101 protein-coding genes and 1 tRNA gene (2 of these 102 cut by a window edge) are annotated in these 115343 nt (G+C 66.8%); 61 read left to right on the top strand and 41 right to left on the bottom strand.

The annotated features are described in order from the left end of the window. From A7E77_RS00925 to A7E77_RS00900, 6 genes are all read right to left on the bottom strand, one after another. A protein-coding gene (locus A7E77_RS00925) for a glycosyltransferase (RefSeq protein ID WP_063685248.1) crosses the window boundary here: on the bottom strand, window positions 1–960 show its 5' portion. 183 nt of this gene lie to the left of the window's left edge; only the first 960 of its 1143 coding nucleotides appear in the window; its start codon is at window positions 958–960; the stop codon falls past the left edge of the window. Beyond that, window positions 957–2975 carry an HAD family hydrolase gene (locus A7E77_RS00920; RefSeq protein WP_063685246.1) on the bottom strand — a complete coding sequence of 673 codons (2019 nt, stop codon included), beginning with the start codon at window positions 2973–2975 and terminating at the stop codon, window positions 957–959. The genes A7E77_RS00925 and A7E77_RS00920 overlap by 4 nt, the downstream gene beginning before the upstream one ends. A gap of 273 nt (window positions 2976–3248) precedes the next feature. Next, a complete protein-coding gene (locus A7E77_RS00915) occupies window positions 3249–4238 on the bottom strand; it encodes an alpha/beta hydrolase (RefSeq protein ID WP_063685243.1) in 990 nt (329 codons plus the stop codon). 119 nt (window positions 4239–4357) lie between these two features. Then, window positions 4358–6283, bottom strand: coding sequence for an acetate--CoA ligase (gene acs, locus A7E77_RS00910; protein ID WP_063685241.1), 1926 nt, complete (start codon window positions 6281–6283; stop codon window positions 4358–4360). 66 nt (window positions 6284–6349) lie between these two features. Then, complete coding sequence (locus A7E77_RS00905; protein ID WP_063685239.1) at window positions 6350–7753, bottom strand: porin; 1404 nt, start codon at window positions 7751–7753, stop codon at window positions 6350–6352. Window positions 7754–7895: 142 nt separating this feature from the next. After that, window positions 7896–8852, bottom strand: a complete 957-nt coding sequence (locus A7E77_RS00900; protein ID WP_063685237.1) for a PQQ-dependent catabolism-associated beta-propeller protein — start codon at window positions 8850–8852, stop codon at window positions 7896–7898. Between the two features lie 118 nt (window positions 8853–8970). Here A7E77_RS00900 and pedF point away from each other — a divergent pair, with 118 nt between their 5' ends. From pedF to A7E77_RS00880, 4 genes are all read left to right on the top strand, one after another. After that, window positions 8971–9423 (top strand): cytochrome c-550 PedF, encoded by a 453-nt coding sequence (pedF, locus tag A7E77_RS00895; protein ID WP_063685235.1) that lies wholly within the window; start codon window positions 8971–8973, stop codon window positions 9421–9423. Next, the gene (locus A7E77_RS00890) at window positions 9420–10286 is read left to right on the top strand and encodes a substrate-binding periplasmic protein (protein WP_063685233.1); all 867 of its coding nucleotides are present in this window, start codon (window positions 9420–9422) and stop codon (window positions 10284–10286) included. Before pedF ends, A7E77_RS00890 begins: the two co-directional genes overlap by 4 nt. Before the next feature lie 122 nt (window positions 10287–10408). Further along, a complete protein-coding gene (locus A7E77_RS00885) occupies window positions 10409–12187 on the top strand; it encodes a methanol/ethanol family PQQ-dependent dehydrogenase (RefSeq protein ID WP_413243596.1) in 1779 nt (592 codons plus the stop codon). Between the two features lie 86 nt (window positions 12188–12273). Beyond that, on the top strand, window positions 12274–12909 hold the full coding sequence (locus A7E77_RS00880) for a response regulator (RefSeq protein WP_017979124.1): 636 nt from the start codon (window positions 12274–12276) through the stop codon (window positions 12907–12909). On the opposite strand, the gene A7E77_RS00875 is transcribed toward A7E77_RS00880, so the two are convergent. From A7E77_RS00875 to adh, 4 genes are all read right to left on the bottom strand, one after another. Beyond that, window positions 12906–15125, bottom strand: a complete 2220-nt coding sequence (locus tag A7E77_RS00875; protein WP_063685231.1) for a NahK/ErcS family hybrid sensor histidine kinase/response regulator — start codon at window positions 15123–15125, stop codon at window positions 12906–12908. The two genes, A7E77_RS00880 and A7E77_RS00875, sit on opposite strands and share 4 nt — an antisense overlap. Then, entirely contained in the window at window positions 15122–16300 is a 1179-nt protein-coding gene (locus tag A7E77_RS00870; RefSeq protein WP_063685229.1) for an FIST N-terminal domain-containing protein, read from the bottom strand. The genes A7E77_RS00875 and A7E77_RS00870 overlap by 4 nt, the downstream gene beginning before the upstream one ends. Next, window positions 16297–16698: a DUF779 domain-containing protein gene (locus tag A7E77_RS00865; RefSeq protein ID WP_063685227.1), complete on the bottom strand. Its 402-nt coding sequence runs from the start codon at window positions 16696–16698 to the stop codon at window positions 16297–16299. Before A7E77_RS00865 ends, A7E77_RS00870 begins: the two co-directional genes overlap by 4 nt. Window positions 16699–16807: 109 nt before the next feature. Further along, on the bottom strand, window positions 16808–18328 hold the full coding sequence (gene adh / locus A7E77_RS00860) for an aldehyde dehydrogenase (protein WP_043059689.1): 1521 nt from the start codon (window positions 18326–18328) through the stop codon (window positions 16808–16810). Window positions 18329–18517: 189 nt separating this feature from the next. Here adh and A7E77_RS00855 point away from each other — a divergent pair, with 189 nt between their 5' ends. Together A7E77_RS00855 and A7E77_RS00850 are read left to right on the top strand one after the other, a co-directional pair. Next, window positions 18518–18961, top strand: coding sequence for a pseudoazurin (locus tag A7E77_RS00855; RefSeq protein WP_063685225.1), 444 nt, complete (start codon window positions 18518–18520; stop codon window positions 18959–18961). A gap of 20 nt (window positions 18962–18981) precedes the next feature. After that, window positions 18982–19281: an EthD family reductase gene (locus A7E77_RS00850; RefSeq protein WP_063689602.1), complete on the top strand. Its 300-nt coding sequence runs from the start codon at window positions 18982–18984 to the stop codon at window positions 19279–19281. Between the two features lie 19 nt (window positions 19282–19300). Here A7E77_RS00850 and A7E77_RS00845 read toward each other — a convergent pair whose 3' ends face one another. Together A7E77_RS00845 and A7E77_RS00840 are read right to left on the bottom strand one after the other, a co-directional pair. Continuing rightward, a complete protein-coding gene (locus A7E77_RS00845; protein ID WP_063685223.1) occupies window positions 19301–21382 on the bottom strand; it encodes a TonB-dependent receptor in 2082 nt (693 codons plus the stop codon). Then, complete coding sequence (locus A7E77_RS00840) at window positions 21379–21927, bottom strand: rhodanese (RefSeq protein ID WP_063685221.1); 549 nt, start codon at window positions 21925–21927, stop codon at window positions 21379–21381. Before A7E77_RS00840 ends, A7E77_RS00845 begins: the two co-directional genes overlap by 4 nt. Window positions 21928–21979: 52 nt before the next feature. Here A7E77_RS00840 and A7E77_RS00835 point away from each other — a divergent pair, with 52 nt between their 5' ends. From A7E77_RS00835 to A7E77_RS00825, 3 genes are read left to right on the top strand one after another with little or no spacing between them, the layout of a single operon-like run. Beyond that, a complete protein-coding gene (locus A7E77_RS00835) occupies window positions 21980–22765 on the top strand; it encodes a quinoprotein dehydrogenase-associated SoxYZ-like carrier (RefSeq protein WP_063685219.1) in 786 nt (261 codons plus the stop codon). Continuing rightward, on the top strand, window positions 22762–23706 hold the full coding sequence (locus A7E77_RS00830; RefSeq protein ID WP_063685217.1) for a quinoprotein relay system zinc metallohydrolase 1: 945 nt from the start codon (window positions 22762–22764) through the stop codon (window positions 23704–23706). The genes A7E77_RS00835 and A7E77_RS00830 overlap by 4 nt, the downstream gene beginning before the upstream one ends. Before the next feature lie 14 nt (window positions 23707–23720). Next, window positions 23721–26180, top strand: coding sequence for a TonB-dependent receptor (locus A7E77_RS00825; protein ID WP_226341795.1), 2460 nt, complete (start codon window positions 23721–23723; stop codon window positions 26178–26180). Between the two features lie 56 nt (window positions 26181–26236). Here the strand turns inward: A7E77_RS00825 and A7E77_RS00820 are convergent, their stop codons facing one another. Continuing rightward, entirely contained in the window at window positions 26237–28369 is a 2133-nt protein-coding gene (locus A7E77_RS00820; RefSeq protein ID WP_264177010.1) for a TonB-dependent receptor, read from the bottom strand. A 1334-nt stretch (window positions 28370–29703) separates the two neighbouring features. Between A7E77_RS00820 and A7E77_RS00815 the strand changes: the two genes are divergently transcribed. The 11 genes from A7E77_RS00815 to A7E77_RS00765 all read left to right on the top strand — a co-directional run bounded on the left by A7E77_RS00815 (window position 29704) and on the right by A7E77_RS00765 (window position 44805). After that, window positions 29704–31353, top strand: coding sequence for an APC family permease (locus A7E77_RS00815; protein WP_063685212.1), 1650 nt, complete (start codon window positions 29704–29706; stop codon window positions 31351–31353). 175 nt (window positions 31354–31528) lie between these two features. Beyond that, a complete protein-coding gene (gene betB / locus A7E77_RS00810; protein ID WP_078462187.1) occupies window positions 31529–33541 on the top strand; it encodes a betaine-aldehyde dehydrogenase in 2013 nt (670 codons plus the stop codon). Window positions 33542–33551: 10 nt separating this feature from the next. Next, window positions 33552–35210: a choline dehydrogenase gene (gene betA, locus A7E77_RS00805; protein ID WP_063685207.1), complete on the top strand. Its 1659-nt coding sequence runs from the start codon at window positions 33552–33554 to the stop codon at window positions 35208–35210. A gap of 301 nt (window positions 35211–35511) precedes the next feature. Next, entirely contained in the window at window positions 35512–36822 is a 1311-nt protein-coding gene (gene glyA / locus A7E77_RS00800) for a serine hydroxymethyltransferase (RefSeq protein ID WP_226341901.1), read from the top strand. Beyond that, window positions 36822–38075, top strand: a complete 1254-nt coding sequence (locus tag A7E77_RS00795; protein WP_063685205.1) for a sarcosine oxidase subunit beta family protein — start codon at window positions 36822–36824, stop codon at window positions 38073–38075. Before glyA ends, A7E77_RS00795 begins: the two co-directional genes overlap by 1 nt. An 11-nt stretch (window positions 38076–38086) precedes the next feature. Beyond that, window positions 38087–38371 (top strand): sarcosine oxidase subunit delta, encoded by a 285-nt coding sequence (locus A7E77_RS00790; protein ID WP_017979106.1) that lies wholly within the window; start codon window positions 38087–38089, stop codon window positions 38369–38371. Then, complete coding sequence (locus A7E77_RS00785) at window positions 38368–41349, top strand: sarcosine oxidase subunit alpha family protein (RefSeq protein WP_063685203.1); 2982 nt, start codon at window positions 38368–38370, stop codon at window positions 41347–41349. The genes A7E77_RS00790 and A7E77_RS00785 overlap by 4 nt, the downstream gene beginning before the upstream one ends. 91 nt (window positions 41350–41440) lie before the next feature. Then, window positions 41441–41881, top strand: a complete 441-nt coding sequence (locus A7E77_RS00780; protein ID WP_078462185.1) for a sarcosine oxidase subunit gamma — start codon at window positions 41441–41443, stop codon at window positions 41879–41881. Between the two features lie 3 nt (window positions 41882–41884). Beyond that, the gene (locus A7E77_RS00775; RefSeq protein WP_063685199.1) at window positions 41885–43246 is read left to right on the top strand and encodes an L-serine ammonia-lyase; all 1362 of its coding nucleotides are present in this window, start codon (window positions 41885–41887) and stop codon (window positions 43244–43246) included. 10 nt (window positions 43247–43256) lie between these two features. Further along, entirely contained in the window at window positions 43257–43742 is a 486-nt protein-coding gene (locus A7E77_RS00770; protein ID WP_063685198.1) for a prolyl-tRNA synthetase associated domain-containing protein, read from the top strand. Window positions 43743–43839: 97 nt separating this feature from the next. Beyond that, window positions 43840–44805 carry a LysR family transcriptional regulator gene (locus A7E77_RS00765; protein WP_063685197.1) on the top strand — a complete coding sequence of 322 codons (966 nt, stop codon included), beginning with the start codon at window positions 43840–43842 and terminating at the stop codon, window positions 44803–44805. A gap of 1 nt (window position 44806) precedes the next feature. On the opposite strand, the gene A7E77_RS00760 is transcribed toward A7E77_RS00765, so the two are convergent. Further along, window positions 44807–45871: a GlxA family transcriptional regulator gene (locus tag A7E77_RS00760; RefSeq protein ID WP_017979100.1), complete on the bottom strand. Its 1065-nt coding sequence runs from the start codon at window positions 45869–45871 to the stop codon at window positions 44807–44809. 166 nt (window positions 45872–46037) lie between these two features. Here A7E77_RS00760 and A7E77_RS00755 point away from each other — a divergent pair, with 166 nt between their 5' ends. From A7E77_RS00755 to A7E77_RS00725, 7 genes are all read left to right on the top strand, one after another. Next, complete coding sequence (locus A7E77_RS00755) at window positions 46038–46787, top strand: electron transfer flavoprotein subunit beta/FixA family protein (protein WP_063685196.1); 750 nt, start codon at window positions 46038–46040, stop codon at window positions 46785–46787. Between the two features lie 22 nt (window positions 46788–46809). Further along, a complete protein-coding gene (locus A7E77_RS00750; RefSeq protein ID WP_063685195.1) occupies window positions 46810–47751 on the top strand; it encodes an electron transfer flavoprotein subunit alpha/FixB family protein in 942 nt (313 codons plus the stop codon). 18 nt (window positions 47752–47769) lie between these two features. Next, entirely contained in the window at window positions 47770–48627 is an 858-nt protein-coding gene (gene purU, locus A7E77_RS00745; RefSeq protein WP_043059671.1) for a formyltetrahydrofolate deformylase, read from the top strand. 74 nt (window positions 48628–48701) lie between these two features. Next, complete coding sequence (locus A7E77_RS00740; RefSeq protein ID WP_063685194.1) at window positions 48702–51263, top strand: GcvT family protein; 2562 nt, start codon at window positions 48702–48704, stop codon at window positions 51261–51263. A gap of 22 nt (window positions 51264–51285) precedes the next feature. Next, window positions 51286–51735, top strand: a complete 450-nt coding sequence (folB, locus tag A7E77_RS00735) for a dihydroneopterin aldolase (protein ID WP_226341794.1) — start codon at window positions 51286–51288, stop codon at window positions 51733–51735. Window positions 51736–51853: 118 nt separating this feature from the next. Then, window positions 51854–53104: an aromatic ring-hydroxylating oxygenase subunit alpha gene (locus A7E77_RS00730; protein ID WP_226341793.1), complete on the top strand. Its 1251-nt coding sequence runs from the start codon at window positions 51854–51856 to the stop codon at window positions 53102–53104. A gap of 22 nt (window positions 53105–53126) precedes the next feature. After that, entirely contained in the window at window positions 53127–54209 is a 1083-nt protein-coding gene (locus A7E77_RS00725; protein WP_063685190.1) for a hybrid-cluster NAD(P)-dependent oxidoreductase, read from the top strand. A gap of 78 nt (window positions 54210–54287) precedes the next feature. On the opposite strand, the gene A7E77_RS00720 is transcribed toward A7E77_RS00725, so the two are convergent. Further along, complete coding sequence (locus A7E77_RS00720; RefSeq protein ID WP_226341792.1) at window positions 54288–55016, bottom strand: ZIP family metal transporter; 729 nt, start codon at window positions 55014–55016, stop codon at window positions 54288–54290. 613 nt (window positions 55017–55629) lie between these two features. Here A7E77_RS00720 and A7E77_RS00715 point away from each other — a divergent pair. Then, window positions 55630–55842, top strand: a complete 213-nt coding sequence (locus A7E77_RS00715) for a DUF3253 domain-containing protein (protein ID WP_063689595.1) — start codon at window positions 55630–55632, stop codon at window positions 55840–55842. A gap of 52 nt (window positions 55843–55894) precedes the next feature. Here A7E77_RS00715 and A7E77_RS00710 read toward each other — a convergent pair whose 3' ends face one another. Next, window positions 55895–58339 (bottom strand): alpha/beta hydrolase family protein, encoded by a 2445-nt coding sequence (locus A7E77_RS00710; protein ID WP_063685186.1) that lies wholly within the window; start codon window positions 58337–58339, stop codon window positions 55895–55897. Between the two features lie 470 nt (window positions 58340–58809). Between A7E77_RS00710 and A7E77_RS18155 the strand changes: the two genes are divergently transcribed. The 7 genes from A7E77_RS18155 (at window position 58810) to A7E77_RS00675 (ending at window position 67131) form a co-directional block, all read left to right on the top strand. Next, complete coding sequence (locus A7E77_RS18155) at window positions 58810–59268, top strand: DUF4172 domain-containing protein (protein ID WP_063685184.1); 459 nt, start codon at window positions 58810–58812, stop codon at window positions 59266–59268. Continuing rightward, on the top strand, window positions 59228–59566 hold the full coding sequence (locus A7E77_RS18150; RefSeq protein ID WP_063685182.1) for a Fic family protein: 339 nt from the start codon (window positions 59228–59230) through the stop codon (window positions 59564–59566). Before A7E77_RS18155 ends, A7E77_RS18150 begins: the two co-directional genes overlap by 41 nt. 411 nt (window positions 59567–59977) lie before the next feature. Next, the gene (locus A7E77_RS00695) at window positions 59978–60253 is read left to right on the top strand and encodes a hypothetical protein (RefSeq protein WP_063685180.1); all 276 of its coding nucleotides are present in this window, start codon (window positions 59978–59980) and stop codon (window positions 60251–60253) included. A gap of 1449 nt (window positions 60254–61702) precedes the next feature. Continuing rightward, window positions 61703–62311, top strand: coding sequence for an RNA polymerase sigma factor (locus A7E77_RS00690; protein ID WP_063685178.1), 609 nt, complete (start codon window positions 61703–61705; stop codon window positions 62309–62311). Further along, complete coding sequence (locus A7E77_RS00685; protein WP_192930000.1) at window positions 62286–63284, top strand: FecR family protein; 999 nt, start codon at window positions 62286–62288, stop codon at window positions 63282–63284. Before A7E77_RS00690 ends, A7E77_RS00685 begins: the two co-directional genes overlap by 26 nt. Before the next feature lie 80 nt (window positions 63285–63364). Then, window positions 63365–66022 carry a TonB-dependent receptor domain-containing protein gene (locus tag A7E77_RS00680; RefSeq protein ID WP_226341790.1) on the top strand — a complete coding sequence of 886 codons (2658 nt, stop codon included), beginning with the start codon at window positions 63365–63367 and terminating at the stop codon, window positions 66020–66022. Further along, the gene (locus A7E77_RS00675) at window positions 66022–67131 is read left to right on the top strand and encodes a glycerophosphodiester phosphodiesterase (RefSeq protein ID WP_063685174.1); all 1110 of its coding nucleotides are present in this window, start codon (window positions 66022–66024) and stop codon (window positions 67129–67131) included. Before A7E77_RS00680 ends, A7E77_RS00675 begins: the two co-directional genes overlap by 1 nt. Before the next feature lie 115 nt (window positions 67132–67246). On the opposite strand, the gene A7E77_RS00670 is transcribed toward A7E77_RS00675, so the two are convergent. Together A7E77_RS00670 and A7E77_RS00665 are read right to left on the bottom strand one after the other, a co-directional pair. Next, complete coding sequence (locus A7E77_RS00670; protein ID WP_063685172.1) at window positions 67247–67696, bottom strand: SRPBCC domain-containing protein; 450 nt, start codon at window positions 67694–67696, stop codon at window positions 67247–67249. A 252-nt stretch (window positions 67697–67948) separates the two neighbouring features. Further along, window positions 67949–69214: a dipeptidase gene (locus A7E77_RS00665; RefSeq protein WP_063689591.1), complete on the bottom strand. Its 1266-nt coding sequence runs from the start codon at window positions 69212–69214 to the stop codon at window positions 67949–67951. A gap of 510 nt (window positions 69215–69724) precedes the next feature. Here A7E77_RS00665 and A7E77_RS00655 point away from each other — a divergent pair. From A7E77_RS00655 to A7E77_RS17175, 3 genes are all read left to right on the top strand, one after another. Beyond that, window positions 69725–71242, top strand: coding sequence for a M16 family metallopeptidase (locus A7E77_RS00655; RefSeq protein WP_078462182.1), 1518 nt, complete (start codon window positions 69725–69727; stop codon window positions 71240–71242). A gap of 130 nt (window positions 71243–71372) precedes the next feature. Beyond that, complete coding sequence (locus tag A7E77_RS17180) at window positions 71373–71771, top strand: GFA family protein (protein ID WP_078462181.1); 399 nt, start codon at window positions 71373–71375, stop codon at window positions 71769–71771. Between the two features lie 152 nt (window positions 71772–71923). Then, window positions 71924–72532 carry a gamma carbonic anhydrase family protein gene (locus A7E77_RS17175; protein WP_078462180.1) on the top strand — a complete coding sequence of 203 codons (609 nt, stop codon included), beginning with the start codon at window positions 71924–71926 and terminating at the stop codon, window positions 72530–72532. Window positions 72533–72789: 257 nt separating this feature from the next. Here A7E77_RS17175 and A7E77_RS00645 read toward each other — a convergent pair whose 3' ends face one another. Next, entirely contained in the window at window positions 72790–73716 is a 927-nt protein-coding gene (locus A7E77_RS00645; RefSeq protein WP_226341789.1) for a PhzF family phenazine biosynthesis protein, read from the bottom strand. 25 nt (window positions 73717–73741) lie between these two features. Between A7E77_RS00645 and A7E77_RS00640 the strand changes: the two genes are divergently transcribed. The 10 genes from A7E77_RS00640 to A7E77_RS00600 all read left to right on the top strand — a co-directional run bounded on the left by A7E77_RS00640 (window position 73742) and on the right by A7E77_RS00600 (window position 80148). Continuing rightward, the gene (locus A7E77_RS00640; RefSeq protein WP_063685162.1) at window positions 73742–74041 is read left to right on the top strand and encodes an ArsR/SmtB family transcription factor; all 300 of its coding nucleotides are present in this window, start codon (window positions 73742–73744) and stop codon (window positions 74039–74041) included. An 11-nt stretch (window positions 74042–74052) separates the two neighbouring features. Continuing rightward, on the top strand, window positions 74053–74445 hold the full coding sequence (locus tag A7E77_RS00635) for a VOC family protein (protein WP_063685160.1): 393 nt from the start codon (window positions 74053–74055) through the stop codon (window positions 74443–74445). A gap of 460 nt (window positions 74446–74905) precedes the next feature. After that, the gene (gene istA, locus A7E77_RS00630) at window positions 74906–76417 is read left to right on the top strand and encodes an IS21 family transposase (protein ID WP_078462179.1); all 1512 of its coding nucleotides are present in this window, start codon (window positions 74906–74908) and stop codon (window positions 76415–76417) included. Continuing rightward, window positions 76404–77132, top strand: coding sequence for an IS21-like element helper ATPase IstB (gene istB / locus A7E77_RS00625; protein WP_062127353.1), 729 nt, complete (start codon window positions 76404–76406; stop codon window positions 77130–77132). The genes istA and istB overlap by 14 nt, the downstream gene beginning before the upstream one ends. A 210-nt stretch (window positions 77133–77342) precedes the next feature. Then, window positions 77343–77522 carry a hypothetical protein gene (locus tag A7E77_RS00620; protein ID WP_063685158.1) on the top strand — a complete coding sequence of 60 codons (180 nt, stop codon included), beginning with the start codon at window positions 77343–77345 and terminating at the stop codon, window positions 77520–77522. Between the two features lie 14 nt (window positions 77523–77536). Next, on the top strand, window positions 77537–77884 hold the full coding sequence (locus tag A7E77_RS17590; RefSeq protein ID WP_151895436.1) for a hypothetical protein: 348 nt from the start codon (window positions 77537–77539) through the stop codon (window positions 77882–77884). Further along, window positions 77881–78246, top strand: a complete 366-nt coding sequence (locus tag A7E77_RS00615; RefSeq protein ID WP_226341788.1) for a DUF4326 domain-containing protein — start codon at window positions 77881–77883, stop codon at window positions 78244–78246. Before A7E77_RS17590 ends, A7E77_RS00615 begins: the two co-directional genes overlap by 4 nt. Continuing rightward, the gene (locus tag A7E77_RS00610; RefSeq protein WP_226341787.1) at window positions 78243–78632 is read left to right on the top strand and encodes a thermonuclease family protein; all 390 of its coding nucleotides are present in this window, start codon (window positions 78243–78245) and stop codon (window positions 78630–78632) included. The genes A7E77_RS00615 and A7E77_RS00610 overlap by 4 nt, the downstream gene beginning before the upstream one ends. Beyond that, window positions 78632–78871 (top strand): hypothetical protein, encoded by a 240-nt coding sequence (locus A7E77_RS00605; RefSeq protein WP_063689587.1) that lies wholly within the window; start codon window positions 78632–78634, stop codon window positions 78869–78871. The genes A7E77_RS00610 and A7E77_RS00605 overlap by 1 nt, the downstream gene beginning before the upstream one ends. Before the next feature lie 65 nt (window positions 78872–78936). Then, a complete protein-coding gene (locus A7E77_RS00600; RefSeq protein WP_226341786.1) occupies window positions 78937–80148 on the top strand; it encodes a hypothetical protein in 1212 nt (403 codons plus the stop codon). A 47-nt stretch (window positions 80149–80195) separates the two neighbouring features. On the opposite strand, the gene A7E77_RS00595 is transcribed toward A7E77_RS00600, so the two are convergent. The 6 genes from A7E77_RS00595 to A7E77_RS00570 all read right to left on the bottom strand — a co-directional run bounded on the left by A7E77_RS00595 (window position 80196) and on the right by A7E77_RS00570 (window position 86103). After that, window positions 80196–80271: transfer RNA gene (locus A7E77_RS00595), tRNA-Lys, on the bottom strand. A gap of 117 nt (window positions 80272–80388) precedes the next feature. Next, window positions 80389–81498, bottom strand: a complete 1110-nt coding sequence (gene rodA / locus A7E77_RS00590; RefSeq protein WP_063685152.1) for a rod shape-determining protein RodA — start codon at window positions 81496–81498, stop codon at window positions 80389–80391. Further along, window positions 81495–83600 (bottom strand): penicillin-binding protein 2, encoded by a 2106-nt coding sequence (mrdA, locus tag A7E77_RS00585; protein ID WP_017979041.1) that lies wholly within the window; start codon window positions 83598–83600, stop codon window positions 81495–81497. Before mrdA ends, rodA begins: the two co-directional genes overlap by 4 nt. Then, a complete protein-coding gene (gene mreD / locus A7E77_RS00580) occupies window positions 83597–84124 on the bottom strand; it encodes a rod shape-determining protein MreD (protein ID WP_017979040.1) in 528 nt (175 codons plus the stop codon). Before mreD ends, mrdA begins: the two co-directional genes overlap by 4 nt. Before the next feature lie 4 nt (window positions 84125–84128). Further along, window positions 84129–85007, bottom strand: coding sequence for a rod shape-determining protein MreC (gene mreC, locus A7E77_RS00575; protein WP_063685150.1), 879 nt, complete (start codon window positions 85005–85007; stop codon window positions 84129–84131). Window positions 85008–85062: 55 nt separating this feature from the next. Beyond that, a complete protein-coding gene (locus A7E77_RS00570) occupies window positions 85063–86103 on the bottom strand; it encodes a rod shape-determining protein (protein ID WP_018250722.1) in 1041 nt (346 codons plus the stop codon). Window positions 86104–86235: 132 nt separating this feature from the next. Between A7E77_RS00570 and mutL the strand changes: the two genes are divergently transcribed. Further along, window positions 86236–88062: a DNA mismatch repair endonuclease MutL gene (mutL, locus tag A7E77_RS00565; RefSeq protein WP_063685148.1), complete on the top strand. Its 1827-nt coding sequence runs from the start codon at window positions 86236–86238 to the stop codon at window positions 88060–88062. Here mutL and A7E77_RS17835 read toward each other — a convergent pair. From A7E77_RS17835 to A7E77_RS00540, 5 genes are all read right to left on the bottom strand, one after another. Beyond that, complete coding sequence (locus A7E77_RS17835) at window positions 87971–88468, bottom strand: hypothetical protein (RefSeq protein ID WP_192929999.1); 498 nt, start codon at window positions 88466–88468, stop codon at window positions 87971–87973. The genes mutL and A7E77_RS17835 overlap by 92 nt on opposite strands. 311 nt (window positions 88469–88779) lie before the next feature. Beyond that, window positions 88780–89385, bottom strand: coding sequence for a 50S ribosomal protein L9 (rplI, locus tag A7E77_RS00555; RefSeq protein WP_017979034.1), 606 nt, complete (start codon window positions 89383–89385; stop codon window positions 88780–88782). A gap of 12 nt (window positions 89386–89397) precedes the next feature. Continuing rightward, a complete protein-coding gene (rpsR, locus tag A7E77_RS00550; RefSeq protein ID WP_007403456.1) occupies window positions 89398–89622 on the bottom strand; it encodes a 30S ribosomal protein S18 in 225 nt (74 codons plus the stop codon). Further along, on the bottom strand, window positions 89622–90044 hold the full coding sequence (rpsF, locus tag A7E77_RS00545; protein ID WP_017979033.1) for a 30S ribosomal protein S6: 423 nt from the start codon (window positions 90042–90044) through the stop codon (window positions 89622–89624). Before rpsF ends, rpsR begins: the two co-directional genes overlap by 1 nt. Window positions 90045–90239: 195 nt before the next feature. Next, complete coding sequence (locus tag A7E77_RS00540; RefSeq protein WP_017979032.1) at window positions 90240–90584, bottom strand: RcnB family protein; 345 nt, start codon at window positions 90582–90584, stop codon at window positions 90240–90242. 206 nt (window positions 90585–90790) lie between these two features. Here A7E77_RS00540 and fabD point away from each other — a divergent pair, with 206 nt between their 5' ends. From fabD to mltG, 6 genes are all read left to right on the top strand, one after another. Further along, window positions 90791–91750 carry an ACP S-malonyltransferase gene (fabD, locus tag A7E77_RS00535; RefSeq protein WP_063685146.1) on the top strand — a complete coding sequence of 320 codons (960 nt, stop codon included), beginning with the start codon at window positions 90791–90793 and terminating at the stop codon, window positions 91748–91750. Between the two features lie 29 nt (window positions 91751–91779). Further along, window positions 91780–92196: a GxxExxY protein gene (locus tag A7E77_RS00530; protein ID WP_063689585.1), complete on the top strand. Its 417-nt coding sequence runs from the start codon at window positions 91780–91782 to the stop codon at window positions 92194–92196. A 12-nt stretch (window positions 92197–92208) separates the two neighbouring features. After that, window positions 92209–92949 carry a 3-oxoacyl-[acyl-carrier-protein] reductase gene (gene fabG, locus A7E77_RS00525; RefSeq protein WP_063685144.1) on the top strand — a complete coding sequence of 247 codons (741 nt, stop codon included), beginning with the start codon at window positions 92209–92211 and terminating at the stop codon, window positions 92947–92949. Window positions 92950–93068: 119 nt separating this feature from the next. Beyond that, window positions 93069–93305 carry an acyl carrier protein gene (locus A7E77_RS00520; RefSeq protein ID WP_017979028.1) on the top strand — a complete coding sequence of 79 codons (237 nt, stop codon included), beginning with the start codon at window positions 93069–93071 and terminating at the stop codon, window positions 93303–93305. 158 nt (window positions 93306–93463) lie between these two features. Then, entirely contained in the window at window positions 93464–94720 is a 1257-nt protein-coding gene (gene fabF, locus A7E77_RS00515) for a beta-ketoacyl-ACP synthase II (RefSeq protein WP_043059641.1), read from the top strand. Window positions 94721–94730: 10 nt separating this feature from the next. Further along, window positions 94731–95699, top strand: coding sequence for an endolytic transglycosylase MltG (gene mltG, locus A7E77_RS00510; protein WP_063685142.1), 969 nt, complete (start codon window positions 94731–94733; stop codon window positions 95697–95699). Here the strand turns inward: mltG and A7E77_RS00505 are convergent, their stop codons facing one another. The 9 genes from A7E77_RS00505 to A7E77_RS00465 all read right to left on the bottom strand — a co-directional run bounded on the left by A7E77_RS00505 (window position 95700) and on the right by A7E77_RS00465 (window position 103947). After that, entirely contained in the window at window positions 95700–96092 is a 393-nt protein-coding gene (locus A7E77_RS00505) for a hypothetical protein (RefSeq protein WP_063685140.1), read from the bottom strand. A gap of 210 nt (window positions 96093–96302) precedes the next feature. Beyond that, on the bottom strand, window positions 96303–96908 hold the full coding sequence (gene eda / locus A7E77_RS00500; RefSeq protein ID WP_063685138.1) for a bifunctional 4-hydroxy-2-oxoglutarate aldolase/2-dehydro-3-deoxy-phosphogluconate aldolase: 606 nt from the start codon (window positions 96906–96908) through the stop codon (window positions 96303–96305). Window positions 96909–96924: 16 nt separating this feature from the next. Beyond that, a complete protein-coding gene (gene glk, locus A7E77_RS00495) occupies window positions 96925–97890 on the bottom strand; it encodes a glucokinase (protein WP_017979023.1) in 966 nt (321 codons plus the stop codon). A gap of 120 nt (window positions 97891–98010) precedes the next feature. Further along, window positions 98011–99822, bottom strand: coding sequence for a phosphogluconate dehydratase (gene edd / locus A7E77_RS00490; RefSeq protein WP_063685136.1), 1812 nt, complete (start codon window positions 99820–99822; stop codon window positions 98011–98013). Between the two features lie 124 nt (window positions 99823–99946). Next, the gene (gene pgl / locus A7E77_RS00485) at window positions 99947–100651 is read right to left on the bottom strand and encodes a 6-phosphogluconolactonase (protein ID WP_063685134.1); all 705 of its coding nucleotides are present in this window, start codon (window positions 100649–100651) and stop codon (window positions 99947–99949) included. A gap of 246 nt (window positions 100652–100897) precedes the next feature. Next, window positions 100898–102361: a glucose-6-phosphate dehydrogenase gene (gene zwf, locus A7E77_RS00480; protein ID WP_017979020.1), complete on the bottom strand. Its 1464-nt coding sequence runs from the start codon at window positions 102359–102361 to the stop codon at window positions 100898–100900. Between the two features lie 14 nt (window positions 102362–102375). Continuing rightward, the gene (gene argC / locus A7E77_RS00475; protein ID WP_063685132.1) at window positions 102376–103305 is read right to left on the bottom strand and encodes an N-acetyl-gamma-glutamyl-phosphate reductase; all 930 of its coding nucleotides are present in this window, start codon (window positions 103303–103305) and stop codon (window positions 102376–102378) included. Further along, window positions 103302–103691, bottom strand: a complete 390-nt coding sequence (locus tag A7E77_RS18145; protein WP_226341785.1) for an SH3 domain-containing protein — start codon at window positions 103689–103691, stop codon at window positions 103302–103304. The genes argC and A7E77_RS18145 overlap by 4 nt, the downstream gene beginning before the upstream one ends. Beyond that, window positions 103627–103947 (bottom strand): MarR family transcriptional regulator, encoded by a 321-nt coding sequence (locus A7E77_RS00465; RefSeq protein ID WP_043059634.1) that lies wholly within the window; start codon window positions 103945–103947, stop codon window positions 103627–103629. The genes A7E77_RS18145 and A7E77_RS00465 overlap by 65 nt, the downstream gene beginning before the upstream one ends. 389 nt (window positions 103948–104336) lie before the next feature. Between A7E77_RS00465 and secG the strand changes: the two genes are divergently transcribed. After that, window positions 104337–104696 carry a preprotein translocase subunit SecG gene (gene secG, locus A7E77_RS00460; protein ID WP_017979015.1) on the top strand — a complete coding sequence of 120 codons (360 nt, stop codon included), beginning with the start codon at window positions 104337–104339 and terminating at the stop codon, window positions 104694–104696. Between the two features lie 89 nt (window positions 104697–104785). Beyond that, window positions 104786–106420: a CTP synthase gene (locus A7E77_RS00455; protein ID WP_017979014.1), complete on the top strand. Its 1635-nt coding sequence runs from the start codon at window positions 104786–104788 to the stop codon at window positions 106418–106420. Window positions 106421–106521: 101 nt separating this feature from the next. Here A7E77_RS00455 and A7E77_RS00450 read toward each other — a convergent pair whose 3' ends face one another. Further along, a complete protein-coding gene (locus A7E77_RS00450; protein WP_063685130.1) occupies window positions 106522–107751 on the bottom strand; it encodes an NAD(P)/FAD-dependent oxidoreductase in 1230 nt (409 codons plus the stop codon). A gap of 104 nt (window positions 107752–107855) precedes the next feature. Next, a complete protein-coding gene (dld, locus tag A7E77_RS00445; protein WP_063685128.1) occupies window positions 107856–109580 on the bottom strand; it encodes a D-lactate dehydrogenase in 1725 nt (574 codons plus the stop codon). Between the two features lie 210 nt (window positions 109581–109790). Between dld and A7E77_RS00440 the strand changes: the two genes are divergently transcribed. From A7E77_RS00440 to A7E77_RS00425, 4 genes are all read left to right on the top strand, one after another. After that, complete coding sequence (locus A7E77_RS00440) at window positions 109791–110648, top strand: protein phosphatase 2C domain-containing protein (RefSeq protein WP_063685126.1); 858 nt, start codon at window positions 109791–109793, stop codon at window positions 110646–110648. Between the two features lie 163 nt (window positions 110649–110811). Next, the gene (locus tag A7E77_RS00435; protein WP_063685124.1) at window positions 110812–113547 is read left to right on the top strand and encodes a TonB-dependent receptor plug domain-containing protein; all 2736 of its coding nucleotides are present in this window, start codon (window positions 110812–110814) and stop codon (window positions 113545–113547) included. Window positions 113548–113644: 97 nt separating this feature from the next. Beyond that, window positions 113645–115201: a sodium:solute symporter gene (locus tag A7E77_RS00430; RefSeq protein ID WP_063685122.1), complete on the top strand. Its 1557-nt coding sequence runs from the start codon at window positions 113645–113647 to the stop codon at window positions 115199–115201. 4 nt (window positions 115202–115205) lie between these two features. Then, window positions 115206–115343: the 5' end (the start) of an N-acetylmuramic acid 6-phosphate etherase gene (locus A7E77_RS00425; protein WP_063689582.1), read on the top strand. The gene runs 756 nt beyond the window's last position; 138 of the gene's 894 nt are visible here — the first part of the coding sequence; the start codon lies at window positions 115206–115208; the stop codon falls past the right edge of the window.

The raw sequence follows: 115343 nt of genomic DNA, 5'->3' as shown, positions 1-115343 counted from the left end.
TGACGAAGGCAGGTGCGGCCTGACGGTCGCGACGCCGGCGGCGGCGAGGGCATCGGCCTTGCGATGCTGTTCGTCGAAATAGCGCCATTCCGGCACCGCCAGCCATGGCCGGCCCGACGCGAGGATCTGCTGGCAGGTGGTGTTGCCGGTCGAGGCGATGACGAGGTCCGCCGCGGCGATATGGTCGGCGGCATCATCCACCCAGCCGCGATGATCGACATTGGCGGGCTCGGTCGCGTGCCAGTCGCGCTGGACCTTGCCGATCGTGATCCAGCGTGCCGCCGGGCGCGCGCGCGCACCGACGCCGATCGGCGCCTGCGCGAAGCCCTCGCCGCCGCCCCCCGACAGGACGAGGATCATCTCTTCGTCCGCGCCGATGCCGATCCGCTGCCGCGCGACCTCGCGCTCGGGCACGCGGACATCGACGCCGAGGCCGCCGGCGAAACAGGTCCGCGCGCGCAACGCTGCGTCCCAGTCGGGCTGCGCTAGGTCGGCATGGAAGGGCGCCAGCAGCCCCGCCGCGCCGTCATAGGCGGCGCGGTGGCCGGCATCACCGCGGTCGCCGTGTTGCAGCACCTTGACGTGCGGCACCGAACAGATGCGCGACAGCTGCGCGATCTCGGCCGAGACGTCGCAGATCATCAGCGCGGGGTCGGCGCTGTCGAACCACCCCGCCAGCATCGCCATCGCGCGGCGGATGCCGGGCCAGCCCAGAGGCGCGCAGTGCAACGTCTGCGGCGTCGGCACCCAGTCCATCGTCGTCGCCTCGTCACCCGTGGCTTCGAACAGCGAGGGCAGGCGGACGATGTCGACCTGCGGGGGCAGCGCGGGAAAGATGTCGTCGCGCGCACAGAAGATCGTCATCGGCCGCGTCGGCGGCAGCGCGTTGGCGATTGCGGCGCAGCGTTCGGCATGGCCGCGACCCTGATGATGGACGAAATAGCCGAAGGGGCGCATCATGCCGCCACCGATACTGGCAGGTCGGCCGGGGACGCATCCGCCAGCCCCAAGGTCGCCAGCCCCTCCAGCACGCCGCCGGCATGATGGCGCCGCACGCGCAGCAGGCCGGAGCGTGGCGACAGATGGGCCAGCTCGCCCCCGGCATTGCCGACGACGATGGCATGGCCGCACGCCGCCAGCATGTCGGCGTCGTTGCCGCTGTCCCCCGCCGCGATACAATCCGCCAGCGTCAGGCCGCGCCGGGCGGCATAAGCCGCGATCGCCTGCGCCTTGCCGCCGATGGGCGCAAGCACGTCGATCAGGCGCCCGTGCGAGAAGATGACGCGTGCCGCCAGCCCCGCTGCCGAGAGTGCGGCGCGGATGCGGCCGGCGTCCGCTGCGTCGCCGTAGAAGCTGATCTTGTGCGGCCCCGCCGTCGCGGCCGGTTGCGCCGTCACGCCCAGCGGCGCGAGCGTTGCAGCGACGGCGTCGCGATCCCATCCTGCGTCCAGCGTGCGCGCATACTCCGCGCAGGCGCGCCAGCCGCCGGTTCCATCGGGCAGCATCAGCCGGGTGCCGACATCGACGATAAACGCATCGGGCTGCGGCAGGCGCCAGCGCTTCAGGATCATTCGCGCGGCGTCGAAGCCGCGGCCGGTGGCGATGATGAAGGGCAGGGGGCTCGCCGCCCGCCACGCCGCAAAGGCGCGCGCGCCCTCGACGCAGCCGGTCAGCGTATTGTCGATGTCGCAGGCGAGCAGGCGGGGCGACGCCAGGTCGCCGTACAGCGCGCAGGTCGCGGCCGCATAGCGATGCCAGCAATACAGATCGGCACGGGTGCGGGCTGCGGTGGCGAAGGCGAGATGCCGGGTGGGATCGCCGACGATCGCGCCGATCGCCGCACCGATCGCGGCCGTATCCTCAGGATCGATCAGCACGCCATGGCCGATCGTGGCGACAATATCGGCGGGACCGCCATTGCACGTCGCGACCACCGGCACGCCAGCCGCCGCCGCCTCGACCAGCGTCAGGCCGAAGGGCTCATGCAGCGCCGGGTTGACGAAGACGCCGCCGCGCGCCGCCCGCGCATACAGCGCCGCCACGTCATCGGCATCGTGCTGCGGCGGCAAGGCGATGCGGCCGCGCATGCCCGGCCGATCGGCGATCGCCTGCAACTCAGCCAGCGATGCCCGCTCGTCGGCCGAGGCATAGGCATGCTGCCCGGCCAGAATGACGAGGTTCGCCTGTGCCTGTAGCGCGGGATCGCCTGCATAGGCGCGGGCGAGCGCTGCGAGGTTCTTCTTCGCGACGGGCCGCGCGATGGCGAGAATGATCGGCAGGTCCGGGCACTCGAACCAGTCGCCCAGCCGGTCGGCCAGCGTATCCGGCCCCGGCACGCAATCGCGGCGCGGCACGCCGGGCGCGACGACCGTCACCCGGTCGCCGAGCGCGACGCCATAACCGCCGACCTGACGCGCCGCCTCTTCCTCGGTCGAGACCACGATCGCTGAGGCCCCTTCGATCGCAACGCGTTCGGCGGCGATCCGGGCGTCGAGGCCGGGGCATTCCAGGCGCTGCATTCGCTTGTCGATGCCGAGCGCATGCGGCGTGTAGACGAAGGGGATGCCGAACCGGCGCTGTGCCGCCATGGCGACGGCGGCGGCATCGGCGAAATGTGCATGGATGACGTCGGGGCGTCGTTCTTCCCGTTCGATCATCGCGCAGAACGCCTCGGTGAAGGCGGCGAGGTCGGCACCCAGCGCCTCCTTCTCGAGGTAGCGATGGTCTGCGGTCGCGATCCGGCGGATCGTCACCTTGGGCGCGACGACCTCCTCAACCTGGGCGTGGACGGGATCGAGCCGTTCGTCGGAGAACAATCGTGTGACGATCGTCACCGCATCGACATCGGAGCGCAACGCCTGATGGCATGCCGCATCGAGGACATAGGCGATATGGCCACCGGTATCTGCCGTCACGCCGAAATTGACGGGCGGCGCCTTCAGACAACCGCCGAGCGCCAGATGTACGATGATCACGAGCGCCCCTTTTCGCTTTATCGGGGCTCAACGACAGTTTGGTCGATTTGTATCCAGTGGGAAACACGAGAAATAGTATTTAGCGCAACGACTTATTGGTTCCGCCGCACTCTCTGTTTTTCGTATAGACGTAGATCAATCCGGTTCTTGCCTCATCACGATCGGGGGCAGTGCGCGACTATTGATCCATTATTGTCTTATGGTGGCAATCGTCCTTCGGTACTATCCATGGTCGGGCCAAAACCGCGGCAGAATGGCAAGCGACACGCCCGGTCAGCGCGCCGACAGACGGTCTCGGACGAAGCGCGTCAGACAGTGCGCCGCCTCCCGATCCTCGGGCGTTCCGCCGAAGCCGCCATGGGGCATGGCTTCGAAGACATGGAGGTCCGCAGGGACACCGGCCGACACGAGCAAGCGGTGCATGCGCACGGTGTTGGACAGGAACAGGTCGCGCGTGCCCGTCCTAAGGAAGGTCGGGGGGAAGTTGGCGACATCAGCGAACAACGGTGACACGAGAGGGTCGCTGAGATCGGCTCCGCCCGCATAGAGCCGATTGCTCGACATCAGCGACGTGGGCAGCATCCCGTCCACGCCGGCGTTGACCACGAAACTGTCGCCGCTTTCCGTCAGATCGACCTGCGGCGACAGCAGGACCAGCCCGGCCGGCATCGGCAGGCCCTCCGCCTTCGCGCGCAGCAGCATCGCGGCGGCGAGATTGCCGCCGGCGGAGCGTCCGCCAACGACGATCCGTTCGGCCGGGTGCAGTCGAAGCGCAGCACGATAGGCCGCCACGCCATCGTCGAGGCCCGCCGGGAAGGGGTGTTCGGGCGGCAGGCGATAGTCGATGCTCCAGACGCGTAAGCCCAATTGATCGGCCAGCGTTCGCGCACCATGCCGACACGCCTCGCCACCACCGAAGACCAGCGCACCGCCGTGCAGGTCGATATACACAGCGTCCTCGGCGATCGGCGCAGCGGGCGTGGCGACATGGACGACCGCATCGTCGCACCGGATCGTCTCGACTGCGGCGGTGGGCGCGTCCGAGGCCGCGGCCAGCATGCGCACATAGTGGGCATCGACCGATGCCTTGACCGCTTGCCACCCCGCCACGTCGTCATGGTCCGGCATGGCGAAGCGCGCGTTGACCGGCACGCCGTCCGCGTCGATCAGCCGCTCCAGCGCCGCCTGCGCCTCGGGGCTGATCGAGCTGGGCGATGGAATGTCTCGCGGCGTCAGCCGGATCGAACGTGGGCGTGCGGTCATGGGGCGGTCCAGCGGCTTCGGCCCCTGCCGGTCGGTCCGGCGGCGGGCGGGCAGGGGCGCGTGTGGACGTCCGTCCGACTTATGTCGAGCGCTGGGCTCGAACGCCGCGCACGCTCACCTCATGCCTGCCGGTCGCGGATCAGCGTCGCGACCACCGATGGATCGGCGAGCGTCGAGGTGTCGCCGATCGTATCGACCGCGCCTTCCGCGATCTTGCGCAGGATACGGCGCATGATCTTGCCGGAGCGGGTCTTGGGCAAAGCGGGGGCGAACTGGATCGCGTCGGGCGTCGCGACTGGGCCGATCTGTCGGCGGACCCAGGCACGCAAGGTGCCGCGCAACGCCTCGTCCTCCGTTGCGTCCGCGTGGAGCGTGACGAAGGCGTAGATGCCCTGCCCCTTCACGTCGTGCGGCATGCCGACGACCGCGGCTTCCGCGACGCTGGGATGGGCGACCAGCGCGCTCTCGATTTCCGCCGTGCCGAGGCGGTGGCCGCTGACGTTGATGACGTCGTCGACGCGGCCGGTGATCCAATAATCGCCGTCCCCATCGCGGCGGCAGCCGTCGCCGGTGAAATATTTGCCGGGATAGGTGGTGAAATAGGTCTGGATGAAGCGGTCGTGATCGCCCCACACCGATCGCATCTGGCCGGGCCAGCTATCGGTGAGGACCAGATTGCCCTCTGCCGCACCGTGGAGGACGCCGCCCTCGGCATCGACCAGCTCCACCTGGACGCCGGGCAGCGGCCTGGTCGCGGCACCGGGCTTGGGATCGGGCGTGTGGGGCAGGGGACAGATCAGCACGCCGCCCGTCTCGGTCTGCCACCAGGTGTCGACGATCGGGCAGCGGCCGTCGCCGACGACGCGGTGATACCAGGCCCAGGCTTCCGGGTTGATCGGTTCGCCGACGCTGCCGAGCAGGCGCAGGCTGGTGCGGCGGTGGCGGGTGACGTGATCGTCGCCTTCGCGCATCAGCGCCCGGATCGCGGTCGGCGCGGTGTAGAGCACACTTACCCCCAGCCGGTCGACCGTCTCCCAAAGCCGCCCGTGGTCGGGATAATTGGGCACGCCGTCGAACATCACCGTCGTCGCACCGTTGGCGAGCGGACCATAGACGACATAGCTGTGCCCGGTGACCCAGCCGATGTCGGCGGTACACCAGAAGACGTCGCCGTCGCGGTGGTCGAAGACGTCGCGGAACGTCTTGGCGACCCACAGCAGATAGCCGGCGGTCGTGTGGAGCACGCCCTTGGGCTTGCCCGTCGATCCGCTGGTGTAGAGGATGAACAACGGGTCCTCGGCCTCCATCGCCACGGGCGGGCAATCGGGCGAGGCATCGGCGATCGCCGCGTCCAGCCACAGGTCGCGGCCGGGCGTCATCGCGATATCGCCACCGGTGCGGCGCAGGACCAGCACGTGCTCGACCGAGGGGCAGGCGCTTAGCGCGGCATCGACATTGGCCTTCAGTGGAATGCGACGGCCGCCGCGGCAGCCTTCGTCGGCGGTGATGACCAGTTTCGATCCGCAGTCGCGGATGCGGTCGGCGAGCGCATCGGGGGAAAAGCCGCCGAACACGATCGAATGGATCGCGCCGATCCGCGTACAGGCGAGCATCGCCGCCGCCGCATCGGGCATCATCGGCAGGTAGAGCGTCACGCGGTCGCCGCGCCCGACGCCGAGCGACGTCAGCACGTTCGCCATCCGGCAGACGCGATCGTGCAAGGCGCGATAGGTGATGCGCGCGCCCTCGCCGGGTTCGTCGCCTTCCCACAGGATCGCGACCTGGTCGCCCCGCGTCGCCAGATGCCGGTCGAGGCAATTGGCGGACACATTGATCTGGCCACCATCGAACCAGCGGATGCGGAAATCGTCCGCCGCGAAGGACACGTCCTTCACCGTATCGAACGGCCGCATCCAGTCGAGCTGTGCGGCCTGATCACGCCAATAGGCATCGGGCGTCTCGATCGCGGCGCGGCACTGATGCTCATATTCGGCAGGGCCGATCCCGCCGGAACGCGCAGGGGTCGCTGGAACGATATCGAGCATGAGGCGGCCTTTCGTGACGCGGGCTGCGCATCCGATCGAGATGCGCAGCCCGTCGATGCGGTGGGATCAGAAGAACAGGATCGCGCCGAGCGCCAGTGCGTCGGAGCTCGCGTCGTTGCCGCTGTGCGCGCGCGACATGGTGTGGGTGTATTCGCCGATCAGCGTCACCCAGCTGTTCAGGCCGTAGCGCGTCTGGCCGACCCAGCTCGCGTTGCGGCGGACGAGGGCGGAGATCGCCTCACCCTGGGCGCGCGACAGGTAGCTCGCGCCATAGCTCGCCCCCAGCGTCAGCTTGCCGATGCCGTAGGTGCCCTGGACATAGTAGCCGTTGCTGTCGCGCTTACGGCCGAGCGCATCGGTCGACAGCAGGAACAGGCCGATCGTGCCGACGCCGGTGCCGGTGTAATAATAGCCAGTCAGGCTGGCCGGACCGTAGGACAGTTTAGCGCCGGCATCGATCGCGCGGCCGGTATAGGCCGGCAAGCCGCCGATCGCGTCATGACCCTGGATCAGCCCGCTGACCCACAGATGCGCGCCGAGGCCCCCGTCGGTCGGCACAAGGTCGTAGGTCGCCTTGGCCTGGAAGCCGATCGTCTCGTTCGTCTCGGTGCGGCCGATCGTGGTCAGCGGCTGGAAGATGCCTGCCGCGAACTGGAAGCCGCCGAACTTGGGCGAGGCATAGGTGATCTGCGGCTGGAAGTCGGTGTAGATATACCCCAGCCCGATCCGGCCGAGCGACGTATTGGACGGCGCGGCATTGCCCGCGGCGGTGCCGACTGACAGCAATGTGATGTCGTTCAGGATCGCATCCGACCCGAACAGGCCGATATCGCGGCCGATCTTGATCTCGCCGAAGCCGCTGCGACCGAACGTCAGATAGGTCTGGCGGAAATCGATACCGGAGGTCTGCAGCGCCTGGGGGGCGCCCGCGCCATTCGCGCCGGAATTGCCCAGGCTGGAGTTGATGCCGGGGTACATGCCGAAATGCGCGCCCACGTCCCAGCCGCCCTGGGTCGTCGAGACATCGACCTTCAGGAAGCCGGGCAGCAGTCCGTTGCGGATCGCCGACGTGTCGTTGCCGACGCTCGCGAGCCCGCCCGCGACGGTGTTCGCCGGCGTCGCTGCATCGGCGCTGTCGTGGACGTAGAAGCCGTTGACGGAGCCGGAGAACTTCAGCGCGACATCGCCGATCATCAGCCCGACGCCGCTGTCCGCCATGCGCACCAGCTTCTTGTCGTCGAGCCGTTCGGCGGCGGCCTGCTGCGGCGCTTCTGCGGTGTTGGCGGCCGGGACGGGGCTGGGTTGGGCCGTCTTGCGGGCCAGCAGCGCCTGATATTCGTCCTCGGTCAGGATCCCCTTTTCCTTCAGCTTCAGCAGCAGCCCGTCGGTCGCATCCTGCGCCGCGGCGGGCGTGGCGATGGCGATGGATGCGAGGGCGACGGCGCCCAGCAGGCGGGCAACGGCTTTCATGCAAATCCTCCCCTGTTCGGCCCGTGGTCTCGGGCTCGTGTCGGCAAGGCTGATGGAGACGGGCGCGGCGCGGTATTGGACTTTCGATCCCGGACCAAAGTGGGATGGCGGCGATGGCCCCGCATTCCCTGCCGCACGCCCCCTACCGGACGACGACACCCCAGGGCGCGCGGCCGACCGGGACCGTGGCGACGGCCTTGGCGCTGGCGAGATCGACGACGGTGACCGTGTCGGACAGGCCGTCGCTGGAGATGGCGCGGCGTCCATCCGGCGTGATCGCAACGCCCCACACGCGCGGGCCGACGGGAACGATGGCGCGCGTCTTGCGCGTCGCGGTGTCGACGATCGCGATCGCATTGCCGCGACCCAGAGCGATCACCGCCTGTCGGGCGTCCGGCGTGAAGCGAATCTGCACCGGCATGACCTTCTCGGGGGCGATGCCCGGCACGGTGAAGTGCAACGAGTCGATCACTTTGCGGCTGGCGACGTCGATCACCGCCACGCTGTTGCCGAGCTCCGCCGACACCCATAGCTGCTTCCCGTCCGCAGTGAATTCGGCGTGGCGCGGCCGGTCACCCGTCGGCGTGGTCGCCACCACCTCGCGCCGCGCGATGTCGATCCAGTGAACCGCATTGTCCGTTTCGGAGGTGGAGACCGCGAACCGGCCGTCGGGGCTGACCGCCATCCCCTCGGGCTCGACGCCGACGACGACCTGGAACGCGACCTTGCGCCCCGGCACGTCGATCGCGGTCACCGTCGCATCGCGCTCGTTCGAGGCGAACAGCAAGGTGCCGTCCGGCGACAGCGCGAAAGTTTCGGGATCCTCCCCCGACGGCAGGTTGGCGACGACCTGGCCCGATGCAAGATCGACCACCTGCACCGCGTTTTCGTCGCTGGCGCAGACGTACAAGTACCTGCCGTCGCGCGACAGGACGATGCCGCGCGGGCGTCGGCCGACGGGCCAGGTCGCGGTGACTTTCAGCGTGGCGGCGTCGATGACGCTGATCGTGTTGGCGCGCTCGTTCGAGACATAGATCGTCTCGGCGGTCGCGGGGGCGAGGGGGGCGGCGAGGGCCGCGATGAGGAGCAGGGATCGCATGACCGCATCCTAGCCCATCCCGGCGCGCCGCCCCTTCGTACCAAAGTCCAATAAGTCCCGATGCTTCGCCGCGGTTAGGGTCTCTGCCGAGCCGCCGTCAGGGCGGCGGGAGAGGATGATGCCGGTGAAGGGTTCGCGTATCGCATTCGTCTGTTCGGCGCTGATCGCGGCGTCGTCGATCGGCTATAACGTGTTCGCGCATGGCAACGTCACGCCGCAGGCGGTCGACACCAGCAAGCTGCCCGACATCAAGCCCGACAACTCTACATGGGTGACGAAGAACCCCTATCGCGACGACCCCCAGGTCTATGCGATGGCCAAGAAGATCGGCGAGAGCGCCTATGGCGGCAATTGCGCGCGCTGCCACGGGCTCGATGCGATCTCGGGCGGCATCGCCCCCGATCTGCGCTACCTCGATAAGGGCGAGGCCGGCGACGAATGGTTCATCCAGCGCTTCCAGCACGGCTCGTCGCGCGACGGCAAGGTCTATATGCCGCCGATGGGCGATGCGCTGGGGCAGAAGGCCGGCTGGGCGATCCGCTCCTGGCTCGACACGAAGCACGAGGAATGAGCGGGGCATCCTCACGCGCACCCACCCGCCGCGCGATAATCGCGGGCGCACTCGCCGCGACTTTTGCCCCCGTCGGAGCAATGGCGCGGGGGCTCGACACGATCACCGCGGCGGGTGTCGTGCGCGTTGCGGTCTATCGCGATTTCGAACCCTGGTCGTGGAAGGGCGCCGACGGCACCGTCATGGGCATCGACGTCGACCTCGGCCGTGCGATCGCCAAGGCCTTGGGGGTGCGCGCGGAGATCGTCGACTTTCTGGCCGACGAGGATGTCGGCGACGATCTGCGCAACATGGTGTGGCGGGGCTCTTTGGTCGGCGGACAGACGTGCGACATCATGATGCACGTGCCGGTGGACCGGCAGCTGGCACGCGCCAACGACCGCGCGGTGATCGGCGCGCCTTATTATCGCGAGGGCTTCCTGATGGCCTGCGGCGTCGAGACCGATTGCGAGGTCGCCCCCGCCGCCTTCAAGGGCAAGCGGCTTGTGGCCGAGTTGGACAGCGTGCCCGACTTCTACTTTTCGGGCAGCTTCGGCGGCGTGTTGCGCACCGATACGCGCCACCTGATGAGCGGCGCGGCCGCGGTCGATGCGGTCAAGACGGGCGAGGCGGATGTCGTGCTCGCGACGCGCGCGCAGATCGAACATGCGCTCGCGGCCGGCGCGCCGTGGGTGAAGACGCGCAAGGGGCCGCTGCCGGCGCTCCCCAGCGCAGGCTGGGACGTGGGCCTGGCGGTGAAGGACGACAGCCGCGACCTCGCCGACCGGCTCGACCGGGTCGTCGCAAGCCTGCGTGCCGACGGCACCGTCGCGGCGATCCTCGCGCGCCACGGTGTGAGCGACCGCGCGCCGCTGGCGACTTAATCCAAGGTCCAATGCCACCGACGCGGATCCCGGATTAGGCTCGGCGTCATCAACCAAGGTCGCAGGGACGGCCGAACGGAGGGGAGACGAGAGCGATGAAGACCATGGCGACCCGGTGCGCGATGCTGCTGGCCGGCACGATGCTGGCGACGGCGGTGACTGCGACCGAACCGCGCGCAGCCATCACGGCGGCCGCCACGACCCCGCCCGCCGCTGCCCCGGCTGCCGCTGCTGCCGCTGCTGCGGGTGCAGGGCCGACCGATGCGGATCTGATGAACGATGCGGCGACCCCCGGCGACGTCCTGACCTATGGCATGGGACCGCGTGCGCAGCGGTTCAGCACGCTGACGCAGGTCAACGCCGCCAATGTCGCCCGCCTGGTCCCCGCCTTCTCCGCCAGCCTGGGCGGTGAAAAGCAGCGCGGGCAGGAAGCGCAGCCGATCGTCTATGACGGCGTGATCTACGTCACCGGCAGCTACAGCCGCCTGTTCGCCTTCGACGCGCGTTCGGGCGAGGAATTGTGGCAGTACGATGCGCGCCTGCCCGACGGGATCATGCCGTGCTGCGACGTCGTCAATCGCGGTGCCGCAATCTATGGCGACAAGATCATCTTCGGCACGCTCGATGCGCATATGGTCGCGCTGAACCGCAAGACGGGCAAGGTCATCTGGAACAAGACTTTGGCCCCCTATGACGCGGGCTACAGCTTCACCGCCGCGCCGATGATCGTGAAGGGCAAGGTGATCTACGGCAATTCCGGCGGCGAATTCGGCATCGTCGGCAAGGTGGAGGCGCGCGACGTCAATACCGGTGAGCTGATCTGGTCGCGCCCGACGATCGAGGGCCATATGGGCCAGCTCAACGGCAAGGATTCGACCATGACCGGCAAGCTCAATGCGAGCTGGCAGGGCGATCAGTGGAAGAATGGCGGCGGCGCGACCTGGCTGGGCGGCACCTACGATCCCGATACCAACCTGATCTACATGGGCACCGGCAACCCGGCGCCGTGGAACAGCCATTTGCGCCCCGGCAACAATCTCTACACCTCGTCGACGCTGGCGATCGATCCCGACACGGGCGAGATCAAATGGCATTACCAGACGACCCCGCATGACGGCTGGGACTTCGACGGCGTCAACGAATTCATCCCGTTCGACATGGATGGGCGCAAGCTCGGGGCGAAGGCCGATCGCAACGGCTATTTCTTCGTGCTCGACCGGACGAACGGCAAGTTCGTTTCCGCCAACCGCTTCGTCTCGCGCACCGACTGGGCGACCGGCTTCACCAAGGACGGCAAGCCGATCTACGATCCCGCCAAGCGCCCGCCCGCGCCCAGCGCGGAAAAGGGCGCGAGTGTGTTCGCCGCGCCCAGCTTCCTCGGCGGCAAGAACTGGATGCCGATGGCGTACAGCCAGCAGACCGGCATGTTCTACATCCCGTCCAACGAATGGGGCATGGACATCTGGAACGAGCCGATCGCCTACAAGAAGGGCGCGGCCTATCTGGGTGCCGGCTTCACGATCAAGCCGCTGAACCCCGACTATATCGGCGTGCTGCGCGCGATGGACCCCAAGACTGGCAAGATCGCGTGGGAATATAAGAATAAGGCGCCGTTGTGGGGCGGCGTGCTGACCACCGCGGGCAATCTCGTCTTCACCGGCACGCCCGAGGGCTATCTGAAGGCGTTCGATGCCAAGACGGGCCAGGAGCTCTGGAAGTTTAACACCGGATCGGGCGTCGTCGGCAGCCCGGTGACGTGGGAGCAGGATGGCGAGCAATATGTCGCGGTGATGAGCGGCTGGGGCGGCGCGGTGCCGCTGTGGGGCGGCGAGGTCGCGAAGGCTGTGCAGCATATCAACCAGGGCGGCGCGCTCTGGGTCTTCAAGCTGCCCAAGGCATGATCGGGTCGCAGGGGGCGTCGCCGGTCGCGGCGCCCTCTTCGCTTCCGATCGCACTTATATTACAATCGTCTGCGGGGAGAGGGGGCGTGGAACGAGTCCTGATCGCGGACGATCATCCGCTGGTGCGTGACGGCTTGCGTACCGTCATTTCGGTCGCCTTCGACCAGGCCGACCTGTTCGAGGCATCATCGGTCGCCGAAGCGGTCGAGATCGTCGATCGCGAGGGCGATTTCGACCTCGTCCTGCTCGATCTCAACATGCCCGATGCGCGCGGCTTTTCCGGGCTGACGATGCTGCGCGACCGGTTTCCGTCGCTGCCCATCGTGCTCGTGTCCGCCGCGGCGGATAGCCAGGTCGTCAACGGCGCGATCGCCAACGGTGCCGCCGGGTTCATCCCCAAATCGCTGAAGCGCAGCCAGATCGTCGCGGCGATCCAGTCGATTTTGTCGGGCAACGTCTATATCCCCGACGATTTCGCCGCCCCGTCGGATGCCGAGGCAGAGATCGAGGGCATCCGCCGCCGCATCGGCACGCTGACGCCGCAGCAGCGCGTGGTGCTGGGGCTGGTCGTCGCAGGTAAGCTGAACAAGCAGATCGCCTATGAGCTCGACGTGTCGATGACGACGGTGAAGGCGCATGTCTCCGCCATCCTGTCCAAATTGAACGTCTACAGCCGCACGCAGGCAGTGATCCTGGCGAACAAGGTCGGGCTGGGGCGCTAGCGAACGCTGGCGAGCAGCGCCCGCAGTTGCGCGGGCTTCACCGGTTTCTGCAGGACGTGGAGCCCGGCGGCGAGCAGCTGTTCGCGCAGGTCGGGCATACGGTCCGCCGTGATGATCGCGGCGGGCACCTTCGCGCCAATATCCTCGCGCAGCGTCGCGACCGCGGCATCGCCCAGCGTGTCCGACCCCAGATGATAGTCCGCGAGGATGACGTCCGGCCGCAGCCGCGACCGGCGGACGATCGCGCGCGCATCCTCCAGCGTCGCCGCGGTGCGCACCCGCACACCCCAGCCACCGAGCATCGCCTGCATGCCGGCGAGGATCGACTCCTCATTGTCGAGCACGAGCACGGTCGACACGCCCAGCCCGCGTGCCGGTGCGGCACTCGCCGTCGCGCCCGCCACCCCCGTCGCGGCGAGGGGGGCTTCGATCGAGAAGGTCGCGCCTGCGCCGAGCGCGCTATCCACACGCACCGGGTGGCCGAGCATGCGGCTGGCGCGCTGCACGATCGCAAGGCCCAATCCGATGCCCTGCGACGCGCCCGTGTTGAGCCGGCGGAATTCGTCGAAGATCTCGGCATGATGCGACGGATCGATGCCGGGGCCGGTATCGGCGACGGTGATCGCCACCGATCGTCCCTCGGCCCGCGCAGTCATGGTGATGCTGCCCCGCTCGGTATAGCGCACGGCGTTGGACAGGAAGTTCTGCAACACGCGCCGCAGCAGCCGCCGGTCGGAATGCACCCATAGCCGCGTCGGCACGACGTTCAGCGTCAGCCCCCGCTCGGCCGCGACGACGGCGAATTCGGCGCGCAACGCGGTGAACATTTCGTCGAGCGGGACGTCGCCGAGGTCCGGGGTGATCGCGCCGGCATCGAGCTTGGAGATTTCGAGCAAGGCCTCCAGCAGGCCCTCGATCGAATCGAGCGCCGATGCCGCCTGATCGACGATCTTGCGATTGCCCTCGGCAAGGCGACGGCCGGCCAGTGCGGAGACGAACAGGCGCGCGGCGTTCAGCGGTTGCAGCAGATCGTGGCTTGCAGCGGCGAGGAATCGCGTCTTCGACAGATTGGCCTGTTCCGCCGCCATCTTGGCCGCGCGCATCGCCAGCTCGGCCGCCTGCCGTTCGCGTACCTCCTGTTCCAGCTCGCGCGTCCGCGCAGCGACCCGCTGTTCGAGGGCGTCGGCGGTTTTCAGCCGTTCGGTGACGTCGTCGAAGCTCATCACCATGCCGCCGTCGGCCATCGGCTGGCGTCGGATTTCGATCGATCGGCCATCCGCCAGGCGCCGCACGGCGACGATCTCCTGCGTCGCCTCGGCGGGATCGCTGCCCTGCGTATCGACCCAGCCCAATGTGTCGGCGGCATCGGCGCGCGGCAGCTTCGTCTTGCACCATTTGACGAGCGCAGCGTGATCGGAGATGCGCTGCCGCATCCGTTGCGGCGCCAGATCGAGCAGGGTCAGCAGCGGATCGTTCCAGGCGAGCAGCGAGCGATCGGGGGCGAACAGGCACACGCCCTGCGGCATGGCGTCCAGCGTTCCCTGCAACACCACCGCGCGTTCGGCCAGCTCGCGCGCCCGTTGCCGTGCATCCTCCGCCTTGATGTCGGTGATGTCGGTGTAGACGCCGACGATCCCGCCTTCGCTGGTGCGCTGTTCGTTGACCTGGATCCAGCGGCCGTCGGCGAGCAGGATGACCTGCCCGCCATCGGCGACCTGATGGCGGCCCACGCGCTCGGACACCCAGCGCGCCGGCGACACGAGCGGGCCGAGCGTCGATCCCACCTCGCAGATCGCGCCGGCGATCTCGTCGAAGGCGACGCCCGGCTGGATGCGATCGGCGATCGTCGGCCACAGCGACAGATAGGTGCGGTTGCACAGCACCAGCCGATCGTCGGTGTCGAAGATGGCGAAGCCCTCGTCGAGCGCCTCGATCGCATCGCCCAGGCGTCGCCGCGCGGCATCGGCGGCATCGCGGGCATGGGCGAGCGCGGCATTGCTCGCCGCCAGGTCGTCGAGTGCGCGTTCCAGATCGGCGGTGCGTTCGCGGACCTTGCTCTCCAGCGCGATCGCGGTTTCGAACACCGAAAAGGCGTTGCCCTGCAGGTCGGTCGAGCGTTCGACCCGGTCCATCAGCGATCGGTTGATTCGCTCCAGCTTGGCGATCCGCGCCTCCAGCGCGGCAACGTGCGCGGCGTCGTCTCGCTGGCCGGTCATGGCCGCCCGATCGCCAGACCGGCGAAGGTCTGGTTGACGTGCAGCGCGCGGAATTGCTCGCCATAGGTGTTGAAGCCGATGACGCCGCGTCGTGCGTAGAGGTCGGACACCGGCGCGCGCAGCTGACGCTGCGCGATCTCGACCGAGTTGAGCACGCAGTCGAAGCCGAGGATGCGATCGATGCCGCCGATGTCGCTGTCGAGCCGGTCGAACAACGCCTCCAGCCGGCCGACGATATCGTCCGCCTCGCCCAGCGTCAGCACGATCCCCTCGTCGATCGCGCAATAGAAGGTGAGGCTGCCGTCCGGATTGGCGGACTGGATCGAGCGGACGTAATATTCGCCGCCCGCCCGCACCATCAGCGGGTGCGCCGCGAATACCGGCAGCCCAAGCTGATCGACCTGCGTTCCGACCAGCCGGGCATATTCCTCCGCGGCAGGCTCGGCGTTGATTTCATGGACGATGCGCCGTGTCGTGTCCGCGGCGGTGATCACCATCTTCACCTCGCCCGGCCGATAATGTTGCGCGCGGAACACCGTCATCGGCCGCGCGGTCGACAGGATCGCGATCACCGCGGCGTCGCGGCGAAACGCGCCGTCGTACAGGACGAAGGTCTCGCGGAAATCGAGGCCGTCGCCCGACGAGCCACCGATCAGCGGCACGTCGCCCAGCGCATCCTGCAACGTCAGCGTCAGCATCTCTTCGCGGTGCGACAGACCGTCGACCAGGAAGATCGCCGCATGGTTGACGCGTCCGCCGAAATGCCGCGTCTCCTCGGTCGCCTGGGCCACCATCGACCGGACGCGCCGCTGCGCATCGCCGCCGTCGAAATGGTCGAGGTCGGTGAAGCAGGTCGCGGTCAGGCGAAAGTCGCTGGCGGGGAAACCGATCGCGGTCAGTGTTCCTTCGCCCATGCCGTCGGGGGTCAGTTCGCCCGACGACGTACAGCCGACGATCGTCAGCCCCTCGCTGCGGCTGGCGATCGACTGCGCCAGCGCGTCCAGCGGATACCGGCTCGAACAGAATAGCAGGATGCCCGACAGTTCCGGCACGTCGAGCTGCCGGAACAGCGCGCGGATCGCCAGTTCGGGATCGTGTTCGCGCGTCGCGGCGACGCGAAGGTGGGACGAGGTGGGCACGGCGGCGATGATGGCAGCGGAGCGGGCGGCCGTCACGCATCATCTCCGCGTGGCGGTGGGCCGGCGGCGTCGAGCGCATCGACCTCGGCGTCGGTGAACACGCGGCTGCGCACGATGAAGCGCAGGCCGTCGGGGCCTTCCAGCGAAAAGCCGGCACCGCGACCGGGGACGACGTCGATCGTGATCTGGGTGTGACGCCAATAGTCGAATTGCGCGGCGCCGATCCACACGGGGATGGCGGCGTCCGGCCCGACGGTGCCGAGCAGGATGTCCTGCCCCCCGACGCGGAACTCGCCCGCCGGATAGCACATCGGCGCGGAGCCATCGCAGCAGCCGCCCGACTGGTGGAACATCAACGCCCCGTGCCGGCGGGTCAGATCCGCCATGACCGCATCGGCGGCGGCGGTGGACAGGACGCGCGGCGGAACGGTCATCGGCGGGGCCTTCGCAGACAAGGACGGCGACCCTCGCGAAGAGGGCCGCCGCTGGAGGATGCGGGGGTGGGTGGAAGAGTGGGCAGACAGTCCCCCGCGGTGGCAAGGATCAGAAGAAACCCAGCGCCTTGGGGCTGTAGCTGACCAGCAGGTTCTTGGTCTGCTGATAATGGTCCAGCATCATCTTGTGCGTTTCGCGGCCGATGCCCGACTGTTTGTAGCCGCCGAACGCGGCATGGGCGGGATAGGCATGGTAGCAATTGGTCCACACGCGTCCCGCCTGGATCGTGCGGCCGGCGCGATAGGCGGTCGTCCCGTCGCGCGACCATACCCCGGCGCCCAGGCCGTAGAGCGTGTCGTTGGCGATCGCCATCGCATCGTCGAAGTCCTTGAACGTGGTCACCGCGACGACGGGGCCGAAGATTTCCTCCTGGAAGACGCGCATCTTGTTGTGCCCTTCCAGGATCGTCGGCGTGACGTAATAGCCCGCGTCCAATTCGCCGCCGAGCTGCGCGCGGGTGCCGCCGGTCAGCACCTTCGCCCCCTCCGCCTTGCCGATGTCGATGTACGACAGGATCTTTTCGAGCTGGTCGTTCGAGGCCTGCGCGCCGATCATCGTCGATGCGTCCAGCGGGCTGCCCTGCTTGATCGCCTGTACCCGTGCGATCGCCTTTTCCATGAAGCGGTCGTAGATCGATTCGTGGATCAGCGCGCGGCTGGGGCAGGTGCACACCTCACCCTGGTTGAGCGCGAACAAGGCGAAGCCTTCCAGCGCCTTGTCCAGATAATCATCGTCCGCGGCCATCACGTCGGCGAAGAAGATGTTGGGGCTCTTGCCGCCCAGCTCCAGCGTGACGGGGATCAGGTTTTCGGTCGCATATTGCATGATCAGGCGGCCGGTCGTCGTTTCGCCGGTGAAGGCGATCTTGGCGATCCGCTTGTTCTGCGCCAGCGGCTTGCCCGCCTCGACGCCAAAGCCGTTGACGACATTGAGCACGCCCGGCGGCAGCAGGTCGCCGATCACGTCCATCAGCACCATGATCGACATCGGCGTCTGTTCGGCCGGTTTCAGCACCACGCAATTGCCCGCGGCGAGCGCCGGCGCGAGCTTCCACACCGCCATCAGCAGTGGGAAATTCCACGGGATGATCTGGCCGACGACGCCCAGCGGCTCGTGGAAGTGATAGGCGACGGTGTCGTGATCGATCTCGGCGATCGACCCTTCCTGCGCGCGCAGGCAGCCGGCGAAATAGCGGAAATGATCGATCGCGAGCGGCAGGTCGGCGGCGGTGGTTTCGCGGATCGGCTTGCCGTTGTCGATCGTCTCGACCAGCGCGAGCAGCGACAGCCGTTCTTCCATCCGGTCGGCGATCTTGAGCAGGATGCGCGACCGCTCGGTCGCGCTCATCCGGCCCCAGGCGTCCTTCGCCTTGTGCGCGGCGTCGAGCGCCAGTTCGATGTCCTCGGCGGTGCCGCGCGCGACCGAGCAGACGGTCTTGCCGGTGACGGGCGAGGGGTTGTCGAAATACTGGCCCCGCACCGGCGCCACCCAGTCGCCGCCGATGAAATTGTCGTAGCGCGGGCGGATCGCGATCTGCCCTTTCAGCTCGTCAAGCGCCTGTTGCAGCATGGGTCGTCTCCTAGGGGTCGCGCACCGGCGGTTCTGCCGGTTCGGGCTCGTTGCGATGCCCCACTGTCTGCCTGCCGGGCGCCCCGCGCCATTGCACCAAAGGGCAATTGCCGCTGGCGGCGCGATGCGGGCACCCCGGCCGCATTCGGCGTCGGTCCCTGACGGCGCGTACGGGAGAGGAATGTCACCATGTTGAAGCTCGCCATCGTCGGCGCCGCCGCCGTCGCCACCCTCGCCGCTGCCGCCCCGGCCGCCGCGCGCGACATCGTCGTGCAGATGAAGAACGTCGGTACGGGCGGATCGATGGTGTTCGAACCGGCCTTCATCAAGGCGCAGCCGGGCGACACCATCCACTTCAAGCCGACCGACCCCAGCCACAATGCAGAGACGATCCCGACGATGCTGCCCGCCGGCGTCGCGCCGTCCAAGGGTCAGATGAACAAGGAATTCGTGCTGCCGGTCACCGCGCCGGGCCTGTACGGCATCAAGTGCATGCCGCATTTTTCGATGGGCATGGTCGCGCTGGTGCAGGTGGGCAACGGCCCGTCCCCCAATCTCGCCGCCGCGCGGGCCGTGAAGCTGCCGCCGTTCGCCGCCAAGCGGATGACTCCGATGCTGGCGCAGGCCAAGTGAGCGCGCGGGAGGAAACGCCGATGTCTGCCGCGCTGATGGTCGCCTATCCCGCCGACGGGGGCGCCGCCTTCGATCGCGAATATTATGTCGCGACGCATCTGCCGCTCGTCCGGCACGCGCTGACGCCGCACGGGCTGACCGGTGTTGCGGGCTATTTCCCCGATCACGTGGGCGACATGCTTGCGGTCGCCATCCTGACCTTCACCGATGCCGCGTCGCGTGACGCGGCGCTGGCGTCGCCCGAGGCGGCGCCGGTGTTCGCCGACATCGCCAATTTCACGACCGCGACGCCGATCCCGATGCCGATGACGGTCGCCTGACGTCGGGGGCGGGCCGGGGTTACCCGGTCCGCAGCGTCAGCCCCACCCACACGGTCCGCGGCGTCGCCCGCTCGACGATCGCATTGCCGCTGATCCCCGTTTCGACTCGCGCATCGAAGACGTTCTCCGCGCGCAGCTCGACCCCCAGCGTGCGCGTGAGCGGCAAGGCGGCATAGCCGTCCAGCGTCGTCGCCGGCGCGAGCGAGCGGCTGTTCTGGTCGTCCTCGAATTGGCGGGCGGCGTGCCGCAGCGTCGTCGAGATCGCCGCGCCGCCCTTGCGCCAGCCGAGCGTTGCGGACGTCAGGTCGCGCGGCGTCTGCGCGGGCCGCAACCCGTCGAGCGCCGCCGCAGCACCGCTGGCGACGACGCGGGGATCGACATGCGACCAGGACGCCTGGGCGAACGCCGGCCCGCTCTGCCAGCGGGCGTCCAGCTCCAGGCCGGTCGAGCGGATCGCATCCAGATTGCGGCGAACGCGGTAGATGCCGTTCGCGGCGACGAAGCCGACGCCGGGGAAGGTGCCGGGCCCGCGCCCCGCCGTAACGTTGGCGATCGCGCCGTCCAGCCGGTTCCAGAACACGGTCGCGGCGAATGAGACGCCGGCACCCGGCGCCAGCGTGACGCCGCCGTCGATCCCGCTTAGCCGTTCAGGCTCCAGCGCGGCATTGGCGGCGACCGCATCGGCGCCGACCCGGAACGGCCGGTACAGCTCGTTGAGCGTCGGCAGGCGCCAGCCGCGATAGGCGGACGCGCGCAGCGTCACCGGCGCAACCGGCGTGACGGAAATACCGGCCCGCCCGGTCCATTCCGTCCCCCGCCGCTCCGGAAAGATGGCGTTGGTCAGCGGCGCGCCGGTGGCAATCACCGCCTCGCGCAGGGCGCCGTCCGTCAGCCGCCAGCGATCCACCCGCCCGCCGAGTGTCAGTGTCGCAGGGCCGGCGGTCAGGCTCGCGTCCGTGAACAGGCCATAGGTCAGCGCGGTGCCGCCCGCCACGCGCCGCCGCGTGGGCAGGGCGTTGACGTAGGTGTATAGCTCCTGCGTCTGCCCGGAGACGCGTCGCACGTCGGCGCCGAGCCGCAGATCGCGGCCTTCGCCGACCGGCGGCTTCACTTCGATGCGGCCGCCGGTGCCGGTGGCGGGCGTGTTATATTGGTCGAGCGTCTGCGTTGCGGTGCTCCGGGCGGCATCGACGCTGGCGAATTGCGACGCGAAGGCGCGCGTCTGGAGATAGGCGAGCGCGGACCAGCCCCAGTCGCCGCGCCCGATCAGGCGGACGCTGGCGTCGGCGCCCTGGCTGCGGTTGCGGGTGAAGGCCGTGCCGCGGTCGCGCGTGTCGGTGAAGCCCGACAGGTTGGTCTGCAATTCGGTCTGTCCGCCGAGCGCGACCACGCTGCGCGCCGCGGCGGAGAATTGCTCGAACGGGGCCGCGCGATCGGCGGGGCCGCGGCTTTCGGCGACGGTCGGCACGAAGCCGTCGCCACGATCGTACGCCGCCGACAGCGTGGCGAAGCCGCCGTCACGGCGCAGCAGACCCGATGCGGCAGCGGATAGCGACCGGCGGCTGCCATAGGCGAGGTCTGCGGCAAGCGTGGGTTGGTCGGCGGGATCGGCGCTGTCGATTTCGATCGTGCCGGCGAGCGCGCCGGGCCCGAAATAGCCGCTGCCACCGCCGCGCGTCACGCGGATCAGGCCGATGCGATCGGTGGCATAAGCGGGGAAGGGCACCCAGCCGCCGAACGGGTCCGCCTGCGGCACGCCATCCAGGATCAGGAGCGCGCGGCTGGACGCATTGCCGCCGATCCCGCGCAGCGACAGCCCCTGGCTGGTCGGATTGGCCGAGCGCGAATCGCTCCGGCGGAACTGCTGCAGCCCCGCGACATCGGCGAGCACCGTTTCCAGCCGGCCGCTGGCGCTTTCGCGGATGCGCGCCGCGTCGATCGCGACGACGTCCGCCGTGCGATCGCCCGGTCGGGCGGGCAGGCCGCGACCGATGACGACGATGTCCTGAGTCGCAGGAGGGTCGGCGGCGGCGCGGTCCTGCGCGGCGGCGGGAAGGGCGGAGGCGCCGCACAGCAACAGGGCGATGGCTCGAACGATCATAACGGCTCCGGATAGGGGGTGATCGGCACCAACGGGCGGCCCAGGTCGCGCCAGCCATCGGCGCCTTCGGCGAACCAGCGCACCCGCCTATAGCCCGCCCGGCGCAAACGCCACGCCGCATTCCAGCTCATCCAGCAATCCGCCAGGCAGAAGACGATCAGCGTGGTGCGCGGCGCGGCGGCATGCAGACGGGCGACGCCGTGAAGGAACCAGCGTTCGACGGCGGGATCGATCGCCCCGCGCCCCGCTTCGGGAAACCAGGCCGCGCCTGCGATACCGCGCTGTTCGCGGGCGAGCCGCCAGTGCCCGTCGGCCGTCCGTACCGCCCCCTCGGCGGGCACGACGTCGATTAGCGTCGCGCGGCCGGCATCGACCAGTGCGGCGACCGTGGCGGCATCGATGCGCGCGACTCCGGGCGGCGGCGCCGGCACGACGCCGCGATAGTCGGCGATGCGATAGCCGCTCCTCGCATCGAAGCGCGCATCGGGCGCCGCCGCGGCGAGGGCGATCAGGGCCGTAAGGCAGAGGGGCAGGTGGCGGCGCATCGTACCAAGGTGTCATGGTCGCGGACGGGCGACCTGCCTACCAGACTTAGGGATGAGGATCGCATCACGCTCTCTCGTCACGGCACTGCTTGTCGCCGTCTCCGCCCCGGCTTCCGCCACGTTGCCGGCCGATCCGCTGGCATCGCCGATGTGGGATTTCGTCGCCGATCAGGCGTTTGGCGCCGGCGCCCGCGTCGCCTTCGATCCGCGCGTCAAGGTGCGCTTCCCGGACATCGCCGAAAACCAGCGCGTCTTCCCGGTCGAGGTCGACGCGCGGGGCATCGCCGACGTCAAGCGGATCATCATTCTTGTCGATCTCAACCCGATCCAGCTGCCGATCGACTATCGGCTGGACGATGCCGAGCCGTTCATCGCGACGCGGATCAAGCTCGATCAACGCACGCCGGTACGCGGGGCGGTGCAGCTCGCCGACGGATCGTGGCTGGTGTCGGGCGGCTGGATCGATGCGGCGGGCGGCGGCTGTTCGGCGCCGCCGGCCAGCCGGGTCAGCGGCGACTGGGCGCAGCATCTGGGCGAGGTGCGCGGTGGCCTGTGGCGGACCGCGACGGGTCCACGCGCGCAGATCGCCTTCCGCCACCCGATGGACACCGGCTTCGTCGCCAACATCGCGAGCTATTATATCGATCAGCTGACGTTGACCGGCGCGGATGGCCGGTCGCTCGGCATAGTCGCGATGCAGGCCGCGGTGGCCGAGGACCCAGTGCTGACGCTCTTGCCGCACGCGCGAACGGGCGAGATGGTGCGCTTCCACGCGCGCGACACCAACGGCATCGACTATCGCGGCACGCTGGCGGATCGCGGCGGTCCCGCCGCATGATCGATCGGCGGACACTGATCGCCGCGGCGGGCGCCGCCCTCGCCGCGCCGGTGCTGGGACAGGCGCTGGCCTATCGCCTGACCCCGCACACGGTTGGGGACGGCCTCTGGCTGATCCGCGGGGCCGATGCGCCGATCGCGCGCGACAATGGCGGCGCGATCGCCAACATCACGCTGATCGCCACCGATGCCGGTCCGGTGCTGATCGATGCGGGACCGTCGCTACGCTATGGCGAGGCGTTGCAGGCGCTGGCGAAGACGCTGACGGGCAAGCCCGTGGCGCGCGTCTACCTGACGCACCTCCATCCCGACCACAGCTATGGCGACGCGGCGTTCGCGCCGGCGATCGTCGCAGCAACGCCGGGACTGATCGCGACGCTGACGCGCGACGGGCCGGGCTTTTCCGATGGCATGTACCGCCTGCTGGGTGACTGGATGCGCGGCACCGAGCTGCGCATCCCGCGTCACGTCGTGTCGAGCCCGCAGGAGGTCGTGGGTGGGCGGACGTTCCGCATGCTGCCGCTGACGGGGCATAGCGCCGACGATCTCGCCATCCTCGACGAGGCGACGGGGACGCTGGTGGCCGGCGATCTCGTCTTCCACGATCGCGCGCCCTCGACGCCGCATGCCGATCTGCCGACGTGGCGGCGCTCGCTCGATACGCTGAAGGGGCTGGGGCATCGCACGCTGATCCCCGGCCATGGCCCGTTCGACCCGACGCCCACCACCGCCATCGACCAGACCCGCGACTGGATCGACTGGCTCGACGCCGCGCTGCGCCGGGCGGTGACAGACGGGCTCGACATGGTGGAGGCGGGCGATCTGCCGATCCCGCCCCGGTTCGCGACGCTGGCTGCGGCGCGATACGAATTGCAGCGCTCGGTCGCGCATTTCTATCCGACGCTGGAGCGCACGCTGCTACCGCGGGTCGATGCGCGATGACGGGGGTGCGTCCGATGCGCTATGGTCTTCTCGCTGCGACCGCGCTGATCGCGACACCGGCCGCGGCGCAGACGCTCGACCCCGCAGCGCAGGACGGGGGCGAGCCGCTGGTGATCGTCGGCACGCCGCTGGTCGATCCGGGCGAGGATATCGTCGGCTATCCCGCGCAGCACGTATCTGACGAACAGATCGCGCGCAGCCATGCGCTGGACCTGTCCGACTATCTGCGCAGACTGGCCGGGGGTGTGTTCGTCAACGAGGTGCAGGGCAATCCGCTGCAACCCGACATCAATTATCGCGGCTTCACCGCCTCGCCGCTGCTCGGCACGCCGCAGGGCCTGTCCGTCTACTTCGACGGCATCCGCATGAACCAGCCGTTCGGCGACGTGGTCAGCTGGGATCTGATCCCAACCTCCGCGATCCGATCGACGACGCTGGTGCCGGGCGCGAACCCGCTGTTCGGGCGCAATTCGCTGGGCGGCGCTTTGGCAATCCGCACTAAGGACGGCCGATCCGATCCGGGCATGACCGCCGACATCGGCTATGGCAGTTTCGGCCGCTCGGCCACGCGCGCAACCGTCGGCGGGACGCACAAGAGCTGGCATTGGTTCGCCTCTGCCGATTATTTTCGCGAAAGGGGCTGGCGCGATTTTTCGCCGTCGCGCGCCGGCCAGCTGTTCGGCAAGGTCGGCTGGGCCGATGGCGGCACCGATATCGCGCTGTCGGGCGGTTTCGCCGACAGCGACCTCAACGGTAACGGCCTGCAGGAGATGCGGCTGCTCGCGCAGGAGCCGGCGAGCGTCTATACGCATCCCGACACGACGCGGAATCGCGGCTGGTGCGGCAATGCGACGCTGTCGCAGCAGCTGTCGGACCGGCTGATGCTGTCCGCCAACGCCTTCTACCGCGGCATCCGCACCCGCACGGTCAACGGCGACGTCAACGAAGGCGCGTTGGGCGAAAACCTGTACCAACCCAATGCCGCAGAGCGCGCCGCTCTGGCGACGGCGGGCTATTCGGACGTCCCCACATCCGGCGAAACGCAGGCGAACACGCCGTTCCCACGCTGGCGCTGCATCGCCAACGTGCTGCTGAACAGCGAGCCGAACGAGAAATGCAACGGCTTGGTCAACCGCACCGCGACCCGGCAGCGCGAATGGGGCGCGACGGCGGAGCTGACGTGGACCGCCGGTGCGAACCGACTGACGCTGGGCGCGGCCTATGTCGATGGGCATGCCGACTTCACCCAATTGTCGCAATTCGGCTATCTGACCCCCGATCGTGGCGTGGTCGCGGTGGCGGGGCCAGGGGCCTTCGCCGACGGGTCGCAGGCGTCGGAAAATGCGTTCGATGCGCGCGTCGATCTGTCCGCAGGCACCCGCGTCGTCAGTCTCTACGCGCTCGACGGGCTCGACGTCACGCCGACGCTCCATGTCGATCTGTCGGGTCGGTTCGACCGGACGATCGTGCGCAACCGCGACCGGATCACACCGGGCGGTGGCACGGGATCGCTGGATGGCGATCACCGCTTCCAGCGCTTCAATCCCGCAGTCGCGCTGCGCTGGACCCCGCTGGAACCGGTGGCAATCGATCTGGCGGTCGCCCGGACCAGCCGCGCGCCGTCGGCGATCGAGCTGGGCTGTGCCGACCCTCGCAGCCCGTGCCGCCTGCCGAATGCGCTCGCCGGCGATCCGCCACTCGCGCAGGTCGTCGCGCAGACGGTGGAGGGCGGGGTAACGCTGACGCACGGCACTGTCCGGCTGAGGGCGGGCGCGTTCCGCACCGTCAGCCGCGACGACATCCTGTTCGTCGCCAGCGACCAGACCGGCTTCGGCTATTTCCGCAACTTCGGCCGTACCCGGCGGCAGGGTGCGGACCTCGATCTGTCGGCACGACGGGGTGCGATCGGGCTGTCGGCGCATTACACCTTGCTCGACGCGACCTATCGCAGCGCCGAGACGGTTGGCGGCGCCGGCAACAGCAGCAACGACGGTCCCGCACCGGGCTTCGACGGCACGATCGCCATCGCGCGCGGCGACCGAATCCCGTTGATCCCGCGTCACCTGCTCAAAGGTGCCGTGACGGTCGATGCCACACGCTGGCTGACGCTCTCCGCGGACGTCGTCGCCAGCGCGGGTGTGATCGCGCGCGGCAATGAAAATGGCGCGCATCGGGCCGACGGCGTCTATTATCTGGGGGACGGGCGCACCCGCCCCTATGCGGTGGCCAATGCCGCGGCAGAGGTGCGACCGGGCAGGGGCATCACGCTCTACGTCCAGGTGAGCAACGTGTTCGACAAGCGCTACACGACCGCGGCGCAGCTCGGCGCGACCGCCTTCGATGCGTCCGGCCGGTTCGTCGCACGGCCGTTTGCCGCGCCGGTGATCGACGGCGAACGGCCGTTGCTGCACGCGTCGTTTCAGGCACCCGGCGCGCCGCGCTCGGCGCAGTTCGGCATGCGGCTGGGTTTCTGAACGGGCAGCGCCGCGCGGATGCGATCCCATCGCGTCCCGCGCGGCGCCGCCGGTCATCAGCCGCCGAAATGCACCGTCCCGGTCAGCCCCCACGTGCGGGGCTTGGCGTAGACGCCGGAAACCGTCCCGTCGAACAGCGTATTGTCATAACCGTAGACGCGATAACGCTCGGAAAACAGGTTGTTGACGAACAGAGCGATGTCCCAGCGGTCCGCCGGGCCGGCAAAGCCGATGCGCGCATTGGCAACCGTGTACGCCCGCTCCCGCTCGACTGGCGCGCACAGCACCGTAAAGCAGAAGCTGCTCGAATGCTGCGCATCCGCCTGTAGCGAGGCGGTGCCGCCCGCGACCGCGAACTCGTATCGCGCCAGCAGGTTGCCCGAAAAGCTTGGCGCCTGCGGCAGGCGGTGGTCTTCCACGGTCACCAGATCGGGCAGTTCGACGTTGCGGACCTTCGTGTCGAGGAACGACGCATTGGCCTGTAGCGTCAGGCCCCGGATCGGGCGCGTCGCGAACTCGACCTCCAGCCCCGCGGATTTTGCGGGCAGGTTCACGACCGTCTGCACCGTCGAATATTGGGCGAAGGCCTGATAATTCTGATAATCGTAGTAGAAGGCCGACAGGTTCAGCGTCGTGCCCGGCGCAAGCCGCGTCTTGGCGCCGACTTCCCAGGCGTTGAGCGTTTCGGGCCGATAATTGATGCCGTTCAGCGCCGCCGCCTCCGATCCGGGGAAGGGCGTGCCCGTCGAGAAGGTGAAGCCGCCGCTCTTCGACCCACGGTTATAGCTCGCATACAGCAGCACTTGGTCGGTCGGCTTGTAGTTGATCAGCGCACGCGCGGTGACCCCGTCGAACACAGGGGTGGCATCGGCCGGCGTCGCGGTGATGCCGGTCCGCGGCTGGATCACGCCGAACGAGCCATAGGCGACCTGGCGCGGGTTGAAGATGATCGACACGCCGGTGCTGGGCTCCGACCCGAAATACCGCCCGGTCTTGCGATCGTTCCAATAGCGCAGGCCACCGACCAGCGTCACGCGATCGGCAACCTTCCACTCGTTCTGCACGAAGAAGGCGTAGGACCGCGTGTTCTGCGAAAAGGCGACGGTGGGGTCGTAGCCGTAGAACAGCGAGGCGTATTTGCCGGTATAATCGCCGTCGATCGACATGGCAAAGGCGCCGGCCGTCAGCTGATTGGCGCCCAGATCGGCCTGCAGACGGACTTCCTGCGACCATTGGTCGATCCGCGATCCTTGCGTGAAATACACGCCGCTGGCGGGCGAGGAATCGCCGTCTTCGGTGTAGAATTTGTCGCCGTGCTGGTAATCGGTGATCGTGACCAGCGTCACCGCATCCGAGACGCGTGCCTGGATCTTCAGGTCTGCGCCGAACACCTTGCGATCGACATAGCTGGGATCGGTCGCCGCCGTCTTGTACGGATCGCCACCCCGCGCGGGATTGATCGCGTCGTTGCGATAGCCCGCGCCCGTTTCGCCCGGGCCGGTCCCCCAATAGGCGCAGCTGCGATCGGGGGCCAGCACCTCGCCTTGCAGCCGGGCATTGGGACAGCTCGCGACCAGTGAATACAGACCGGCCTGCCGTTCCTTGTCGGCGCGCATGTAGCGCAGCGTCAGCGTCGATTCGATATCGGCATTGGGCTGCCATGCTACGATGCCGCGCAAGGCCCAGTGATTGTTGGCGCCGCGGGCAGGCTCGCCTGGGTTGATATTGCGGATGTACCCCTTGTCCCGGTTGCGGGTGCCAGCGACGCGGACCTGGAGATTGTCGGTCAGCGGCCCCGACACGGCGCCTTCGGTGATGATCTGCCCATAGCTTCCGACCGTGACGGAGCCGTAGCCGTCCAGCTCGCGGGTCGGCTGGTTGGAAATGAACTGCACCGCGCCGCCAGTCGCGTTGCGGCCGAACAGCGTTCCCTGCGGCCCACGCAGCACCTCGACCCGTGCGAGGTCGAAGGTCGGGAAGCTGGCGAGGTTGATCGAGCTGGAATAGCTGTCGTCCTGATAGACGGCGACGGGCGGCTCCTGCTGGTCGCCATAATCGTTCTGCGACACGCCGCGAATGTTGAACACCACCTGCGAGCTGGAATAGGCGTTCATCTTCAATTCCGGCACGGCGCGCGTCAGATCCGTCGCAGTCTGCACGTTCATGTCGCGCAGCGAATCCGCCGTCATTACCGATACGGCGATACCGACATCCTGTAGTTTTTGTTCACGCCGTTGGGCCGTGACGACGATGTCGTCCGAGTCTTTGGCCTGATCCTTGGAATGTTCCTCGGAGTGTTCCTTGTCCTGCGCGGCAGCGATCGGGGACCATGCCAAGACGGCACATGTCGTAACCGTAGACAGCAACAGGCGGCGAAGATCGCCCGAACGGTGTTCGCGATGCATGGAATGACCCCCTTTTGGTGTGGCGGGCATCCCGACTGGGGAAAGGTCAATCGTGACACCGGCACGTCGATAGTCCGCCTCTCCCCGATCTTTATCGACGACTATCCTGCGACGATGCGATGGAACGGATTGAATGGATTCGACAGTAACACAGTATAGATGCGACATCGCTGGCGGGGGTCGCGCGGCGGATCATCGCCGCGATGCTGATATAGGGGGAATGTTACTGAAGTAAGGATGGAGCATATCAAAATTGCTCTGTAGAGCAGCAAATCGATCTCTGGATGTGCTGGTGTTTTCTGAGAAGTTAAGCGGTTTGTATTTGATAATTCCGGACTTTTGCTGCCTTTCGATGAAGGTCGGGCATATGCGTAGCGGCTCCTCTGACGTTCGTTTGTGGCGTCGCGCCGTCGTGCGGTTTCTGCCGTCATGATGGGGTCCTGGGGCGGTCGATGGCCTCCCTTGGCCCCTCACAATCGCAATAAATTGCTGTGTCCTCGCGGGCTTAGGTCGCTGAGCACGGGCAGTGACAGGGGCGATTGCTAACGCTCCGCTGGTTGGCGTCGCGGCATATACCGCGCCGTCGGGGCGCCTCAGCCTTTAGTCGTTGAATAATCGATCAATTAATATCGAAAAGTGGACGCTTAGCTATTGGCAGCCAGTCGGCGCGAGGCATGCCGATCCATAGCTGCTCGAGGCTGTATAACGCTCTCTTATACTCATCATGCATGCTGCTGATTGATCGTTCAACCGAACAAGGCATCTTGCAATAATTTCGTCACCGGCGAAGATTTGAACGCCGAATCCGGCCGTACTGGACCTTCATGGGAGCAGGTGCGGAATGCGAAATGCCGTTGCGTGCCGCCTGCGACGATGCGGGCAGACCAGTCATCAGTCCATAGCCGGCCCTGCGCCGGACACCGAGACGTCGCGGACGATCGACGGGCGGAGCCATCGCGGCTCGGTCCGCCGGCGCCCCCGCGTCCGGTCGTGGACCGGCAATCTCGGACACATGGGCGGTGACGGATGATGTCTTTCGGGTGGCAGAGGGTGCTGGCGGCGCGTGACGCGTCGGTCGCATGACTCTGGTCCGTACAAAATCAAAAGGGGGCGGCGGAATGGCGGACGAGGTGATGATCGCGGAACCGTATGACGGCGGGGTCGCTGCCCGGCACGCCACAGGCGGTTCGTCGCGCCCGACGCTGCTGCGTGCGCTGGATTGGCGGGGGGCGTTCTGGGCGATCAGCGGCGTTCCGGCCGGCGTGCTGCTGACGATGGGCGGCGTGTCCACGGTGGTCGGGCAGGCGTCCTGGGCCGTGTGGATCGTCTCGGTGCTGATCGGCTTCCTGCAATGCTTCGTCTATGCCGAAATCGCCGGCCTGTATCCCGACAAGTCCGGCGGCGCCTCGGTGTATGGCGCGGCGGCCTGGATCAAATATAGCAAGTTCGTCGCGCCCGTGTCCGTCTGGTGCAATTGGCTCGCCTGGTCTCCGGTCCTGGCGCTGGGCACGGGGCTGGCCGCCGGTTACGTCCTGACCAGCCTGTTCCCGGCGGATGCGGCGATCAATACGTGGCACCTCACGCTGCTTGATCTCAGCGCCGTCAAACCCGGGCTGACGCTGCGCATCAACGCGGTCGCGATCATCGCCGCCGGGTTCCTGCTCATGACCTTCCTGTTGCAGCATCAGGGCGCGGCCCGCGCGGCCGGCACGCAAAAGGTGCTGGCGCTCGTCTGCCTCTGCCCGCTGCTGCTGGTCGGACTGGTGCCGATCGTGACGGGCGATCTGCCGTCCGACCATCTGTTTCCGCTGCTGCCGATCGTGCGCGATGCGGCGGGCCATATCGGCTTCGGCAGCTGGAATGCCGCCGGGCTGACGTTGCTGGCGGCGGGCCTGTTCGGCGCCGGCTGGTCGACCTACGGCTTCGAAGGCGCAGTCTGCTACGTGCGCGAATTCAAGGACCCCGCCCGCGACACCTATAAGGCGATCATCTCGGCGGGGTTGCTGTGCCTGGCGGTCTTCACGCTCGTTCCTTTGGCATTCCAGGCCTCGCTGGGATTGAGCGGCATGACGAACCCCGCCATCTATGACGGGACGGGCGTGGCGCTGGCGCTGGCGAGCATCGTCAAGGGCGGCGTGATCGTCACCAACCTGTTCATTGCGATGTTCATTCTGGCGCTGCTGCTGATCGTCATGTCGTCGATGATGGGATCGTCGCGCACGCTGTATCAGGCTTCGGTCGACGGCTGGCTGCCGCGGTATCTGTCGTGGGTCAATCGCCACGGCGCGCCGACCGCGGCGATGTGGACCGATCTGGCCTTCAACCTGATCCTGCTGATGATGTCGGACTATTTCATGGTCCTGATGCTGTCCAACGTCTGCTACATGATCTTCATCTTCCTCAATCTGCAGGCCGGCTGGATCCACCGCATCGACCGGCCGCACTGGCCGCGCCCGTTCCGTGCGCCGACGTGGCTGCTCGGCGTGGGGGCCGCGTTGGGCTTCGTCAATCTGGTGCTGCTCGGCGCGGGGGCGGAGGTGTGGGGCCCCGGCACCTTGCGCAACGGCCTCATCGCCGCGGCCCTGATCCTGCCGGTCTTCGTCTTCCGCCATTACATCCAGGACGGCGGCCGGTTCCCCGCCGCCGCGCAACCCGAGGAGGCGCGGCTGCCTGATCCGCCGCGCGCCGGCATCCTGCCCTTCGCCGCGCTGGCGCTTGCCGCGGTGGTGATCGGGGTGTCGCACCACCTGTCCGTGCTGCCGGGGTGACATGACTGTCCCATGCAGCTGCGTCAGCGCCCAGATAGATGCCACGTCACGATACAGGCATTGACTGGCCGTTCAACGCAGGCTCACACTGTCGATGGCGGCGTCTTCTTCGAATCACAGCACGCTTGTGGCTGCGCCGCTCCAACATTGAACGCCTGATCAGGACCTGTTGCTTATGCCCCGTTCCTCGCCGATCGCTGACGATGGCCGCGCCAGACAGCTCGTCGAAATGACGATCGACAGCCTGTCCGAAGTGGGGTTCGTCGGCACGACGCTGATCCAGATCGCGGGGCGCGCGGGCGTGTCGCCGGGGCTGGTGGCGCATTATTTCGGCGACAAGGAAGGGCTGCTGGAGGCGGCGTTCCGCCTGCTCCTGTCGCGCCTCGGCGCACGGCTCCGCCTGCGTCTTGCGCAGGCGGAGGGGCCGCGCGAGCGTCTGCAGGCGGTGATCGACACGAACCTCGCGCCCGAGGAGCTCGACGGCACGACCAGCAAGGTCTGGCTGGCCTTTTGGGGACACGTCCGGCACCAGCCGCGCCTGTTCCGCATCCAGCACGTCTATCAGCGCCGCATGCTGTCCAACCTGCGCCATCCGCTCCGCGCACTGGTGCCGGCCGAGGAGGCGCCCGCGCTCGCGGCGACGATCGCGGCGATGATCGATGGCGTATGGCTGCGCGGCGCGCTGTCCGGGTGGAGCGAGATCGACGGCGACAGCGCGCGCCATTTGCTGGGATCGTTCGTCGACAGCCGCCTCGCCGCCATGCCGGCTGCCGCGCCGCCGCGCCGCGAGATCGTGCCCTGCAATCCCGCGACGGGAGAGGCGCTGGCGCGCATCGCGGTGACGGACACGCCTGCGCTGGAGGCTGCCGTCGCCCGCGCCCGCGCCGCGCAACCGGGATGGGCGGCACTGGCGCCGCGCGACCGCGGCCGCATCCTGCGCCGCGCCGCCGACATCCTGCGCGAGCGCAACGTCGAGCTGGCGCGGATCGAAACGCTCAACACGGGCAAACCCGTGCAGGAGACCGAGGCGGTCGACGTCCTGTCGGGTGCCGATTGCCTGGAATATTATGCCGGCGTCGCCGCCACGGTGGCGGGGCAGCATCTGGATCTGGGCGCGGAAGCGTTCGGCTATACCCGGCGCGAGCCGCTGGGCGTCGTCGCCGGCATCGGCGCGTGGAACTATCCGTTGCAGATCGCCTGCTGGAAGGCGGCGCCCGCGCTGGCGTGCGGCAATGCGATGATCTTCAAGCCCGCCGAGCAGACCCCGTTGACCGCTGCGGCGCTGGAGTCGGTGTTCCGCGACGCCGGGCTGCCGGATGGCATATTCCAGGTCGTGCAGGGCTATGGTCCGCTCGGCCGCGCGCTCGTCACCCATAAGGACATCGCCAAGGTTTCGCTGACCGGATCGGTGCCGACGGGGCGGGCGGTGATGGCGGCGGCCGCGCCGGGGCTGAAGGCGGTGACGCTGGAGCTGGGCGGCAAGTCGCCGCTGATCGTGTTCGAGGATGCCGCGCTCGACAATGCGGTGTCCGGTGCGATGCTCGCCAACTTCTATTCCACCGGGCAGGTCTGTTCGAACGGCACCCGCGTCTTCGTCCACCGATCGGTGCTGGACGCCTTTCTGGAGCGGCTGGCGGCGCGCACCGCGCGCCTGGTCGTCGGCGATCCGCTCGATCCCGCGACGCAGATCGGGCCCCTGGTGTCCGAGACGCAGATGAACATCGTGCTCGGCCATATCGAGCGAGCGCGGCGCGAGGGCGTGCGGCTGCTGGCGGGCGGCAAGCGGCTGACCGATGGCGATCTGGCGCGCGGCTGGTTCGTCGCGCCGACGATCTTCGTCGCGCAGGACGACCGCGCCTCGATCGTGCGCGACGAGGTGTTCGGCCCGGTGATGACGGTGCTGCCGTTCGACGACGAGGACGAGGTCGTCGCCCGTGCCAATGCGACCGAATTCGGGCTCGCCGCGGGCGTCTTCACCGCCGACATCACGCGGGCGCATCGCGTGATCGCGCGGCTGGAGGCCGGGACGTGCTGGATCAACCAGTACAACGTCACCCCGATCGAGCTGCCGTTCGGCGGCTACAAGGCCTCTGGCCTCGGGCGTGAGAACGGGCTGGCCGCCATCGAACATTATACCCGTCTGAAAAGCGTCTATGTCGCGATGGCCGACATCGACTGCCCCTATTGAGGTAGCGCTGATGACCGACAGCTTCGATTACATCATCGTCGGCGCCGGATCGGCGGGGTGCGTGCTCGCCGCGCGGTTGACCGAGGATGGACGGCATAGCGTGCTGGTGCTCGAACAGGGCGGGTCCGATCGATCGGTCTTCATCCAGATGCCCAGCGCGCTGTCGATCCCGATGAACATGGCGCGCTACAATTGGCAATATGAGACGGAGCCGGAGCCGCATCTGGGCGGTCGACGGCTGCACACGCCGCGCGGCAAGGTGATCGGCGGTTCGTCTTCGATCAATGGCATGGTCTATGTGCGCGGCAATCCCGCCGATTTCGATCGGTGGGAAGGGGAAGGGGCGACCGGCTGGGGCTATCGCCATGTGCTGCCCTATTTCCGGCGCGCGGAAACGCGGCAGGAAGGCGGGGACGCCTGGCGCGGCGACGCCGGGCCGCTCCACACGCAATATGGCCAATTGGCCAATCCGCTGTATCGCGCCTTCATCGATGCCGCGCGCGAAGCGGGCTATCCCGAAACGGCGGACATCAACGGTTACCAGCAGGAAGGCTTCGGCCGGATGGACATGACCGTCCATCGCGGACGCCGCTGGAGCGCCGCCAGCGCCTATCTCAAACCGGCGATGCGCCGCCCGAACCTGACGGTGGTGACCCATGCGCTGGCCAGCCGCATCGTCCTCGAAGGGCGACGGGCGACGGGGATCGTCTATCGCCGCAATGGCGTGGAGACGGTCGTCCACGCCCGGCGCGAAGTGATCTTGGCAGGCGGGCCGATCAATTCGCCGCAATTGCTGAAGCTTTCGGGGATTGGCCCGGCCGACGAATTGCGCGCGCATGGGATTACGCCGGTCCATCATCTTCCGGGCGTTGGCGAGAATTTGCAGGACCATCTGGAATTCTATTTTCAGATCGAATCCAATCAACCGATCACCCTCTATCCGGCGATGCATCCGCTGCGGAAGGCGCTGATCGGCGCGCGCTGGCTGTTCGGGAAAAGCGGATTGGGTGCGACCAATCATTTCGAAAGCTGCGGCTTCATCCGCAGCCGTGCCGGCGTCGCCTATCCGGACATCCAATATCACTTCCTGCCGCTGGCGGTCAGCTACGACGGATCGTCGCTCGCGACCGGCCACGGGTTCCAGGCGCATGTCGGGCCGATGCGATCCAAGAGCCGCGGCCATGTCCGCCTGCGCAGCGCCGATCCGGCGGACAAGCCGTCGATCCGCTTCAACTATATGAGCCATCCGGACGATTGGACCGAGATGCGCGCATGCGTGCGCCTGACGCGCGAGATCTTCGCCCAGCCGGCGATGGCTCCGTATGCGGGGCGTGAGATCCAGCCTGGTGCGGACGTCACCGACGACGCGGCGATCGACGCCTTCGTCCGCACGCACGTCGAAAGTGCCTATCATCCGTCCTGCTCCTGCGCGATGGGCGAGGCGTCGAACCCGATGGCGGTGGTCGATCCCATGCTGCGGGTGCATGGCATCGAGGGCCTGCGCGTGGTCGATTCCTCGGTGATGCCGTCGATCACGACCGGCAACCTCAACGCGCCGACGATCATGATCGGCGAGAAGGCGGCCGATCACATTCTGGGGCGTCCGGCGCTGTCCGCCTCGAATGCGGAATATTACCGCTCCAAGGGATGGGAAGCGCGGCAGCGCTAGGCATAAGCCACATCGCGTGACACAGGCCCCATCGCAACCGCGCGTCGGGATCGTACGGGATCGCTGATCCATATTCCCCGCGGGCGCGCTCGCCGCAACAGCGTCACCGACAACACCACACATCAGGCGCAGGCGCAGGTCTGCGCCTGATGTTTTGCGCGTGTCCCTCGTCACTTGGCCCCCCCGATGGACGGTGTCGCAAATCTGCGTGGTGCGCGACGCGCTTGTCCCGGCGGTGCGGACGGCGAGCCCTCATCCTGCGCTCGACGATGACGGGGGAGCCATCATGGCGGAGATGAGCATGCGCAGCGGTGACGCCGATCCGGCCTTCGCGACAGCGGCGTTTTTCGGCGGCGCGTTGCGCGAGGCGGACCCCGAGGTCGATGCCGCCATCATCGCTGAACTCGGCCGGCAGCGCGACAAGCTGGAACTGATCGCGTCGGAAAATATCGTCTCCACCGCCGTGTTGCAGGCACAGGGCTCCGTCCTGACCAACAAATATGCGGAAGGCTATCCGGGCCGCCGCTATTACGGCGGGTGCGAGCATGTCGACGTCACCGAGCAGCTCGCGATCGATCGCGCGTGCCGGCTGTTCGGCGCCAAGTTCGCCAACGTTCAGCCGCACTCGGGCGCACAGGCCAATATGGCGGTACAGTTCGCGCTGCTGAAGCCCGGCGAGACGCTGATGGGCATGAGCCTCGCGCATGGCGGCCACCTGACCCACGGCGCGGCGCCGACCTTTTCGGGCAAGTGGCTGAACGCCATCCCCTATGGCGTGCGCGAGGAGGATCAGCGGATCGACTATGACGCGGTCGCCGAGCTGGCCCGCGACTATCACCCGAAGCTGATCATCGCGGGCGGATCGGCCTATCCCCGCCAGATCGATTTTGCGCGGTTCCGCGAGATTGCGGATTCGGTCGACGCGCTGCTGATGGTCGACATGGCGCATTTCGCCGGGCTGGTCGCGGGTGGCGTGCATCCCAATCCGCTCGACCATGCGCACGTCGTCACCACCACGACGCACAAGACGCTGCGGGGGCCGCGCGGCGGCATGATCCTGACCAATGACGAGGCGCTGGCCAAGAAGTTCAACTCGGCCATCTTCCCCGGCATCCAGGGCGGGCCGCTGGAGCATGTCATCGCCGCCAAGGCGGTGGCGTTCGGCGAGGCGCTGCGTCCGTCGTTCAAGGTCTATGCCCGCCGCGTGGTCGAGAATGCCCAGGCGCTGGCCGCGGTGCTGTCTGCCAACGGCTATTCGATCGTCTCGGGCGGCACCGACACGCACATCGTCCTCGTCGACCTGCGCCCCAAGGGGCTGACCGGCAAGCGCGCCGAACAGGTCCTCGATGAGGCCGGCATCACCTGCAACAAGAACGGCATCCCGTTCGATCCGGAGAAACCCGCCGTGACATCCGGCATTCGCCTGGGGAGCGGCGCCCTGACCAGCCGCGGGTTCGACGTCGCCGCCATCCAGCAGGTGGGGCGCCTGATCAACCGCATCCTCGACGCCGCGTCGGAGGGGGAGGTGCCGCAGGCACTGATCGACGCGGTGCGGGGCGACGTGATCGCCCTGTGCGATCGCTATCCGATCTACGACACGGCGCGCGGCTGATGCAGCGCTTCTCCGCATTCTCGCTGTTCCGGCAGGGACTTGGCGGGCACAAGGGGTGGAAGCCCCAGTGGCGCAATGCCCCGCCCAAGCCCTCCTATGACGCGATCATCGTTGGCGGCGGCGGGCACGGGCTGGGGGCGGCCTATTATCTCGCCAAGACCTTCGGGATGCGCAACATCGCGGTGCTGGAGAAGGGCTGGATCGGCGGCGGTAATACCGGCCGCAACACGACGATCATCCGCTCCAACTATCTCTTCGACGAGAGCGCCGCGCTCTATGACCATGCGCTGAAGATGTGGGAGGGGTTGAGCCAGGAACTCAACTACAACGTCATGTTCTCGCAGCGCGGCGTGATGATGCTGGCGCACAACATCCATGACGTTCAGGTGTTCAAGCGGCATGTCCACGCCAACCGGATCAACGGCGTCGACAATGAATGGCTGACACCCGAAGAGGCCAAGGCCTTCTGTCCGCCGCTCAATATCGAGCGCAACATGCGCTATCCGGTGCTGGGCGCGGCGCTCCAGCGGCGTGGCGGCACGGCGCGGCACGATGCGGTCGCCTGGGGCTATGCCCGCGCCGCCGACGCGCTGGGCGTCGATATCATCGAGAATTGCGAGGTGACGGGTATCCGCCGCGATGCGTCCGGTGCGGTATCGGGCGTCGAGACCAATCGCGGCTTCATCGCCTCGAAACGAGTCGGGGTCTCGGCGGCGGGCCATACCAGCGTCGTGCTGGGCATGGCGGGCGTCCGCCTGCCGCTGGAAAGCTATCCGCTCCAGGCTTTGGTGTCGGAGCCGGTGAAGCCGATCTTCCCCTGCGTCGTCATGTCGAACACCATCCACGCCTATATGAGCCAGTCAGACAAAGGTGAGCTGGTGATCGGTGCGGGCACCGACGCCTATACAAGCTATACCCAGCGCGGCGGCCTGCACATCGCGACCCATACGCTGGAGGCGATCTGCGAGCTGTTCCCGCAATTCCGCCGGATGCGGATGCTGCGCAGCTGGGGCGGGATCGTCGACGTGACGCCCGATCGCTCGCCGATCATCGCCAAGACGCCGGTGCAGGGCCTGTACGTCAACTGCGGCTGGGGCACCGGCGGGTTCAAGGCGACGCCGGGCGCGGCGCATCTGCTCGCCCATACGATCGCGAACGACGCGCCGCATGCGATCAACGCGCCCTATACGATCGAGCGCTTCCGCGACGGCTATATGATCGACGAGGCGGCGGCCGCCGCCGTCGCCCACTGAGAGGCGCACCGATGCTGCTCATCACCTGTCCCTATTGCGGCCAGCGGCCCGAGCTGGAGTTCAGCTACGCCGGCGAGGCGCATATCGACCGCCCCGTGCGCCCGGCCGATCTGAATGACGAGGATTGGACGACGTATCTTTATACGCGCTCCAATCCGAAGGGCGCGCACGCCGAACGGTGGCGGCACCTGCACGGGTGCGGGCGCTTCTTCAACGCCATCCGCGACACGCGCAGCGACGTTTTCCTGGCGACGTACAAGGTCGGCGAACAGGCCCCGGAGGTGGATTACGCATGAAGACCGCCGATCACCGGATCGCGCGCGGCACCGTGATCCGCGACACGACGATCCACTTCACCTTCGACGGTAAGCGCTATGCGGGGCGGGAGGGGGATACGCTCGCCTCCGCGTTGCTCGCGAACGGCGTGCATCTGGTCGGCCGATCGTTCAAATACCACCGTCCGCGCGGCGTTCTGGGCGCAGGTGCGGACGAGCCCAACGCGCTGGTCGGCATTCGGCGCGACCGTGCGCGCTACGCGCCCAACCTGCTGGCGACGCAGGTGGAGCTGTATGACGGGCTCGATGCGGTCAGCCAGAACCGGCACCCCAGCCTGGAAAACGACCGCATGGCGGTCAACGACAAGCTGCTCAGCCGCTTCATTCCGGCCGGCTTCTACTACAAGACGTTCATGTGGCCGAAAAAGGCGTGGGACCGGCTGTACGAACCCCGCATCCGCGAGGCGGCCGGGCTGGGCGTCGCACCGTCGGATCCCGACCCCGATCACTATACGCAACGCTACGCCCATTGCGACGTCCTGGTGATCGGCGGCGGCCCCGCCGGCATCGTCGCGGCGCGCGAGGCGGCGGAGACAGGCGCGCGGGTGATCCTGTGCGACGATCGCGCGCGGCTCGGCGGATCGCTGCTGGCGGCGGTCGATACCGACATCGCCGGGCAGCCCGCGGCCGACTGGCTGGACGATACGCTTGCGGCGCTCGCCGCGCTGCCCAACGTCACCTTGCTGCCCCGCACGATCGCCTTCGGCTATTATCCGCACAATTGGATCGGTTTGACCGAGAAGCTGACCGATCACCTCGCGTCGCCAGCGCCCGGCCGCCCGCGCGAGCGGTTGTGGCAGGTGCGCGCGGCGCAGGTGGTGCTCGCGACCGGCGCTATCGAGCGCCCGCTGGTGTTCCCCGACAACGACCGGCCGGGCATCATGTTGGCGGATGCGGCGCGCACCTATCTGCAGCAATATGGCGTTGCGGTGGGGCGGACGATCGCGATCGTCGGCGCCCATGACAATGCCTATCGCGTCGCGCAGGAGATGGAGGCGGCAGGCGTCACGGTCGCGGCGGTCGCGGATATCCGTCCCCGCTCCGCCGTGTCGGAGGCGGCGCGGCAGGCGGGCCTGCCGGTCGTCACCAATGCGAAGATCGATGGGACGACCGGCGGGCTGCGCGTCGCGTCGATCACCATTACCGCTGATGGGGCGACGCGCCGTTACCCCTGCGATGCGGTGCTGATGGCGGGCGGCTTCACCCCCAGCGTCCACCTCTTCTCGCAGTCGCGCGGCAAGCTCGCCTGGGATGAGGCGCTCCAGGCCTATCTCCCGTCCATCTCCGCCGAGGCGGAGCGATCGGCGGGCGCGTGTCGCGGCCGCTTCGCGCTGGCGGAGGCGATCGCCGACGGGATCGATGCTGGACGCGACGCAGCGTCGGCCTCGGGCTTTGCCCCGTCCGCATCAGCTGCGGTGCCCGCCGTGTCCGTCCGCCACGCCCAGGGCGTGGGCGGCTATATGGGCGCCGCACCGACGACGAGCGACCTGACCAAGGCCAAGGCGTTCGTCGACTGGCAGAATGACGTGACCGCCAAGGACATCATGCTCGCCACGCGCGAGGGGTTCCTGTCGATCGAGCATGTCAAACGCTACACGACGACCGGCATGGCGACCGACCAGGGCAAGCTGTCCAACATCAACGCGCTGGGCATCGTGTCGGAAGCGACGGGACGGTCGATCCCGGAGATCGGGCTGACGACCTTCCGCTCGCCCTATACGCCGGTGACGTTCGGCACGCTGGCGGGCCATGCGCGCGGCGATCTGTTCGATCCGGCGCGGATCACCGCGATCAACGATTGGGCGCGGGAACATGGCGCCGCGTTCGAGGATGTCGGCAACTGGCGCCGCGCGCATTACTTCCCGCGCAGGGCTGAGGACATGCACGCGGCGGTGAAGCGCGAATGCGTAGCCGTCCGGCAGGGCGTCGGCATCTTCGACGCCTCGACGCTGGGCAAGATCGAAGTGGTCGGCCCGGACGCGGCCGAGTTCATGAACCGCTTCTTCGTCAACGCCTGGACCAAGCTGGGCGTCGGCAAATGCCGTTACGGCGTGCTGCTGCGCGAGGACGGCTTCGTGATGGACGACGGCGTGGTCGGACGGCTGGCGGCGGATCGCTTCCACGTCACCACCACGACGGGCGGCGCGGCGCGCGTGCTGAACATGATGGAGGATTATCTCCAGACCGAATGGCCTGACCTCAACGTCTGGCTGACCTCCACCACCGAACAATGGTCGGTCATCGCCGTGCAGGGCCCACGCGCGCGTGAGGTGATCGCGCCGCTGATCGAGGGGCTGGACGTCTCGGCCGAGGCCTTCCCGCACATGAGCATCGCCGACGCCCGCATCTGCGGCGTGCCGATGCGGCTGATGCGGGTCAGCTTCACGGGCGAATTGGGTTTCGAGGTGAACGTGCCGAGCGGTTACGGCCGCATGGTGTGGGAGGCGATCTGGGCGCGGGGCAAGGCGTTCGACATGGTCCCCTATGGCACCGAGACGATGCACGTCCTGCGCGCCGAAAAGGGCTATATCATCGTCGGCCAGGAAACCGATGGCACGGTCACCCCCGACGACGTTGGCCTCTCCTGGGCGATCGGCAAGGCCAAGCCCGATTTCGTCGGAAAGCGTTCGCTGGCGCGCCCCGCAATGTCCGCGCCCGATCGCAAGCAGCTGGTCGGCCTCAAGACCGTCGATGGCAGAACGGTGCTGGAGGAAGGCGCACAGATCGTCACGCCGGCCGCCGCCACGACGCCGATCGGCCATGTCACTTCGGCCTATTACAGCGCGGCGGTGAACGCGCCGATCGCGCTGGCGCTGGTGCGCGGCGGTCGCGCGCGGCTCGGCGAAACGCTGCACATCCCGATGCCGGCAGGGCCGATCGCGGTGCAGGTCGTCTCGCCCATCTTCTACGATCCGGAAGGCACCCGCATCGATGTCTGACCTGTCTCCCGCCACGCCTTTCTCAGGCAGCACCGCGTCGATTCGCCCGCTGGGACATGCTGGCCGCGCCGTCTTGCGCTGCCCGGCGACGATGATCGACACGGTCGCAGAGCGTCTGGGCGTCGCGCTGCCGATCGAGGCCTGTCGGTCCGCCGAGGCTGCCGGGCTGTCGGCGCTGTGGCTCGGGCCGGACGAATGGTTGCTGCTGGCGCCGGACGCATCGGACGATTGGGTGGCCTCGTTGCAGGCGCGGCTGGGCGATGCCCTGTGTTCGCTCGTCGACGTCAGCCACCGCCAGGTCGCGCTGGAGGTGAAAGACGGCGCCGTCGATGCGAAGACGCTGCTGGCGAGCGGCTGCGCGCTGGACCTGTCGCTGCGCGGCTTCCCCGTCGGCATGTGTACGCGCACGATGTACGACAAGGCGGAAATCGTCCTGTGGCGCCGCGCGCCCGACCGCTTCCATATCGAGGTGTGGCGGTCGTTCGCCCGCTATGTCGAAGGGCTGCTGCGGATCGCCGAGGCCGAGGCGTAAGCGATGCTCGGCGTACGGGACCTGTTTCGGATCGGCATCGGGCCGTCGTCGTCGCACACCGTCGGGCCGATGCGGGCCGCCCACGCGTTCGCCAGCACCTTGCGGGCCTCGACCTTCGCCCGCATCCGCTGCGACCTGCTGGGCTCGCTCGCCTGGACGGGGACGGGCCATGCGACCGACACGGCGGTCGTATTGGGCCTGGCGGGCTTCCTGCCCGACACGATCGAGCCGGAGCAGATCGACCGGGTGGTGGAGCAGGCGCGTAACGATCGCAGCCTGATCGTCGCGGGGCGCGCCATCGCCTTCGATCCCGATACCGACATCGTGTTCGACCGCGACAGCGAGACGCCCGTCCATCCCAACACGCTGCGCTTCTCCGCGTTCGATGCCGATGGGGCGGTGGTGGTCAGCGAACGCTGGTGTTCGATCGGGGGTGGCTTCATCGTTCCCGAAGACCGGGTCGGCGACGCGACGCTGGAAGAGGACGAGGCGCCGCCGCCATTCCCGTTCCGGCGCGCCGAAGAACTCCTCGCCATCTGCCGCTGCCATGGTCTCAGCATTGCAGAGGTGATGCGCGCGAACGAATTGTCGCGCACCTCGGCGGCGGAGCTCGACGCCTATCTCGATCGCATCATCGACGTGATGATGACCTGTATCGACAGGGGAATGCAGACCGATGGCATCCTGCCCGGCCGGCTGAAGGTGCCGCGCCGCGCCCGCCCGCTGCGGCAGAAGCTGGACGGCGATCGCTTCCGCAACCGCCAGGCGCCGCACAGTATCATGGACCATGTCAGCCTGTTCGCGATCGCGGTGAACGAGGAGAATGCGGCGGGGGGCCGCATCGTCACCGCCCCGACGAACGGCGCGGCCGGCGTCGTGCCGGCGGTGCTGCGCTATTATCGCGATTTCTGGCCCGGTGCCGACCGTGCCGGGATGCACGACATGCTCCTTACCGCCAGCGCGATCGGCGTGCTGACCAAGCTCAACGCCTCGATCTCGGGCGCAGAGGTCGGCTGCCAGGGCGAGGTGGGGACGGCGAGCGCGATGGCCGCCGCGGGGCTCGCTGCGGTGATGGGCGCGACCGATCTGCAGGTGGAAAATGCCGCCGAGATCGCGATGGAGCATCATCTCGGCATGACCTGCGATCCGATCGCGGGGCTGGTTCAGGTGCCCTGTATCGAACGCAACGCCTTCGGCGCCGTGAAGGCGATCAACGCCGCCTCGCTCGCGCTGCGCGGCGACGGCAAGCATATCGTCTCGCTCGATCAGGTCATCGAAACGATGATGCGCACCGGCACCGACATGCACGCCAAATACAAGGAAACGTCGCAGGGCGGCCTTGCCGTGAATTTCCCCGAATGCTGAATGGTGGATCATGACCGAAGACGAATTATACGCCGAATTCGCCAAAGCCGGCATCGCCACCGAGACGATTGAACATCCCCCAGTCTACACCGTCGACCAAAGCACCGCGATTCATGACGCGCTGCCGGCGGCGCATACGAAGAACCTGTTCCTCAAGGACAAACACAAGCAGCTGTGGCTTATCGTCCTGCCGAGCGATCGGCGTGCCGATTTGAAGGCCTTTGCGGAGCTGCTCGGGGCGGGCAAATTCTCGTTCGGCAAGGCGGACGAGATGGAGCAGGTGCTCGGCGTCTCGCCCGGTTCGGTGACGCCGCTGGCGATCGCGAATACGACGCCTGGTGAGGTTTCGCTGGTGTTCGACGCCGCATTCGCCGGGTCCGACCGGATCGCCGTGCATCCGTTGCGGAACACCGCCACCGTCGCGATGCCCTTCGCCGCGCTCGTGACGTGGCTCGAAGCGCGCGGACACGCTGTGCGCACCGTAGCGCTCCCTTGATCGGTCGAGCACGGTGCGATCGTCGACATTGGCGCCGAATTGCGCGGATCACGATGAACGTCCGCATCGCGGATAGGGGACGCTGAAAGGGCTGATCATGTCCACCAAGCTGTCGCCCGGCTTCGACCTCAATTCGGTGGAGGTCTTCATCCTCACCGCCGAACTCGGGGGGATGACGCAAAGCGCGCGGCATCTGGGCATGACGCAGTCCGCCGTGTCCCAGACGATTTCGAAGCTGGAGCAGGCGCTTGGTGCCCGCCTGTTCGATCGTACGATGCGCCCGGTGGCGCTGACGCCGGCGGGCAAGCTGCTGCGCCGGGATGGCGGTGAGCTGATCGCCGCGGCGAAGCTGCTGGCGCGTGAGGTGCGCGACGAAACCGCCCGGCCGGCCGATTGCATCACGATCGCAATGGCCGAAAGCCTCGCCAATCACCTGACCGCGCCGCTGCTGAAGGCGGTCGGTCCGCGCGCGCTGCGCTGGCAGATGCGATCGGGTATCTCACTCATGCAGCAGCGCGAGTTCCTGTCGCGAAGTATCGATCTGCTCATTACCGGGTCGAGCCAGCTCGAAAATCTGGAGGAGGTCGAACACTTTCCGATCATGGACGAGGCGTTCGTCATCATCGCCCCGGCTGCGTATGTGGGCCCGCTGGAGCCGATCGAGACACTGACGGATCTCCCGCTCGTGCGCTATTCGCTGCTGTCGGCGATGGGGCAGCGGATTGAGAGGCAGTTGTCGCGGATGCGGATGCAAATGCCCAACGTGATCGAGGTGGATTCGACGTTTCAGCAGGTGTCCAGCGTCGCTGCGGGCGTCGGATGGAGCATTACCACGCCGTTATGCCTGGCGAGTCAGCTGGAGCTGTTGCCGGGACTACGCGTGGCGCCGATGCCGCGGGCGAGCTTTCGCCGCCGCATTCAATTGGTCGCGCGCAGGGGCGAGTTCGGCGGCCTGCCGCAGGAGATCGCGACGCGGTCGACCGCGCTGCTGCAAGCCGGCAAGCTGGCGCAGTTGATCGACAAAGAGCCCTGGATCGCCGATTGCGTGAGCTGGGGCGAATAGCCTAGCCGGCGGCGGCCCGGGGCAGCGCCGCGGTCGTCGCGGCCGCGGCCGTCTGCCGCGCGCCCGCCAGCGACGCCCGCGCTTCCAGCGGCGAACGGCCGAAGCGGCGCCGGAACATGCGGCTCATGTGCGAGGAATCGCAGAAGCCGCATTCGACCGCGATCGCCGTGATCGACTTGTCGGTGGTTTCCAGCATGTGCTGCGCCAGCGACAGCCGCACGTCCATGAACGCGACCTGCGGCGAGACGCCGAGCGCGGTCTTGAACCGGCGTTCGAGCTGCCGTTTGCTCTTGCCCATCCGTTCGGCGATGCCCGCGACCGACAAGGGCATGTCGATGCTCTGCTGTGTGATCAGCAACGCGCGCAGGACGATCGGATCGTCGGTGCGATAGTTGAGCATCGCACCCGGCTGCGCCTTTTCGCCGCCCAGCGCCTCGTCGATGATCATGATGTGCAGGCTTTTGCTCGCCTGCGCGCGGCCGACGTGGCGGTCGACCAGATAGGCGGCGAGATGCGCGGAACTGGCGCCGCCCGAACAGGTCAGCCGATCGCGATCGACGATGAAGATGCGGTCGGACACCGGATCGAGCCCGTCGAACTGTTCCAGAAAGTCGCGATGATGGAACCAGCTGACGCAGCATTTATACCCGTCGAGCAGGCCCGCGCTGTGGAGCAGGAAGGCACCGGTACAGACGCCAACCAGCGGTATCCCCAGCGCCGCCGCCCGGCGCAGATAGGCGGTATATTCGCTGCCGAACCCATCGATTTCGTCGATCAGCCCGCCGACGACGACGATATAGTCGAAGCGGGCGGGGTCGCCGAGATGTTCATCGGGCTGAATGGCGATGCCGGAGCTGGACGGGATCGGCGACGAGCTGTCGGATATCACCTTCCAATCGCAGGCGATGTGTCGGCTGCGATCGCCTTCATCGGCGGCAAGGCGCAGGACGTCGACGAAATTGGCGAAGGCGCAGAGCGTGAAGCGCCGGGCGAGGATGAAGCCCACCGACAAACGCAGGCCCGCCGCCCGACGGCGCAAGGACGCGTCCAATACCGATTGCGCCATGCTCCAACCCGCCCCCAGTTCGAGAGATCTTGCACCCCATGTCGTAGAGTTTGTGGTGGTCTGACGCAATTATCCTTTCCCGCCCCGCAGAGCTTGTCGCAAACCTACTGAGGTTCAAGGCTAATCTTGCATATCCGCGCGGATCGGCGCGGCGGGGGGTGGCAATATGAAAGTCTTGGTGCCGGTCAAACGGGTGGTCGACCATAACGTCAAGATTCGCGTCAAAGGCGACGGATCGGGCGTCGACCTCGCCAATGTGAAGATGTCGATCAATCCGTTCGACGAAATCGCGCTAGAAGAAGCGGTTCGCCTGAAAGAGGCGGGGGTCGCGAGCGAGATCCTGGTCGTGTCGATCGGCCCGGCCCCGGCGCAGGACGTCTTGCGCACGGCCTTGGCGGTGGGCGCGGACCGCGCGATCCTGATCCGCGCGGACGCGATGCCCGAACCGCTCGGGGTGGCGAAGGTGCTGAAGGCGGTGGTGGACGACGAACAGCCCGGCCTGGTCCTGCTCGGCAAGCAGGCGATCGATGACGATGCCAACCAGACCGGACAGATGCTGTCGGCGCTGCTCGGCTGGTCGCAGGCGACGTTCGCATCGCACGTCGCGATCGCGGAGGGCCGGGCGACGGTGACGCGCGAGGTCGATGGCGGGCTTCAGCTGATCGACGTCGCGCTGCCCGCGGTCGTCTCGGTCGATCTCCGCCTCAACGAGCCACGCTATGCGACGCTGCCCAACATCATGAAAGCCAAGAAGAAGCCGCTCGAGGAGCGCGCGCTGGCGGACTTCGGGATCGATGTCGCGCCGCGCCTTGCGATCCTGTCGACCGAAGAGCCGGCCATGCGCGGACCGGGTGTCCGCGTCGCCTCGGTCGCCGAGCTGGCCGACACGCTGAAGGCCCAGGCCTGTGTCCTGTGATCGCGATCGGGAGAGCCCGGAAATGACCGTCCTGCTGCTTGCCGAACATGACAATGTCACGCTGTCCGAATTGACCGCGCGGGCGCTGACCGCCGCGTCGCAGATGGGCGAGGCGGTCGATATCCTCGTCGCGGGGCGGGGTGCGGATGGCGTCGCGGCAGCGGCGGCGCGGTTGTCCGGTGTGCGCCGGGTCCTGCTGGCCGACGCTCTCGCCTTCGAGCATCGGCTGGCCGAGCCGACCGCCGCGCTGATCGTGGCGCTGGCCAAGGACTATGGCGCGATCGTCGCACCGGCGACCAGCACCGGCAAGAACGTGCTGCCGCGCGTCGCGGCGCTGCTCGACGTGATGCAGCTGTCCGAAGTGACCGAGGTGGTCGCGCCCGACACGTTCAAGCGCCCGATCTACGCCGGCAATGCGATCCAGACGGTGCGATCGCGTGACGCCGTCAAGGTGGTCACCGTCCGCACGGCGGCCTTCGCACCGACCGCGTCGGGCGATGGCACCGCCGACGTCGTCACAACCGGTGATGGCGGCGATGCCGGCGATCCCAACCTGTCCCGCTTCGTCGAGGACCGGTTCGCGGCGAGCGACCGGCCCGATCTGGGCGCGGCGCGGATCGTCGTGTCGGGCGGCCGGGCGCTCGGTTCGGCGGCGCAGTTCCAGGCGACGATCCTGCCGCTCGCCGACAAACTGGGCGCGGCGGTCGGCGCATCGCGCGCCGCGGTCGACGCCGGCTATGCGCCCAACGACTGGCAGGTCGGCCAGACGGGCAAGGTCGTCGCCCCCGAACTCTACATCGCCTGCGGGATATCCGGCGCGATCCAGCATCTCGCCGGGATGAAGGACGCCAGTGTGATCGTCGCGATCAACAAGGATGCGGACGCGCCGATCTTCCAGGTCGCCGATTACGGCCTGGTCGGCGACCTGTTCGACGTCCTGCCCGAACTCGAACGCCAGCTCTGAGCCATCGAAAGGCCGTCCATGACCGAGAAAACCTATGTCGTACGGCTGGGCTGCAAGGACCAGCCCGGTATCGTCGCCACCGTGACCACCGTCCTGGCGCATATGGGCGGCAACATCCTGGAATCGAACCAGTTCTGGGATCGGCAGGCGGACCATTTCTTCCTGCGGATCGCGATCACCGTCCCCGCCTGGGTAACGCGCGATGCGATCGAGGAGGCGCTGCGCCCCGCCACCGCCCGCTTCGCGCTCGACCTGACGGTCGTCGACGTCGCCGAACGCCCGAAGATCATCGTCATGGTCTCGAAGTTCGACCATGCGATGCACCACCTGCTCTACCAGATCAAAGTGCGCTGGCTGAACGCCGAGGTCGTCGCGATCGTCTCCAACCACGACGGGGCGCGCGCCGCGGCGCAGATCGAGGGCGTGCCGTTCCATCACTGGCCGGTCACCAAGGACAACAAGGCCGAACAGGAGCAGAAGCTGCTCGCGCTGGTCGAGGAAACCGGCGCGGAGCTGGTGGTGCTCGCCCGCTACATGCAGGTGCTGTCGAACGACCTGTCCGAACGCCTGTACGGCCGGGTGATCAACATCCACCATTCGTTCCTGCCGAGCTTCAAGGGCGCCAAGCCCTATCATCAGGCGCACGAGCGCGGCGTGAAGCTGATCGGCGCGACCGCGCATTACGTCACGCCCGACCTGGACGAAGGGCCGATCATCGAACAGGAAACCGAGCGCGTCAGCCATATGATGACGAGCGAGGATTTCGTCGCCGCCGGGCGCGACATCGAATCGCGCGTGCTGGCCCGTGCGGTCAAATACCACCTCGAAGGGCGGGTGATGCTCAACAGCCACCGGACGGTGGTGTTCACGCCCTGAGCGCCGCGTCGACCATGGTCACGCCCCCATCACCGCGCTGCGTCGGCGCGATCCCGTACCGAGAGGAATAGAGAATGGCTGCGCTCCCCGAAAAGGCCCGTGTCGTGATCGTCGGCGTCGGCGGCATTGTCGGCGCATCGGTCGTCCACCATCTGGTCGAGCGGGGCTGGACCGATATCGTCGGCATCGACAAGTCGGGCGTGCCCACCGACATCGGCTCGACCGCGCATGCCTCCGACTTTTGCTACGCGACCAGCCACGATTATCTGACGACGTGGACGACGCTCTACTCGATGAACTTCTTTGAGAAGATGGGGCATTATTCGCGGATCGGCGGGCTGGAGGTTGCGCGCGTCGGCGACGATCAGCGGATGGACGAGATCCGCCGCAAGGTCGCCTCGGGCAAGGCGTTCGGTACGCGCGCGGAATTGGTCGACGCCGCGACGATCAAGGCGAAGTTTCCGCTGATCGAGGAAAGCCTGATCCAGGGCGGGCTGTGGGATCCGGATGCAGGGCTGGTCGTGCCGCGGTCGCAGACGGTGGCGGGCAAGCTGATCGACCAGGCGGTCGATGCCGGCGCGCTGACCGTCTTCGCCAACAATCAGGCGGAATCGCTGATCATCGAGGATGGGCGGATCAAGGGCGTCGTCACGACGCGCGGCACGATCATGGCGGATTACGTGGTGGTGTGCACGGGCCTGTGGGGGCGGCTGATCGCGGAGATGGCGGGCGAGGACCTGCCGGTCTTCCCGGTCGACCATCCGTTGACCTTCTTCGGGCCCTATACCGAGTTCGAGGGGACGGGGAAGGACATCGGCTATCCGCTGCTGCGCGATCAGGGCAATTCGGCCTATATGCGCGACACCGGCGACCCCAAGACGACCGAGGGCGGCCAGATCGAATGGGGCTATTACGAGGAGCATGCCCCGCGCCTCGTCCACCCGCGCGATCTGCTGGAAAAGGAATTCGCCCGCCTGTCGCCGTCGCAGCGCGACCTGGAGATGGAGCAGATCATCGCGCCGCTGGAGCGCGCGATGGAACTGACGCCGATCCTGGGCGAGCTGGGCTATAACGAAAGCCATTCGTTCAACGGGTTGCTGCAGACGACCACCGACGGCGGGCCGTCGATCGGCGAGAGCCAGAAGGTGCGCGGCCTGTGGTATGCGGTCGGCATCTGGGTGAAGGACGGCCCCGGCATGGGCAAGCTGGTCGCCGACTGGATGACCGACGGGCGCACCGCGATCGACCATGCCAGCATCGATTATGCGCGCTTCAACCCGTTCCAGCTCGAGCCGACGTTCATCGAGGAACGCTGTCTGGAGACGGCGGCCAAAATCTACAACCCGCCGGTCCACCCGCGCGAGCCGTTCGCGGGCGGTCGCGGCATCCGCCGCTCGCCTTTCTGGGAGCGCGAGAAGGAACTCGGCGGCTATTTCATGGAACTCGGCGGGTGGGAACGCGCGCATGGCTATGCCGCGAACGAGCATCTGCTGGAGAAATACGCCGATCAGGTGCCGGTGCGCGAGAATGAGTGGGACAATCGCCACTTCTGGCGCGTGTCGAACGCCGAACAGCTGGAGCTGAGCGCCGACTGCGGGCTCATCAACCTGTCGCACTTCCATATCACCGATATCGAAGGGCCGGATCATGTCGCGCTGATGGAATGGCTGTGCGCGGCCAAGGTCGGCGGCGATGCGACGGTGGGGAAGGGCGTCTACACCCATTTCCTGGATGACGAGGGCAATGTACGCGCGGACTTCACCGTCTTCCGCCTGCCCGACCGCTGCCGGTTGGTGAACGGCGCCGATGCGGGGCCGCGCGACGTCCATTACATGCGCCGCGTGGCGCAGGATCGCGGGCTCGACGTCACCGTCACCGACGTGACCGAGAAGTACGTGACCGTCGGCATCTGGGGCCCGAACGCGCGCGTCAATTTGCAGAAGGTCGTCGAGGACCCCGACGCGCTGTCGCTGGAGAATTTCCCTTTCGCCGCGATCCGCACCGTCCGTATCGCCGGCAAGGACGTGATGGCCTTCCGCATTTCCTATGTCGGGGAGCAGGGCTGGGAACTGCACATGGCCTATGAGGACGGGCTGGCGGTGTGGGACGCGCTGCGCTCCACCGGCGTCATCGCGGTGGGAATCGAGACCTATGCGAACTCGCGTCGCATGGAGAAGAGCCTGCGTCTCCAGAATGCCGACCTGCTGACGCACTATAATTTGCTGGAGGCCGATCTGGCCCGTCCCAAGGCCAAGGAGGCCGATTTCCGGGGCAAGGCCAAACATCTGGAACACCGCGCCCGCGAGCATCAGCCGGCCAAGCTGTGCACGCTGGTGATGACCGACAACACCGACGCCAAGGGCATGAAGCGCTATCCGGTCGGCATCCTGCCGGTCATCGATCCCGAAACGGGCGAGGTGCCGGTCGACGAACTGGGGCGGCGGTCCTACACCACCTCCATCGCCTATGGCCCCTCGATCGGCAAGAATATCGCGCTGGCCTATCTGCCCTGGGCGCTCTGTCAGGAAGGGCGCATGCTGGAAGTCGAGTATTTCGGCGAGCGCTATCCGGTCGAGGTCGCGTCGGTGGGCTATCGCCCGCTGTACGACCCCGACAATCGCAAGCCGAAGAGCTGATCGTCCGGCGTCGGTGGCCAGCGTGCGATACGTCATCCGTCTGGAAAATTGCGCCTTCTTCGCCCGGCACGGCGTGTTCGACGAGGAGGAGCGGCTGGGTCAGCGCTTCTATGTCGATGCGCAGGTACAGGTCGATGCCGCACTCGGCGATGATGGCTGCGGCATCGTCGGCACAGTCGATTACGGCGCGCTCTTCGCCGAGATCGAGCGGCTGGTGCGCGGGCGACGGCACCTGCTGATCGAATCGCTCGCGCTGGAGATTGCGCGGGGGCTATGCGATCGCTTTCCCGCCGTCGCGGGCGCGGTTATCCGGCTGCGCAAGCCGTGCGTGCCGATCGATGGCATCCTGGACCATGTCGAGGTGGAGGTCGCGTGGCCACCCGCGGACACGATCACGACTGCCGATGCCACGGTGTCGCGATCGCAGGGCGCGGGCGACGCACCTGTCCTATTTTCGGCAGACCGCGTCTGAGTATCGTGGCGACCATTAGGAATTATCGCGTTGCTCATAAGGCTGGCGGCGCAAGAATGGCATGGGTCCCGCTGCGCCGACGTGCGGCGGGGTCGGGGACTGCGTGGGGAAGGATGGCATGATGGACGCCCGTAGCGAGATGCTGGATCTGATCCGCCACCGGAAGCAGGGCTACTCGCTGCCCCAGCCCTTTTACGTCGACCAGCAGTTCTTCGATCTGGACCTGGACCTGATCTGGTATCGGGACTGGCTGTTCGCCGGCCATGATTGCGAGCTGACCAAGCCCGGCAGCTATTTCACGCTGCAGGTCGGCGCCTATCCGATCGTCGTGGTGCGCGATCGCGACGGCACGCTGCGCGCCTTTCACAACAGCTGCCGGCATCGCGGCAGCCGGGTGTGCAAGGCCGAACGCGGGGTCGCGCCCAAGCTGGTGTGCCCGTACCACCAATGGACCTACAATCTCGACGGCTCGCTCGCCTTCGCCCGCCAGATGGGGGAGGGGTTCGACCGCACGCAGCATGGCCTGAAGCCCGTCGCCTGCGAGAGCGTTGCGGGGTATATCTTCATCTGCCTCGCCGATCGGCCGCCCGCCTTTGCGCCCTTCGGCGACCTGATGCGCCCCTATTTCGCGCCCCATAATCTGGCCGACGCCAAGATCGCGTTCCAGTCGACGATCGTCGAAAAGGGCAATTGGAAGCTCGTCTGGGAAAACAACCGCGAATGCTATCATTGCGCGGGCAGCCATCCCGAATTGTGCAAGACCTATTCGGAATCGCCCAACGTCACCGGCGTGGCCGGCGGCGAGGAAGACCCGGAAATGGCGGAGCATTGGGCGCGGTGCGAGGCCGCCGGGCTGCCCGCGCAGTTCCGTATGCACGACAGCGGGCAATTCCGCGCGATCCGCGCGCCGCTGCTGCGGGAAGCGGAAAGCTATACGATGACCGGCAAGCGGGCGGTCGCGCGCGGCCTGTCGGAGAGCGTCACGGCCGACCGTATCGGTGCGCTGATGCTGTTCAACTATCCGACGACGTGGAACCACGTGCTCGTCGATCATGCCGTCACCTTCCGCGTGATGCCGATCGGCCCCAACGAGACGGCGGTGACGACCAAGTGGCTGGTGCACAAGGACGCGGTCGAGGGTGTCGATTATGACCTCGATACGCTGACGCACGTCTGGACGCAGACCAACGATCAGGATCGCCGCATCGTCGAGGAAAATGCGGTCGGCATCCGATCGCCAGCCTATGAGCCCGGCCCTTATTCGCCGTTGCACGAAGGCGGGGTGATCCAGTTCGTCGACTGGTATACGCGCGCGATCGAGGCGCGGTTGGGCGACACGGGTCAGGACCGCGTGCGGCGGGTCGCGTGATCGCACGCCGCCGGAGCGGGCGATGACGGCTGGGCGGTATCTGCACCTCGACGAGATGTCGCCGTGGAACGACCGGCTGCATCATCTGGAAGTCATCGGCATCGCCGACGAGGCGCCGGGGGTGAAGACCTTCACCTTCCGTTCCGATCCCGACCGCTGGTTCCGGTATCGTCCCGGCCAGTTCGTGACGCTGGAACTGCCCGCGGACGGTGGCCCGCTGTTGCGCACCTATACGCTGTCGTCCTCGCCCTCGCGCCCCTTCTCGATCGCGGTGACGGTGAAGGCGCAGGCGGATAGCGTCGGCACGCGCTGGATGTTCCAGCATCTGCGGATCGGCGCGCGCATCCGCGCTTATGGTCCGGCGGGGCAGTTCACGCATGTCGCGCATCCCGCCGCGCGCTATCTGTTCCTGTCGGCGGGATCGGGCGTCACCCCGATGATGTCGATGCTACGCTGGATGGCCGATTGCGCGCCCGACAGCGACGTCGCGTTCGTCACGGTCGCGCGGCGGCCGGAGGATATCATCTTCCGCCGCGAGCTGGAATTGCTCGACCGGCAGATGCCGAACCTGTCGCTTGCGATGCTGGTGCGCGACACGCCGCCGGGCGAGACGTGGAGCGGGCATCGCGGCCGGCTGGATGCGGCGCGGCTGGCGATGCTGGTGCCCGACCTCCTCGCGCGCGAGGTGTTCTGCTGCGGCCCGGATGCCTTCATGGCGCTCGCCGGTGACATCGTGCGCAACGCCGGGCTCGACATGGCCCGGTATCACCAGGAGAGTTTCGGCGAGGCGTCGGCACCGGCGCCGAGCGAGCAGGTGGTGCCCGCGCCCTGTGCAACGGGCGAGGCGGTGTCGATCACCTTCACCGCATCGGGCATCACCGCGCCGTGCCAGCCGGGGCAGACGGTGCTCGAGGTCGCGCGTCAGGCCGGCGTCCGTATTCCCGCGGCGTGCGAATCCGGTCTGTGCGGGACGTGCAAGATCCTGAAGCAGCACGGCAGCGTCGAAATCGCGCACAATGGCGGCATTCTGGATGACGAGATCGAGGAAGGATATATCCTAGCCTGCTGCTCCCACCCGCATCACGATCTGCACGTCGACGCCTGAGGGGGGCGTCGCGCCCCGCATGACCCTATCGCTCGGCTGATGGCGATGAGGGCTGGCGCCTGAGCGGCGCGGGCCCGTTCAGTCGACGATCGCGATCAGCGCCATCAGTGCAAAGCCGCACCAGGGCGCCAGCTGTCGCGCGATGCCCAGCGCCTGTGCCGTCGTGCGATGGCGCTGCATGCCGAAGTGCAGGAACGTGCCGGCGCCCAGCGCGAGGATCGTCGGTTTGGCGAGCGGCCAAGCCTGCTCCTGCCGCGTCGCCACCGCGCCCAGCACGACGCCGAGCGGCAGGGCGACGACGAACGCGCTCTGCACGATCATCGCCTTGCGGCGGGACAGCGAGCTGTCGGTCAGGATCTGCGCCAAGGAGAAGGACGCCGCGCCCTTGTGCGCAATGAGCGCGAGAAACAGCACGAGAATGGCGGCCTGACGCGAGGTGGCACCTAGCGCCGCGCCTGCCAGGAAACTGTGGGCGGCGAGGGCGATGGCCGCGGCGAGTGCGGGGGCAGCGGACCGGCCGCTTCCCCATGCCAGACGTTCGAGCAGGGCGAGGCCCATGATCGTCGCGCCGCAAATGACGAACGGCCAGGGATAGCTGGCGCCATAGGTCCAATAGCCCTGCGCGGAATCGGGCAGCATGTGGATCAGGCCCGCACCCAAGAAGATGCCGGCGGCCAGCGCATCCGCGGTGGCGGCGACGGCGGACCTGCGCGACGACGGGGTCGTGCGAAAAACCGGTGCGGCTGCGGCCATCGCGACGACGACCAATATTGCGGTGAGAAGACCAAGAAGAAGGTCCCGGTGCATGATGCTGCTGCTCCCGTTCGGTCCTGTCAGCGGGGCGGTCGTGGGGCGCCCGTCCTGCCGCGCTTCAGCGCCGTGAGGCTGTGTCTTCGATTGTGCGTACGACGCGGCCGATTGCGGTCCGTCACAACGTTGCGGGTCGATCCGCTTCCGTGATGCGGATCGACGGGGATGCGTGACCCCTGAGGCGGGGTAGGGGGCTTAGCCTATCATGGCACGACGTCATCGGCCGTGCTGGGGCATCGGCATGCGCCGCAGACCGTTGCCATCGAGCCATTGTCGATCGCGCGTGTCCGTCGGCCGTCCAACCGGCAGCAGGTGCAGGAGAGGGGGCATTCGTTCTTCGTCCCATATCTGACACAACGTATGCGATGGTATAACGTCGCTCGCAATTGGCATTTTGAGGACGGATGCTTGCTATCGCTTGCGTCATTGGTCCGCGATCGAGGAATTGTCGGAAATACTCCGTTATTGGGAGGATGCAGCCTGCGTGTGCTGAGGCTCAGCCTCTGGGGCGGATGCGCGTCCGAGACGTTATCCCCGTCGCGTGGCATCGACGCCATAGCGCGTGGACTGGAGAGGCAAGGTGACCGCAAGCCCGCGTGAAACCGCGCTCATGCTGCTCGCATCCCGTGCGGCGGACGCGACCGTCTGCCCGAGCGAGGTGGCGCGCGCGATCGCACCGGAGGGCTGGCGCGCGGCGATGCCGTCGGTCCATGCCGCCGTCGACACGCTGGTCGAAGAGCGTCGCGTTCAGCTCAGCTGGAAGGGGAAGACGCTCGCCAAACGCAGCGGTCCCTATCGGATCGGCCGCGCGGTCGCGCCCTGACGGGCGATCCGCGACCGTCGCCGGAGCGCCGACGGTCGCAATCCCGGCCCGCTCAGTCGGCGGCGGTTCCTGCCGGGGCGGGCCGGGCGGCCTGCTTCGGCTTGACGTAGCGATCGAGCCAGTCGGTCATCTGCCACAGCGTCTCTTCGGTCGATTCCAACGCGCGATAGCCGTGCGGCTCGTTCGGCAGGACGACATAGCGGACGGTCGCGCCATTGCCCTTCAGCGCGGCATACATCCGCTCCGACTGGATCGGGAAGGTGCCGCTATTGTCGTCCGCGCCGCCGTGGATCAGCAGGATCGGCGCCTTGATCCGGTTCGCATAGGTGAACGGGCTCATCTCGGTATAGGTGGGCGTCGCCTGCCAATAGGTGCGCTGTTCCGCCTGGAAGCCGAACGGGGTCAGCGTGCGGTTGTACGCACCCGATCGGGCGATGCCGGCGCGGAACAGATCGGTGTGCGCAAGCAGGTTGGCGGTCATGAACGCGCCATAGCTGTGGCCGCCCACCGCCATGCGGTTACGGTCGCTAACGCCAAGCTTCACCACTGCATCGACGGCGGCCTCGGCATCCTCGCGCAGCTGTTTGACATAGGTGTCGTTCGCCTCTGCGCCGCCTTCGCCGATGATCGGCATCGCGGGATTGTCGAGGATCGCATAGCCTTGCGTCAGCAGGAACAGATGGCTGATGCCGCGCGGGCGCACGAAGCGATTGCCTTGGTCGACCGTCTGCCCGGCGACCTTGGCGTCGGTATATTCGGCCGGATAGGCCCAGAGCAACGTCGGCAGCGGCCCGTCGCGCTTGGCGTCATAGCCGGCCGGCAGATACAGCGTCCCCGACAGCGGCACGCCATCGGCACGGGCATAGGTGATCGTCTTCTGGGTGACGCCCGCGAACACCGGTGCCGGATCGGCGAAGGCGGTGACGGCCTTTGCCTGACCGCCCTTGACGCTGCGGATCATGTAATTGGGTGCGAGCTTGGCGCTCTCCCTTCGGGTCAGGATCCGCTGTCCGCTATCGTCGAGCAGCGCCACGACGCTTTCGTAATAGGGCGCCTTGGCCGTCCACAGCCGCGTCTGTTCGCCGCCGGCGAGGGGCATGGTCGCGAGGAAGGGGAAGGCGCCTGCCTTGGTCGCGCCGTCACCGCGCACATAGACGGCGTCTTGGCGGGGGGTGAAGCGCATCACGCGCTTGCCCGCGGCATTGTCCTCCAGGATCGGATCGCCGGGGTCGCCATATTGATCCTGATAATTGCGGGTGAGCAGCATCCGGCTCTCACCGGGACGCGATGGAGCGACGGCCTGACGATGTTCGGTGCGCGACCGCCATTCGCGGTCGATCACCATCGCAAAGCCGTCGTCGCCCCATAACGTCGTCGCGTAGCGCGCGGGCGTCTTGGCCAGCTCGACCGGCGCGGCGTCGAAGGGCGCGGCCTGCATCATTACCTTGTCGTGGAAGGCGATCTTCACGCGCGGGTTGCCGCCATCGAGCGCTTCGGCCCAGACCAGCGTCGCGGGCGCATCGGCGCGCCATTCCGCGTCGCGCGGGCCTTTGACGGTTGCGTCGAAGTCGACGGGCAAATCGTCGGCCAGCGGGCGGTCGACGAGCGTCTTCACCGGCTTGCCGTCGATCGTCGACACCGCAATCTCGGTGGGGAAGAAGCGCGCGGGCAGCAGATAGGAATAGGGCCGCTTCAGCCGCTCGGTCAGCAGGTAGCGGCCGTCGGGCGACACGCTGAAATCGGTGATCAGCCCCGGGGTTCCGATCGGCTGTGCGGTTCCGTCCAGCGCGACGCGGGTCAGCTGGCCGGTGAAATAATGGTCGAACAGCGCCTCGTCATGCGCGTCGCCGAGCAGATCCTCATAGGTGCGCGCGGCCGAGGTGCGGCCGTTGCTTTCCTGCACCACCGGGCCGGTGGGCGTAGTCGACGCGACCGGTGCGGGCCCGCGCCCGGCGGGGACGGTATAGGCGATGAGGGCTTTGCTGTCGGGCGTCCAGACGAACGGCGTGCCGAAGCTGCCGTTCAAACCCTTGGCGACGACGCGTGCGCTACCGTCGCGATCCGCGATCCAAAGCGACAGGCCGTCGGGCTCCTGCGCGTAGAAGGCGACGTGGCGGCCATCGGGCGACCAGTCCGGCGCGGCGAACCGCAGCCCTGCCGGCAGGCGTGCGGCCACGGTTCGGCGGCTCGCGATATCCTTGAAGCTCAGCGCGTTCAGCCACTGCACGCGAACCTCGGCCTGACCGTTGGTCGCGGGGTCGATCCGATAGCCGCCCAGCCGCAGGATCGGCTTGGAGAGATTGGCGATCGACGGCAGGTTCTCGCGCCCGAAGATGGCGAGCGTGTTGTGATCGGGGCTGACGGCCACCGCGGGAGTGGGGGACGCCTCCAGCGCCTTGGCGATGGCATCCGGTGCGCGGTGATAGGTGGTGCCGGCCGGCTGGGCATGGACCGTGGTGGCGAGCAGCAGAGCGATCAGGCAGGCACCAGCGCGCATTCGTAACCCCTTATGTGACGGTTCGTTCATGTGCCACGAGGCCATCGCGCCGGCCAGTGATTTCGGGATCGGTTGCGTGCGGTGGGGGCTTCGCGACGAGATTTCGGGGCAAGGTCGGGGCCGGGCGAAGGCGGCGTCGGTAGTGTGCATTGGGAACCGTGGCGTGATCGCACGACACGGGCGTCCACCATATGCCGGACGTGCGCTCCCACGGCCGGCGGTGCCGCGTAGATACCCCGGACGCCTAACTCCTGTGATTTTCAGCAATATATAGAAACCCGCGCAGGGGGATGGAAACACTTGGGCTCGAACCAAGGACCGGCTGATTAAGGGTTTGGCGAAGTGTCTGAGAACGCGGCGTGGGAAACCTCGTCAGGGCATTTCCCATCCAGGCGCCAGGATCGATGGAGACAGGTTTTATCAATCAGTCAAGTGCGACATGATGAGCGATAGAAGGGGGGATATCGATCATGCGTTGGAATTGGCAGCAAGACGATTGGCCCAATTTCGTGTTGGATGCGGCGGCGCTCCGGCAGGCGGAAGACGTCTTTCTGCACGGCAGCGGGGTCATCGTCGGCATTCTCCATCATGTCGATGCCGAGGAGCGTCAGGCTCTCGCGATCGAACTGATGTCTCAAGAGGTCGTCGATAGCTCGGCGATCGAGGGCGAGATATTGGATCGGGCGAGCGTGCAGTCGTCGCTCGCCAAGCAGCTCGGCCTCGCGACCGATCGCCGTAAGGCCAACGCAGCCGAGGCCGGCGCGGCCGAATCTGACGGATATCGGCCGCTACCGAACCCACGCGGACCCGATGTAGATCGTGTCCGGGCCGCTGCATGCGCCTCGCGTGCATTTCGAAGCGCCGCCGTCTGCCAGCGTACCGGCCGAGATGGCGCAGTTCATTGGTTGGCTCAACGAGACCGCTCCTGACGGAGCAGCGCCCCTGCCGGGAATCACGCGCGCCGGTATCGCGCATCTGTGGTTCGAAACGATCCACCCGTTCGAGGACGGCAACGGCCGTTTGGGACGGGCGATCGCGGAGAAGGCTTTGGTGCAAAGCCTGAAGGCTCCAACGCTCACGGCTCTCGCGGAGACGATCCACCGGCATCTCAAGGACCATTACGCCGCGCTTCATCGGGCGAGCCAGGACAACCGCATCGACGACTGGCTGACGTGGTTCGCGGGTATCGTGACTGATGCGCAGGCACGAACCACCGGGGCATCATAGACGATGTTGCAGATTGCGTCAGGCTGAACTTTTCCAAATCACCGTGTTCGCCCGGCGACGGCTTCGTAATGGAATCAATGGAGGCGGAGGCGATGAAGCCCGCGCGCTGGTTTGCCGATTACGGCATCGCCGCCTTCGTCCTGAATACCACCTCGATCCGACGCCCGCGCCGATGGACGCGTTCAAGCAGGCGGCGCTGGCGCGCTTCGCCGCCGCCGCGGTGCCAAAGCGAGAGGAGGGGGCGGACATTCCTGCGCCTCTGCCGGTGCTCGCCGATGCAAAGGCGGCGATGCGGCCGGTGCGCGCCTGTGCCGCGCGATGGGGGGGCGACCCCAAACGCGTCGTCTATGTGGGCTTTTCGCCAGGTGCGATCATGGGCGTCGATCTGGTAAGACTGCGGCACCGGGCACGATGCCGGACCTGTTCGCCGCCATCTATCCGTCGATGGCGGCGACGCCCGCCGCGCCGCCGCTGTTCGTCGCCGTGGCGAGTGATGACGAGCTGTTCGCCAAGCAGGGCTACGGTCTGCCCGACAGCTGGCGCCGCGCCGGGCGGCCGGTCGAGCTCCACGTCTACGAACATGGCGGCCACGGCTTCGGTTTCGACGGCAAGCCGGGCACGACCAGCTCTGGCTGGGCGGAGGCGCTGCTCGGCTGGCTCGGCCCGCACGGCTGGCTGACGACATGACACGAGCGGTCCGAAAAGGCTGCCGCGGGAGGATGACCATCTGACGAGGAGACGGGACGATGCGTTCGGCGCTATGGTGTGCGTTGAGTGCGATGCTTATGACCCAGTCGGCGAGGGCTGCTGTCGCACAAATCCTTCTGCTTGGAGCCTGGCGACTATCAGAAGCATCGTTTGATGGGGCCCACCTCGCCGGTCGGCCGGAGCTGCGATATTCATCGAGCCGGGGCTCTCGTGTAGATAGAGTGTTCTAAGGCGCGTCATATCCGCCTGACCGGTGTAGATGCACTTTGGTGGAGCGGGAAGGGCGGTCCGAATGGCCGACTTTGGGTCTTCGTGACGGAAGGGTAGGGCTGCCGCTCCCGCCCATTTGCGGACATTCCGGGGATCGAATAACCCGCAAACATGAAGACGTTGATCGGACTGCTTTTCGGCTTCTTTGGGGCGACCCTTTTCATATCGGCGCGACAAATCAGCCATGACACGACCCGCATGGCCCGTTCAGGTCGAGGATCGCTGACGGGGCTCGTTCCAGCGGGTGCCGTTCGCATTGCGGGCGTGGGGGGGGCTTCTCGCAGCCATCTGGCTGCCAAACTGAGCGCGCGCTGGGCACAACATGCTACCGGCTCGCGTCCGCTCTCGCCCATACCGAGTTGCTGACATTGACGCCACGTTGCCGCCCGCTCTCGAATGTATCACTCTTCGCCGATGCTGACCCTGATCAAACGGCTAGTGATTTCACTGCTTGGAGCGGGAGCAGCATCGGTCGCGGCATACCAGATCGTGTTCCGCCTCGCGTGGTGGCGGCAAGAAATTTCAGAGCTTCACACCGACGCATAAGCTGGCATGGGGCCGTTCTTCGGCGCAGCGTATGTCGCTCTAATCGTCGCACTGGTCAGTTTTGCGCTGCTATTCTGGAGTAGTCGGAGCGGGCGTTAGCATCCGCTTTCCCCCATAGGCGACACACAGTCTGCCCAGCATTTGGGTCACTGCCTCGGTCTCGCGTGATGAACGAATGGCAGAAAGCGGAAAGCGATCTGGCAGCTTCGAATGACGGCTATGGGTCGTTGCGCTTCGCCATACTGATGGCGGGTGTTGAACACATCGAGAAATTCACATGCATCGGCCCGAACATCCGAATTTTACTGAAGCCGTCCAACAAAAAGCGTCGCAGACTTTACCGCCCAATTGATCACTCACGCTCCCAAAACAGGCCGCTTGGAGCATGCGGGCACTCCGTTTCTCTATTTCGACAACACATTTCGCGAAAACACAATTGGGAACAGGTTTCTTGAAGACTAAGCCTGTCATGGATGACGGCGTATACAGTCACCAGCCGGTCCTATTCACGTTTCCGACCCAGAAGCCATGATCAGACGACCATCAAACGCGCTTCCTGCCCTCGCGTGGCAACGTCTTCAGTGCGTCACATGCCGCGTCTAGCGGGGATCCATGCCCTGCCGTCGCGAACGCAATGCCTGGCTCGCCGTGCATATCCTGCCGCAGGAAGTGTGGATTCGCCGTGCGATCGCTCGACAGGCGGCGTCGTGCGGCGTCGAGGTCGATGACGTGATACAGGAAAGCTATGCGATCCTCGCCCGGCTGCCGTCGGTCGAGGGGATCGCGGTGCCGCATCGCTATGCGGTCCAGGTCGCGCGGTCGGTCCTGCTGCAGCATATTCGGCGGGCACGAATCGTGTCGATCGACGCCGTTGCGGATCTGGACGCTCTGGACGCCCCCGCGGATGCGCCGACGCCGGAGGATCATCTGTTCGGGCGGCACGAACTGGCCCGTGTCGCGGTCGCGATCGAGGAGATGCCGGAGGACATCCGGCAAGCCTTCTGGATGCGGCGCGTCGAGGGGTTGCCGCAACGCGATATCGCGGCGCGGCTCAGCGTGCCGGAGAGTACGATCGAAAAGCGCATCTCTCGCGGCATAAAAATGCTGGCCGCACGCTTTTCGCGTGGAGGAAGCGATGCGTCCCGTGCATCTCCTTCCGACGCCCTCAGTATCGAAAGCCGTTCCACCGATGACCTTGCGCGAGACCGCGGCAGACATTGACGAGGCTGCGGCGCACTGGTCGGCCCGGATCGATCGTGGGCTGACGGCGGAGGAGGAAGCCGCGCTCGCGGCGTGGCTGGCCGGCGATATCCGCCGTGAAGGCGCAGTGGCGCGCGCCGAGGCTGCATGGCTTCATGCCGAACGGGCTGCTTCGTTGGGCGCGATGCCCGCTCCTGAAACAGCCCAGCCCGCCGATGAAGACGCTGTTTTCGTTCTCGCCGATCGTCGGGCCTCGCGCTCGCTATGGACACGCCGGGCGGCGCTCGTCGGAGGTGGTGCGATAGCCGCGTCGATCACGGGGGCGATGCTGCTGCCCCGCGCCGCGCCGCCATCCGAGCAGATCTTCACGACCGGCGCCGGCCAGATCGGGCAACTGGCGCTGGCCGACGGGACGGCGCTGGTTCTCGATACTGTGACGCAGGTAGCCACCAGCATGGATGCCGACCGCCATCATCTCCGCTTGATCGAAGGGCGCGTCCTGCTCGACCTCGCCCGGCAGGACGGCCGTCCCGTGACCGTGACGGCGCGGGGGATACCGATGCGTGGCACCAGGCTGTTCGCGATCGCAGCGCTGGCGAGCCAACCACTCGGCGTGATGGTCGAGCGCGGTCGGGTACTGGTCGGGTCTTCGGCCCGATCGATCGGGCTGGACGCAGGCATGAGCCTGTCGCTGCCCGATGGCGCAGGGCTGGCCGCCGCGACGATCCGGCACGTATCCGCCGCTGCCATGCGCGAGGCGATGCAATGGCGCAGCGGAATGCTCGCTTTTACCGGCATGACCCTGGGGCAGGCCGTCGCGCAGATGAACCGCTATGGCGGCGTACCGATCGTGGTGCCCGATGCGTCCCTCGCCATGGCGCCGATCGCGGGCGTGTTCCGCAACAACGATCCTGCGGGATTTGCCGCGGCCATCGCGGACAGCCTGGAGGCGCGCACCTTTCGGGACGCTGGCAGGATCGTCATCGCAAAATAATTTGCGCGGCGTGGAGGAAGAACCCCGCCGCCGCATCCTAACCGATGAAGACCAACAACGATCTTCCTGGGGTGGGAATAATGACCTTGTATATCCGTCACGCGGCGCTTGCCGCGCCGATCACGCTTGTCCTTGCGACACCGGCCTTCGCGCAAACGCGCCATTTCGATATCCCCGCCCAGCCTGCGGCGAGCGGCGTCGCGCAATTCGGCATGCAGGCGGGGTTGCAGATCGTTGCCCCGGCCGCGCGGTTGAGGGGCAAGACCGTGCATGCCGTAACCGGCGTGATGTCGCCCGAGGTCGCGCTGGCCCGGCTGCTTGATGGGACCGGCCTGCGGGTCAAGCGCTGGACGGGCACGATCGTCAGCCTGACCGACGATCCCGCACCACGTCCGCGCCCACGCCGAGTGGCATCGGCGCAGACCCGTCCGGCGGTGGCCGCCGAGGCATCGCCTGATACAACTAGCGCCGACATTGTCGTGAGTGGCAACCGTACCCGCTCCGTGACAGAAATGAAGCGGGACGAAATCCAGAAGATCCTGCCCGGCGTCAGCCCGCTCCGCGCGCTTCAAACGCTGCCCGGCGTCACCTTCACCAGCGCCGATCCCTGGGGCAATAACGAGCAGAACACCGTCCTTTTCATCCACGGCTTCAACGGGCAACAACTCGGTTATACGCTCGACGGCGTGCCGCTCGGCGATCAACAATATGGCAGCTTCAACGGCCTGTCGCCGCAGCGCGCGATCATCTCGGAGAATGTCGGTCGCGTGACGCTGGCGACCGGTGCGGGCGATCTGGGCACCGCCTCGACCAGCAATCTGGGCGGCACGATCGACGTCTTCTCAGCCGATCCAGCGAAGACGGCAGGCGGCATGGTCCAGCAGACGCTGGGCAGCTATGGCACGTCGCGCAGCTATGCGCGGCTCGACAGCGGCACGTTCGGCGATAACAACCGGCTCTATGTTTCGGGCGTCCGCCAGCGTGCCCGCGCCTGGGACTTCGACGGTATCCTGAGCGGATGGCAGGCCAATGGCAAGTTCGTGCATGAGGGCGCGACGACGAAGCTGACGCTGTACGGCGCCTATTCGACGAAGAAGGAGCCGAACGAGGATCTGGTCGTCAGGACGCTCTTCGACACGGCCGAACCGCGCTACACCAATCCGTCCTTCTATCCCGATTTCAAAGGGATGATGAACTATATCAACTCGCCCGCCTATGCGGCGGACGGGGCCAATACCCGCAATTACTATTCCGCCGCGCATCGCACCGACTATCTGGCCTATGCCAAATATCAATGGCAGGTCGACGACCATGTCCGCCTGACGGTGCAGCCCTATTTCCATCACAATGACGGGGTGGGCATCGTCGCGGGACCGATCACCGTCGCCGGGCTGCCGCGCCTGTTCTCCTATTATTATTCCGCGACCACGACCGAGACTGCGGCACAGACGCTCGCCCGGCTCAACGGAATCGCCGGCGGATCGGGGCTGGCGACGCGGACCACCGAATATCGGATCAATCGGGGCGGCGCGATCCTGACGCTGAACGCCGATCTGGGCGACCACCGGATCGAGTTTGGCGGCTGGTACGAGCGGCTGGGCCATGATGCCACGCGCCGCTGGTACGGGCTGGACGTCAACGCCCCGACCACGCCCTATGAGGTGCCAATCGACGTCGCACCGCCGCTCATTACCCAATATCAGGGCCATGTCACCTCCGACGTCATGCAGGCGCATCTGCAGGATAGCTGGCATGTCACGTCGCGCCTGACGGTGCAGGCCGGGTTCAAGAGCGCGTTCCAGAATGCACGTCAGTCGGTGCCGGTGCAGCCGATCCCCAATTCGGTCGCGGGTACGCTGGCGCTGCCGGTCGGGCGGGTGAACACCGCGCGCGCCTTTCTGCCGCAATTCGGTGTGTTGTGGCAGGCTACCGATCATGAAGAGCTGTTCGCGAACGTTCAGCAGAATATCCGTCAGTTCCAGATCACGCCGACCTCGAGCATCTCGCCCTTCGGCCTGGGCAGCCAGGCCGCCTTCGATCTGTTCAAGAACGGAACCAAGCCCGAAACGAGCTGGACCTATGAGGCAGGCCTGCGCGTCCATCGCCCGCTACACCTCGGCCCCGTGACCGGGTTCGATGGTCAGCTGAACGTCTATCATGTCGACTTCCAGAACCGCCTGCTCGCCATCTCGCCGTCGCTGTCGACCGTCGCGGCATTGGTGCAGACCAGCGCGATCATCCAGAATGTCGGCAGCGTGAAGACGGACGGTGTCGACGTGGCGGGCACGCTCCGCTTCGGTCTCCATGTCTCGCTCTACAACGCGCTGTCCTACAACGTGTCGCAGTTCCAGAACGACTATCTCGATGGTGGGATGACCATCGCCACGGCGGGCAACGACGTGCCGGGCAGCCCGCGCTGGATGAACAAGACGATGCTGACGCTGGAGGCCGGGGACTTCGACGCACAGCTGATCGGCGACTATCTGGGCAAGCGGTACGGCACCTACACCAACGACCTATGGGCGGATGGCTATTACACGTTGTCGGCGCGGCTCGGCGGGCATTTCCCGCTGACCGACCAGTTGCGCGGTAAGACGCTCGATCTCAACCTCAACGTCACCAACCTGACCAACAAGAAGGGCGTGGCGACGCTGATCCCGGTGCTCGCGTCGTTCGTCCAGCTGCAATTCCCGCTGGCGCCGCGTCAGGTGTTCGTCACCGCTGGAGTCCGTTTCTGATGCACGCGGCGGCCCTCGATCGGCGCACGCTGCTGGCGCTGGGCGGTGCCGGCCTGGCGTCCGCTGCCTGGCCGGTCCAGGCGCAGGAGGCCCGCCGCAACCCCGCCGTGATCGGGCATCGCGGGGCCTGCGCCCTGCGACCCGAACATACGCTGGCGTCCTATGCGAAGGCGATCGTCGATGGCGCCGACTATGTCGAACCCGATCTCGTGCCGACACGTGACGGCATGCTGGTCGCGCGGCACGAGAACAACATTGCCGAGACGACCGATGTGGCCGCCCATCCTGAGTTCGCCGGGCGCCGCACTGAAAAGACGATCGACGGCCAGAAACAGGTCGGCTGGTTCACCGAGGACTTCACCCTTGCCGAGTTGAAGACCCTGCGCGCCCGCGAGCGGATGCCGACGGTGCGACCCGCCAATGCCGCTTATGATGGTCGGTTCGACATCCCGACCTGGGCGGAGATCGTCGATTTCGTCGCAGCGGAATCGAGCACCCAAAACCGTCCGATCGGGCTGGTGCCCGAATTGAAGCACTCGACCTATTTCCGCGGTATCGGCCTGCCGCTGGAGGATCGCTTCCTCGCCAGCATCGCCGCGCACGGCCAGCTGCGGCGGGGGCCCTTGATCGTCCAGTCGTTCGAGATCGCCAATCTCCGTTACTTGCGCAGGGCGCTCGGCCGACCGGGCAATCTCCAGCTGATGCAGTTGACGATCGGCTTTCCGCTCTCGCCCGCCGATGTCGCGGCGAAGGGCGGCCGGGTGACCTATCCTGAGATGATGACACCAGCGGGGCTGGCAGACATCGCCACCTATGCCGACATCCTGGCACCGGACACCCGCGCGCTGATCCCGGTCGATCCGGCGGGGCGACTGGGCAAGCCGACGCCGATCATCGCGGACGCCCACCGCGCCGGCCTGATGGTCATGCCCTGGACCTTCCGGCCGGAGAACCAGTTCCTGCCGCCAGCGCTGCGGGAAGGCACCGATCCGAACCGGCGAGTGCCAGCGGCGTCCATCACCGAAATCCGCGCCTATCTCAAAGCCGGGATCGACGGCTTCTTTACAGACGATCCTGCCATCGGCCGGGCAGCGCTTCACGCGACGTGACGGATAGCGAATGGGTCTACCGCCCGCATCGCCAGCGAGCGTGAGGACAACAAATCCGCTAATCACGCGACCGGCGATGATCCCGCGTCGGGCCAAGGGCGTTGGGCAGTGGCGCTCACAGCGAACGCCCTTCAGACAGCGTTTTGAGCTGGTCGGCCATCGCGCCCCAGCCGCCGTCGAAGCCCATCGCACGATGCTGCTCCACCGCCTCGTCTGTCCAGTGTCGGGCGGTGGCGGTAAAGCGGGTGCCAGTGCCGTCCGCCGCGATCTCGAAAAGCCCCACCATATATGGGCCACTCGGCTGCCAATCCCCAATGAAGGCGTCCGAGAACACGAAGCGCCGTTCCGGCTGAAAATCAAGAATGATGCCCTCGTTCGGAATCTCTTCTCCGTTCGGCCCGTGCATCACCACCAGGCTGCGACCACCCGGACGCCAGGCGATTTCGCGCGCCTCGGCACGCCAAGGGAGCGGACAGAACCACTCTTCAAAGCGGTCGATCATCGTCTTCCAGACGTGGGCGACGGGTGCCTCGATATGTCGTTCGACACTGAGTTCACGGTTCATCTTTCTCTCCCTTACAAAGCAGGACGACGTAGCGTTTGAGATGCCGCACGCTGGCACGCGCGGGCTCGGGATCGCTGGCCGCCGAAGCCGTGTCAGCTAGTCGCGCGCATACGGCAGCCTTTTTCAATACAATCCCCCATTCCGTGCTCTTCAATCACCTCGGCCGATCCCTACACCATGCCGCTTCCCTGATGAACGAATGGCGGATGTTGGGAACGACGTCGCCGGCCCTGAATGGCCGATTCAGGGTCATCAATTTTGTTCGCGACCAACCCTTTTCGACACAGCTGTCGACTTGAGGGCAAGCTGCGCCTTGACCCGCTCGGCGGCCTCCATCACGCGCAACACGTTGCCGCCCGCCAGCTTGGAGACGTCCGCATCGGACCAGCCACGGCGCATCAGCTCGGCCAGGAGCGCGGGGTAGGTCGAGACGTCGCCCAGCCCCTTGGGCAGCGTCGCGCCGACGCCGTCGAAGTCGGAGCCGAGCCCGACATGGTCGACGCCGGCAACCTTGGCGACATGGACGATATGGTCCGCCACCTGCGCCAGCGTCACGGTGGGGGCGGGATGCGCACGGAGCCAGGCGGCGTAATCGACGGCTGCTTTCTCCGGCTGGCCGATGTCGAGCCCGTTGTACGGCGGCGAGTTGAGCCGCGCCTTCTCCGCAAGCGAGTCGGCAGACCAGCGGCGGTAGGCGTCGGCGACATAGCCGGGCGCATAGTCGACCATCACCACGCCGCCGTTGCGCGCCACCAGCCGCAGCACGTCGTCCGAGACGTTGCGCGGGTGGTCGTTGAGCGCGCGCGCGCCCGAGTGCGAGAAGATCACCGGCGCGCGTGTCACTGCCAGCGCGTCGCGCATTACCCGCTCGCTGACATGCGACAGGTCCACCAGCATGCCGAGCCGGTTGAGCTCAAGCACCACCTTGCGTCCGAAGTCGGTGAGCCCGCCGTGGCGCGGATCGTCGGTGGCGGAATCTGCCCAGTCGATCGTGCGCGAGTGGGTAAGCGTGAGATAGCCAGCACCCAGCGCGGCATAGGCGCGCAGCACGGAAAGGCTGCCGTCGATCTGTCCGCCGCCCTCCACCCCGATCAGGCAGGCGATCCGTCCCGCCGCATGCGCGCGGCGCACGTCGGCGGCGGTGCGCGCGAGCGCGAAGGTATCGGGGTAGCGGTCGGTGAGCGAGCGGACGAGATCGATCTGCTCGAGCGTCTGCTCCACCTGCTCCTTGCCGGGTAGGTCGGGCGAGACCCACACCGACCAGAACTGCCCGCCGACCAACCCGCGCCGCAGCCGCGCGATGTCGGTGTTGTAGGCGGGGTCCTTCGCGTCGAGATCGCGCAGGTCTATCGTCCAGCGTTTCTCGCCCTCGCGCTCGCGCAGCGCCTCGGCCCAGTCGTTGTGGCCGTCGATCAGCGGCGTCGCCTTGAGCACGCGCGCCACGCGCGCGGCCTCGTCCTGCGCGGCGGCGGGGGTGGCGGCGAGCAGAGCCGCGGCGGCGAGCAGCGCGGCGCTCATCGCGCCACCGCTGCGGCGCGGACGTGCGGGCGGGGCGTTATCATCTTCGGCGCCCGCGTCGCGCTGGCCGTGGTGGAGCGTCAGCAGTGATGTCATCGATTCCTCCTCGGCGGGCGCTGTCAATTCAACGTACCGGCTTATTCGCGAGCGGCGCAAACTTGGCTTATCGCAGCCTGACAGCTGTTGGCGACCGTCGAACCCCCATTTCGGCCGCTGTGTGAATCCGCACGTTATTTTAAACACCGGCAGCCACCAACGCGCAGCAGTCCCGTTTCTCCGCGCCTGACGGCTATTTCAGGAAACTGCCTTTGAAAAACGGCTCCGCTGACACGCTTTAAAGATTGATCCTGCCTTTGCCGTCCTGGCGCACCTTCGTTTTAGGAACGTTCCACGCTCCGTTCGTAGCTGCTCGTCACCATGCTGCCGCAAATGCATCGCAGCAAATGTTCCGGTCGGATCGATCAGCGAACTGACGCAAGCAACGCAACGGCAGCGGAGTAGGCATTGCAAATGCGCTGGTACAGCCAAGAGTGGACTCGCTCGATCGCTATTCCCCTATCTACTCTATTGCTCTTGGGGATACCTGCTGACCAGGCGCCAGCTTCGGACCGTCGCGTTTCGGCCCCTGCCAACCAGCTATCCGATTGGGGAACCCCCGTCATCGGCCGACTCAGCAACGGCGTCCGCTTTGCGATTCTTCCTCGACGGGGCAGCGAGCCGGGTGTCGCGCTGCTGATGCGCAACGAAGGCGGCTTCATCGCCGAGCATCGCCCCGGCGAGCGGGGATTGGCGCATCTGATCGAACACATCGTCTTTCATAGCCCCGTGGCCGGTGCGCCAGACGAATTCGATCACCTGAGGCGGATCGGCGTTCCACTGACTTTACCGGCACCGAATGCAGGTTCCACATCATGGCGGGAAACGAACTATTATCTCTCGACCAGAACCACGGCCCCCGGTGATCTGGACACCTTGCTGGCCCTGTTCAAGGATGCAGCCACGGAGATGACCTTTCGTGCCGATGCCGTCGATGCGTCGCGTGGCGAGGTCATGCGAGAAATGGCGGACAAGAAGCTCGGTAACGACATCTATGCGAGCTATATCGCGGCGATAGCGCCCTGCTCGCCGAACGACGTGATCGACGCGCAGAACTCGGACGACGTGCCGACCGCTAGCATCGATACCATTCGCGGCTTGTATCGGCGGCTATATCGTCCCCAGAAGATGATGATCGTGGTGGTCGGCAACGTGACGGCCGATGAAGCGAGGGCGTTGATCGAGAAGCGTTTCGGCGATTGGAAGCCGATGGCACCTGAACCACGCCAGGCAGCGTTTCCGACTTTTCGGCGTGATCGCATTCGTCCCGTCAGCATCTCAGCGCTTCCGCAAGGACGCCGAACCGCGCTGGTGACCGTCGTCATGCCGACCCCGGCGCCTCCTTCGTCGCGAAACAGCCAGGCACGGGCCGAAGTGATGGACCTCCTCGTCACGCGTGCCGTGAACAATCGGCTCCGCGCGCTTCAGCCTGACAGTCCAGGTGGCAAGGTCGGCATGTTCATCGAGAACGGTGAACAGGGTCAACGCCAGATCATGCTGTGGGATAACTTCACCGACGGCGCATGGCGGGGGGCAATCGCAGGTTTGAAGGATACGACGTGCGATCTCGCCGCATCCGGCTTCACCGCGAGCGAATGGGCCACGGCCAAACAGAACCTGCTGTCGGATTTGGTGCTTCGCGCAGCAGAAGTGCCAAGGGCGTCGAACCTCGACGTGGCGAAAGACCTCTCCCACGCACTTGCCGATAGCCGCAACCTGATCCCACCCGATGAACTGCTGCGCTATGCGCGCGCGATGATGCCGCAAACGGACGCGCGTTCCGGAAGCAAATGGTGGCGTCGGCAGTGGCGCAGCGGCGTGGAGCATTTGCGCGTGGAAGCGCCTGAATTGGCCTTGATCGCCGACCCGATCTCCGCGATCCGAATTGCGGCAAATGGGACAGGTTCCGCTCCTGCTTGCAAGGTGCGGTGATGGAAATCAGGTGTCTTCCTTTCCCATAACCGCATCACAACGAGCTTTTGGGAAGCCGACGACATTCCCGGTTTACCATCGTTTGCGGGAAGGCAGGACGGGCTTATCGTTGTTGCCAAAGGAGCCATTCATGAAAGCAGAGTGTCAGTGCAGCCGACTAATGGTCGAGCTTCCTGGCCCCACGCCCGCCGTCGTCGCGTGCCATTGCACCGCCTGCCAGCGGCGCACCGGATCGCCCTTCGGCTTGTTGGCCTATTATCCCGCCGATCAACTGACCATCGTCGGAGAAGCTCAAGGCTATGAGCGGCCTACTGATGAGGGTAACACCTTCGAGACGTTCTTCTGCCCGACATGCGGATCAACTGTCTATGCACGGGCGGGCAAGCACCCGACCGTGATTGGCGTTGCGGTCGGCACGGTCGCTGATCCTGATTTTCCGCCACCCGTTCGGTCGGTATGGGAGCAGACGATGCATCGCTGGGTTACTGTGCCCGCTGATGTGCAGCATTTCCCCAAGGGGCGAGGGTAACTTTCCGAAACGCGATCCTCGTGGGAAAGCGCCGCCTCCTTAGATATTCGGCAACAAGGGCCTGATAGCGCTTGATCGGGGACGTTCGGAAAGACACGCTTTGGCGTACCTAATAGAGGTTCGTAGTCGAGGACGGTATCAACGGGGTGGTAATGCAGATCGAACATGCCGGCGTACAGCCACGGGTCCATCAAACTGCGCGGGTCGCGCCGACTGCCGTTATCTGCGGCGATGTGGCTATCGGTCCAAACTGTTCCATAGGCTTCGGCGCGGTGTTGACCGCCGAGAGTGGCCCCATCCGCATCGGCTCGAATTGTATCATCATGGACACCGCCGTCCTGCGGGGGGTCAAAGGAAGCCCGCTCACACTCGGCGACAATGTGTTGGTCGGGCCGCGGGCTTACCTCACCGGGTGTTCGATTGACGATGAGGCTTTCCTTGCGACCGGCAGCACCGTGTTCAATGGCGCGGTAATCGGTCGCGGTGCCGAAGTGAGGATCAACGGCATAGTCCATCTCCGAACGGTTCTTCCAGCCAACGCGACCGTGCCCCTTGGCTGGATCGCGGTAGGTGACCCAGCCCGTATATTGCCTCCCGAAGCTCATGACGAAATTTGGGCCGTACAGAAGCAACTCGACTTTCCACGATTTGTATTTGGTGTGGAGCGTCCTCCTGAAGGGCAGACGATCATGCCCGATGTGATGCCACGCTATGCGGCTGCGCTTCGGCGCGGTCATGATCCTGATAAGATCATGGGCTGAGGCGCAGTTCGGCCATGTCCTGATCGGAGTGAGCGACCTCGATCGTGCCGCAGCCTTCTACGATTTAGTGCTAGCACCGTTGGGACTGGCTCGGCGGGAGGTAGTGCCGGACGGCGACCCCCCGTCACGGTGTGGGCGCATGCCGGGCACGAATCTGCCCGACAGCGTCAGCAGGTCGCCGATCCTCACGGCGTCGGAATAGGGGGGGATCGTTCTGTCGCCAGAAGGTGATATGGGCTCGATCCGATACGTTGCCGTTATAGGCTAATCTCCCCCGCCATAACGGGCACGCAGTGGCCGTGTAGCGTCGCCATGATCCCGGCCGGCGTGCGCCGTGCATCGACCCGAAGAAGGCTTGGTCGTCCCATCTCCACCCCCTGATGGATGGTGAAGGTCGCTGCTTCCCTCGCCGCGTCGATGGACAGCAGCAGGCACGCGAGCGGGGCGTTGGCGCTGCCGGTCGCCGGATCTTCCCATGTACCAACCAGCGGCGCGAACATGCGGGCGCGCAGCGTATCGCCTTCACGGCTATAGACGTGGACGGAGAAGCGATTGCCTTGCTGCGGATGCGCTGACAGTGCCGCCCGAAAGGCGTCGATGTCCGGCGAGCAACGGGCCAAGGCGTCGGCAGTCAGTTCGGCGATGACGTAGGTGTTGCCGTTCGAGGCGGCGATCGGCGGGTGGGTCGTCGTCACCACATCGCCGGGATTGAGCCGCAGGACGCCGGCGATCAGCTCGGGCGGCAACGTCTCCCCCGTCGTCAGCGGCTGCGGCGTCGTGATGGCCGCGCCGATTGCGGTGCCGGCTTCGTCCCGCGCAATCCGTATGCGAACGAGTCCGGCCGCGATCTCGAACGTCGCCTCGTCTAGGGTGGGGTCGCGGCGGGCGAGAATGAAGGCCGTGCCGACCATCGGATGCCCGGCGAACGTCATCTCGGCTGTCCGGTTGAAGATACGGACGTGCGCCGTGTACGCCGGATCGGAGGGTGGCAGGACGAAGGTGGTCTCGCTCAGATTAAACTCGGCCGCGACCGTCTGCATCGTCAGCGTATCCAGCGTCTCGCCGCCCAAGACCACCGCCAGCGGGTTGCCGCCGAAGCGCATCGTCGTGAACACGTCGGCGGTGAAGAAGGGCAAGGTAGGCATGGCGATCCTGCTACGATTCGCCACATGATTGACAGCCATTCGTTGATTGGCAAACCGACGATCAATGAGCGACACCGATCTTTTCCGGGCCCTCGGCAACGAACGCCGCCTGCAAAACCTCCGTTGGTCGCGAGACCCGGTCGCACAATTCCTGCCGCAGCGCATCGGCGATCTGGTGGAGGATGGCGTGTGCGGTCAGTTCATCGCCGACAAGCTGGGTGTGAACGCCCCGACGCGAGGCGAACATCTGCCGGTGCTACAGGCGAGCGGCCTCGTGACTGCCAAGCGCATCCGGCAAAGGACCTTCCACCGACACGATGATGAGAAGCTCGCCTCGATTGCGTCGATCGTAGAAACGATCTGAAGGAGGTGTCGATGTTCAGCCATGTCACGGTCGGGGTAAGCGACCTCGATCGCGCCGCAGTCTTCTACGATGCGGTGCTGGCACCGTTGGGACTGGTTCAGCGAGACGTAGTGCCGGATGGAGGACCACCGTCACGATGCTGGCATATACCGGGCGTGAACTTGCCTCGCTTCTATACCTATCGGCCGTTCGACGGCCGTCCCTGCTCCGCCGCCAACGGCGGTATGGTGGCGTTCCTGGCTCCTTCGCCCGAAGCCGTCGAAGATGCCTATGCCGGCGGGCTGCGACAGGGCGGCGTGAACGAAGGGCCGCCGGGTCCGCGCCCGCACTATGGCCCCGACTATTTCGGTGCCTACCTGCGCGATCCCGACGGTAACAAGATTCATCTCGTGCATCGCGGGTGAGTTTCGAGAACGGTTTTTCTTCCCATTTCTCGGTCGTTTTTGGGAATGCCGAACGGAAGCGGGGAGGGTCAGCGGCTGCTCCGCCGCCAACGTGAATGAATGGCGGAAGTTGGGGAACCGAAACGAGGCCACGAATGACCGCAATTGGGTCAACCCCGTCGTAGCGCGCCGCTTGGTGTCCGGTGATCATGGTAGATGCAATAGGTAACCCGGCAGCATAAAGTTTGCGCCGGTTGTCGTGAGTCAGCCGCCTGCGATGCGGCGGCACGGGCGGAGATGACAGTCGCCCGAGGGCACGCCCTCTACATGACGGCCGCGCGGGAAGGGCTCCGAGATCGAGAACGTGTGGATCGGCGTGGAAAAGGGACCCCGTTAGCGGGGTGATCGGCGTCGAAAAGGGACCCCTCATCCTGGTGTTCTAGGCTGTTCGCTTGGCGGTGTGTCAGGCGGCGAGATCGGGATGCTGGTATTGGAGACGGTGTTGAGGATCCGGCGCGAGCACGCGTCGGGCAAGGCCATCAAGGCGATAGCGCGGGACCTGCACCTGTCGCGCAAGGTGGTGCGCAAGGCGATCCGGGCGCCGGAAGCGGACATGGGTTATCGGCGAGAGGTGCAGCCGCTGCCGAAGCTGGGGCCGTTTCAGGCGCGACTGGATGCGTTGCTGGAGGAAGATGAGGCACGGCCGCGGCGCGAGAAGCTGCGCCTCACGCGCATCCACGACCTGCTGCTACGCGAGGGGTTCGATGGCTCGTACGACGCGGTTCGCCGTTATGCGGCGCGCTGGCGGCAGGCGCAGCGTCGCGACGTGATGAATGCGCCGGCGTTCATCCCGCTGCTGTTCCGGCCGGGCGAGGCTTACCAGTTCGACTGGAGCCACGAGGACGTCGAGATCTCGGGCAAGCCGATGCGCGTGAAGGTCGCGCATGTCCGGCTGTGCGCGTCGCGGGCAATGTATGTGCGGGCCTATCCCCGCGAGACACAGGAGATGCTGTTCGACGCGCATGCACGGGCGTTTGCTTTCTTCGGAGGCGTGCCGACGCGCGGCATCTACGACAACATGAAGACGGCGGTGACGAGCGTGTTCACCGGCAAGGAGCGGGTCTTCAACCGTCGCTTCCTGGTCATGGCCAACCATTACATGGTCGAGCCGACCGCCTGCTCGCCGGCGTCGGGCTGGGAGAAAGGTCAGGTCGAGAACCAGGTGCAGACCGCACGCGGTCGCTTCTTCCAGCCGCGCCTGCGATTTACCGGCCTCGAGGAGTTGAACGGCTGGCTGGAGGCGGAGTGTCGGCGCTGGGCAGAGTTGCACCAGCATCCCGAGCAGAAGGAGCTGACAGTCGCCCAGGCATGGGCAGCAGAACGGGCGGTGCTCCAGCCTGTTGTCGCACCCTTCGACGGCTTCCACGAGAGCGAGCATGCGGTAAGCGGCACATGCCTCATCAGCTTCGACCGCAACCGCTATTCCGTTTCTGCCAGGGTGGTGCGACGTGCCGTCCAGGTCCGCGCCTATGCCGACCGCATCGTCGTGCGCTGCGACGGTGAAGTCGTCGCCGACCATCCCCGGTTCTTCGGCCGCGACCGGACCATCTACGACCCGTGGCACTATCTGCCGGTGCTGGTGACCAAGCCGGGTGCCCTGCGCAACGGCGCACCGTTCCAGGGCTGGGAGTTGCCGCCTGCGCTGGCACGACTGCGGCGCAAGCTTGGCACCGGCGACGATGCCGACCGGCGGTTCGTGCGGGTGCTGGCAGCGGTGCTCGACGACGGGCTGGAGGCGGTAGAAGTGGCCGTGCGCGAAGCATTGCTGGCCGGCGTCGCCAGCGACGACGTCATCGTCAACATCCTGGCCCGCCGGCGCGAACCGCCGCGACCGCTGACTATTGTCACGCCAGAAGATCTGGCGCTGCGCCATCCGCCCCGTGCCGACTGCAACCGCTATGACAGCCTGCGAGGTCTCCATGCAGCGGCATGAGATGATGACGGCCATGGCCGAGTTGGGGCTGAAGGGCATGGCTGGCGCCTTCGACGAGGCGGTCACTACCGGTCTCCAGCGCAAGCGCACGACCATGGAGGTCCTGACCGACCTGCTGCGTGCCGAGGCGACGCACCGCCATGCAGCCTCGGTCCGTTACCGGATGTCGGCCGCCAGGTTACCCGCGGTGAAGGACCTCGACGCCTTCGTCTTCGGCGACACTCCCATCAACGAGGGACTGGTGCGCTCGCTGTACAGCGGCTCGTTTCTTCCGGGCCAACGCAACGTCGTGCTGGTCGGTGGAACGGGTACCGGCAAGACGCATCTCGCCACCGCCATCACTGCCAATGTGGTACGAGCCGGCGCCCGCGGACGCTACTTCAACACAGTGGACCTGGTGAACCGGCTCGAGGAGGAAACGCGCCTCGGCAAGGCCGGCACGCTGGCGGCCCAGCTTTCGCGCCTCGATCTCGTGGTGCTCGACGAGCTTGGCTACCTGCCGTTTGCACGCTCGGGCGGTCAACTGCTCTTCCACCTCGTCAGCAAGCTCTACGAGAAGACCTCGGTCATCGTCACCACCAACCTGGCCTTTGGTGAGTGGCCGACCGTCTTTGGCGACCCCAAGATGACCACCGCGCTGCTCGACCGCATTACCCACCATTGCGACATCGTCGAAACCGGCAACGACAGCTGGCGCTTCAAACATCGAAGCTGAAGCCTGGGGCACCGGCAGAGAACGCTTCGTGCTGGTTGCGCCTCCGGTCGGGCTACGCCCGCCCTACGCCGCAACCAGCACGAACAGTGCGCCCGTCATACCCGTTACGCTGCTCGACGAAGGGGGTCCCTTTTGCACGCCGATAGGGGGTCCTTTTTGGACGCCGATTGACAGCATATCATCGTCCACCGCGGACAGGGCCTGAGTTGCATGCAGGGCATGGGCGGCGCGCGTGGTGTCGTGGCCGAAAGCCGTATCGATTGGGCTGAGCGGCGCATCGAGGATATACCGAGCCTACCGGACGGTGCGCACCTGACGCAGCTTGCCGTCCGCATCGTTCCGCAGATGCCGCATGACCCCTCCATCCGGGACACGCCCAATGGACAATGAGAAGGGGGTGGGCAATGCCGATCCGTCCTGAAAACCGCAGCCGGTATCCGAAGACGTGGAAGGCGATGGTTGCCGCGGCTGGTGAGCGTAGCGGCGGCCGTTGCGAATGCGACGGGCGGTGTGGCTTAGATCACGAAGGAGGTCGTTGCTCGGCAATCAACGGGCAGCCGCACCCGTCGACCGGATCCAAGGTCGTGCTTACGCTTGCGCATGAGCATGGCGTTCCGCTGGAAGAAACCAGCATCGATCGCATGTTTCACGCCTGCCAACAGTGCCATAACCGGTACGATGCGCCCATGCGCCGCGCCGGTATCCAACAGCGTGCCCGAGAGGCACTCGGCATACAGGACATGTTCGCATGACGCCCATGACCCCCGACGTGCCCGCGATCTGCGCACCCCGCCGCGTGCAGCTATCGCGAAAGAAGGGCTGGCGGATGCCGGCGAATACGGTGTCGGTCGCGCGGCCGACCCGATACGGGAATCAGAATATCGTCGGCATTGACGGCACCGCAGCCGAGTGCGTCGCCAAATTCCGCGCGGATATGTTGGAGGGTCTGAACCAGCCGGAGGGGAGTCTGCACCGGGCGCTATATCGGTCTGCGATCGGCAAGCTGCGTGGCAAGAACCTCGCCTGCTGGTGCGCCTTGGATGCACCGTGCCATGCTGACGTGCTGCTCGAATTGGCGAACGGCCCAGCCCTCCTGAAGGAGCAGCAGCCATGATGCCGCAGCTTCCGCCGTTCGAGTGTGAGGTCGTGCGCGTCCATGACGGGGACGGGCCGCTGTGGTGTAGATCGGGCGAGAAGGTCCGCGTTGCGGGCATCCAGGCGCCAGACTTCGAAGATGCCGCCCCGTGCCGCCGCCCGGCTGCGCGCCGCACGGCATATACCTGCAATGACGTCGCGGCCCGCAGATCGCAGCAGATCGTGTCGCGTCTGACGCTCGGCCGCCGTCTGATCTGCCAGCCGACCGGCCGCAGCTACAGCCGCATCGTGGCACGCTGCACGCTGCCCGACGGCCGCTCGCTCAGCTGCGCGGCGATCGCCGCCGGCGCCGCCGTCCGCTGGGATCGGTACTGGCGCGAATATGGAATGGGGGAGTGCCGCTGATGGGCATGGCGCTGGAGAAGCTGCCGCATTGGCCCGCGGCGATGAGCCGCGACCTGGCGCTGGCCTATACCGGCGTGGCCGATTCGCAGATGCGCGAATGGGAAAGCCGCGGATTGGTGCGGTTCGCCCCACGGGGTCCGCGGGGCGCATCGATCGTGCCGCGCACTGATCTCGACGCGGCGCTCGAACTTCTGTTCGGCGCGGGTGGCGTTAGCGATCCAATCGAGTTCGACGACTGATGGCCCGTCCGTCCGCTACAAAGCGTCCGCCGGGCTGGGTCCGGTTGCCGGCATACGTCAGACCGGTGAAGGCCGCTGGCGGCGCGAAGGCGTATTATTTCGAACTGCCGCCATGGGCGCGCCCGACGCGCAACGCCGACGGCACCACGACCCCCGCGGTTCGCGATGGTCGCCGCCTGTCGATCACCAGCCAGCCGCTCGGCTCCGATCTCGCCGCGGCGATCACCAAGGGCGAAGCGCTGAACCAAGTCCTTGCGACCTGGCGCACGGGCGAGGGCGGGGCGACGCTGGCGAAGGGCACCGTCGGCTGGCTGTTCGCGTGGTATCGTGAGCAGGACCGGTTCAAGAAGAACGCGGCGAAGACGCGCGCCGATTACCGGAAGCTGATGGACATGCTGGCGGCGTTCGAGCCGAAGGCCGGCTCAGCGCCGCTGGGGCAGCGCATGGCGAACCGGGTCGACGCCGGCGTCGCCGATAAGCTCTACAAAAAGCTGCGCGAGCGCGGCGAGCGACAAGCGACCTATGCCATGCAGGTGTGCAGGCTGGTGTGGACCTGGGCGGCGCGACATCACCGCGTCACTGGCGTGAAGGAGAACCCGTTCGCGGGCATGGGACTGAAGAGCACCGCCGCCAAGGGCAACCGCGCCACCACGAGGCCGGAATACGACCTCTACCGGGCCACTGCGCGCGAGATGGGCTATCAATCGATGGCGACCGCCGCCGCGCTCGCGTTCGAATGCTGCCAGCGCGTCTGGGACGTGTTCGGGTTCGAGGATGCCGAGGGCGTGGAGCACCGCGGCATCGCGTGGTCGGGCTATTCGCCTGGCGATCAGATTTCGCTCGTGCAGTCGAAGACCGGCAATGCTGTGGTGTTGCCGCTCATGATCGACGTCGCGGGCGAGGGCGTCCACCTGTACCCCGACCTCGAGGCGGAGCTGGCGCGCACGCCGATCGTCGGCGACACGATCGTCGTCGAGGAGCGCAGCGGCAAGAAATACAAGGAGCGGCGCATGTCGTCGGTCCACCGCGCGATCTGCGACAATGCCGGGCTGCCGAAGGACATGACGTTCACTGGCTTCCGCCATGGCGGCATCACCGAGGTTGGCTCGGTCAGCGCCGACGTGCGGCCAATCTCAGGCCACGCGACGCTCGACGTCACCCGAATCTACAACAAGGCGACAGCTGACAAGGCGCGAGAAATCGCTGCCGCGCGGCGCGCTCACGTCATCAAATTGGGAGAGGATTTGTCGGAAGACCGATCGGAACATGTCGATTAGACATGGCTCCGCCGCTGTGGAAAACGGCTGTTCTCTGCGGTGGAGGGTGGTGGACGCACTTGGGCTCGAACCAAGGACCCGCTGATTAAGAGTCAGCTGCTCTACCAACTGAGCTATGCGTCCATGACCTGGCCTGTTTGGTGGCGCTTTGGAGAGGCGCCGGCCCCGTCGGGAGGCGGCCAATTAGCAGGCGTTTCGGATCGTGCAAACCCTTTTTTGCGTTGCGGCGGATTTTTTCGCTTACCAGCGAACGCGGCGGCGATTTTCGCGGTCGATCGACATCAGAATGCCCAGGCAAAACAGCACGGTAAGCTGGGCAGAACTGCCGAAACTGACCAGGGGCAAGGGAATGCCGACGACCGGTGCCAGGCCCATCACCATCGACAGGTTGATCGCGACGTAGAAGAAGATCGTCGTGGCGAGGCCTGCGGCGGTGAGGCGGGCGAAGCGCGTGTTCGCCTGCTGGCCGACGTTCACGCCCCAGCGGATCACGAGCAGGAAGGCGAGGATCAGCAGGCAGCCGCCGACGAGGCCCCATTCCTCGGCCATCGTTGCGAAGACGAAGTCGGTGTGGCCTTCGGGCAGATAGTCGAGGTGGCTCTGCGTGCCGTTGAGGAAGCCCTTGCCCCACAGCCCGCCCGAACCGATCGCGATCTTGGACTGGCTGATGTGATAGCCGGTGCCGAGGGGGTCGCTTTCGGGATCGAGGAAGATGAGGATGCGATTTCGCTGATAGTCGTGCAGCGCATATTGGAAGGCGAGGGGGCCTGCGACCGCGATTCCGAGCGCGCCACCGACGAACAGGCGCATCGGAACACCCGCCAGGAACATCACCGCGATGCCGCCGCCGGTAACCATCAGTGCGGTGCCGAGATCGGGCTGTTTGGCGATGAGCGCGGCGGGAATGCCGATCAACAGGCAGGCGGGCCAGATCGCGCCGAAGCGCCGCGTCTCGCCCGGCGGCAGCATGTCGTAGAAGCGCGCGCAGGCCAGCACGATGGCGGGCTTCATGAATTCGGACGGTTGCAACTTGATGCCGACGTCGAGCCAGCGCTGGCTACCGCCGCGCACCGCGCCGACCAATTCCACGAGCACCAGCGCGATGACGATCACCACATAAGCGGGCAACGCCGCCGATCGCCAGACGCGTTCGGGCACGTAGGAGACCGCCAGCGCCATGCCGAGGAGGATGAAGAAGCGAATGCCCTGCGACAGCGCCCAAGGTTGTAGGGAGCCGCCTGCGGCGGAATAGAGTACGATCTGGCCGAAGGTGCCGATCGCAATAATCAGCAAAATGACCCGCCAGGGCAGCCGCGCGATCGGATCGGGGATCAGATGGCCACGGCTCACTGCGTGTTGCCCGCAGCGTCGTCGGGGGAGTCGGTATCGCTCGGCACGTCGCCGTTGGCGACGGCGGGGCCCATCGCCGCCTGCGTCGCATTGGCGAGATCGGTCGCCGCCTCCACCGCGTCCGAATCGCTGGGGACGGTGGAATCGGTTTTGGTGGCGTTGGCGGCGGGCTGCGGCGCCTGGGCGGCGCGATAGGCGGCGGCTTCGGCGGCCATGCGCGTCTTGATGTCGCCGCCCCAAGTGGGTTCGACGTCGGCGAGGCTCTTCATCGCGCGGTCGCGATCGAACAGCCACGTCATGATGTCGCGGCCGATCATCGGCGTGTCGAGATTGCGGACGGTGTGGCCATTGTGTTCGAGCACGACCGCGGCGGCGTAGCGGGGATTGTCGGCGGGGGCGAAGCAGACGAACAAAGCGTGGTCGCGCAGCTTGAAGGGCAATTGCCCGTTCTTGAGCACGCCCGCGCGCCGTTCCGCCATGGTGATGCGGCGGACCTGGGCGGTGCCCGTCTTCGCCGCGATGGCGACGCCGGGGATCAGCAGCCGCGCCGCGCCGCCGGTGCCGCCCTGGTTCACCACGCCGTACATCGCGTCGCGCACGATCGCGAGATGCTCCGAAGCGAGCGGCAGCGCCGGTGCGTCGAGGTGGACGTGATGCGAGAGCAGGCTCGGCTGCAACGCGCGCCCCGACGCGAGCCGCGCGGCCATGACGGCAAGCTGCAACGGGTTGGCGAGCACATAGCCCTGGCCGATCGACGCGTTCAAACCGTCGGCGACGGTCCATTTCGTCTTGTATTTCCGCAGCTTCCATTCGGAATCTGGCACCGTGCCGTAACGCTGCGTCGCCAGCGGCAGATCGAACTTCTGCCCCAGCCCCATCATCCGCGCGATCGGGGCGATCTTGTCGTAGCCGACACGGCGGATCATTTCGTAGAAATAGATGTCGCAGCTCTGCTCGATCGCGCCCTTCAGGTCGAGCGGACCGTGGCCCCCGCGCTTGTGGCAGTGGAAGACGCCGGTGCCGACGCGCATCGCGCCCGAGCAGACGACGCGGTCATGCGCGCCGACGCCCGCGGCGAGCAGCGCGAGACCGTTCATCGGCTTCACCGTCGATCCCGGCGGATACAGCCCCTGCGTCACCTTGTTCATCAAGGGGACGTGATCGTTGTCCGACAGCATCTTCCATTCGAGATGGCTGATGCCGTCCGAGAAGCTGTTCGGATCGTAGGCGGGCATCGACACCATCGCCAGCATTTCACCCGTGCGACAGTCGATCACCACCGCCGAGCCCGAATTGGTGCCGAGCCGGCGCGCGGCATATTCCTGCAGCCCGGCGTCGATCGTCAGCTTCTGCGTCTTGCCGGGGACGTCGGCACGGGTGGGCAGTTCGGCGACGACCTTGCCACGTGCGGTGACTTCGACACGCTTCGCGCCCGGCGTGCCGCGGAGTTCACTTTCCAGCTGCTTTTCAAGGCCATCCTTGCCGAGCTTGAAACCCGGTGTGACGAGCAGGGGGTCGTGCGTCTTCTTATACTGTTCGGCGTTCGCCGCGCCGACATAGCCGGTCAGGTGCGCGACCGCAGCGCCGGCGGGATAGTTGCGCGCAAAGCCGCGCGTCGGCGCGACGCCGGGCAGTTCGGGCTGGCGCAGGCTGATCGCGGCGAAGCGATCCCAGCTGATGTTTTCCGCCACCTGCACCGGCTGGAAGCCCGCCGCCCCCTTCAAGTCGATGCGAATCCGCTCGACCTCGTCGGGCGGCAGGTCGAGCAGCGTGGCGAGCCGGGCGAGCACGCGGTCGCGACCCGCATCGCCGCCCTCCAGCCGATCGGGGATGATATCGACACGGAAATCGGTGCGATTGTCGGCGATGGCGGCGCCATGACGATCGACGATCCAGCCGCGCCGCGGGGGGATCATCGTCAGGTTGACGCGGTTGCTTTCGGCCAGAAGGTTGTACTTCTCGTTCTGGGCGATCGCGAGATAGCCCATGCGGCCGGCGAGCATGACGCCGACCGCGCCCTGCGCGGTGCCGAGCAGCCACGCCCGGCGCGAGAAGCTGTATGCCTGCATCGCTTCGGTGACGATCCGGGAGGAACGCTTCACGCGGTCGGCCCTCGCTTGCGATCGATCCAGGCGACCAGACGGGCCGACAGGGGGAACAGCATCACGGAGATCATGGTCTGTGCCAATAGCACAGTATCGACGTGCGCGCCGATGGGAACCGCGATCCAGCGGCCGATTGCGGTGCAAAAAACGATCGCGCCGCTGGCGATCAGCCAGTCCTGCCAGAAATCGCGGGTGACGAGGCGCTGCTCGATCAATTCGATCGCGATAAAGCAGAGCGACCACAACAGCATTGCCGACCCCAGTGGCTGACCGCTCACCAGATCGTCGAACAGGCCGAGCGGCGCCGCGGCCCAGGGGCGCAGTGCGAAGCGCGCGAGCAGGCGCCAGCTGAGCAGCAGGATCAGCCCCAGCGGCGGCATCAGCGGCAGGCTGGCGACCACCGGCACGATGGCGGTCAGCGTCGATGCCGCCAATACGCTGACCCAGGGGAGCGCGCGGGCCCGCCCGGGGGGCAGCGGCGCCTGGAAGGGCCGATAGTCGATCGAATTGCGCGTCGTCACCGGATCACGGCACCGCCGGGCGGGCCGGCGGGGGCGGCGGCATCGGGACGTAGGGGCGCTCGACCACCGCGAAATCCAGCGCATCGGGCGCCATGAACGGCGTTGCGACAACGCTGTCCATGCCGTTGCGATCGACCTGCGCCACCGGAACGCCGGGCGCGTACAGGCCGCCCGTGCCCGAGGTCACGAACATGTCGCCACGGTTGAAGCGCACGTTGGTCGCGTCGACCGAGCGGATATCGACGCGCCCGTCGCCGCGGCCCGCCGCGATCGCGGCGACGCCGTCGCGGGTGCGGCGGACGGGGACGAGGCTTTCCGGATCGGTGATCAGCAGCACGCGCGCGGCGATCGGCCCGGATTCGAGGACGCGGCCGACGAGGCCATCCGGCCCGCGCACCGGCATGCCGGGCTGCACGCCCTGCAAGCGCCCGGCGTTGAGCAGCGCGAAGCGTCGCCCGCTGCTGGCGGTCGATCCGACGAGGCGCGCGGCTATGACGACTTCCGGCGTGCGGTCGCGGACGCGCAGCAGCGCGCGCAGGCGGCGGTTGTCATAGGCGATGATCCGCGCGCGGGTGAGCAGTGCGCGGCTGCGCGCGACTTCGGCGCGAAGCTGCGCATTCTCGCCATGCACGCCGATCCACGTGCCGATCGCGCGCGGCACGGAGGCGACGGCATCCACCCCCGCGTCGAGTACGCCGGCGATCGGTGCGGTGACGCTCGCCACCGCCATGCGCGCCGTGCCGAACGCCGGCGGGTGGACCGTTGACACGACGAGCAACACGGCCCCCACCACCGCGCCCGCCACCGCGAGCACGTAGCCGATGAACGTCGAATATTGCCGTCGCCGCGAAAAACCGGTGCGACGGTCGCGGGCAGGCGCCATGCGCCGGGTCCCCCGTCCTGTAAGTGTGGGTCAGCCGTTACGTCGTTGCGGGCGCTCAGCCGGTTTGCAGCACGCCGCGGAACATCGGATCCTCCAGCGCGCGGCCGGTGCCGAGCGCGACGCAGGTCAGCGGGTCCTCGGCGACGGTCACCGGCAGGCCGGTCTCGTCGCGCAGCACCTCGTCGAGCCCTTCGAGCAGCGCGCCGCCGCCGGTCAGCACGATGCCCTGGTCGACGATGTCCGCCGCCAGTTCCGGCGCGGTGTTTTCCAGCGCGACGCGCACGCCCTCGACGATCGTTGCGACCGGCTCGCTCAGGGCTTCGGCGATCTGGCCCTGGTTGATCTGGATCTCCTTGGGCACGCCGTTGACGAGGTCGCGGCCCTTGATGTGGATGATCTTGCCGATGCCGTCGACCGGCGGGCGGGCGATGCCGACTTCCTGCTTGATGCGTTCGGCGGTGGCTTCGCCGATCAGCAGGTTGTGGTTGCGGCGGACGTAACTGACGATCGCTTCGTCCATCTTGTCGCCGCCGACGCGCACCGAGGTGGTGTAGGCGAGACCGCGCAAGCTGAGCACGGCGACTTCGGTGGTGCCGCCGCCGATGTCGACGACCATGCTGCCGATCGGTTCGGTGACGGGCATGTCGGCGCCGATCGCGGCCGCCATCGGCTCTTCGATCAGATAGACCTGGCTGGCGCCGGCGTTCGACGCGGCGTCGCGGATCGCGCGGCGTTCGACCTTGGTCGAGCCCGACGGCACGCAGATCACGATTTCCGGCCAACGCGCGAACTTGCGGGGGCCGTGGACCTTGCGGATGAAGTGCTTGATCATCTCTTCGGCGACGTCGATGTCGGCGATGACGCCATCGCGCAGCGGGCGGATCGCCTCGATCGACCCGGGGGTCTTGCCCATCATCAGCTTGGCGTCGTCACCGACCGCCTTCACCCGCTTGACGCCGTTGATCGTCTCGACCGCGACGACCGACGGCTCGTTGAGCACGATGCCGCGCCCGCGGACGTACACCAGCGTATTCGCGGTGCCGAGATCGATCGCCATGTCGTGGGACATGAATTTGAAGAAGCGGGGGAGAGCCATGGAGCGCAGGGTTCCGTGTTCGGGACGCACAAAAAGTACCGCTTCATCCGTCGCAGGCCGTGTCGGCCAGGAGGTTCGTCACGTCTTGCGTAGGGCTCGCGGGATGCGTCCGCTTGGTATAGAGCTTGCGCAGTGTCAATACGCCGTCTGCCCGAACATCTCGTCAACCGCATCGCCGCCGGTGAAGTGGTGGAAAGGCCCGCCAGCGCGTTGAAGGAGCTGGTCGAAAACGCCATCGACGCCGGTGCGAATCGCATCGCGGTGATGCTGGCGAACGGCGGGCTCGCGCGGATCGAGGTGGTCGACGACGGCTGTGGCATGGCCCCGGCCGACATGGCGCTGGCGCTCGAACGGCATGCGACGTCGAAGCTGCCCGACGAAGCCATTGAAAATGTGACGACCATGGGCTTTCGCGGCGAGGCCTTGCCCTCGATCGCCAGTGTCGCGCGGCTGACGATCGAAAGCCGCGTCCGCGGCGCGGAGGGCTGGGCGCGGACGGTCGACAATGGCGTCGTCGCGCGCGAAGGCCCCGCCGCCTTGCCGCCGGGGACGCGCGTGATCGTCGAGGATCTGTTCGGGCGCGTGCCGGCGCGGCGCAAGTTCCTGCGCTCGCCCCGCGCCGAATATGCCGCCTGTCTCGATACGGTACGCCGGCTGGCGATGGCGCGGCCCGATATCGCCTTCACGCTGGAGCATGACGGCCGCCGCGCGCTCGCCGCGATGCTGGCCGAGGACCGGCCGGCGCGCGTCGCCGGGCTGACCGACCGGGCGCTCGCCGACAATGCGGTGACGATCGATCTGGAGCGGCCGACCGATTCGGGGCCGATCGTGCTGGGCGGGGTGGCGAGCATCCCGACCTACAATCGCGGTGTCGCCGACCACCAATATCTGTTCGTCAATGGTCGCCCCGTGCGCGATCGCCTGCTGATGGGCGCGATCCGCGGTGCCTATGCCGAGATGCTGCCGCGTGATCGGCATGCCGTGGTGGCGCTGTTCCTCGACGTACCGCCGGCGGAGGTGGACGTGAACGTCCATCCCGCGAAGACCGAGGTGCGCTTTCGCGATCCCGCGATGGTGCGCGGCATGATCGTGTCGGGGCTGCGGCGGGCGCTGGATGCGGCCGGGCACCGCAGCGTGCAGCGGCCGGCGGAGGATGCGCTGGCGATGTGGCGGCCGGAGCCGGTCGTGCCCCATCCCACGCGCGATGTTGCGGGCGAGGCGTGGGCCGCGCCGGCGATGGAGGGTGGCGCGTACGGAGCGGCGGACGGCGCGGGGCTGTTCGCGCAGCGCTACGTCAACGATGCCCGCCCCACGTTCGTCACGCCGCCCCCCGCCGCACGCGCCGAGCCGGCCTATGCGCTGCCGCCGTCGACCGTCGCCCACCCGCTGGGCGTCGCGCGCGGTCAGGTGGCGCGGACCTATATCGTCGCGGAAGCGGAGGATGGGCTGGTGCTCGTCGACCAGCATGCCGCGCATGAGCGGCTGGTGCTCGAACGCATGCGTGCGGGACTGGCCGGTGGACGGGTGGCGGCACAGGCGCTGCTGATCCCCGAAGTGGTCGAGCTGGACGAGCCTGCCTGCGACCGCCTCGAATCGCGGATCGGCGAACTCGCCGAACTGGGGCTGGAACTGGAGCGGTTCGGGCCGACGGCGATGCTGGTGCGCGCGACGCCGGCCTTGCTGGGTCAGGCCGATCCGTCCGGACTCATCACCGATCTGGCGGACGAGCTCGCCGCGTTTGACGAGGCGCTGTCGCTACGCGAGCGGCTGGATGCGGTGGCCGGTACGATGGCCTGCCATGGGTCGGTGCGGGCGGGCAGGGTGCTCGGCGTCGCCGAGATGAATGCGCTGTTGCGCGAGATGGAGGCTACGCCGCACTCGGGCCAATGTAACCATGGTCGGCCGACATGGGTGAAGCTGGCGCATGGCGATATTGAGCGTCTGTTCGGTCGTCGCTGAACAGCCAGGCTTCCGCTTCCGCACGGCTGAAGAAATGGGCGACGCCCTCGCGATCGGGCGGGTTGAGGCGTTTGGCTTGATGGCGGGACAGCGACATGCCGACGACCATGGCGAGCCGGCGGCCTTGGCGCACCGGATCGCGCACGATGGTGGTGAAGGCGTTGACGACATCCTGCGACTGGATGCTCATGTCCGAAATATCGCAGAGCGTCAGATGCGCATTGGGCGCGCAGCGCAGAAGGGCATGCGCCTGCGCCCATTCGCGATCGAAGGCGGCGACGTCGGGTAACAGGAAGAATCCCGCCAAAGTGATGTAGGTGACACCCCGGGCGGTATCCGGTTCCACGCGAAATCGAGCAGGAGAATGCAGACCCATGAATGTGTCCATATCGGTGCGGACTTTCATGGACGTTAATGCCCCGGGTTAAAGGAACATGACTCGCCTGTGACACCGGGGCGGCGGCCGTTCACGAACACGCAACCTTTGCATCGGGTGCGCATTGGGCATTGGGAATCGCAAGGACCTGATGATGAAGCAGATTTTTCCCGTCGTTCTGGCCCTGATCCCGCTGGCGGCGGTCGTGAGCGCCTGCGTGACCTGCCCCTGAGCTTTCGATCGCCAGACCTGCCGACGGTACGTCGGACGCACGAAAAAGGGCCGCCCGGTACGTACCGGACGGCCCTTTTTCTTGGATCGGCGATAGCCGACGCGGGGGATTAGCCCTGCGCCTGCTCCGTTTCGGCGCGATCGTCGCTCTGCACTTCGGCAGTGGCGCCCGGCTCGGCGTTGGGATCGTAATCCTCGGTGAAGCCGGCTTCGTCACGCTCGAACATCGATGCCATGACATCGACGCCCGACGCCTGCATCTCGGCCTCTTCAGGCGAGCGGGCGACGTTGACCTTGACGGTCACGGCGACTTCCGGGTGCAGCGCGACGCGCACGTCGTACAGGCCGATCGACTTGATCGGCTTGTCGAGCACGATCTGGCTCTTGGTCACCTTGTGGCCGTCGGCGACCAGCGCCTCGACCAGGTCGCGCACCGCGACCGAGCCGTACAGCTGGCCGGTGTTCGACGCCTGACGGATCAGCGTGACCGACACGTCCTTGAAGTTGACCGCTTCCTTCTCGGCTTCGCCGCGACGGTTCGCGTTTTCCGATTCGATGCGGGCGCGGTTCGCCTCGAACACCTTGCGGTTGGCTTCGTTGGCGCGCAGCGCCTTCTTGTTCGGCAGCAGGAAGTTACGGGCGAAACCGTCCTTCACCTTCACTACGTCGCCGATGGCGCCGAGCTTCTCGACGCGCTCAAGCAGAATGACGTCCATGGATCGGACTCCTTACTTAACGACGTAGGGCAGCAGGCCCAGATGACGGGCGCGCTTGATCGCCTGGGCGAGTTCGCGCTGCTTCTTGGCGCTCACCGAGGTGATGCGCGACGGAACGATCTTGCCACGCTCGGACACGAAGCCCTGGAGCAGACGGACGTCCTTATAGTCGATCCGGGGCGCATCCTTGGCGCTGAACGGGCACGACTTGCGGCGGCGGAAAAACGGGCGAGCCATTATGCGGCCTCCTCTTCACGGTCACGACGCGGGCCGCGGTCGCCACGGGGGGCGCCGTCACGGCCGCCTTCACGGTCGCTGCGACGCTCGCGGTCGCGCTCCTGCTTGCGCATCATGACGGTCGGACCCTGCTCCAGCTCGTCGACCTTGACGGTCATGTAGCGGATCACGTCCTCGTTGATCTGGGTCTGGCGCTCCAGCTCGGCCACCACGTTGCCGGGGGCGTCGATCTCGAGCATCACGTAATGCGCCTTGCGGTTCTTCGCGATGCGATAGGCGAGGCTGCGCAGGCCCCAGGTCTCGGTCTTGACGACCTTGCCGCCATTGTCTTCGATGATCTTCGTGGCGGTTTCCGCCAGCGCGTCCACCTGCGCCTGTGCCAGATCCTGGCGCGCAAGGAACGTGTGCTCGTACAGAGCCATGCCTTGTCCTTCGTTGGCCGATCGCTGACGCCGCCCCATGCGGCGCCCCTCCGGCTGTCGTCCCCGTATCGCTCTCACTCAAATCGCAATACGAACCGGGGCGGAGAGACTGGCTCTCCACCCCGGATGTGGCGTCCCCTAACGGGTTCGCGCCAAAAGGCAAGGCTTAACGGCCCGCCTGATGAACGGTCAGGCTCAGCGGAACGAGCGCTGGATCACGCGGATGACCGTGCCGTTGTTGCGGACCAGCACCGCATCGCGACCCGAGCGCGCCCAATAGGCACCGCGCGGCGGCGGGGCGAGGCGATAGGTGCGGTAGTCGCGCACGATGCGATAGTTGGCCGCGCGACGGCGATCGAAGCGCTGACCGGCGCGCCAGCCGCGGGTTTCGGTGGTGCGCGTCGTCACCACGGTGCGGCCGTTGGCGCGTTCCTTGACGGTAGTGACCGTGCGCTGCTGCGGCGCGGCTTCGGCGACGCTGGCAACCATCGGGCTGGCGACCAGCGTGGCGGCGATCGCGCTCAGGATCAGCTTCTTCATCGTTCATACTCCCGTTGAACATGCATTGGATACTGGCGCCGTTTTTCGTGGCGTCGGAAGGAGATATGGGCGCCACCTGTCGCACGCCTCTCCCACCGATCCGTCAAAACGGTCGCAAGGTGTCGCAACTCCGCGATCTTCGTTCAGGTTGCGTGAGGCCCGCCGCGGCCCTAGTGGCGCCCTCCTGCGAATTAAGGAGAGTCCAGATGCGGGCATTCATCTTCCCCGGCCAGGGCAGCCAGGCGGTCGGCATGGGCAAGGCGCTGGCCGACGCGAGTCCCGTGGCGCGCGAGGTGTTCGGCGAAGTCGACGAGGCGCTGGGCCAGCATCTGTTCCGCCTTATGGTCGAAGGACCTGCGGACGATCTGACGCTGACCGAAAATGCCCAGCCCGCGATCATGGCCAACGCGATTGCGACGCTGCGCGTGCTGGAGCGGGAAGGCGGCGTGTCGCTCGCCGACAAGGCCGATTACGTCGCGGGCCACAGCCTTGGCGAATATAGCGCTTTGTGCGCGGCGCAGGCGTTCGACCTGTCCACCACCGCGCGTCTGCTGAAGCTGCGTGGGCAGGCGATGCAGGCGGCGGTGCCGGTGGGCGAGGGCGCGATGGCGGCATTGCTCGGTGCCGATCGCGACAAGGCGGAGGTGATCGCCGGCGCTGCGGTCGACGCCATTCTGGCGGAGGGCGGCGAGCAGCTCGTCTGCACCGTCGCGAACGACAACGACCCCTCGCAGGTCGTGATTTCCGGCCACCGTGCCGCGATCGAACGCGCGGTCGCGCTCGCCAAGGACCTGGGTGCCAAGCGTGCGGTGTTGCTGCCGGTGTCGGCGCCGTTCCACTGCCCGCTGATGCAGCCCGCGGCGGACGCGATGGACGCCGCGCTGGCCGACGCGCGCATCGGGGCGCCGCTGGTGCCGGTGTTCGCCAACGTCGATGCCGCGGCGATCGCCGATCCGGGCGCGATCCGCGCGTCGCTTGTCGCGCAGGTGACGGGCATGGTCCGCTGGCGCGAATCGGTGCTGGCGATGGTCGAGGCGGGCGTCACCCAGTTCGTCGAATTCGGCGGTAAGGTCCTCACCCCCATGGTGAAGCGCATCGCCCCCGACGCGGATGCGATCAGCGTGGTGACGATGGACGACATCGAGGATTTGCTTAAGAAGGTGTGATGGGCACGCGAAGCCGCGAAGACGCGAAGATGGTGGATCTCGAGGCAATCGCCTCGGCCACCATTAACGTTGCCTTTCGGCTCCATCGCGACCTGGGCCCGGGCTTGCTGGAAAGCGTCTATGAGACGGTACTGGCTGCTAAGCTGACCCGGCTGGGCTATGAGGTCCGGCGGCAGATGCCGGTCTCGTTCACGTTCGAAGGCCTGTCCTTCGATGCGGCCTTCAGGATCGATCTTGTCGTCGCCGGGCGTTTGCTCGTCGAGATCAAGTCGGTCGAGCGGCTCAACGCCGCTCATGCCAAACAATTGCTGACCTACCTTCGACTAACCGATCAGCCGCTTGGGCTGCTTATCAATTTCGGAGGCGCGACGCTCAAGGAGGGGCTGCGACGTATCGTCAACGGCCACGACACCTTCGCGTCTTCGCGTCTTCGCGTGAATCAATAAGGATTGCGAAGAATGTTCGATCTTAGCGGCATGACTGCGCTCGTTACGGGGGCTTCGGGGGGTATCGGGTCCGCTATTGCCAAGGGGTTGGCGGCGCAGGGGGCGCGGTTGGCGGTGTCGGGTTCGAATGCCGACAAGCTGGAGGCGTTTCGTGCGGGCCTTGGCGGGGATCACGTTGCGGTGCCGTGCAACCTGTCGGACGCCGCCGCGGTCGACGCGCTGGTGCCGCAGGCGGTCGAGGCGCTGGGTGGGCGGATCGACATCCTGGTCAACAACGCGGGCGTCACGCGCGACAACCTGGCGATGCGGATGAAGGACGACGAATGGGATCAGGTGATCCGCGTCAACCTGGAGGCCGCGTTCCGGCTGATCCGCGCCGCCGCCAAGCCGATGATGAAGCAGCGCTTCGGCCGTGTCGTGTCGATTACCTCGGTCGTCGGGCAGACCGGCAATCCGGGACAGGCGAATTATGCCGCGTCGAAGGCGGGCCTTGTCGGCATGTCGAAGGCGCTGGCGCAGGAACTGGCCAGCCGCAACATCACGGTCAATTGCGTCGCGCCCGGTTTCATTCGTTCGGCGATGACCGACGTACTGCCGGACGCCCAGAAGAGTGCGCTGCTCGGCCGCATCCCGGCGGGCGACCTGGGCACGGGCGAGGATATCGCCGCGGCGGTCGTCTATCTGGCGTCGAAGGAGGCGGGGTACGTCACCGGCCAGACGTTGCACGTCAACGGCGGCATGGCGATGATCTAACCCCTTGTTAAGGCGGTTGGCCGACGCCAACCCTTAACAGACGCTTGCCAGCCGGACGGCCCCGTTCTACGGGCTGTCGGGAATTACTGAAAACCCCCCAACGTGAAGAGGGAATACACATGAGCGAGACCGCCGACCGCGTGAAGAAGATCGTCGTCGAGCATCTCGGCGTCGAAGCCGACAAGGTGACCGAGGACGCGAGCTTCATCGACGACCTGGGCGCCGACAGCCTCGACATCGTCGAGCTCGTCATGGCGTTCGAGGAAGAGTTCGGGGTCGAGATCCCCGACGATGCCGCCGAGAAGATCACGACCGTCAAGGACGCGATCACCTACATCGACGAGCATAAGGCGTAATCGCCTGAGGCCGGGCCTTTCGCCTCGCCTCGCGCCCGCAAGGGCATGATTGAAGCGGCTCCCCGTCCCCGTTGTGAGAGGGCGGGGGGCCGTTTTTCGTAACAGCCGGGCGCGGAACCCGCGGCCGGGGACGTACATGGACTGGATGGAGTAAGGGTATGCGGCGCGTTGTCGTAACCGGATTGGGCCTCGTGACGCCGCTCGGCGCGGACGTCGAGACGGCCTGGGCCAATCTGATCGCCGGCAAGTCCGGCGCGGGGACGATCACCCGCTTCGATACCACGGGCCAGAAATGCACGATCGCGTGCGAGGTGAAGCCCAAGGATCACGAATATGGTTTCGACCCGGATAAGCGCGTCGACCACAAGGTCCAGCGTCAGGTCGATCCGTTCATCATCTATGGCATCGACGCCGCCGGCCAGGCGCTGGAAGACGCAGGCCTCACCGAGATGGACGAGGCGACCAAGCTGCGCGCGGGCGTGTCGATCGGCTCGGGCATCGGCGGTCTGCCGGGTATCGAGATCGAATCGGTTAACCTGCACGAGCGCGGTCCCGGCCGGGTCAGCCCGCACTTCGTCCACGGGCGCCTGATCAACCTGATCAGCGGTCAGGTCTCGATCAAATACGGCCTGATGGGTCCGAACCATGCGGTCGTGACCGCCTGCTCGACCGGCGCGCATTCGATTGGCGACGCCGCGCGGATGATCCGCGACGACGACGCCGACATCATGCTGGCGGGCGGTGCGGAAAGCACGATCAACCCGCTGGGCGTCGCCGGCTTCGCCCAGGCGCGCGCGCTCAACATGAGCATGAACGATCGCCCGACCGAAGCGAGCCGCCCCTATGACAAGGACCGCGACGGCTTCGTGATGGGCGAGGGCGCGGGCGTGGTGGTGCTCGAGGAATATGAGCACGCCAAGGCGCGCGGCGCGAAGATCTATGCCGAGGTCGTCGGCTATGGCCTGTCGGGCGACGCCTATCACGTCACCGCGCCGCACCCCGAGGGCAAGGGCGCGGAGAATGCGATGCGCATGGCGCTGCGCAAGGCGGGCATGGAGCCGTCGGACATCGATTACATCAACGCGCATGGCACCTCGACCATGGCCGATACGATCGAGCTCGCCGCGGCGAAGCGCGTGTTCGGCGACGATCTGTCGGGCGCGTCGATGTCGAGCACCAAATCGGCGATCGGGCATCTGCTCGGCGGGGCCGGTGCGGTGGAGAGCATCTTCTGCATCCTGGCGCTGCGCGACCAGATCGTGCCGCCGACGCTGAACCTGCATAATCCCGACGAGGGCACCGAGGGCGTCGACCTGGTGCCGCTGACGGCGAAGAAGCGGGAGGTGAAGGCGGTGCTGAACAATTCGTTCGGCTTCGGCGGCACCAATGCGTCGCTGGTGATGAAGGCGATCTGAGCCACAGACGATGCGCAAGGTCGGCTGCCTCGGTCTGCTGCTCGGGCTCGTCGCGATCATCGCGGCGGTCGTCGTCGTGCGCAGCTGGGGCGGCAGCGGCCCGGCGCAGCGGACGGTGACGGTGCAGGTGGCGGAGGGCAGCAGCCTCGCCGCCGCCGCGCGGGAATTGGAACGGGCCGGGGCGATCCCCTCCGCCGGCCGCTTCCGCCTGTTCGCCCGCGTGTTCGGGGCGGATGGCTCGATCAAGGCGGGCGAATATCGCATCCCGCCGCACACCAGCCAGGCCGATATCCTGAAGATGCTGCAGGGCGGCAAGGTGCTCCAGCGCTTGGTCGTCGTGCCCGAAGGCTATCCGTCGGTGCTGGTGCATGATGCGCTCGCCAAGGCGGATGGCCTGACCGGCAGCGTGCCGGTGCCCGCCGAAGGATCGGTGCTGCCCGACAGCTACGCCTTCCAGCGCGGCGACACCCGCGCGTCGGTCGTCGCCCGCATGCAGACGGCGATGAAGGCGTATCTGGCTCAAGCCTGGGCGAAGCGGAAGCCCGGTATTGCGGTGACGACGCCCGAACAGGCGATCATCCTCGCCTCGATCGTCGAGAAGGAAACCGGCAAGCCGTCCGAACGGCGGATGGTCGCCGCGGTCTATGGCAACCGGCTGAAGCGCGGCATGCCGTTGCAGGCGGACCCGACCGTCATCTATCCGATCACCAAGGGGCGGCCGCTGGGCCGGCGGATTCTGCGCAGCGAATTGCAGGCGAAGAACGGCTACAACACCTATGCCGAGGTGGGGCTGCCGGCCGGGCCGATCGCCAATCCGGGCCGGGCGTCGATCGATGCGGTGCTCGATCCGGCGCAGTCGAACGCACTGTACTTCGTCGCGGACGGCACCGGCGGCCATGTGTTCGCCGACACGCTGGCCCAACACAATGCCAATGTGCAGAAATGGTACGCGATCCGCCGCCAGCGCGGGGAGATGTGATCAGGCGGGGGTAAGCTCTTGCGGGGTGGTGGCGAGCTGCGCCGCCAGCCAGTCACGCGCCGCCGTCTCGTCGAGGAAGATCGCCGCCGCGGTCGTACCGAGCGAGCGTTCCGCCTGTAATTTGACGAGCATGGCAGAGAACAGCAGGCAAACCGGCCGCTCCTGACTGCTCGCCCGGCCGATGACGTTTGCGAATCCCTCGGCCAGCGCGCCGGTCTGTACCTGATAGTCGCGGCAATCGACGAAGACGCCATAGCGGCCGTAGCGCCGGGCTTGTCCGACGCTGCGCGCGGTCACCTCGTCGACGAAGGCCGCCAGAACCGGCGGTGTCCAGAAGCCTTGGAGGCGTATCGTGAAGATGCGGGCCTGTTCGTCGAAGGCGAAGGTGTACATGGCCTTCACCCTGCACCGATCGAATGGAGGATCGGTTAAACTAGCGGCGTGATTCGATCTTCGTAATGCCGATCGTTCCGTCGAAATGGCCCCGGCGAAGGGGCGGCTGTGGCGTGCGATATCATCGTGACGGACAGGGACCGGGGCGGCCGTTACGCACAGCGATGCCGGGACGGGCCCGGCATCGCTGGTGGTGTTTGCGATCGGGCCTTAGCGCCGCAATGCGCTCGCCGCGCGGGCCTTGGCTTCGACATCCGCCATGCTGCCGCCCGTGACCCAGCTGCCGCCGACGCACAGGACGGGGTCGAACGCCAGCCAGTCGGGCGCAGACGCTTCGGTGATGCCGCCGGTCGGGCAGAAGCGGCACTGGTAGAAGGGCGCGGCGAGGGCCTTCAGCGCCTTCAGCCCGCCGCTGGTTTCGGCGGGGAAGAATTTGAAGTGCGTGAGGCCGAGATCGAGCCCGCGCATGATGTCGCCCGCCGTGGCGGTGCCGGGCAGATAAGCGACGCCAGCGTCCAGGATCGGGCGCGCGAGCCGTTCGGTGAGGCCGGGCGAGACGACGAATTCGACGCCGGCGTCGATCACCGCCTTGGCCTGCGCTTCGTTGACGACGGTGCCTGCGCCGACGATCGCGCCGGGCACGGTCTTCATCTCGGCGATAGCCTCCATCGCGGCGGGGGTGCGCAGCGTGACTTCAAGAACGCGCAGGCCCCCGGCGACGAGCGCTTCGGCCAGTGGCTTGGCGGTGGCGGCGTCGTCGATCACCAGCACCGGGATGACGGCGCTGGTCTGCATGATGGTGGCGATATCGGTCATGCTGGATGCTACCTTTTTATGCGTGTTCTTGGGCGAAGGCGGCCGCCGCGCCGAACAGGCCGGGCTGCGGATGTGTGATGAGCTTGACGGGGATGCCGGCCATCAGCGTCTGGAACCGCCCCTTGGCGACGAAGCGCTGGTCGAAACCGGAGCGGATCAATTTGTCCTTGATGCGCAGGCCCAGGCCGCCGGCGATGACCACGGCCTTTGCACCATGGGCGAGCGCGAGGTCGCCTGCCACGGCGCCCAGCGACAGGCAGAAGCGATCGAGCGCGGCGAGCGCGATCGAATCGGTGCCGTCCAGCGCCTCGGTCCAGATCGCCTTGTCGTCGAGGTTCGGCACCGCGCGGCCTTCCAGCGCGGCAAGCGTTTCGTAGATCGCGACGATGCCGGGGCCGGAGCAGATGCGCTCGGTCGACACGCGGGTGAACTGGCGACGCAGCCGCTTGACGAAGGCGTCCTCGATCCCGTCGAGCGGGGCATAATCGACGTGGCCGCCTTCGGTGGCGAGGACGTGGTAGCGATCGCTGGTCTTGAACACCTGCGCGACGCCGAGGCCCGTGCCCGGGCCGCAGACGGTGGTCACGCCCTGTTCGGGCAGGGCCAAATCTGGGCCGCAGAGATGTTCGAAGTCTTCCGCGGGCAACTGGGCCACCGCGTGGCCGACCGCGCCGAAATCGTTGATGACGGTGTAGATGTCGGCGCCGAGCCGTTCGGGGATCAGCGAAGGACGGATCACCCAGGGATTGTTAGTCAGGCGGATGATGTCGCCGGTGATCGGCGAGGCGACCGACAGCGCCGCCGCCTTGGGCAGCGGTGTGCCGTGGATCGAGGCGAAATGCTGCCATGCGGTCTGCAGGCTGGCGTGTTCGGCGGTCTTCAGCGTCACCGGCTCGCCGAGCGATACGACGCGGCCGTTCTCCACCTCCGCGATGGCGAAGCGGGCGTGGGTGCCGCCGATGTCTACGCTGACCAATTGCATTGCGTTTCCTCTCTTATCGTTCCGACCCGCCCTCACCCTGTCGCCGGCTTCGCCGTCTCTTCCCTCTCCCGATGGGAGAGGGAGGGAGTCGCGCAGCGCCGGAAGGGTGAGGGTGGTCTCTTACAACCCAGCCGCCGCGAGCATCCCCGACGCGCCCTTTTCGGCTTCGTCGGCGAGGCCGCGGAACATGCCGAACAGCTCGCGGCCCATGCCCGTCGCCGCGCCCGGCGCGTCGCAGAGCGGGCGCTCCAGCCATTCGGCTGGGTCGACCAGCGCATCGAGCGTGCCGTTCACCGCGTCGACGCGGATGATGTCGCCATCGCGGATCTTGCCGATCGCGCCGTTGCCCAGGGCTTCGGGCGAACAGTGGATCGCGCACGGCACCTTGCCGCTCGCGCCCGACATACGGCCGTCGGTGACCAGCGCCACCTTGAAGCCGCGGTTCTGGAGCACGCCGAGCGGCGGGGTGAGCTTGTGCAGTTCGGGCATGCCGTTGGCGCGCGGGCCCTGGAAGCGGACGACGACGACGACGTCCTGCTCCAGCTCGCCGCGCTTGAACGCTTCGAGCACGTCGAGCTGGTCGTGGAAGACGCGTGCGGGCGCCTCGATCACCCAACGCTCGCGATCGACCGCCGACACCTTGATGCAGGCGCGGCCGATGTTGCCGGCGAGGATGCGCATGCCGCCATCGGGCGAGAAGGCTTCGGCGACTGGGCGCAGGATGCTGGTGTCGCCGCTGTCGCCGACCGGCTCCCACGCCAGCTGGTCGTCGGCGATGACGGGCTTCTGCGCATAAGCGGCGAGGCTGTCGCCGCTCACCGTTGTGATGTCGCCGTGCAGCAGACCGGCCGAGAGCAGTTCGCGGATGACGAAGGGCATGCCGCCCGCCGCCTCGAACGCGTTCACGTCGGCCGAACCGTTGGGATAGACGCGCGCGATCAACGGCACGGCTTGGCTGAGGCGGTCGAAATCCTCCCAGTCGATGACGATGCCTGCGGCACGCGCGATGGCGGGGACGTGGAGCAGGTGGTTGGTCGATCCACCGGTCGCGAGCAGGCCGACCGCAGCGTTCACGATCGCGCGTTCATCGACGCAATGGCCCAGCGGGCGATAGTCGTCGCCGCGCCAGCCCATGCCGGCAAGGCGATGCACCGCGGCGCGTGTGAGTTCTTGGCGCAGCTTCGTGCCCGGATTGACGAAGGCGGCGCCGGGCATGTGCAGGCCCATCACCTCCATCATCATCTGGTTGGTGTTGGCCGTGCCGTAGAAAGTGCAGGTGCCCTTCGAATGATAGGCCGAAATTTCGGCGTCGAGCAGTTCTTCGCGACCGGCCTTGCCCTCCGCATAGGCTTCGCGCACCGCGGCCTTCGCCTTGTTGGGCAGGCCCGAGGGCATCGGGCCGCCGGGGATCAGCATCATCGGCAGGTGACCGAAGCGCAATGCGCCCATCAGCAGGCCGGGCACGATCTTGTCGCAGATGCCGAGCAGCGCCGCGCCTTCGAACGTGCCGTGGCTGAGCGCGATCGCGGTCGACAGCGCGATGGTGTCGCGGCTGAACAGCGACAGTTCCATGCCCGGATAGCCCTGCGTCACGCCGTCGCACATCGCCGGTACGCCGCCGGCGACCTGTGCCGTCGCACCGACCTCCCGCGCCCAGACCTTCATGAGTTCGGGATAGCGGTAGTAGACCGCGTGCGCGGACAGCATGTCGTTGTACGCGGTGACGATCCCGATGTTCATCGCCTGGCCGGCGCGCATCGTGTCGCGGTCCTCCTCCGTCCCGGCATAGGCGTGGGCGAGGTTGGCACAGCCGAGCTGCGGGCGACGCGCGCCATTGTCCCGCTCGCGCTCGATCAGCGACAGATAGGCGGCGCGGCTGTCCTTCGACCGGGCGATGATGCGGTCGGTGACGGCGGAAACTTCGGGGTTCATGGCGCGGGTTCCTGGGGAGGGGTGGGGCGCGGGTGATCCCTCTATACCGTTCGCCCTGAGCTTGTCGAAGGGCGGTGGGTCTCACCGTGCTTCGACAGGCTCAGCACGAACGGTAGGAGGGAGTTTACGGCGCCCAGTGAATGTCGACGGGCAGTTCGGCATCGGCGAGGACGCGGCCGATCGGATAGGGCGACGACGGGCCCTGCTCGATCGCCTGTTCCAGAACCTTGCGCTTGTCCTTGCCAGTGAGGGCAATCATCAGCGCGCGCGCCGTCACGATGCCCTGGCGGCTGAGCGTGACGCGGGCGACCGGCGCCTCGGGCGGCAGCGGATCGGGCATCACGCCCAGCATGCGGCGTTCCTTCGGGCCGTTCAGTGCCTCGTCGAAATCGGGGCCCGGGAAGATCGAGGCGGTATGCCCGTCGCCACCCATGCCGAGCAGGCACAGGTCGAGCGGCCAGTGCAGATCCTGCATCAGCGCATCGGCGGAGCGGCCGGCGGACTTATAATCCTCGGTCTGCTTGGGCACGATCGGGATGACGCGCGCGCCCTTGGGGATGAACAGCTTGCCGAGCTGCGTCACGTTCGACAGCGGGTCGCCGAGCGGCACGATGCGCTCGTCGCCCGGTACGATCGTCACGCGCTTCCAATCGAGCTTGGTGCTCGCGAGCTTTTCATAGGCCGGGAAGGGGGTCTTGCCGCCGGCGAGTGCGATGACCGCGGAGCCGCGCGCGTCGATCGCACTTTCGATGACGAACTGGATGTCACCGGCGATCGCGTCCGCGAGTTCGCCCGCGTCGTCATACTCCCACCATTCGATCTCGGTCATGGGTACAGCCTTCTCATGTCGGCGCGCGGGGCTCGCTTAGCGGAGTGGCCCACGCAAGGTAAGTGCCCCCGCGTACGTATGGGGGACAGAAATGTGCGTTCGATGCGGTCGACTCACCACACCAGCTTCGTCATCCCCGCGGAGGCGGGGATCCATAACCCATGTGCTTGCGGCAGAGCCGCACCGTCAGCCAGTCTGGATTCCCGCCTTCGCGGGAATGACGAAAGGGGGGCTTGGGCCTCGACCTCAATCGTCCTGCCAGGTCACCCCATCGCGTTCGGTCAGTGCGATCGCGCCCGCGGGGCCCCAGGTGCCGGCGGCATAATGCTTGGGCTTGGTCTGGTTCGCATCCCAGCCTGCGCGGATCGCGTCGATCCAGGTCCATTGCGCCTCCACCTCGTCGCGGCGGACGAACAGCGTCTGGTCGCCTTCGATCAGGTCGAGCAACAGGCGCTCATAGGCGATGCGGCGGCGGGTGCCCGCGAATTCGGCGTCGAGGCTGAGGTTCAGCGGCACCTCGCGCAGGCGCAGGCCGTCGCGGTCGAGGCCCGGTTCCTTGGTCATCACCAGCAGCTGGATATATTCCTCGGGCTGCAGGCGGATGACCAGCGTGTTGGGCTGCAGCACGCCGCCGCGGCCGGAAAACATCGAATGCGGCACGGGCTTGAACTGGATCGCGATCTCGCTGCGGCGCTTGGCCATGCGCTTGCCGGTCCGCAGGTAGAAGGGCACGCCCTGCCAGCGCCAATTGTCGATATGCGCCTTGATCGCGACGAACGTCTCGACATTGCTGTCATAGCCCAGTTCGTCGTCATAGCCCTTGACGACCTTGCCGCCGACCGCGCCCTCTTCATATTGGCCGGTGACGGTGCATTGCGGCACCTGCTCGGGCGTGATCTTGCGCATGCTGCGGAAGACCTTGGCCTTTTCGTCGCGGATCGCGGTGCCGTCGTACAGCGCGGGCGGCTCCATCGCGATCAACGCGACGAGCTGGAGCATGTGGTTGGCGACCATGTCACGCAGCGCGCCCGCGCCCTCGTAATAGCCGGCGCGATCCTCCAGACCCACCGTTTCGGCGATGGTGATCTGGACGTTGTCGATCCCCTGCGCGTTCCAGATCGGCTCGAACATCGAATTGCCGAAGCGCAGCGCCAGGATGTTCTGGACGGTTTCCTTGCCCAGATAATGGTCGATGCGGAACGTCCGCTCCTCGGGGAAGGCGCTGGCGACGGTGTCGTTGATCTCCTTCGACGAGGCGAGGTCGTAGCCCAGCGGCTTTTCGAGCGCGATGCGCACGGTCGGCCCGGTCAGCCCGACCTTCTCGAGACCCTGCACCGCCGATTCGAACAGCGAGGGCGCGGTCGAGAGATAGATGGCGAGGCCGCCCGACACGTCGCCGATCTTGTCGGCGAGCGGCTGGAAGCTGTTGGGGTCGGACAGATCGGCAGGCTGGAACTGGATGCGCTGCATGAAGGTGCCGAGCGCGCTTTCGTCCTTGCGGTCGGCGGGGAGGAATTCGTCGAGCGCCTTCTTCACGACGTCGCGATAGCCATCGTCGTCCATGTCGCCGCGCGCCGAGCCGGTGATCGTCAGATCCTTGGGCAGCAGGCCGTCGGCGTGCAGGCCATACAGCGAGGGCAGCAACATGCGCTTGGCGAGGTCACCGGTGGCTCCGAACAGGAGCAGCTTGCCGACGGGATTGCGCTGCATGACGATCCTTTACGTTACAGGATGAGGCCGGCGAGCGGATCGAGCCCGGCCATGATGTTGAGGTTCTGCACCGCCGCGCCGCCCGCGCCCTTGCCGAGGTTGTCGAGCGTCGCGATCAGCCGGACGTGGCCGGTGCCGGGGTTGCCGCAGACGCGCAGCGTCATCCGGTCGGTGCCCGCATTCTCCTCGATGGCGATTGCGGTGACGTCGCCCGGCGCGACCGAAATCAGCGCGCTGTCGGCATAGGCCGCGGCCAGCGTGTCCTCGATTTGCGCGATGCTGGGGCTGCCGGGCAATTGCGCGAGCGGCAGCGGCACTTCGGACAGCATGCCGCGGTTGAGCCGCGTGACCGACGGCGCGAAGATCGGCGGGTGGGCGAGGCCGGCGTGCGTCTTCATCTCGGGGAGATGCTTGTGCGCGAGGGTGAGGGCATAGACGCGGAAGACGGTGTCGGTGCCGCCCTCTTCGAACTCGGCGATCATCGCCTTGCCGCCGCCCGAATAGCCCGAGGTGGCATTATAGGTCAGCGGCCAGTCGGCCGGGACAAGGCCGGCGCGGATAAGCGGGGCGACGAGCGCGAGGAACGCGGTGGGGTAGCAGCCGGGGTTGGAGACGCGGGGTGCATGCGCAATCCGGTCCGCCTGGCCTGCGTCGAGTTCGGGGAAGCCATAGGTCCAGCCCGTCGCGACCCGATGCGCGGACGAGGCGTCGATGATCCGCGCGCCACCGTCGCGGACCAGCGCCGCGGCTTCCTTCGCAGCCTCGTCGGGCAGGCAGAGGATCGCGAAATCGGAGTCGTTCAGCGCCTCGGCCCGCGCGGCGGCGTCCTTGCGGCGTGCCTCATCGAGCGTGACGATCGTGAGGTCGCTGCGCCCGCTCAGCCGTTCGCGGATGTCGATGCCGGTGGTGCCGACCGCACCGTCGATGAAGACCGACACGCTCATGCCGCGTCATCCTGCGGCACGGCGATATCCAAGGCGGTGCGGTCGACGTAGCCGACGAGGTTCTGCGCCGTGGCCCGACCCCAGGCATGATTGCCGGCAAGCTCCAGCACGTCGAACGTGTCGCCGACGCTGAGATCGGCGACCTGCTCGCTGAGGTTGCGGTCACCGAACAGTCCGACAGCGCGCGACACGACGGTGACCATCGGCGCGGCATAATGGGGCGCGAAGACCTGTTCGGCGAGGCGGACGTCGGCCAGATCGCCGCGAACGGCGTGGGTGCGCGGATCGAGATCGACCGAGGGACCGGTCAGCGCAAAGGCTTTACGCGAGGGCCGGTTGGCGTGCGTGTGATTCGCCGTCGCCGAGGAATTGCCCGAACTCTTCAAGAAACTCTGCCCCTTCGGATGTACGTGCGACGAAGATATTGCGCTTGTCGCTGTCGTCACGCTGACGGCGCAGATAGCCGAGGGCGCCCAGCCGATTCAAGGCGCGCGTGACGACGGGCTTCGACACGTTGAGCGCCCGGGCTAGGCCGCGCACCGTATGCGGGCCGGGATTGAGGTAAACGAGAAGGAGCAGTGCCATCTGCCGGTTGGTGAGATCGGGCTCGCCCGACCGCACGTAATCCACCAGGGCGCTCATCCACGTCGCGAGTGATTGCGCGGCTGTTCCCACGTGCAAATATCCGTTTCTGCGCCATTTTCGGGCTTTGTTTCGGGGTCATAACGCCGCGGTGCGGTGGTGGTTTCCGGGAAATGAACGGTGGGCGGAATAAACGGGGTGGGGGGCAGGGTGTCTGTGCTTATGCCAACTCGGCCGTCATTGCCGCGGAGGCGGGAATCCATAACCGCTACCGGTATTTATGGAGCCGAAACGGTAGCGCGTCTGGATTCCCGCCTGCGCGGGGATGACGAAGAAGGGCGGCACCAGGCTGGCAGGCGAGGCCTTCGCACCCCCATCCCCACGCCGGTTGATCGTTCGGCGCGCCTCGCCTATGTGCGCGCCTTCATCCGTTTTTCCCAAGGTCGTCGATGTTCACCTTCCTCCTCGTCGTTCATGCCATCATCGCCGCCGCGCTCGTGACGGTGATCCTGATGCAGAAGTCGGAAGGCGGCGGCCTCGGCATGGGCGGCAGCCCGTCGGGCCTGATGTCGGCGCGCGGCGCGGCGGACTTCCTGACCCGCATGACCTCGATCCTCGCGACGGTGTTCGTCTGCATGTCGATCGCGCTCGCCTTCATCGCGGCGCACCGCCAGACCCAGACGATCGACACCTCTCTCGCCCGTCCGCTTCCCGCGGCGCCGGCTCCGGCGGCCCAGCCGCTCGCACCGGCGCAGGATGCGGTGCCGAATGCGCCTGCCGATAATGGCGCGGTGCCGCTGCAGCGTTAAGCCGCACAACGTTTCGTCGTAAATCGCGCGCGGGAGACCCCCGCGCGCTCTTGTCGTTTGCCCCCCATCCAAGCTAGGCGATTCCTCCCATGGCGCGGTACATCTTCATCACCGGCGGCGTGGTTTCGTCGCTCGGCAAAGGCCTCATGGCGGCCTCTCTCGCAGCTCTGCTTCAGGCACGCGGCTATCGCGTCCGGATCCGGAAGTTCGATCCCTATCTCAACGTCGATCCGGGCACGATGAGCCCGTATCAGCACGGAGAGGTCTATGTGACCGATGACGGCGCGGAGACGGATCTCGACCTCGGCCACTATGAACGCTTCACCGGCGTCGCGAGCCGCCAGTCGGACAACGTCACCTCCGGCCGGATCTACAAGACGATCATCGAGCGCGAGCGTCGCGGCGACTATCTCGGCGCGACGGTGCAGGTCATCCCGCACGTCACCGACGCGATCAAGGCGTTCGCGCGCGCGGAGACGGACGACCTCGACTTCGTGCTCTGCGAGATCGGCGGCACGGTCGGCGATATCGAATCGCTGCCGTTCATCGAGGCGATCCGCCAGCTGCGCAACGAAGAGGGGCGCAACAACGCGATCAGCATCCACGTGACGCTGGTGCCGTACATCGCCGCCGCGGGCGAGCTGAAGACCAAGCCGACGCAGCATTCGGTGCGCGAACTGGCTGCCCTCGGCGTGCAGCCCGACGTCCTAGTCTGCCGCTGCGAACAGCCGCTGCCGCCGTCGGAGCGCGCCAAGATCGCGCTGTTCTGCAACGTCCCGGAAACCGCGGTCATTCCCGCGCTCGACGCCAAGAGCATCTATGCGGTGCCGATGCAGTATCACGGCGAGGGTCTGGATGCGGAGGTGCTGCGCGCCTTCGGCATCACGCCGTCGTCGGCCCCTGATCTGTCGCGCTGGAGCGACATCATGGATCGCCTGACCAACCCGGAGGGCGAGGTGACGGTCGGCGTCGTCGGCAAATATGTCGGCCTGCAGGACGCATATAAGTCGCTCAACGAAGCGCTGGTACACGGCGGCATTGCCAACCGCGTGAAGGTCAACGTCCGCTGGATCGACGCCGAACTGTTCGAGAATGACGACAGCGAGATCGTGAGCCAGCTCGAACCGTGCGATGCGATCCTCGTCCCCGGCGCGTTCGGTGAGCGCGGCGCGGAGGGGAAGATCAAGTCGGTCAAGTTCGCCCGCGAGCGCGAAATCCCCTATTTCGGCATCTGCTTCGGCATGCAGATGGCCTGCGTCGAAGGCGCGCGCGATACCGCGGGCATCGCCAATGCGTCGTCGACCGAATTCGGTCCGACGAGCGAGCCGGTGGTTGGCCTGATCACCGAATGGATGGGGCGCGACGGGCTGGAACAGCGCGAGGCATCGGGCGACATGGGCGGCACGATGCGGCTCGGCGCCTATGAAGCCGCGCTCGACGGCAACAGTGTCGTCGCGTCGATCTACGGCGGCACGACCATTCAGGAGCGTCATCGCCACCGCTACGAGGTGAACACGCACTACAAGGACGCGCTGGAAAAGGGCGGCCTGGTGTTCAGCGGCATGTCGCCCGACGGCACGCTGCCCGAGATCGTCGAGCGCCCCGATCACCCCTGGTTCGTCGGCGTGCAGTTCCACCCGGAGCTGAAGAGCAAGCCCTTCGACCCGCACCCGCTGTTCGCCAGCTTCATCGCCGCCGCAGTGAAGCAGAGCCGGTTGGTGTGATGTGTTAGCCCTCCCCCGGTATAGCCGGGGGAGGGTTTTGCGTTTCGGGATGTCGGTCCCGCCGGCGCGTTACTCGGCAGCGTGTTCGCTTCGGAAGCGTCTTAGACCGTCAGCGTCTTCAGCGGAATGTCGGTTTGCGCCAGAGTGGCGGCGTCGGCGGCGGTGCGGGCGACCACCAGCGCGCGGCCTTGCACGTAATCCTTCACGCTGTTGATCGCGTCGATCGCGATCACCTGCCCGTCCTTCAGATAGATGGCGCTGAAGCTGCGGGAGGCGGGATCGCCGCGCACCACCACCTGATCGTGCCCGGTCGACAGGCCGACGGTCTGCAACTTCAGGTCATACTGGTTCGACCAGAACCAGGGGACGGCGTCATAAGGTTCGGCCGCGTCGTGGATCGCGCGGGCGACGGTGCTGGCCTGATCATTGGCGTTCTGCACCGATTCCAGTCGAATGACGGCGCCGTCCGCATAGGGATTGGGGTGGGCGGCACAGTCGCCGATCGCATAGACGTCGGGCAGGGTGGTGCGGCACATGGCATCGACGATCACGCCGTTGCCGCACGCCGCGCCGGCTGCCTGGAGCGGTGCGATCGCCGGGATGATGCCGATGCCGACGATCACCATGTCGCACGGCACCACTTCCCCGTCCGCCAGTCGCACGCCGGAGGCGGCGCCGTCCGTGCCCTCGATACACTCCACGGCACAGCCCAGGCGGATATCGACGCCATGCGCGCGATGCTCCGCTTCGAAGAACCGCGACACCGCTTCGCCCGCGACGCGCGCCAGCACCCGGTCGAGCGCTTCGATCAGGGTGACGGACTTGCCGAGCTTCGACAGCACCGCGGCAGCCTCCAGGCCGATATAGCCGCCGCCGATCACGACGACGCGGGTGGTGTCGTCCAGCTCCGCCATCATGCGATCGACGTCGGCGCGGGTGCGCACGGCATGGACGCGGGCGAGGTCGTGGCCTGGGCAGGTCAGCCGGCGGGGCGCGCCGCCGGTCGCCCAGATCAGCGTGCCATAGCCGATGCTGTCGCCATCCTCGCGTGTGATCGCGTGACCAACCGGATCGATCGCCGTCACGCGCTGGCCCAGCAGCATCGTCACCTCGCGTTCGCGCCAGAAGCTTTCGGGGCGCAGCAGCAGGCGATCAAACGATTTGTCGCGCGCCAGATAATCCTTGCTGAGCGGGGGGCGTTCGTAGGGCAGTTCAGGCTCGTCACCGATGATCGCGACCGTCCCCGCAAAGCCACGCTGGCGCAGCGCGATGGCGGCCTGTGCGCCGGCATGGCCCGCCCCGACGATCACAATGTCGAACCTGTCGCTCATTCTCGAAACCCCTCGCCCATTCCGAACACGTGCTTATGGTCCACCGGACCATAAGGAGCGGTGCCAGAAAAGCGACGGGTTGTCATGACCTGTCCAAATCGATCCTAAAGCTTGGCGCGTTTGTGATCACCGCCGTCGCTGTCGGCCCAGTGACGCGCGCGGGGGGTGTGGCCGATCCCCGGATTCAGCTGATTCCGGGGATCTATATCGCGATAGAATTCCGCCAGTTGAGTTGGCGCGACGTAGAGGTGGCCGACATTATGTTCGGCGGGATATTGCGCGCCGCGCGCGTCGAGCAGTGCCCAGAGCGCGTGTTCGAAGACGAGGGGATCGTTGCCGCGTCGGACGATATAGTCCTGATGGAAGACGTGGCAGAAGAAATGGCCGTAATAGAGCGTGTGGATCACCTGATCGGCCAGCGCTGGCGGCAGGTCCTCGACCCAAGCCTGCGCATTGCGCGGCAGCGCGACGTCGAGTGCGACGATGTCGGCGACCTCGCCGCCATGGACCGCCCGATATCGGACGGCGGCACCCGCCACCACGAACCGGTGGAGAAAAGCCTTGGCGCTGTCCGATGCGCTGCATTCCCGGTGGTCGCCCACGGTATCGCCCGGAAACAGCCGCGCCAGCAGCGCGCGGGTGTCGGCGCGCTGATCGCCCGACACCTTCAGGATCAGGTGATGCGCAAAAAGATCGCGATAGGCGCGCATCCAGCCGGGCAGGTGATCGGGCATGAACCGGGACGACCATTGCATCAGGCGGTCGCCCAACCCCTTCGACACGCGATCCGCGACCGCATCGAACCGGGCTTTGGCGGCGAGGAGGGCAGGGAGCCGATGCGTGCCGAGCCGCTCGATGGCGAGGAACGTGTCGCGACCATAATGATCCGCGACGTCGAAGGCGGTCCGGTGGATATATTCGCCCGCGATCGGCAGTCGGTCGAAATCGCGCAGCATCGTTCTGCGCAGGTCAGTCAGCCGATCGGGATCGTTGGTGCCGATATAGAAGGTCGCGCTATCCTCTTCGCGCGCGAAGGTGTCGAGGCGCACCGCGAAGACGATCAGCTTCCCCGCGCTGCCTGATGCTTCGAACAGGCACCGCGGGTCGGCGTTGAAACGGGCGGGTATGTCGCTGTCGATCGCCCGGACATGCTCGGCATAGCTGTGATCGTGCGCCCAGCGATCGGGGGTGGCCGCCACGTCCGCCTCGGTGAAATCGCCGCTATCGAGCCGCGACAGGATCGTGTCGGGATCGTCGCCGAGGGCGATGCCCAAATGATTGAACAGGGTCAGGCTGCCATCCGGTTGCACGGCGGCGAACAGGGCGAGCTGCGTATAGGCGGGGCCGCGCCGGATCAGCGATCCCCCCGAATTGTTGCAGACGCCGCCGACCACCGAGGCGCCGAAGCAGGACGATCCGATCACCGAATGCGGTTCCCGCCCATAGGGTCGCAGCGTCTGTTCGAGCTCGTTCAGCGTCGCGCCCGGCAGGCACACCACCTGCTCGCCGCCCCGGATCACGCGTAGCCGTGACAGCCGGGTGGTGCTGATGATGACCAGGCCGCCCGGATAATCGTCGCCGTCGGGTGTCGAGCCACCGGTCAGCCCGGTATTCGATGCCTGCATGATGATCGAGACATCGGCGGCGACGCAGGCCTGCGCGACGCGCCACAGCTCGACCAACGTGGCCGGCTGCACCACCGCGATCGCCGGTCCGTCGCCGGTCCTGTATCCCTTGCGGAACCGCGCCGTGGCGCGCGGACTGGTGAGCAGGTGACGCCTGCCCACGATGGCGCGCAGCGTCGCCCGTAGCGCCGCGGTGTCGGTCATGGCCGTGCCGCCGAGGTCATTGCGTCTGCATCTCCTGGTCGGTCATCGCATCCCTTCCATCCACGCGCCCGATGTATGGGACGGATGTCAGCGCACAATGCCATCCTGCAAGTAGATACCAGTCCGGTAGAGCATGCAAGTGGCATCATATTGGTTTGCGCGTCGGATGCGGAGTTGGTAGCCTCCTGCGCACACGGATTGGAGCATGTCATGTTGAGGATCGACGTGGCGCTGTCCGACGGCCAGGGCCCTGTCAACGAGGACGCGATCGGCCATCATGGGAATGCCGCCTGGGTGATCGATGGCGCTACCGGCATCGGCCCGTCGATACTGGACGCGCCGAGCGACGCGGCATGGCTGGCGCAGACCGCCAACCGGCTGCTCGCCGAAGCGCTTGCAGACGATCCGGACTGCTCGACGATCGCGCTGCTGCGCACCGTCATGACGCAATGCGCCGAAGCGCTCGCGCGGGTGCAATTGCGCGCAGATGTCGATCCCTGCGATCTTCCCTCGGCCGCCTTCGCCATGGTTCGCGTCATCGACGACGCGGTCGAGATCACCAGCCTTGCCGATTGCCGCGTGGCGGCGGTCGATGAGGCGGGCAAGGCACGGCTGTACGGCGCTTCCGATTTGGATATCGTCGAGGCGCGGACATTGGCGGCGGTGAAGGCGATCTACGACGCGGAGCCGACGATCGATCCCGATGCGCTGAAATTGCGACTGTTGCCCGGATTGCGCGCCAATCGCTGCCTGAAGAATTGCGAGGGCGGCTATTGGGTCTTCGGGCCAGAGGCTGCGGCGGCGGACCATGTCTGGCAGGCGAGGCTTCCCTTGCAGCCCGGGCAGCGCTTTGCGATCGCCAGTGACGGGTTCCTGCGTCTGGTCGAACTGTTCGGCATCGCGACGCCCGCCGATCTGCTGGTGATCGCCACGCCGGCAGACGCGCAGGCGTGGCTGGCTCGGCTGCGTGACATCGAACGCGAGCCGGACTCCCTGCACCGTCACACCCGGGTCAAGCGGCACGACGACGCCAGTCTGATCGTTTGCAGCTGGGACGTTCCGAGCTGACGCCGAAACCCGACGCCGATCCCTGCCATAATACCAATATGCAATACCACATCTTTACAGGCATAAGACAGGTATGCATTATCCCTGCCTTGCCAGCGTCTCGCCGGGTCCCATGATGACCGGGCGGCAACGCCGGGTTCGGGTTCAAGGGAGGGACTCCATCATGGTGACGTCGTATCGACATACCGTAGCCGTCGCGGCTCTGGCCATCGCCCTTGCGCAGGTGTCCGGTTCGGCGCACGCGCAGACCGCTCCCGTAGCGGCGGACCCCAGCGTGCCCGTGACAGGCGACGACATCGTGGTGACGGGGACGCGGATCGCGATCCCCGGCCTGACCAGCAGCAGCCCCGTCGCGTCGACGGGCGAGGAGCAGATCAAGCTGCAGTCCGCGCTGACGATCGAGGATTTCTCGACCAAGATCCCGCAGCTGTCGGGTGGCGTGCGCCAGGGTTCGCAGGGGAGTGATGCGTTCGGGGCGCAGGTGCTGGAGCTGCGCAACTTCGGCCAGAGCCGGTCGCTGGTGCTGATCGATGGGACGCGGGCGGCGCCCTTCAGCTTCCGCAACTCGGTCGACGTCAACGCCATCCCCGCCTCGCTCATCAAGCGCGTCGACGTGCTCACTGGCGGTGCCGCCGCGGTCTATGGCGCGGATGCGGTCGCGGGCGTCGTCAACTTCATCCTGAACGACGATTACAAGGGTCTGCGCGGAACGGCGACGAGCCGCCTGTCGGTCCATGGCGGCGCGCAATATGGCGCCTCGCTGATGATGGGCACCGGCATCGGCGATGCCGGCAATCTGGTGATCGCGGCGGACTATACGCAGCGCGATGGCGTGCGGGCCGGGCAGCGCGACTGGGCGACAACGCCCAATCAGACGATCCCTAGCATCGGCGGCGTTTTCACCGATGTCGCCAGCGGCCGGCGCTTCGGCTTTACCGACGATGGCACGTTCACGACCAGCCCGTCCGCCACCTCGAACATCTCGGCGAGCTATCCGCTGATCTCGCCGCTCCGCCGCATCAACGTCGCCGCGCTCTACAAATATGCGATCACGCCGCAGATCGAACTGTACGGCCGGGCGATGTTCACCAGTGCGCGGACCGAGGAGACCGGCACGCCCGGCGCGGCGCCCGCTTCGGTCAGCCGCACGGTCGGGATCAGCGCGACCAATCCTTTCCTGACCGACGCGATCCGCAACCAGCTGACCTTCGTCAACGGCGTCGCGCAGGTGAACGTGTCGCGCTCGCTCGCCGAGCTGGGCCTCATCACCTATGCGACCGAACGCAACACCTTGCAGTTCCAGTCGGGGCTGCGCGGGCCGCTGACCGATGCGATCCGGTGGAACGTCTATGCCCAATATGGCCGCTCAACCGAATCGTCGCTGATCTCGGGCGACGGGCTGGTCACCAATGCGGCCGGTGCGAACAACTTCGCCGCGATCGTCAACACCGTGAACATCTTGGGCCCGCGCCAGCCGGGGCTCGCCGCAGCGCTCGGCAGTCCGATCAACGGCTTCGATCGCAAGCGTGACCAGTTCGTCACCGCGGCGACGATCAGCGGCAGCCTCGCCGACCTGTTCGCGCTGCCCGCCGGGCCGATCGGCTTTGCCGTCGGCGTCGAATATCGCCGCGAGACCGCGAGTATCACGCAGGACAGCGCGCTGCTGACCGGCAACACCTATCGCCAGGGCGTGCAGGCGGCATACAGCGGCGCGTTCGACGTGCGCGAACTGTACGGCGAGGTGCTGGTGCCGCTGATCCACGACACGCCGCTGATCCGCAAGCTGTCCGTGGGCGGCGCGTATCGCCTGTCGGACTATAATCTGTTCGGCACGCACGGGACGTGGAAGGTCGAAGGCAATTGGGAGGTGGATCGCAACCTGCGGCTGCGCGGCACCTATCAGCGCGTGCTGCGCACCCCCAATTTCGGCGAATTCGCCGCCACCACCTCGTCGCTGCCGTTCAGCAGCCTCGTCACCGTCGATCGGCTGAAGCCGCGCTACGGCGGCGATCCGTGCGTGATCGGCACGGGCGATGCCGCGCAGTGCAAGCGGTTCGGCGCGCCGGCGGTGGGCTCGACCAATTCGAATGCCGCCAGCTACCTGACGGGCAATTATTATTATGGCGGCAACCCCGCGATCCAGCCAGAGACGGGCTATACGACGACCGCGGGCGCGGTGTTCACGCCGACATTTATCCCCGGGTTGAACGTCACGGTCGATTATTACAATCTCGACCTGCGCGGCGCGGTGGGCGTGATCCAGCCGATCGCGGCGATCACCAGCTGCTATATCACCAATCCGACCGCGGGTAATCCGCTGTGCGGGCTGGTCACGCGCAACCCGAACGGCAGCTTCGCCGACGCCTTCGTCAACAACCAGAATCTCGGGCGGCTGCTGCAACGCGGCTTCGACATTTCGGCGGCCTATACGCTGCGGGGGGACTGGCTGCCGGGCAGGGGGCTGCGCGCCACCTATCAGGGCAATATCGTCACGTCGTATCTGATCCAGGCGAACCCCACCGTATCGGCGGTGCAGTGCAAGGGCACGTTCGGTGCCACCTGCTCGAGCGACGGGACCACGCTGGTCCAGCCCGCCTACCGCCACACCGCCGGGATCGGCGTGCTGCTCGACAAGGGCGTGATCCAGTTCGACTGGCAGCGCATTGGCAAGGTGCGGTCGAGCACGGTCGGATCGACGGAGGTGATCAAGGCGCAGGACACGTTCGACCTGTCGGCCTCCTACGATTTCACCGACCGGGTGACGATGAGCGCGGGCGTCTACAATCTGTTCGACCGCAATCCGCCGCGCGTGTCGTCCGGCGGTGTCTTCAACACCTTCCCCGACACGTACGACATTCTGGGGCGGACGATCGGCGTTTCGCTGACCGCGCATCTGTGATCGGCCGGCGTCGCGATCGCACCCGCCCGATCGACGGGGCGGGCGGGCCGTCCATTGGCTGCGGACACCCGGTCCAACATAAGCGGAGCATGGCTCGATGATGTTGCCCTTTTCTGTTGCCGACTGGCTCGTCATCGCGGCCTATCTGCTGTTGCTGGTCGCGGGCGGATGGGTGTTCACCCCGCGCAAGACCGAGTCCGCCCACGACTATTTCCTGGCCGGCGGCAACGTTCCCGCGTGGCTTGCGGCACTGTCGGTCCTGTCGGCAACCCAGTCGGCCGCGACGTTCCTGGGCGGGCCGGATTACGGCTATCGCGGCGACCTGACCTATCTTACCGGCAATATCGGCGGGCTGATCGGTGCGATCTTCGTCGCCCATGTGCTGATCCCGCGCTTCTACGCCATCCGCGCGACCACCGCCTATGAATTGCTGACGCTGCGCTTCAGCGAACGCGCGACGCGCTGGGCGGGCGGTATGTTCCTGATCGGGCGGGTCTTTGCCGGGGGCGCGCGCGTATATCTTGCCGCGATCGCGCTGGCGATGGTCGTCACGGGCAGCGTCGGGGCGCAGGGGATCATGATCGCGGCGGCCGCGCTGATCGTGGCGAGCGTCGCCTTCACCTTCGTCGGTGGCCTGAAATCGGTGCTGTGGAACGACCTGATCCAGTTCATCGTCTACGTCGGGTCGGCGGTGGCGGTGGTCGTGTTCCTGCGCCTGTCGATTCCCGCGTCCAACGCCCAGATCCTGCACGCGCTGGCGCACACGCCCGAAGGCGTCGACAAGCTGCGGCTGTTCGATTTCTCGTTCGATCTGTCGCGGCCGTTCTCGATGCTGGCGATCGTGACCGGCATCGCGCTGCTCTACATCGCGAATGCAGGCATGGATCAGGACACCACGCAGCGCCTGCTGTCGTGCAAGGATGCCAAGACGGGCGCGCGCAGCCTGTACCTGTCCGTTCTGGCGACAGTGCCGACGGTCGGCATGTTCATCGTGATCGGCCTGCTGCTCTATATCTTCTACAACCGCCCAGACCTGATGGGCGGCACCGGTGCCGTCGCGGCCAGCCAGTTCGGCGGCGAGAAGATCAGCATCTTCATGCATTACATCCTCACCGAATTGCCCGGCGGCCTGCGCGGTCTGGTGACGATCGGCATCTGCGCCGCCGCGGTCGCGACGACCAACTCCGCGCTCAACGCGATGTCGTCGGTGCTGGTGCAGGACTTCTATCGCCCCTGGCGCGACCGGCGCGGGCCGGTGGAGGAGCATCACTTCGTCCAGGCCGGGCGCGCGGGCATGGGGGTGATCGGCTTTGCGATGTTCCTGATGGCGGTCGCGTCTTATTATTGGCAGCGCCACAGTTCGATGGGCCTGCTGGAATTTGCGTTGCAGGTGATGGTGTTCAGCTATGCAGGGCTGCTGGGCGTCTATTTCACCGCGGTCTTCACCACCCGCGGCACTACCGGATCGGCGATCGCCGCGCTGCTGATCGGCTTTGTCACGATCGTGTTGCTGCAACCCGCTATCGCCAAGGTGATCGGTCTGCCGCTGGTCCTCACCGGCCTGTCCTTTCCGTTTCAGCTGTGTCTGGGAACGGCCGTCGCCTTCCTGGTCTGCGCCGCGCCAGCCGGCCCGGCATCGCATCGAGGTCGTTGATATGATGAACACCGAAGCGCTCGATCCCCGGTTCCTGGAACTCGACCTGTGGCCGACCCAGTCGGCTGTCGAGGCGATGCTGGAGGGGCAGATGGCGGCGATCGCGGCGCTCCAGTCGCAGGTCGCCGCGATCGCGGAGGCG

It is taken from the genome of Sphingomonas sp. NIC1 (assembly GCF_001638925.1).
In the GTDB taxonomy this organism is placed as follows: Bacteria; Pseudomonadota; Alphaproteobacteria; order Sphingomonadales; family Sphingomonadaceae; genus Sphingomonas; species Sphingomonas aquatilis.
The sequence above is the reverse complement of the archived record's forward strand: the minus strand, read 5'-3'. Positions and strand labels throughout refer to the sequence as shown.

Excerpts from the sequence above, each read along its gene's own strand:
- A7E77_RS00505 (WP_063685140.1), bottom strand. The coding sequence starts at position 96,092 with ATGTACACCTTCGCCTTCGACGAACAGGCCCGCATCTTCACGATACGC.
- edd (WP_063685136.1), bottom strand. The coding sequence starts at position 99,822 with ATGAACCCCGAAGTTTCCGCCGTCACCGACCGCATCATCGCCCGGTCG.
- mltG (WP_063685142.1), top strand. The coding sequence starts at position 94,731 with ATGCGCAAGGTCGGCTGCCTCGGTCTGCTGCTCGGGCTCGTCGCGATC.
- A7E77_RS00710 (WP_063685186.1), bottom strand. The coding sequence starts at position 58,339 with ATGCGCGCTGGTGCCTGCCTGATCGCTCTGCTGCTCGCCACCACGGTC.
- A7E77_RS00715 (WP_063689595.1), top strand. The coding sequence starts at position 55,630 with ATGCTGCTCGCATCCCGTGCGGCGGACGCGACCGTCTGCCCGAGCGAG.
- A7E77_RS00440 (WP_063685126.1), top strand. The coding sequence starts at position 109,791 with ATGTTGAGGATCGACGTGGCGCTGTCCGACGGCCAGGGCCCTGTCAAC.
- A7E77_RS00645 (WP_226341789.1), bottom strand. The coding sequence starts at position 73,716 with ATGGCTGTCAATCATGTGGCGAATCGTAGCAGGATCGCCATGCCTACC.
- A7E77_RS00680 (WP_226341790.1), top strand. The coding sequence starts at position 63,365 with ATGACCTTGTATATCCGTCACGCGGCGCTTGCCGCGCCGATCACGCTT.
- A7E77_RS00780 (WP_078462185.1), top strand. The coding sequence starts at position 41,441 with ATGATCGACACGGTCGCAGAGCGTCTGGGCGTCGCGCTGCCGATCGAG.
- rpsR (WP_007403456.1), bottom strand. The coding sequence starts at position 89,622 with ATGGCTCGCCCGTTTTTCCGCCGCCGCAAGTCGTGCCCGTTCAGCGCC.
- A7E77_RS00430 (WP_063685122.1), top strand. The coding sequence starts at position 113,645 with ATGATGTTGCCCTTTTCTGTTGCCGACTGGCTCGTCATCGCGGCCTAT.
- A7E77_RS00620 (WP_063685158.1), top strand. The coding sequence starts at position 77,343 with ATGCAGGGCATGGGCGGCGCGCGTGGTGTCGTGGCCGAAAGCCGTATC.
- A7E77_RS00675 (WP_063685174.1), top strand. The coding sequence starts at position 66,022 with ATGCACGCGGCGGCCCTCGATCGGCGCACGCTGCTGGCGCTGGGCGGT.
- A7E77_RS00915 (WP_063685243.1), bottom strand. The coding sequence starts at position 4,238 with ATGACCGCACGCCCACGTTCGATCCGGCTGACGCCGCGAGACATTCCA.
- A7E77_RS00875 (WP_063685231.1), bottom strand. The coding sequence starts at position 15,125 with ATGACCGGCCAGCGAGACGACGCCGCGCACGTTGCCGCGCTGGAGGCG.
- adh (WP_043059689.1), bottom strand. The coding sequence starts at position 18,328 with ATGCTGCAACAGGCGCTTGACGAGCTGAAAGGGCAGATCGCGATCCGC.
- glyA (WP_226341901.1), top strand. The coding sequence starts at position 35,512 with ATGCGCAGCGGTGACGCCGATCCGGCCTTCGCGACAGCGGCGTTTTTC.
- A7E77_RS00835 (WP_063685219.1), top strand. The coding sequence starts at position 21,980 with ATGAGGATCGCATCACGCTCTCTCGTCACGGCACTGCTTGTCGCCGTC.
- A7E77_RS00855 (WP_063685225.1), top strand. The coding sequence starts at position 18,518 with ATGTTGAAGCTCGCCATCGTCGGCGCCGCCGCCGTCGCCACCCTCGCC.
- A7E77_RS00755 (WP_063685196.1), top strand. The coding sequence starts at position 46,038 with ATGAAAGTCTTGGTGCCGGTCAAACGGGTGGTCGACCATAACGTCAAG.
- A7E77_RS00825 (WP_226341795.1), top strand. The coding sequence starts at position 23,721 with ATGCGCTATGGTCTTCTCGCTGCGACCGCGCTGATCGCGACACCGGCC.
- fabD (WP_063685146.1), top strand. The coding sequence starts at position 90,791 with ATGCGGGCATTCATCTTCCCCGGCCAGGGCAGCCAGGCGGTCGGCATG.
- A7E77_RS00885 (WP_413243596.1), top strand. The coding sequence starts at position 10,409 with ATGCTGCTGGCCGGCACGATGCTGGCGACGGCGGTGACTGCGACCGAA.
- A7E77_RS17590 (WP_151895436.1), top strand. The coding sequence starts at position 77,537 with ATGCCGATCCGTCCTGAAAACCGCAGCCGGTATCCGAAGACGTGGAAG.
- mreC (WP_063685150.1), bottom strand. The coding sequence starts at position 85,007 with ATGGCGCCTGCCCGCGACCGTCGCACCGGTTTTTCGCGGCGACGGCAA.
- A7E77_RS00665 (WP_063689591.1), bottom strand. The coding sequence starts at position 69,214 with ATGAGCGCCGCGCTGCTCGCCGCCGCGGCTCTGCTCGCCGCCACCCCC.
- A7E77_RS00435 (WP_063685124.1), top strand. The coding sequence starts at position 110,812 with ATGGTGACGTCGTATCGACATACCGTAGCCGTCGCGGCTCTGGCCATC.
- rpsF (WP_017979033.1), bottom strand. The coding sequence starts at position 90,044 with ATGGCTCTGTACGAGCACACGTTCCTTGCGCGCCAGGATCTGGCACAG.
- pgl (WP_063685134.1), bottom strand. The coding sequence starts at position 100,651 with ATGACCGAGATCGAATGGTGGGAGTATGACGACGCGGGCGAACTCGCG.
- A7E77_RS00670 (WP_063685172.1), bottom strand. The coding sequence starts at position 67,696 with ATGAACCGTGAACTCAGTGTCGAACGACATATCGAGGCACCCGTCGCC.
- A7E77_RS00830 (WP_063685217.1), top strand. The coding sequence starts at position 22,762 with ATGATCGATCGGCGGACACTGATCGCCGCGGCGGGCGCCGCCCTCGCC.
- betB (WP_078462187.1), top strand. The coding sequence starts at position 31,529 with ATGCCCCGTTCCTCGCCGATCGCTGACGATGGCCGCGCCAGACAGCTC.
- A7E77_RS00845 (WP_063685223.1), bottom strand. The coding sequence starts at position 21,382 with ATGATCGTTCGAGCCATCGCCCTGTTGCTGTGCGGCGCCTCCGCCCTT.
- A7E77_RS00450 (WP_063685130.1), bottom strand. The coding sequence starts at position 107,751 with ATGAGCGACAGGTTCGACATTGTGATCGTCGGGGCGGGCCATGCCGGC.
- A7E77_RS00725 (WP_063685190.1), top strand. The coding sequence starts at position 53,127 with ATGACGGCTGGGCGGTATCTGCACCTCGACGAGATGTCGCCGTGGAAC.
- A7E77_RS17175 (WP_078462180.1), top strand. The coding sequence starts at position 71,924 with ATGCAGATCGAACATGCCGGCGTACAGCCACGGGTCCATCAAACTGCG.
- pedF (WP_063685235.1), top strand. The coding sequence starts at position 8,971 with ATGCCGGTGAAGGGTTCGCGTATCGCATTCGTCTGTTCGGCGCTGATC.
- glk (WP_017979023.1), bottom strand. The coding sequence starts at position 97,890 with ATGCAATTGGTCAGCGTAGACATCGGCGGCACCCACGCCCGCTTCGCC.
- purU (WP_043059671.1), top strand. The coding sequence starts at position 47,770 with ATGACCGAGAAAACCTATGTCGTACGGCTGGGCTGCAAGGACCAGCCC.
- A7E77_RS18150 (WP_063685182.1), top strand. The coding sequence starts at position 59,228 with ATGGCGCAGTTCATTGGTTGGCTCAACGAGACCGCTCCTGACGGAGCA.
- secG (WP_017979015.1), top strand. The coding sequence starts at position 104,337 with ATGTTCACCTTCCTCCTCGTCGTTCATGCCATCATCGCCGCCGCGCTC.
- A7E77_RS00530 (WP_063689585.1), top strand. The coding sequence starts at position 91,780 with ATGGTGGATCTCGAGGCAATCGCCTCGGCCACCATTAACGTTGCCTTT.
- A7E77_RS00635 (WP_063685160.1), top strand. The coding sequence starts at position 74,053 with ATGTTCAGCCATGTCACGGTCGGGGTAAGCGACCTCGATCGCGCCGCA.
- A7E77_RS00455 (WP_017979014.1), top strand. The coding sequence starts at position 104,786 with ATGGCGCGGTACATCTTCATCACCGGCGGCGTGGTTTCGTCGCTCGGC.
- A7E77_RS00465 (WP_043059634.1), bottom strand. The coding sequence starts at position 103,947 with ATGAGCGCCCTGGTGGATTACGTGCGGTCGGGCGAGCCCGATCTCACC.
- A7E77_RS18155 (WP_063685184.1), top strand. The coding sequence starts at position 58,810 with ATGCGTTGGAATTGGCAGCAAGACGATTGGCCCAATTTCGTGTTGGAT.
- A7E77_RS00605 (WP_063689587.1), top strand. The coding sequence starts at position 78,632 with ATGGGCATGGCGCTGGAGAAGCTGCCGCATTGGCCCGCGGCGATGAGC.
- A7E77_RS00795 (WP_063685205.1), top strand. The coding sequence starts at position 36,822 with ATGCAGCGCTTCTCCGCATTCTCGCTGTTCCGGCAGGGACTTGGCGGG.
- A7E77_RS00890 (WP_063685233.1), top strand. The coding sequence starts at position 9,420 with ATGAGCGGGGCATCCTCACGCGCACCCACCCGCCGCGCGATAATCGCG.
- rplI (WP_017979034.1), bottom strand. The coding sequence starts at position 89,385 with ATGGACGTCATTCTGCTTGAGCGCGTCGAGAAGCTCGGCGCCATCGGC.
- A7E77_RS00720 (WP_226341792.1), bottom strand. The coding sequence starts at position 55,016 with ATGCACCGGGACCTTCTTCTTGGTCTTCTCACCGCAATATTGGTCGTC.
- A7E77_RS00770 (WP_063685198.1), top strand. The coding sequence starts at position 43,257 with ATGACCGAAGACGAATTATACGCCGAATTCGCCAAAGCCGGCATCGCC.
- A7E77_RS00905 (WP_063685239.1), bottom strand. The coding sequence starts at position 7,753 with ATGAAAGCCGTTGCCCGCCTGCTGGGCGCCGTCGCCCTCGCATCCATC.
- betA (WP_063685207.1), top strand. The coding sequence starts at position 33,552 with ATGACCGACAGCTTCGATTACATCATCGTCGGCGCCGGATCGGCGGGG.
- acs (WP_063685241.1), bottom strand. The coding sequence starts at position 6,283 with ATGCTCGATATCGTTCCAGCGACCCCTGCGCGTTCCGGCGGGATCGGC.
- A7E77_RS00815 (WP_063685212.1), top strand. The coding sequence starts at position 29,704 with ATGGCGGACGAGGTGATGATCGCGGAACCGTATGACGGCGGGGTCGCT.
- A7E77_RS00765 (WP_063685197.1), top strand. The coding sequence starts at position 43,840 with ATGTCCACCAAGCTGTCGCCCGGCTTCGACCTCAATTCGGTGGAGGTC.
- istA (WP_078462179.1), top strand. The coding sequence starts at position 74,906 with ATGCTGGTATTGGAGACGGTGTTGAGGATCCGGCGCGAGCACGCGTCG.
- A7E77_RS00785 (WP_063685203.1), top strand. The coding sequence starts at position 38,368 with ATGAAGACCGCCGATCACCGGATCGCGCGCGGCACCGTGATCCGCGAC.
- A7E77_RS00900 (WP_063685237.1), bottom strand. The coding sequence starts at position 8,852 with ATGCGATCCCTGCTCCTCATCGCGGCCCTCGCCGCCCCCCTCGCCCCC.
- A7E77_RS00655 (WP_078462182.1), top strand. The coding sequence starts at position 69,725 with ATGCGCTGGTACAGCCAAGAGTGGACTCGCTCGATCGCTATTCCCCTA.
- istB (WP_062127353.1), top strand. The coding sequence starts at position 76,404 with ATGCAGCGGCATGAGATGATGACGGCCATGGCCGAGTTGGGGCTGAAG.
- dld (WP_063685128.1), bottom strand. The coding sequence starts at position 109,580 with ATGACCGACACCGCGGCGCTACGGGCGACGCTGCGCGCCATCGTGGGC.
- A7E77_RS00690 (WP_063685178.1), top strand. The coding sequence starts at position 61,703 with ATGCCCTGCCGTCGCGAACGCAATGCCTGGCTCGCCGTGCATATCCTG.
- A7E77_RS00610 (WP_226341787.1), top strand. The coding sequence starts at position 78,243 with ATGATGCCGCAGCTTCCGCCGTTCGAGTGTGAGGTCGTGCGCGTCCAT.
- A7E77_RS00850 (WP_063689602.1), top strand. The coding sequence starts at position 18,982 with ATGTCTGCCGCGCTGATGGTCGCCTATCCCGCCGACGGGGGCGCCGCC.
- A7E77_RS17180 (WP_078462181.1), top strand. The coding sequence starts at position 71,373 with ATGAAAGCAGAGTGTCAGTGCAGCCGACTAATGGTCGAGCTTCCTGGC.
- A7E77_RS00840 (WP_063685221.1), bottom strand. The coding sequence starts at position 21,927 with ATGCGCCGCCACCTGCCCCTCTGCCTTACGGCCCTGATCGCCCTCGCC.
- fabF (WP_043059641.1), top strand. The coding sequence starts at position 93,464 with ATGCGGCGCGTTGTCGTAACCGGATTGGGCCTCGTGACGCCGCTCGGC.
- A7E77_RS00540 (WP_017979032.1), bottom strand. The coding sequence starts at position 90,584 with ATGAAGAAGCTGATCCTGAGCGCGATCGCCGCCACGCTGGTCGCCAGC.
- A7E77_RS00520 (WP_017979028.1), top strand. The coding sequence starts at position 93,069 with ATGAGCGAGACCGCCGACCGCGTGAAGAAGATCGTCGTCGAGCATCTC.
- A7E77_RS00740 (WP_063685194.1), top strand. The coding sequence starts at position 48,702 with ATGGCTGCGCTCCCCGAAAAGGCCCGTGTCGTGATCGTCGGCGTCGGC.
- A7E77_RS00775 (WP_063685199.1), top strand. The coding sequence starts at position 41,885 with ATGCTCGGCGTACGGGACCTGTTTCGGATCGGCATCGGGCCGTCGTCG.
- A7E77_RS17835 (WP_192929999.1), bottom strand. The coding sequence starts at position 88,468 with ATGAAAGTCCGCACCGATATGGACACATTCATGGGTCTGCATTCTCCT.
- A7E77_RS00750 (WP_063685195.1), top strand. The coding sequence starts at position 46,810 with ATGACCGTCCTGCTGCTTGCCGAACATGACAATGTCACGCTGTCCGAA.
- A7E77_RS00615 (WP_226341788.1), top strand. The coding sequence starts at position 77,881 with ATGACGCCCATGACCCCCGACGTGCCCGCGATCTGCGCACCCCGCCGC.
- zwf (WP_017979020.1), bottom strand. The coding sequence starts at position 102,361 with ATGCAGCGCAATCCCGTCGGCAAGCTGCTCCTGTTCGGAGCCACCGGT.
- A7E77_RS00730 (WP_226341793.1), top strand. The coding sequence starts at position 51,854 with ATGATGGACGCCCGTAGCGAGATGCTGGATCTGATCCGCCACCGGAAG.
- A7E77_RS00790 (WP_017979106.1), top strand. The coding sequence starts at position 38,087 with ATGCTGCTCATCACCTGTCCCTATTGCGGCCAGCGGCCCGAGCTGGAG.
- A7E77_RS00640 (WP_063685162.1), top strand. The coding sequence starts at position 73,742 with ATGAGCGACACCGATCTTTTCCGGGCCCTCGGCAACGAACGCCGCCTG.
- A7E77_RS00760 (WP_017979100.1), bottom strand. The coding sequence starts at position 45,871 with ATGGCGCAATCGGTATTGGACGCGTCCTTGCGCCGTCGGGCGGCGGGC.
- A7E77_RS00865 (WP_063685227.1), bottom strand. The coding sequence starts at position 16,698 with ATGACCGTTCCGCCGCGCGTCCTGTCCACCGCCGCCGCCGATGCGGTC.
- eda (WP_063685138.1), bottom strand. The coding sequence starts at position 96,908 with ATGACCGATATCGCCACCATCATGCAGACCAGCGCCGTCATCCCGGTG.
- A7E77_RS00695 (WP_063685180.1), top strand. The coding sequence starts at position 59,978 with ATGCCGGACCTGTTCGCCGCCATCTATCCGTCGATGGCGGCGACGCCC.
- argC (WP_063685132.1), bottom strand. The coding sequence starts at position 103,305 with ATGAGCGTGTCGGTCTTCATCGACGGTGCGGTCGGCACCACCGGCATC.
- A7E77_RS00570 (WP_018250722.1), bottom strand. The coding sequence starts at position 86,103 with ATGGCTCTCCCCCGCTTCTTCAAATTCATGTCCCACGACATGGCGATC.
- A7E77_RS00820 (WP_264177010.1), bottom strand. The coding sequence starts at position 28,369 with ATGACGGCGGATTCGCTGCGCGACATGAACGTGCAGACTGCGACGGAT.
- fabG (WP_063685144.1), top strand. The coding sequence starts at position 92,209 with ATGTTCGATCTTAGCGGCATGACTGCGCTCGTTACGGGGGCTTCGGGG.